Source organism: Stenotrophomonas sp. ESTM1D_MKCIP4_1 (genome assembly GCF_003086895.1).
In the GTDB taxonomy this organism is placed as follows: domain Bacteria; phylum Pseudomonadota; class Gammaproteobacteria; order Xanthomonadales; family Xanthomonadaceae; genus Stenotrophomonas.
The window spans coordinates 4,246,714-4,359,904 of the sequence record NZ_CP026004.1 but is presented as its reverse complement, the minus strand read 5'-3'; the positions used below and the strand labels follow the sequence as shown (position 1 = coordinate 4,359,904).

Genomic DNA, 113,191 nt, shown 5'->3' with positions numbered 1-113,191 from the left:
GAACGTGCAGCCAGCGGCTGCCAGCACGGCATTGAGATTGTCGAAAGCGCGGCGGACCTGCATTTCAAAGTGCGGCTCGGGTGAGCCGTCCTCGCGGCTGCCGACCTGGCCGGAGACGAACAGGAAGCCATTGGAACGGATGGCCGGCGAGTAGCGGTTGCGCTCGTAAATCGCCTGGCGGCCAGCGGGAAAGACCACGTCGCGGTGAGTCATGGGCAGGCTCCATTGGGAAGGTCTCCATGGTGCGCGCCGGGTCTGTCTGGATAAACGGCGATTATCGGCCTAGATTGATTGTTGATTCCAAACAATCACGGCCTGGTCATGGACCGTTTCGAGGCGATGCGGGCTTTTGCCCGCGTAGTGGAAACCGGCAGCTTCACCCGCGCCGCGCACACCCTGCAGGTCAGCCGCACCACGGTCACCCAGCTGGTGCAGCAGCTGGAGGCGCACCTGCGGCTGCGGTTGCTCAACCGCACCACGCGGCGGGTCAGCGTCACCGCCGATGGCGCCGCCTACTACCCGCGCATCGCTCGCCTGCTGGCCGAACTGGAAGAGGTGGAAGGCGGTCTGGGCGATGCGGCCAGGCAGCCACGCGGGCGCCTGCGCATCGACGTGCCGGGGCCATATGCGCGGCTGCGGCTGGTGCCCGCACTGCCGGACTTTCACGCGTGCTATCCGGACATCCAGCTGGACATCGGCGTCAGCGACCGCGAGATCGACGTCATCGCCGACAACGTGGACTGCGTGATCCGTGGCGGAACACCGGTGGATCCGGCACTGGTGGCGCGGCCGCTGGCCAGCCTGTCGATCGGCTTCCACGCCAGCCCCGCTTACCTGCAGCGCTTCGGTGCGCCGGACCACCCGCGCGCGCTGGAAGGGCCTGACCACCACATGGTCGGCTTCCTCAGCCCGCGCACGGGGCGCGCACGTGTGTTCACGGCCCAGCGTGGGCAGGAGCGCATCGAAGTGCAGGGCCGCCACGCCGTGGGCTTCGATGATGGCAATGCCTACCTGGCCGCCGGCGTGGCAGGGCTGGGCGTGGTCGCGCTGCCCAGCTACATGGCGCAGCCGCACGTGGCCCGCGGCGAACTGCAGCCGGTGCTGCAGGACTGGCAACTGCCACCGATGCCGATGCACGTGATGTTTCCGCCGAACCGGCACATGAGCCAGCGGCTGCGGGTGTTCATCGACTGGGTGGTGGAGGTGTTGGGGTAACGCCCTTGTAGAGTCGAGCGGCGCTCGACTGCCTCTGCGGCAAGCATGCGAAAATCACCACAGCACGCAACAGGACACATCCCCCCGCATGAGTCGCATCGTCGCACTGGATACCGAAACCACCGGCATTTCCCATCGCATGGGCCACCGGGTCATCGAAATCGGTGCGGTGGAACTGATCGATGGCCAGCTGACCGGCCGCCAGTTCCACACCTACCTGCAGCCGCAGCGCTCGGTGGACTGGGGCGCGCAGCGCGTGCATGGCATCAGTGATGCAATGCTGGTGGGCAAGCCGCTGTTCTCCAGCAAGGCCGCCGAGCTGCTGGAATTCCTGCGTGGCAGCGAGATGGTCGCGCACAACGCCACCTTCGATGTGGGCTTCCTCGACAACGAGCTGCGCCTGGCCGGCATGCCCGGCACCCTGGCGCAGTACTGCCGCATCACCTGCAGCCTGAAGCTGGCGCGTAGGCGCTGGCCTGGGCAGGGCAACAAACTGGACGATGTGCTGCAGCGCCTGCGCATTCACGGCACGCGAGGCCTGCACGGCGCGCTGAAGGATGCGCATCTGCTGGCCCAGGTGATTCCGCACCTGCGTTGATTGCGGCTGATGGCCGGATCTATGCCTGCCCAGCGATGAGCGATGCCCAGCGCGGGCTCTTGAACATGGTTTGATTTCCCCCTGGCATCCTCGACGCATACCCCGGTCAACTCCTCTCCTCACATGCTTCTCGTGAGTGATGGGTCCGGGGTTTTTTTGTTGCCGGCCAAAGGCCCCTTGGCTCTGTTCACCCGAGGGCTTCATGGGCTGCACATCTCCTTTGGTAGAGCCAGCTCAAGGTTCTACAGCAACGTCTGTTTGGCCGTAAGGTCGAGTTGCGTCAATCGCGGCGATCGCAGTGGCCACTCCATCTTCTGTGGCCATTGCCACGCCCAGTGCCGCGGCGCGTGCACGCGCAGTGCTGTCCTCGGCGAACGCAATTGCCGCCGCCAGCGTGGCCGCGTGCAACCGCTTGGCTGACAACGGTGCAGGTGCCACGCCCAGCGCCTGAAGGCGCCGTGCCCAGAAGAACTGATCGGCGGCAAAGGGCATCACCAGCGAAGGAATGCCGGCGCGGCAGGCCGAGTGCGTCGTGCCGCTGCCGCCATGGTGGATGGCCATCGCGCAGCGCGGGAACAAGGCTTCGTGCGGTGTCGGGCCGAGCACGAACACGTTCGCGGGCAATGCACCCGAGGGCAATCCGGCCCAGCCCGGAAACAGCAGCACGCGGCGCGGCGCCAGTGCCTGCAGCAAGGCGGGCAGCACATGCTCGCGGTCGAAGCCGGTCATGCTACCGAAGCCGAGATAGACCGGCGCAGGACCGGCGTCGAGGAAGGCCTGCAGGTCGGCGGGCGGCGACCACGGTTGTTCGGGCATCCGCCACTGCCCGCAGACCACGTGGTCGGCCGGCCAGTCCGCAGGGGGTGGCAGCAGCTGCGGCGAAATGCCGTACAGCATGGGCAGACCGGTCCACAGCGTGCGACGCGGCGCTTGCCCCAGCGTGGCGCGCGCCGCGTTGATCGGCTTACGGAAGGTGCGCCAGACCGTCTGGTTGACCAGCCCGTAGCTGGCCCGGCGCAGGGCGCCCGGCAGCGGCAGGGGTGGCAGGAAGGGCGACGCGAACGCGCGCGTCGGGGTCAGCGGAATCATGCCGGTACCGATGGCCGGCAGGCCGCGCCGTTCGGCCACGCTCAGGCCCACCAGGGCCGCCAAGCCGCCCGTCAACACCGCATCGCAGCCGGCCGCGGCCGCATCGGCCTGCGCCATCCACGCCGGCACGTGGCGGCCGGCCATCCGCGCCAGCCCGCGCGAAGCGGCAGCCAGGTTGTTGCCGCGCGCCACCAGCGCCACCACTTCGTCGTGGATGTCGCCTTCCAGCGCCGCATGCGGCACGTCCAGCTCCCGCGCGCTTCCCAGCGTGCCCTGCTCGGCCAGCAGCATCACCTCGTGGCCCGCCTGGCGCAGCCCATGGCACAGCATCACCAGCGGCCGGGTGTCGCCTTCGGTTCCATAGGTCAGGGCCAGCAGTCGCATCGGGGGCTTTGTGGGTGGGGGGCGCCAGTATTGCCGCAGGTCGCAGAAGGCCGTGCGAACGATCTCTCGTGTTGCTATTGGTGGCATTGCACGGGGCCGCCCAGTACGCTTCCTGCATGCGAACCAAGCCCAATGCCCAGCCCAACCAGAGCCTGATTGATGGCATCGCCACTCTGCAGGCGCTGGCGTCGTCGCCCGAACCGGTCGGTTGCCGTGAACTGGCCCGCCAGCTCGACGCCAACCCGACGCGGGTCAACCGCCTGCTCAAGACCCTGGCTTATCTGGGCATCGCGCGGCAGACCGCCGACCGCAAATACACCGCCGGCCCTGGCATGCACGTGCTGGCCGCGCAGAGCCTGTTCGCCTCCGGGCTGATCCGCCGCGCCCTGCCGGTGCTGGAAAGCCTGCGCCGCTTCGGCCACACCGTGGCGCTGGGCGTGCTGTGGAACGACAGCGTCAGCTACCTGTTCCATGCACCGCCGGGCATCGAGGCGGCTCGCGGCCTGGGCCGTATCGGCCTGTTGCCGGCCACCACCAGCGGCATCGGCATCGTGCTGCTGGCCCAGCTGAGCGATGACGACGTGCGCGAGATCTATCAGGACAAGCCGATTCCGATGTTCCCCGAGGGCATCGAGCAGTTGCTGGCAACCCTGGCGGTGACCCGCGCTCAGGGCCACGCCCGGGTGCACGTGGCCGACGAACGCGACCACCATATCGTGGCCATCGCCATGGGGGATCCGGTGCACGCCGGCATCGCCATGTCCGGCTGGATTCCCGAATCGGCCACCGGTGAACTGGTGGCAGCCCTGCGTACGGCGGCGGCCGAGATCGGCTGAGGCATACCGGCCAGGCCTGCCGCAGTGCGACTTGACCTGTTGCTACAATAGCAATACGTTGCAGCCTTCCGATAGGGAGGCGTCGTCGATGGCCAAGCGGTGGCAGGCATGAGCGGGTCGGGCAAGACCAAGTGGGTCCTGCTGGGGCTGCTGTTCTTTTCCACCGTCATCAACTATCTCGACCGGCAGGCGCTGTCGATCCTGGCCACCACCATCCAGGCCGACCTGGACATGTCCGACATCGAGTACGCACGGGTGGTGCAGGTCTTCCTGTTTGCCTACGCCGCCGCCTATGTCATGGCCGGACGCGTTACCGACTGGCTGGGAGCACGCGTGGCGCTGCTGCTCTTTGTCGGCTGGTGGTCGTTGGCCAACATCGCCACCGGCTTTGTACGCAGTGCCGTCGAGCTGGGTGCGGCGCGCTTCGCGCTGGGGCTGGGTGAACCGGGCAACTACACGGTGGGCACCAAAGTGGTGTCCGAACAGTTTCCACCCCGGCAGCGGGGCCTTGCGCTGGGCCTGTACACCGCTGGGGCGATGATCGGCGCCACGCTGGCCCCGCCGCTGATCGGCGGCATCGCCATCGCCTACGGCTGGCGTGCGGCGTTCTGGATCACCGGCCTGGCGGGCCTGGTGTGGATGATCGGCTGGTGGTGGGCCTATCCACGCGGCGCCGGCAAGCAGGCCACTGCCGTGGCCGCCAGCGCCGACGATGTGCCTGCGACCAGCGAGACCGTGCCCGCGCCGACGCCGCCGAGCATGAAAGGTGTCTGGGGCCGGCTGGCGCGCGACCGCACGGTGTGGGCGCTGGTCGCCTCGCGCGCAGTGGCTGACCCGGTCTGGTATTTCTACCTGTTCTGGTTCCCCAAGTACCTGGGGGATGCACGCGGCATGAGCCTGATGGCGGTCGCGTCGCTGGCCTGGATCGTCTACGTGGCCGCCGACATCGGCAGCGTTGGCGGTGGCCTGATTTCCGGTGGCCTGGTAAAGCGCGGCATGGATCCGGTGCAGGCCCGCCTGCGCACAATGATCGGCGCGGCATGCCTGGCGCCGGTGGGCATATTCGTCGCCCTGCATCCACCGATTCCGGTGCTGCTCGGCCTGGCTTGCCTGGTCACGTTCGCCCACCTCACCTACCAGATCAATCTGACCACGATGACGGTGGATCTTTTCCCCTCGCGCTACATCGCGTCAGTGGCGGGGCTGGTGGGTTGCGGCAGTGCGCTGGGCGGCATGGTGTCGGCGCAGGTGGTCGGGCAGTTGGTGGCCGGTGGCAACTTCGACCGCGCCTTTGTGTTGATGGCAGTGCTGCATCCGACCGCAGTGGTGCTGGCATGGATCGCACTGCGCCAGGCGCGGCGTTCGCCGATGACCCTGGTGGGGCAACAGTCGGCGTAGCTCGCTCTGTGCAGCGTCGAGCCATGCTCGACCGCCTGTTCCTCGGTCGAGCAAGCTCGACTCTACGAAGCAGGAGCAGTCGAGCAAGCTCGACGCTACAAAAGCGAAGGCAGGTCAGGTCACGGCTTCGGCGTGTTGCCAGAACGCCGCGTTGGGCACGGCACCCAGGCCGGCGCCGCTGGGCAGGCGGTAGCCATCCTGCGCATAGGCCATGTCGGTATCCAGCATCTGCACCGAGCGCGAGAAGATCGAGTGCTGCCACTCGTGCCGCCACAGGCCTTCGACAACAGCCGATGCGTGCAGGCTGGCGGCCATGAAGATGCCGCCGCCGATGGTGGCGTGCGGTGCCACCTGCACCCCATGGGCAGCTGCCAGGCGCGCGATGCGCAGGAACTGGGTGATGCCGGTGTGGCCCATCTCCGGTTGCACATAGGCCAGGCTGCCACCTTCCACGCGCGGCCTGGCCACATGGTCCGTCGGCCATTCTTCGCCGGCGGCCACCGGTATCGGACTCCGTTGACCCAGTGTGACCAGCCCCGGCGCGTCTTCCGGCTTCAGCGGTGCCTCGATGAAGGTCAGATTCACCGGTTGCAGCTGGTGGGCCAGCTGAAGCGCGCCTTGCAGGTCGAACTTCCAGTGCAGGTCCACCATCAGCTCGGCGTCCGCGCCCAGTGCCTGGCGCAGGGCGGCCAGCTCTTCGGCAATCCCCTCATGGCTGACCACCGCATGCACCTTGAAGGCGGTATGGCCCTGCTGCTGGAACGTGCGCGCCATCGCCACCTTCTCGTCCAGCGTGGCCGCAGGCAGGCCGGACACGTAGCCGGCGATGCGCTCATGGCGCCGCTCGCCGAGCAGCGACCACAGTGGCCGGTCGGCGGCACGCGCGCGCAGGTCCCACAGCGCGATGTCCAGTGCGGCGATGGCATCGGTGTGGAAGCCGCTGCTGCAACCGCGCACACGCATCAGACCGTAGAGATCATCCCAGATCGTCTCGACGTCTGCCGGCTCGCGACCCAGCAGTTCCGGTGCCAGCAGGTCATTGATGATTTCGCATGTGGCGCGCGGTGCGCAGATGCCATACGTCTCACCCCAGCCGACACCGCCGTCGGCGGTGGTGACCCGCACCAGCACCGAGCGGTCCACGGTGGGGTACAACGTGCCGTTGCCCCGGCGTACCAGATAGCCACGTGCGTTCACCCGCTCACCTTCGCCCAGCGGCCCCAGATAGGGGGTGCTGCGCGGCACGGTGAGGATGAAGGTCTCGACGCGGGTGACGGCGCTCATGCAGGGTTCCGTTGTGGGCGGCCGGGCACGATGTCCAACGGCAGCAGGTCGGCGATGCGTGCCAACAGGGTATCCAGTTCGCGGCGGTCCCAGGCATCCAGGGCCGGCCCGGGTGCGCGGACATGTTCGCAATCAATGATGCCCCGGCGCAGCAGCACGGCCTTGGTCAGCCGCCAGCGGAACACCGCCTGCATGCTCAGCAGCGGCAGCGTGCGCTCGAACAGGACCCGTGCGCGTTCGTGATCGCCGGCGGCATGCGCGGCCAGCATGGCCACATGGACTTCGGTGATCTCGCAGGCCGGCATGGTGCCTACCGCGCCGCGTGCCAGTTCATCCAGCACATATCGCGCGCCGGCACCGCCGAACACCGCCTGCACGGCATCGCCGGCACGTTCGGACAATGCGGTGATGCGATGCCCCGACGGCATCGTTTCTTCCTTGACGTAGGCGATGGCCGGCACCTGCGTGGCCAGCGCCAGCAGCGCATCCACGCCCAGGCCGACCCCCATCGGTGGCGGTGCGTTCTGCAGCATGATGGGCAGGCCCGACTCCTCGCCCAGGCGGGTGAAGAACGCGGCCATGCCTTCGCTGTCGCCGGCCAGCGTGTGCGGGGTCAGTACCATGGCCGCCGCCGCGCCAGCATCGCCACCGGCACGGGTCAGGCGCACGGCATCGTCCAGCGTCTTCGCACTGCCGCCCACGATGAACGGCACGCGACCGTTGTTCCAGCGGCCGATGCAGGCGGTCAGGTGCAGTCGCTCCTCCACGTCCAGCATGTCGTATTCGCTGGCCAGGCCGGGGAAGACCACCCCCGCAGCACCGGCGGCCAGCAGGTACTCGAACACCCCCTGGGTACCGGCTTCGTCCACCGCGCCCCGCGCGTCGAAGATCGTAGGAAGAATCGGGAAGACACCTTGAAGAGCGGCCATTGCGCCGGATCCTTGTTGGAAAGGGTGTGCCGTATGTAGCAACACCATGGGGGGGAGGTTCCAGCTTTTGCCGCAAAGGAACCGTCATTCTTCGCTGCGGTGCAGCGTGCGCGGCAAAATCATATTGCTATATTAGCTACACCACTGCCAAGTCGCAGTGCAGCAGCAACGACCGGAAAAGCGCTGGATCCAGGTGGCAGTTCGGCAAGCGGGGTGGGGCGGGGCAGCGGACGGAGGGTCCGCGCCGGTCCCGGTCGGTGCCGCCTGGATCCCAACCTTGGGAGAGGGCCCGATCCATGCATCGTTTTCCACGTTCGACCTTGTTCACCGCTCTGGGGACCTGCCTGCTGATGCCCGTGCTGGCATCGGCGCAGGACACGGCCCCGGCCACCACCACCGGCGAGGGCCAGCAGCAGGCGCAGACCCTCGACGCCGTCAGCGTCGTCGGCATCCGCGGCAGCCTGGAAGCCTCGCGTGATCTGAAACGCGACTCGGCTCAGATTGTCGATGCGATCGTCGCTGACGACATCGGCAAGCTGCCGGACACCAATGTGGCCGAATCGCTCGGCCGCGTGGCCGGTGTGCAGCTGGAACGCGGCATGGGCGAGGGCAGCGACATCCTGGTGCGCGGCCTGAAGGAAAACGTGCTGCTCTACAACGGGCGGCAGATCGTCGATGCCACCGGCCGCGGCGGCAACGGCCTGGACCAGCTGGCCACGTCGACCTACGGCCTGCTCTCGCTGGTGCCGTCAGAACTGATCTCACGGCTGGAAGTGACCAAGCTGGCCGGTGCCGACCAGCTCAGCGGTGGCCTCGGCGGGATTGTCGACATCCACACCCGCCAGCCACTGTCCGGCGATGCCGAGCAGAACGTGGTGAGCGTGGCTGGCACCTACGACGAAATGGCCGATGCCTGGGGTCACAATGCCTTTGGCCTGGTATCGCGGCGCAGCGAGGACCGGCGTTTCGGCGCGCTGGTCTCGGCCACCTACGGTCGCCGCAACGTCGTGCAGCAGGGCCTGGACACCTTCTCCGGCTACGCCCGCTACACCGACCCCGCCAGCCCGGGCACCACACGTTTCGGCAGCACCGACATGCGCGCGCAGAACATTGACGACGACCGCACCAAGGTCGGGGTCAGCACCGTGCTGCAGTGGCGCCCCAGCGATGGCGTCGAGCTGACATGGGATACCTTCTACTCACGGCAGAAGGCCGAGCGCGACCGCTACTGGATCGCCTTCAATCCATCGGCCGGCCTGACCAACGCGGTTTATTCCGAACACGACATCCTGCTGGCTGGCCGTTCCACCGGCACCGTTCTGCTCAACTCCGAAGCGGCGGATATCGACTCGGACACGATCTCCAGTGCGCTGCGCGCCAGCTTCCGCGTAGGCGAGCGGCTGGACGGTTCGGTGGAACTGGACTGGGGCCGATCCACCGCCAAGTACGACCAGCGCTACATGCGCCTGGCGCCGATGGCCGGGCTGACCTCGGTGACCGACTTCGACCTGCGCAGTGGCAACTTCGGCAGCTTCAACGTCAGCGGCGTGGATGTGACAGATCCGGCGCAGTGGCGCATGACCATCATGTTCGACAACTACTGGCGGGCCAGGACCGATTCGCGCGCGCTGCGCAGCGATTGGAGTCTGGCGTTCGATGATGGTCCGCTGCGCTCGCTGGATTTCGGCGCCCGCTTCAGCCGGCTGGAGAGTCTGCAGGATCCGCTACGTGCGGATATCCGTCCGGCCGGTGGCATCCCGGTCACGCAGATGGCGCCGTACATCCGCGTCTACAGCAACAATGATTTCCTGCCCGGCGAATTCAGCGGCCTGCCGCGCGACTACCTTGGCGCTTTCCGCAGTACCTTCGGTGGCTGCGAGAGCTTCACCACGGTGCCGCAGATCTCGCAGAACCCGCAGTGCCTGGACCCGCGCAACAACGCGCTGGCCTACGCCGCCACGTTCCGTGTGGACGAGGACTTCCTGGAGGCTTATGCCAAGCTCAACTGGGATACCGAAGTGAGCGGCATGGCACTGGGCGGCAACGTCGGCGTGCGCTTCGTCGGCCGCGACCTGAGCTCGCGTGGCAACCTGATCAGTGGCAACGGCACGCTTACCCCGTCCACCTTCGACCGCGACGACCGTGAAGTCCTGCCCTCGGCCGTGGCCAAGCTGCAGATCACCGACAGCCTGGTGCTGCGCGGTGGTGCGGCCAAGGTGGTGGCCTTCCCCAACACCGAAGACCTCAACAATGGCGTGACCCTCAACAACAATGCGGTGTTCGATGGCAACGGCGTGCAGACCTCGCCGGGCACCGGCAGCGGCGGCGCACCCGACCTGGATCCGTTCAAGGCCACCCAGTACGACCTGTCGCTGGAGTGGTACTACGGTGGCCAGGGCCTGCTTTCGGCCGGCCTGTTCTACAAGGACGTGTCGACGTTCATCGTGCAGCGGCAGAGCGCGGAAACCTACAACAACATCAACTACCTGGTGCTGCGCAAGATCAACGGCGACAAGGCCAAGGTGAAGGGCGTGGAGCTGCTGGCCCAGGTGCCGTTCAGCGGCATGCTCGATGGCTTCGGCGTGGTCGCCACCTATACGTGGATCGACTCGGAAACGCCGATCACCGACATCAACGGCAACGCCATGACCTTCCCCGGGCTGTCGAAGAACAACGCCAACCTGATCGGCTACTACGAGAACGGCCCGTTCGGCATCCGCGTGGCCTACAACTGGCGCGATGAGTATCTGGTTGGCCTGTCCAGCGCCGCCACCGGCATCTTCAACGACACCTACAAGGATCTGTCGGCGTCGATGAGCTACGATTTCAGCGACCGCCTGTCGTTGAAGGTGGAAGCCAACAACCTGCTGGACAGCGAGCAGCGCACCTTCGACGGCTACGACGAGGGCCTGCGTACCAACGTGGTGTTCGGCCGCTCGTACAAGGCCAGCCTTACCTACCGGTTCTGAGCATGGGCAACGACGCAATGCAGGGTGAGTGGCAAGGCCGGCATGTCTGGGTGAGCGGGGCGGCCAGTGGCATCGGCGCGGCGGTGCTGGCGCAGCTGCAGGCACAGGGGGCGCAGGTGCTGGCACTGGATCGGGATCCGGTTCCAGCAGCGACCACGCAGGTACGGGCCGACCTGGCCGATGCCGGTGCGGTCGATGCCGCGCTGGCACCACACCTGGGCCAGCCGCTGGACGCGCTGATCCACTGCGCGGGCTGGTGCCCGCCGGCCGACACCTGGGCGGACGATGATGTGCTCTGGCAGCAGGTGCATGCGGTGAACGTGTTGGGTGCGCGCCGGCTGATGCGCCATGGGTTGGCTGGCCTGCGTGCGAATGGAGGCGGCAGCATCGTGCTGCTGTCTTCAATCAACGCCCGCTATGCCACGCCCGGGCTGGCGGCCTATGCAGCGTCCAAGGCCGCGCTGGAGTCGCTGGCGCGTACCGCTGCGCTGGAACTTGCAGATGAGCACATCCGGGTCAACGCGATCGCACCAGCATCGGTGGATACACCGATGCTGCAGGGGTCGTTCGCGCGCAGCAATGATCCGGCGGCGGCCCGCGCACGCAACGTGCAGCGGCACCCACTGCAGCGCCTGGGTACCGCCACCGATGCCGCAGAGCTTGCGCTGTTCCTGGCATCGCCGCGCAGCGGCTGGATCACGGGTGCGGTGGTACCGCTGGACGGTGGCGCCGGGGTGACGCGCCGATGAGCATGCACGACAACGACGCACCGATCATCGGCATCAACTGGGGCAGCAGCAACTTCCGCGCCTTCCTCATCGCCGCCGATGGGCGGCTGCTGGACAGCGTGGAGCAGCCCCGCAGCATCGCCGGGCTGGACCGCACGCAGATGCAGGCGCTGCTGGAACAGACCGCCGCCGCCTGGCCGGGCGCCGCGGCGGTGTACGCGTGTGGCATGGTCGGATCGAACATCGGCTGGAGCGATGCCGGCTACGCGGACTGCCCGGCCACGCCAGAGCGGCTGGCCGCCCAGCTGCATCACACCTGCATCGGCCAGATACCGGTGGCCATCGTGCCTGGACTGGCCTGCCGACGAACGCAGGACGACGCGCCGGACATCATGCGTGGTGAAGAAACCGAACTGCTGGGCCTGCTGGCCACTGGTGTGCTGCCACCGGATGGGCTGGTGGCGCTGCCCGGCACGCACAGCAAATGGGTGCAGCTGCAGGGTGGGGCCGTGGTGTCCTTCCTCACGGCAATGTCCGGCGAGATCTTCGACCGGCTCACCGCCGCCGGGCTGCTGGCGTCGGTGGTGGACGGCCCGGCGGCGGAGGGAGCGGCTTTCTTCGATGGCCTGCAGCACGGCCATGCCGGCGGGCTGGGGCTGGGCAGCCTGTTGTTCGGTGCGCGGGCGCGGGTGATCCGTGGCGAGTTGCCACGTGCAGACGGTGCCTCGTGGCTGCGCGGCGTACTGATCGGCGCCGAGCTGGCCGATGTACGGCGGCTGTGGCCTGCGGCGCTGCAGGCACCGCTGCCGATGGTCGGTGCCGCGCCAGTCTGCGCGCTTTACGCCGCTGCCGTGCATGCCCTCGGCGGCAGCGCACGCACCCTGCTGTCCCACGATGCCGTGACACGCGGCTTCCTTGCCCTGCACCGCGCCACACAGGCAATGCCATGAACACCGCACACGCCGCCGCCTTCGATGCGGCCATCGAACAGACACCGCTGGTGGCGATCCTGCGCGGGCTGACCGGCGCCGAGGCCCTGGCGGTCGGCCAGGCACTGGTGGATGCGGGCGTGCGCCTGGCTGAAGTCCCGCTCAATTCGCCGGATCCGCTGGCCACCATTGCACTGCTGGCCGGGCATTTCGGCGACCGCCTGTGGGTGGGCGCGGGCACCGTGCTGGAGGTTGCCCAGGTCGAGGCGCTGGCGGCCACCGGCTGCCGCTTCTGCGTATCTCCCAATACCAACCCGGACGTGATCGCCGCCGCACGCGCGCACGGCATGGAACCGATGCCCGGCTTCAGCACCGCCACCGAAGCGTTCGCCGCGCTGGCCGCAGGTGCGCGCTACCTGAAGGCCTTCCCGGCGCACGATGCCGCGCCGCGCTTGTCGGCACTGTCGGCCGTGCTGCCGGCCCAGGCGCGACTGGTGGCGGTGGGGGGCTTCACGACCGATGCGCTGCCTGCGCTGTGGCAGGCCGGCGTGCGCGCGGTGGGCATTGGTACCGATCTTTACCGCCCCGGTCGCGCCGCCGATGAGGTGGGCCGGCGCGCGCGGCACTGGTTGCAGGCGCTGCAGGCGGTACCGGCCAGTGGCGTACGCCTGGTGTGCGATGCAGGAACGCTGGTGGGGGAATCGCCGGTGGTGCTTGCCGATGGTCGCGTGGCCTGGGTGGAGCCAACCGCGCCGGCCCTGCTGCAGTGGGACGGCGAGGCCTGCACGCGCACGTCGCTGTCCGAGCCGGTCTGGTCGCTGGCGCTGGCGCCACAGGGTCTGGTCGGCAATGGCGAAACGCACTTCGTGCGGATTGCCGCTGACGGTGCGCTGCAGCCGGGGCCGGCAATCGATGTGGGCGCCGGTTGCCGCCTGAACGACATGACCGTGGATGCGCATGGCGGCCTGTGGGCGGGGTCGATGCACCGTGGCCTGCTGGGTGGACGCGGGGCGCTGTTCCACGCGGCATCGGTGGATGCGCCGGTGCGGCGGGTGGCCGAGGGCCTGGGCGTGGCCAACGGCATGGTGTTCAACCCGGCCGGCGACACCCTGTACGTGATTGATACCCTTGCGCGCACCCTGCTGGCTTACCCCGCCGATGTGGCGGCGGGCACGCTGGGCGAGCCGAAGGTGGTCACCGATTTCCTGGGTGAAGCGGGCAAACCTGATGGCCTGGCACTGTCGCCGCAGGGCACCCTGTGGGTGGCGATGTGGGGTGGGGCCTGTGTGCTGGAACTGGCGGCGAATGGCGCGGTGCAGCGGCGGCTGGCCGTACCGGCGCCGCACGTGGGCGCGCTGTGCTTCGCCCCGGATGGGCGGCTGTTCATCACCACGGCGCGGGCGCGGCTGAGTCCCGACGCGTTGCAGCGGGCGCCCGGTTCGGGCGGGTTGTTCATCGCCACGCCCTGACCCGCCCCTGTGGGTAACTTGCGCAAGTGCTTGAACCCGTGCATAATGCGCGGCTCGCTGTGTCCGGTTTCCGACCGGGCGGCACCCCCGGGAGCACGTCCCCGGCCGCCCAACGCCAGCGTAACCCTTTGATTCTCTTGACGTGTGGTGGGCAACCACCGAGGCCGCCGTCTCCCGGGCTACGGGCTGACACAACTTACTATCGAGGTGCGCAATGTCCCGCGTATGCCAGGTTTCCGGCAAGCGAGTGCAGACGGGTAACAACGTCTCGCACGCCAACAACAAGACCCGTCGTCGTTTCCTGCCCAACCTGCACGAGCGCCGCTTCTGGGTTGCCAGCGAGAACCGCTGGGTGAAGCTTCGTGTTTCCGCGCATGCACTGCGCACCATCGACAAGAACGGCATCGATTCCGTTCTGGCTGAGCTGCGTGCGCGCGGCGAAAAGGTCTGAGGAGTAGACGATCATGGCAGGCAAGCGCGATAAGGTCCGTATGATTTCGACCGCCGGTACCGGTCACTTCTACACGACCGACAAGAACAAGAAGAACACCCCGGGGAAGATGGAATTCTCCAAGTACGATCCGGTCGTGCGCAAGCACGTCCCGTACAAGGAAGGCAAGATCAAGTAATCCGCGAGGATTGCTGGTCGCTTCCGAAAAAACCCGCCCGCGTGGCGGGTTTTTTTGTGCCCGGTGTTCCTGCGGTGGGTGCCGGTGGGTGCCGACCATCCCAACCCGGTGGGTGCCGACCGTTGGTCGGCACGCTTTCGGTTGGCACACCAGATGAAGGCTGGGCAGAATGGCCGCTCACCTCCCGACGGGCGACGCGATGCTGTTCGAGTGGCTGCTGGGTTCGTACCTGCTGTTGATCGACTGGCTCATCCGGCTGGTCGCGCTGTGCTGGATCCCCGCGCGCACCACGCCAGGCGCGGCGCGCAGCTGGCTGCTGCTGGTCGGCTTCGTGCCACTGCTGGGCCTGCCGCTGTACCTGCTGTTCGGCCACCCGTGGCTGTCGCGCGAACGCATCCGGCGCCAGGCCGAGGCGTCGCAGGTCATCCGCGAGGAACAGGCGCTGCAGCGTCGCCTGCGTTGGGCCCCACAGCCGGATACCGCCAGCGCCGAAATCGTGCCGCTGGTGCAGCGCCAGGGCGATTTCATGCCGGTGCACGGCAACGCGGTCGATCTGTTGACCGACTATGACGAATCGCTGCACACCCTCATTGCCGACATCGACCAGGCTGAGGATCGCGTCCACCTGCTGTACTACCTCATGTTCGACGACGCGGTGGGCGAGGCCATCGTCGAAGCGCTGCAGCGAGCCGCCGCCCGTGGCGTGCAGTGCCGCGTGCTGCTGGATGCGGTGGGTGCCAAGCGTGGGCTGCGTGCCTACCGCAAGCGCCTGCAGGCACGCGACATCGAAGTACGCGCGATGCTGCCGGGTGGCCTGCGCTGGCGCCGCAGCGGGCGCATGGACCTGCGCAACCATCGCAAGATCGCCGTGATCGACAACGAAGTGGCGTACGTCGGTTCGCAGAATCTGGCCGGCCCACGGTTCGTGCCCGGCCACCCCAACCGGGAACTGGTCGCGCGCGTGCGCGGCCCGGCGGTGGCCCATCTGGAGGCGGTGTTCGCCAGCGACTGGTACATCGAAACCGGGCAGCGCCTGGACGTGATTGCGGATGTCGCGGTGTGCGCCGATGACATCGCCACCCAGCTGCTGCCCAGTGGCCCGGCCTATCCGTTCAGCAATGCACGCGATGCCGTGGCCGCGCTGATCCACCTGGCGCGGCGCAGGCTGGTGATGGTCACCCCGTACTTCGTGCCCGACGAAGCGACGCTGAGCGCCTTGCGCATCGCCGCGCTGTCCGGCGTACAGGTGCAGCTGATCCTGTCAGCCAGCAACAACCAGCGGCTGACCTCGTGGGCGCAGGAGGCGTACTACGACGAGCTGCTGCGCTGTGGCGTGCAGATTGCCCTGTACGAACCCCAGTTCCTGCATGCCAAGCACATGAGCGTGGACGATGACATCGCCGTGCTCGGCTCGATCAACATGGACATCCGTTCCTTTGCGTTGAATGCCGAGATTGGCCTGATCTGCTACGACCGGGCGCTGGTGCAGCAGCTGTGCGCCATCGAGGATGACTACCTGCGCCAGTCGCGCCTGCTGGACCTGGAGCAGTGGCGCAGACGCGCGGCCTGGCGGCGCAGCCGGGAAGGCATCGCGCGGTTGGCCGATGCGTTGATGTGAATGCAGGGGCCGCCGGTGCGTCACGCCGGTCCGTCGCCCCGCATGGCCTACAATCGGCGCATGACTGATTCACCGCGTAATGGCGAACTGGACTTGGCGATCATCGGTGGTGGTGCGGCCGGCGTGCTGGTGGCGATCCAGGTGCTGCGCCAGGCCCGGGCGCCGTTGGCGTTGGCCATCATCGAACCCGCTTCACACGTGGCCCAGGGCATCGCCTACGCAACGCCGTGGCCGGAGCATCTGCTGAACGTGCCGGCGGCGAAGATGAGCGCGTTTCCCGACCAGCCCGGTGATTTCCTCGATTACCTGCAGGCCACCCACGCCTATCCGGGCGAGGCACGCGAGGTTCTGGGCGAGCGCTATGTGAGCCGCCACCATTTCGCCGCGTACCTGCAGCAGCGCCTGCAGGACGCGACGGCGGCCAGTCCGGCACAGCTGCAGGTGATCATGCAGCCGGTGTCCGCGCTGCAGCCGGACAGCCAAGGCTATCGGCTTTCGCTGGGGGAGGGCGGCACGGTGCATGCGGCGCAGGTGGTCATCGCCACCGGCAACAGCATGCGTCCGCTGCCGGTCGATGGTGCCGATGCGCTGGCCGCCGAGGATGTGGTCGAGGCCTGGGATTACGACGGCGTGCGCACGCTGGCGGGCACCCACGCACTGGCCATCGTCGGTTCCGGGCTGAGCATGGCCGATACCGTGCTGGCGCTGATTGCCGCGGGCCATTCGGGGCCGCTGCATGTCATCTCGCGCCATGGCCTGCTGCCGTTGCCGCATGCGCACGGCGTACTGCCGGATTTCGATCCCGTCGCGCTGATGTCGATGACTCTGCGCCAGCGTGTACGCGCACTGCGCGGTTACGCCCGCCAGGCGCACGCCGATGGCCAGCCCTGGCAGGGCGTGATGGATCGCATCCGCCCGCATGGCCAGGCGCTGTGGTGCAGCCTGGACGAAACCGACCAGCGCCGCTTCCTGCGCCATGTGGTGCGCTACTGGGATGTGCACCGCCACCGCATTGCCGAAGCGGTCGATGCGCAGCTGCAGTCACTGCGGGCCAGCGGCCAGCTGCACCTGCACCGTTCCCGCCTGCAGCGGGTCTGGCGCGAAGGCGCGTCGCTGCACCTGTCCGGCCGCGATGCTGCGGGCGGCGCGCAGCAGTGGACGGTGGCCGCCGTGGTCAACGCCACCGGTGTGGAAACCCGTGCCCGCGCGCTGCGCAACCCGCTGCTGCAGCAGTTGCTGGCCGATGGCGTGGCCCGCCCCGGGCCGCATGGGCTCGGCCTGGACAGCAGCGTGCCGGGCGACCGCCTGAGCAGCGCCAGCGGCGCGGCGCAGGCCCGGCTGGGCGTACTCGGCAGTCTGCGCATCGGCAGCCTGTGGGAAAGCCTGGCGGTGCCTGAACTGCGTCAGCAGGCGCAGGCGCTGGCCACGCAGGTGGTCGCATTAGCCGCGACGGCGATGCCGTAAAATGCGGGAATGGATGTCTCCCACCTGCTCGATGGCCTGAACCCGGCCCAGCGCGAAGCCGTCTCCGCTCCCCCCGGCCACCATCTGGTGCTGGCCGGTGCCGGTTCCGGCAAGACCCGCGTACTCACCCACCGTATTGCCTGGCTGCACGAAGTCGAAGGCGTGCCGACCCATGGCATTTTCGCGGTGACCTTCACCAACAAGGCTGCCGGCGAGATGCGCCACCGCATCGACGCGCAGCTGCCCCACGGCAGCCGTGGCATGTGGATCGGTACCTTCCACGGCCTGGCCAACCGCCTGCTGCGCCTGCACTGGAAGGATGCCAAGCTGCCCGAAAGCTTCCAGGTGATGGATTCGGATGACCAGCTGCGGCTGGTCAAGCGCGTGGTGCAGGCGTTGGAAATCGACGACAGCAAGTACCCGCCCAAGCAGATCGCGTGGTGGATCAACGAACAGAAGGATGAGGGCCGCCGCCCGCAGCACATCCAGCCCGAGCCGCATGATGCGTGGCTGGAAACCATGCGCCAGGCCTACATCGAGTACCAGGCGCGCTGCGATCGCGCCGGCCTGGTCGATTTCGCCGAGCTGCTGCTGCGCGCGCACGAACTGCTGCGCGACAACCCGGCGCTGCTGGCCCATTACCGCGCCCGCTTCCGCGAAATCCTGGTGGACGAATTCCAGGATACCAACGCCATCCAATACGCCTTCGTGCGCGTGCTGGCCGGTCACGAAGGCCATGTATTCGTGGTCGGCGACGACGACCAGGCCATCTACGGCTGGCGCGGTGCCAAGGTCGAGAACGTGCAGGGCTTCCTGCGCGATTTCCCGGGCGCGCAGACCATCCGCCTGGAACAGAACTACCGTTCCACCGCCAACATCCTTGGCGCGGCCAACGCAGTCATCGCGCACAACCCGGACCGCATCGGCAAGGAACTGTGGACCGACAGCGGCGACGGCGAGCCGATCGACCTGTATGCGGCCTACAACGAGATGGACGAGGCCCGCTACATCGTCGAGCGTGCGCGCCAGTGGGTGCGCGATGGCGGCAGCTACACCGAAGTGGCCGTGCTCTACCGCAGCAACGCGCAGTCGCGCGCGCTGGAAGAAGCGCTGCTGAGCGAGCAGGTGCCGTACCGCGTGTATGGCGGCATGCGCTTCTTCGAGCGAGCGGAAATCAAGGATGCGCTGGCCTACCTGCGCCTGCTGTCCAACCGCAACGATGATGCCGCCTTCGAGCGCGCGGTGAACACGCCGACCCGTGGCATCGGCGAGCGCACCCTGGACGAAGTGCGCCGCGAGGCACGTGCGCAGGGCATCTCGCTGTGGGAGGCCACCATGCTGGTCACCCAGGGCACCGCACTGGCCGCGCGTGCACGCAATGCGCTGGCGGGCTTCCTGGTGCTGGTGAACGAGCTGCAGGCGCAGACCCAGCACATGACCCTGGCCGAGCGCGTGGACCATGTGCTGTCGCGCTCGCAGCTGCGCGAGCACTGGAGCAAGGAAAGCCGCAATTCACTGGATTCGGAATCGCGTACCGACAACCTCGACGAACTGGTTTCGGTGGCCTCGCGCTTCCTGCGCCGCGCCGACGATATCGAGGAAGTGGGCGAGGACATGGACGAGCTGGTGGCGTTCCTCGCCTATGCCGCGCTGGAAGCCGGTGAAGGGCAGGCGCAGGCGGGCGAGGAAGGCGTGCAGCTGATGACCCTGCACTCGGCCAAGGGCCTGGAATTCCCGCTGGTGTTCCTGGCCGGCATGGAAGACGGCCTGTTCCCGAGCGCGCGTTCGCTGGAAGAAAGCGGACGGCTGGAAGAAGAGCGCCGGCTGGCCTACGTGGGCATTACCCGCGCGCGGCAGAAACTGGTGCTCTGCTACGCCGAATCGCGTCGCATCCATGGCCAGGACAACTACAGCCTGCCGTCGCGCTTCCTGCGCGAGATCCCACGCGAGCTGCTGCACGAAGTTCGCCCGAAGGTTCAGGTTTCGCGGCCGGCCTCGCTGGGCAGCAGCCGGGTGATGGGCCACGCCTCCATCGAGGCGCCGCCGCTGAAGCTGGGCGCGCTGGTCACCCATCCCAAGTTCGGCGAAGGCATGGTGACCGACTACGAAGGCAGCGGTGCCCACGCCCGCGTGCAGGTCGAGTTCGCCGATGCCGGCAGCAAGTGGCTGGTGATGGCCTACGCCAACCTGACGGTGATCTGATCACCGTCGAGGGGTCAGAACCCTTTTCCGATGGAAAAGGGATCCGACCCCGATTAGGCTGCGGGCATGACCCGCAACGTGCTCTTCCTCTGCAGCCAGAACCGCCTGCGTAGCCCGACCGCCGAGCAGGTGTTCGCCGATTGGCCAGGTATCGAAACGGCCTCGGCCGGATTGCTGGCCGACGCCGATGAAGTGCTCAGCCCCGAGCTGCTGCAGTGGGCCGACCTGGTGTTCGTGATGGAAAAGGCGCATCGCAACCGCCTGTCCAGCCGTTACAAGGCGTGGCTGAACGGCAAGCGGGTGATCTGCCTGGATATTCCTGATGACTACGAGTACATGGACCCGGTGCTGGTGGAGCTGCTGAAGCGCAAGGTGTCGCCGTTCCTGCGCTGATGGCCCGTAGAGTCGAGCTTGCTCGACTGAACGCGCAAAGCAGTCGAGCAGAGCAGTCGAGCAAGCTCGACTCTACAATGGCGGGCACATCTTCCAGGAACGCCCCCATGACCGAACCCACCTTGCACGTCACCGTGAAGTTGAATGCGAAGCTGCAGCCCGAGCATCGCCACGAGCTGTTCGAGGATCCGCTCGATGCGCTGCTGCAGGCGGCGAAGGTGGGTGAATTGACCGGTGGTGGCACCGCGATCTCCGACCTGGGCGAAGTCGAGTACGGCGATATCGAAGTGGCGCTGGTCGATGCGGATGGCGTGCCGAAACTGATCGACCTGCTGGAACAGCTGGGTGCGCCCAAGGGTTCGCAGCTGCAGGGTGCGGGCGAGGCCGACCGTGCCTTTGGTGTCACCGAGGGGCTGGGCATCTATCTGGATGGTCTGAACCTGCCGGACGAAGTGTACGAACAGTGTGATTCCAACCACGTGTTCGAGCAGCTGTCCGAGAAAATCGATGGCCTGGGTGAGATCTGCAGCTGGTGGCAGGGCCCGACCGAGACCTCGCTGTACATGTATGGCGAGTCGTTCGAGAAGATGCGTGATGCGATCGCAGAGTTCGTGGCCAGCTACCCGCTGTGCCAGAACGCGCGCATCGTGCAGATCGCCTGAGCGAAGGCCTGCATGACCACGGACGGTGCGGAGCCGGGGCGCGATGGCCTACCTGCCATTGTGACCCTTTTTCAGGAAACGTTGACGGCCCTGCTGCCGGTGGTACCGGCCGAACTGATCGAGGAAGCGCCTGATCTGGCCGATCTCTTCGTGTTCCAGCGTCATCCGCTGGCAACGTTGCCGGCATGGCTGCACCCGCACGCGCGGCAGCTGCTGAACGAACAGGGGCTGCCACGCGAAGCGGCACCGTATCTGTCGTTCTTCGACGCCGAGCGTGCGGCCGAAGTCTCCGCCGCGCTGCCGGCACCCGGCTGGGCGATCGGCCATGATGGCGGCGGCAATGTGCTGGCCATCGACGCGGCCAGTGGCGAAGTGGTGATGTGGGACCACGACAACGGCGACGCGCGGGTGTTCGCCAACCGGGATCTGCTGTGCTTCGCCGAATGCCTGTGCGGGTATTACCGCTGCATGGAAACCAGACAGGCCTTCCCGCAGGTGGTGGCGAAAATAGACCCGCGCGCCATGGCGGAGGGCGGTTTCTGGCTTTCCCGATACTGAGCCGGTAACGCGGGACGGGACGCTGCAGGAGCGCGTCAGCGAATGGCAGCCTGCGCTGCGTTCTCGCGCAGGGCCAGGTGCTTGCCCAGCTGGTAGCCGCCGTAGAACAGCACGAACGCGGCGACCAGGGCCAGCAGAATGGTCCGTGGGGTGATCAATAGGGCCTGCTTGCGGTCTTTCATGTCGGTCATCCGGGTGGCAGCAAGTGGCTGCGGCGCCAGCATGCTTGCTGGCAGAACCTCGATCAAGCTCGACGCTGCCGTTACGCCGGGCGGCGCCTGCGCATGGCGAAGAGGCTGGCCAACCTGCAGGGCATCGGATTGATCCTGCTCAAGGCACGGCGTGCACATCCGGTGTGCAATGGTGGCGTTCCCAACTGGCACCCCGCCAAGGAGGCTCACCATGTACACCCGCATCCTGATCGCCACCGATGGTTCCGAACTGTCCGACAAGGGCCTGGCCAAGGGCCTGGAGCTGGCGAAGGATCTCAATGCCGAGGTCGACATCGTGACGGTCTCCGAGCCGTGGGCAGTGGGCATGTACGACGCCATGGGCTGGAGCGTGGGCTACATGAACAGCCCGGAGTACAAGGCCGACCGCGATGAGGGCGCACAGAAGGTGCTGCAGCCGGCGCTGGCCAAGGCCGCCGAGCAGGGCATCCGCGCCAACCCGGTCCACGTGCTGGACCGCTACGCCGCCGATGGCATCATCGAGACCGCTGCCGAGCGCAACAGCGACCTGATCGTGATGACCTCGCATGGCCGCCGCGGCGTGACCCGTGTGCTGCTGGGCAGCCAGACGGCCGAGGTGCTGGCGCGCAGCACCCTGCCGGTCCTGGTCATCCGCTGACCCACATCCTCTTTCACGTGTTCCCGGGGAGGGGACATGGCGCCGGTACGCAGGAGGCGTGCCGGCGCCAACCTCATTCGACAGCCGCAACCTGCCTGTTCAGGACAGCAGCGTTGCCCGTGCGCGCTGCCTGCAATGCTGCCGCCAGTCGGCCGGCGACATGCCGAACTGCGCCAGGAAGGCGCGCTGGAACTGGCGTTCGGATGCGAAGCCGACTTCATAGAGCAGCCAGGTGAGGCGGCAGCCCGGGTCCCGGGCCAGGTGGCGGTGGGCCAGCCAGGCCCTGCACTCACGGATGTAGCGCGCGACCCCGCCGTGGGCCTGGAACAGCCGGTAGACCGTGGAGCGGGACATCCCGAAGGCCTCGCAGATCATCTGCTCGCCCAGTTCGCACTCGCCCAGGTGCGCATCGATGTAATCGACGATCTGCAGCAGGCGCGGGTCGGCCGTGCCGTCGCGGGTCACCCGCTGGCGCGCGCTGCTGCGGCGCAGGTCGGCGGCAAGGGATGCAACCAGCGATGGGGTTGCCGGTTCGAGGTTCATGGCAGCGCGATCCCGGCCCACCTTCGGGGCCTGTCATGGGATCAACCGGAAGATGCGGCGCGAACCTATCACGCGCCGGCCCCGGGGTCGGATCCCTTTCCGCAGGAAAAGGCTCTGACCTCATGCCCATCACCAGCTGTACAGCTTCCAGTAGACCGGCGAGACGCCGTCCTTGTCGCTGTCCATCCGCCCATCGCCGTTGCGGTCGTACATGTAGAACGGTGCGCCGCGCGATGGGGTCACCTTGACCATCCGCAGCTGCCCGGACACGCGGTATTCCTCGATGACATCGCCGTTGCCCATGGTCCGGCTGGACACTTCGGCACCCTTCACATCCACCGGGGGAGCGCCTGCACCACCCATGCTGGCGCAGCCAGCAAGCAGCAGCAGGGAAGCCAGCATCAGGGTCTTCATCGGCAGGGCCTTTGCATCGATCGGGGTTTGATTATGCCCCAAGGATGCGTCGCCGCCGTGTCGCCGCGGTGCAGGCAGGGGCGCGTAGAATCGTCGCATGAGCAGATTAGTCCTGATCGACGGGTCCAGTTACCTGTACCGCGCGTTCCACGCGCTGCCGCCCCTGTCCAATGCACAGGGCGAACCTACCGGCGCGCTGTTCGGCGTGGTCAACATGCTGCGCTCGACGCTGAAGGAGCGCCCGGCCTACGTTGCCTTCGTGGTGGATGCCCCGGGCAAGACCTTCCGCGACGACCTGTACGACCAGTACAAGGCCAACCGCCCGCCGATGCCCGATGAACTGCGCAGCCAGGTCGAGCCGATGTGCCGCATCGTCGAAGCGCTGGGCATCAGCATCCTGCGCATTCCCGGCGTGGAGGCCGATGATGTGATCGGCACGCTGGCCCTGCAGGGTGTGGCGCAGGACCTGAAGGTGACCATTTCCACCGGCGACAAGGACTTTGCCCAGCTGGTCCGCCCCGGCATCGAGCTGGTCAACACCATGACCGGCAGCCGCATGGATTCGGACGCGGCGGTGATGGACAAGTTCGGCGTGCGCGCCGACCAGATCATCGACCTGCTGGCGCTGATGGGCGACACCGTGGACAACGTGCCCGGCGTGGAGAAGTGCGGGCCGAAGACCGCCGCCAAGTGGCTGGCCGAGTACCAGCACCTGGACGGCGTCATCGCCGCTGCGCCGACCATGAAGGGCAAGATCGGCGAGAACCTGCGCGCGGCGCTGGAACGCCTGCCGCTGAACCGCGAACTGGTGACCATCCGCACCGACGTCGAGCTCGACGCATCGCCGGCCACCCTGGCCCTGCGCGAGCAGGACGTGCCGGTGCTGAGCGAGCTGTACGCCCGCTACGGTTTCACCCAGGCGCTGAAGGAGCTGGGCGGCCCGCTGCCGGCACCGGCGGCTGCCAGCGAAGCTACGCCGAGCCTGCGCGGCACCGCCGCCGGTTTCGCCCGTGGCAGCGCCGACGCACCGGCGGCCGCTGAACTGGACCCGGCGCTGTCCGCACCGGGCGACTACGAAACCGTGCTGACCGCTGAGCAGCTGCAGGCCTGGGTCGAGCGTGTGCAGCAGGCCGATCTGATCAGCTTCGATACCGAAACCGATGCGCTGGATGCCATGCGTGCGCGCCTGGTCGGCATCAGCCTGGCCGTGGAGCCGGGCAGGGCTGCCTATATTCCGGTCGGCCACGACTATCCCGGTGCACCGGCACAGCTGCCGATGCAGCAGGTGCTCGACGCGCTGCGCCCGGTGCTGCAGGACCCGGCAAAGAAGAAGCTGGGCCAGCATGGCAAGTACGATCTGCATGTGCTGCGCCGCCACGGCGTCGACGTGCAGGGCTACCACGACGACACCATGCTTGAGAGCTTCGTGCTCAATTCCACCGCCACCCGCCACGACATGGATTCGCTGGCCCTGCGCTACCTGGGCTACACCACCATCAAGTTCGAGGACGTGGCCGGCAAGGGCGCCAAGCAGATCCCGTTCTCGCAGGTGGGCATCGACGAAGCCAGCCGCTATGCGGCCGAGGACGCCGACATCACCCTGCGCCTGCACCACGCGCTGCAGCCGCAGCTGCTGGCCGAGCCGACGCTGGACGGGGTGTACCGGGACATCGAAATGCCGCTGGTGCCGGTGCTGGCCAGCATCGAAGCCAACGGCGTGCGCATTGATACCGATGAGCTGCGCCGGCAGAGCCACGACCTGTCCTCGCGCATGCTGGCCGCGCAGCAGAAGGCCACCGAACTGGCCGGGCGCAGCTTCAATCTGGATTCGCCCAAGCAGCTGCAGGCGGTGCTGTTTGACGAACTGAAGCTGCCAGCGGTGGTGAAGACGCCCAAGGGCCAGCCCAGCACGAATGAAGAGGCGCTGGAGGCGATTGCCGACCAGCACGAGCTGCCGCGGGTGATCCTCGAATACCGCGGCCTGGCCAAGCTGCGCAGCACCTACACCGACAAGCTGCCGGAGATGGTCAACCCGGACACCGGTCGCGTGCACACCAGCTACCACCAGTCCGGTGCTGCCACCGGCCGCCTGTCCTCGTCCGACCCGAACCTGCAGAACATCCCGATCCGCACCGAGGACGGCCGCCGCATCCGCCGTGCCTTCGTGGCACCGGAGGGCTTCCAGCTGCTGGCCGCTGACTATTCGCAGATCGAACTGCGGATCATGGCCCACCTGTCCGAGGATCCGGGCCTGGTGCGTGCCTTCGAGCAGGGGGTCGACGTCCACCGCGCCACCGCCGCCGAGGTGTTCGGGCGCACGCTGGAAGAGGTGACGCCCAACGAGCGCCGGGCGGCCAAGGCCATCAACTTCGGCCTGATGTACGGCATGAGCGCCTTCGGCCTGGCCCGCAATCTGGGCATCGACCGTGGCCAGGCGCAGGACTATGTCGCGCTGTACTTCAGCCGCTACCCGGGCGTGCGCGACTTCATGGAACGGATGCGGCAGCAGGCCCGCGACCAGGGCTATGTAGAAACGTTGTTCGGCCGCCGCCTGTACCTGAACGACATTCATGCGCGTAACCAGGGCCTGCGCGCCGGCGCTGAGCGGGCCGCGATCAACGCGCCCATGCAGGGCACCGCCGCGGACATCATCAAGCGGGCGATGGTATCGGTCGATCAGTGGCTGCGCGACAGCGGCGCCCCGGCGCGGATGATCCTGCAGGTACACGATGAACTGGTGTTCGAGAGCGAGGCCGCTTTCACCGAGGAACTACGTAGCAACGTGATCGAGCGCATGTCGCAAGCGGCACAGTTGCGGGTGCCGCTGGTCGTCGATACGGGTGTTGGCGTGAACTGGGACGAGGCGCACTGATTCGCATTTACGCTAAAAGCGGCATGAATTGTTCATTTATGCGGTTTTTCTGACTCGAAGATGAATGTTTCCGGCAGGGGCCCACAATAAATTGGGCCCCTTCACGAACCGTTAGTGTTCGGGGTGTTTCTATAACTCTCGACAGGCGCAACGCCTGTTGTGGATCTCTCCCATCCCCTGGAGCAGATCTCGGAACGGGGGCTCCTCCCCAAGCGCCCGTTCCCCGGCCCCGTTGACCTCCCCCTGGTCAGCGGGGCTTTTTATTTGTGCCGCCCGAATTCCGGATGGGGTCAGATCCCTTTGCCCGAAGGGCAAAGGGATCTGACCCCGGATGCTAGGCTGTGACACCGCTCCGCAGGGGAAGCCGCAATGCCCGATCTGTTCGCCCTGGCGATGCCCTGGTGGGAATTCATCCTGCGCGCGGTTGTGGTCTACGTCGTTGTGCTGGGCATGGTCCGGCTCGGTGGCAAGCGCGCGCTGGGGCAGATCACCCCGTTCGATGTGCTGTTGATCGTACTGCTGGGCAATGCGGTGCAGAACGCGCTGCTGGGCACGGACACGTCGCTGGGCGGCGGCCTGCTGCTGGCCGCCACGTTGATCCTGCTGAACTACGGCGTGGGCTGGCTGACCACGCGCAGCCGGCGCATGGAACGGTTGATCGAGGGCGAGCCGGTGGTGATCGCCCGCGACGGGCGCCTGCTGGATGCCGTTCTGCGGCGGGAGCAGGTCACCCGCGCCGACTTCGATGCCGCGCTGCGCCAGCAGGACTGCCTGGGCGTGGAGGATGTGAAACTGGCGCTGCTGGAAACCAATGGCCACATCACCATCATTCCGCGGCAGAAGGACGCCGCAGGCCCCAGGTAGTCGACTGCTGTTGGCGCTATGCGAAAGACAGTCGAGCAAGCTCGACTCTACGGAGAGTCTTCAGTCGAGCAAGCTCGACGCTACGCGCGCATGGGCTTACAGCCAGTCGCGTGGCACCAGGTAATCGGCGAGGCGAGCTTCGGCGCTGCCGGCTTCCGGGCTGAAGCCATATTCCCAGCGCACGCGCGGCGGCAGGCTCATCAGGATGCTCTCGCTGCGGCCGCCACTCTGCAGGCCGAACAGCGTGCCACGGTCGTAGACCAGGTTGAATTCCACATAGCGGCCACGACGGTACAGCTGGAACTCACGCTCGCGCTCGCCATGGGCCATGTCCTTGCGCTGCTGCACGATGGGCAGGTAGGCATCAAGGAAGCCATCGCCGACCGCGCGCAGATAGTCGAAATCGCGCTCGAAATCGCCGTGCAGATCGTCGAAGAACAGCCCGCCCACGCCACGCGTTTCATTGCGATGGCGCAGGAAGAAATACGTGTCGCACCAGCGCTTGTGCGCCGGGTAGCGCTCCTCGCCGAACGGCGCGCACAGGTCGTGTGCCACCTGGTGCCAGTGCTTCACGTCTTCGTCGAAGGGATAGAACGGCGTCAGGTCGAAGCCGCCGCCGAACCAGCTGGCCACTACTTCGCCATCGCGCTGGGCCTGGAAGAAGCGCACGTTGGCGTGGGTGGTGGGCACGTAGGGGTTGAGCGGGTGGAACACCAGCGATACGCCGGTGGCGCGCCAGGACGCGCCGGCCAGCTCCGGCCGGTTGGCCGAGGCCGACGGCGGCAGGCGGCTGCCGGAGACATCGGAAAAGCCGATGCCGGCCTGCTCGAACACGGCGCCATCGCGCAGCACGCGGGTGCGGCCGCCGCCGCCCTCGGCCCGCTGCCACAGGTCTTCCTGGAAGCGCGCCCGGCCGTCGACGGCCTCGATGGCCGCACAGATGCGATCCTGCAGATCGGTGAGGTAGGCGCGCACGCGCTCGAATTCGTTCATGCCGCGTACTTTACCGCAGCCCTCCGGTTGTTCCGCAGCACAGCGGCTGCCGACGCAGGGCTCAGCGGAAGCGTGCCCGGATGTCCGGCTGCAGCAGGCGCCAGGCCAGCCAGCCCTGCAGGCCGGCAAACAGGACCGAGGTTCCCAGCAGGGTGAGGGTGAACAACAGCCGCTGCACGTTCAGTTCGTGGGCCGTCGCCGGGTCATCGGCGAGCAGCACCACGATCTGCTTCAGCACGCGGTCGAACCACCAGGTGATCGCGAAGTTGGCCAATGCGCTCCACAGCAGCGCCCAGATGAAGGCCCAGAGACCCCAACGCCGCTCCTTCCACAGCCCCCAGCTGGCCACCGTGGAGGTCAGGCACAGCAGGGCGGCCAGCAGCGATGTGGCGACCGGATGCGCGAGCATCCAGTGCAGGCTGCGATCAAACTGGTGTTCCCACGCCAGGATGACCAGGTGCTTCCAGAGCCCGGACAAGGCCAATGGCCACGCAACCAGCGCCTGCAGCAGGAAGTACACGGTCAGCAGCAGGCACACCCAGAACGATCCCTGCGCCAACGGCGAGATCCAGCGGTGGGTCGATGGCAACGGGGCAGTGGGAATGCGGGGGATGGGCGATGACATCCGGTGTCCTTGCAGGCGATGCCCGCGTGCTCAGCGGGACGTCGCCAGGGCGGCGACCGCCGGCAGGATATGGTGTTCGCTCAAGGGTGCCAAGCGCAGGCCGTGTGGGGGCTGCAGCGGCACCCAGGCCAGCGCGGCGATCTCCGCGCGTGCGGTGGGCGTGCCCGTCACCTGCACCCACCAGGCCTGTGCCTGCACGCGGTGACCAGGTTCGTTCACCGCCCAGTCCTCGAACCGCCCCAGCGCAATCGCGCTGGCGGCGTCGAGCTGCACGCCCAGTTCTTCGTCCAGCTCACGCGCCAGCGCCTGTAGCGGCGTTTCACCCGCCTCGGGCTTGCCGCCGGGCTGGATGTAGCGGTCGGCACCGTGCTTGCGCACCACCAGCGCCCGGCCGCGGTCATCCAGGATGACCGCGGCCACGATCTGGATCGTGGCCGCGGCGTTGCTCACTTCAGGTTCTGCTCGAACAGCTTGAGGATGCGCTTGTACTGGTCCAGCCAGGAGTCGGCACGCACGTAGCCGTGGCGCTCCAGCGGGTACGGGGCGATCGACCAGTTGTCCTTGTGCAGTTCGATCAGGCGCTGGGTCAGGTGCACCGAGTCCTGGAAGAACACGTTGTCATCCATCATGCCGTGGGCGATCAGCAGGTTGTCCTGCAGGTTCTGCGCGTACTCGATGGGCGAGGACGTGCGGTACGCCTCCGGGTCGATGTCCGGGGTGTTGAGGATGTTGCTGGTGTAGGCATGGTTGTAGTTCTGCCAGTCCAGCACCGGGCGCAGTGCGGCGCCGGCCTTGAACGTGCCCGGCGAACGGAACAGCGCCATGAAGGTCATGAAGCCGCCGTAGGAACCGCCGTAGATGCCGGCGTGGTCGCGGTCACCCTGCTGGGTGTCGACCAGCCAGTCCAGGCCGTCCTTGTAGTCTTCCAGTTCCGGGTGGCCCATGTTGCGGTAGATCGCCGTACGCCAGTCGCGGCCGTAGCCCTCGCTGCCGCGGTAATCCATGTCCAGCACGATGTAGCCCTTCTCCACCAGCAGGTTGTGGAACATCTGCTCGCGGAAGTAGGCCGGGTAACGCTGGTGCACGTTCTGCAGGTAGCCGGCACCGTGCACGAACATCACGATCGGGTACTTTTTGCCCGGTTCCTTGTGCTCGGGCTCGTAGTACTTGGCCCAGACCACGCCGGCACCGTGCTTGGACGGTACCGCCACCAGCTTCGGCTGGATCCACTCGCGCGCCTTGTACTCGGCGGTGCGGGTGTCGGTCAGCACGCGTGCCTGGCCACCGGCGCTCGGCACCACGGCCAGCTGGGTCGGCAGGTAAGCGGCCGAGTAGCGCACCAGCAGCTGCTGGCCATCGGGCGACAGCGAGAAGTCTTCCACGCCGTTCAGGCTGGTCAGTTCGCGCACCTGGCGGCTGCCGGTGTCGACCGCGCAGATTTCATAGTCGTGCGGGGCCTGCTGGTTGCACAGGAAGTAGAAGCCCTTGCCGTCGGCCGACAGCACCGGCGCGGAGGTCTCCCACTTGCCGCTGGTCAGGGCCTGCGGCTTGGCCGAACCGGCCTGGGTGTACAGGTGCGAATAGCCCGATTCCTCGGACAGCAGCCACAGCGTGCGGCCGTCGGCCATCCAGCCGAAATCGTTGAAGCCCCAGTTGATCCAGGCGCTGTCGGTCAGGCGGTGGCGGTTCTGCACGCGGCCGTCGTTGCCGATGCTGACGATCCAGCGGTCCTTGTTGTCATTGGCGCGCAGCATCACCGCGGCCTGCTGGCCATCGGCGCTCCAGCGCATGCCGCCGCCCATGAAGTCGCTCATCACCTGCACGCTGCGGTCGCCCTTCAGCGGCTCCTTGCCGGCCTTGCGGCGCAGCTCGGCCAGCGGGTCGGTGCCGATCCCCGGCAGGCCCGACAGCGACAGCTTCTCGGCCTTGCCGGTGCGCGCGTCCACGTACCACAGGGTGTGCGGCTCGAAGCCGTTGCGGCCCACGCGGGTGCGGGTGTCCTCGGTTTCCTCGTAACCGGATTCGGTCACATACAGCGGCATCTTGCTGGTGCGGCCGTCGTCGAAGTCCTTCGGCTTGGTCACCACGATGAGGTGGCCCAGGTCCGGCGACAGCAGGCTGTCGGCAATCTCCACGTCGGCGCCCAGGTAGATCGGGGCCGCCGCGCGGGTCGGGTCGGCCTGGCGCCAGCGCTGGTCCTGGTCCTTCAGCGCTTCACGCTGGTCGCGGTCGCGGCGCAGGGTTTCGAGGGTGCGCAGCTGCTGGTCGCGCAGCAGGTCATCCTTGGGCTTGCTGGCCGGGTCCTTCTCAGCCTTCAGGCTGGCCACCTGCTGCACGCCGCTGGCGGCGGTCCAGTGGAACCAGTTCTGCCCCACGCGCCAGATCACGCCGTTGTCGGCGGCAAAGTTCACCCCGGCCGCGCGCTCGTTGCTGCGGGTCAGCTGGGTCAGTGCGCCGCTGCGCAGGTCGCGCACGAACACATCGCCGTTGCGGACAAAGGCGCTGCGGCTGCGGCTGCGGTCGTAGACCGGGTCGGCCACGTCCAGGCTGCCGCGCTGGTCATCGGCCACCTGCGCGGCCGCGCTGCCGGCCAGCGGCTGGCGGAAGGTGTCGCGCACCGGGCTGCCATTGCGCTTGAGCTGGTATTCCACCTGCTGGCTGTTCCAGGACCACCAGGCCTTTTCGACCGGCGGACCGATCCAGTCCGGGTCGGCCATGGCCTGTTCGATGGTGATCGGCGTGGGCGCGGCATGCGCGGCCGGTGCGGCCAGAATGGCCGACAGCAGGAGGGACAGGGGCAGCACTCGGGACATGGGCGGACGGCACCAGATGAGGAAACCGGGCAAGGGTAGCAGCCACCCGGGCCGGGGGAGGGGGCCACAGGTCATGGCAGCGGGATTGGCAAAGTGGTGCAACCGCTCGCCGGGCCTGCGCATCCAATCTCCTGAACCCGCATCATTCACCGGACAGGAGCACGACCATGCAGGAACTCATCCCGATCACCCTTTTCATCTGCCTCGCCTATGCGATCCATGCCATCGCCGATGCACGCGCGCGCAGCAAGCTGGTCGCCCCGCACGTGCCGGAGGAGGTGATCCGTTCGCTGGCTGTGCTGGAAGAGGAGCGCCGCCGCCAGGGCGCGCTGCGCTGGGGCATCAGCCTGGTCAGCCTGGCCGTGGCGTTGGGCCTGCTGGAGGCGATGGGCGCACGCGATCTGACCTTCGGTGCCGCCGCCGCGATGGCTGGCAGTGCCGGTCTGGGCCAGCTGCTGGCGTGGTTCCTCACCCGCCCCGCCGTGCGCATGGGCTGAGCGGCGGCATGCCTGCGGCACAGGGAGCGCGCCACGCATGAGCCTGCTGGGGGGAGCGCTGGCCGCACTGCGGGGACGTCCACGCGACGTTCCCGCCGAACCCGTGGTGGATGACGATCGTGCATTGGTCCTGGCCATCATCGACGGTTCGCAACCGGCCTTCGCCCAGCTGGTGCAGGCCCATCAACGCACCTGTGCGCACGTGATCGGGCGCATGGTCGGCGACCGCGACCAGGTGGCCGATCTGCTGCAGGAAACCTTTCTGGCGGTGTTCCGCCAGTTGCACCGGTTCCGCTTCGAGTCGTCGCTGCGCACCTGGGTCTCGCGGGTGGCCTACACGACGGCGCTGCAGCACCTGCGCCGCCGCCGGCTGGAAATGCAGTGGATGGTGGCGGTGGAGGTGCCTGAGGAACTGGGCATCGGCGACGAAGGCCCCGGCCCGGTCGAACTGAGCGAGGCGCTGCAGGCCGGCCGCGAGTTGAACGCGGCGCTGGAGCGGCTGACCCCGCCGCAACGGCTGATCGTGGGCCTGCATTACCTGGAGGATTTCGATCTGGCCGAGATTGAACAGGTGACCGGGCTGGCGCGCGGTACCATCAAGAGCCACCTGTACCGCGCACGGCAGGTCCTGAAGCAGGAACTGACGCGCCGCGCCGCCGCCGGAGAGCTGTTGTGAACCACGCCAACGACCCCCGCGATGCCGACGCGCGCGCGCTGTCGCAGGCCCTGCGCGAGCAGGAGGACGCCGTGCCTGATGTGAGTGAGGCGCTGCAGCAGCGGCTGCAGGCGGAGACCCGCGACAGCGGCGTGCTGTACGTGGTGGTGCAGGTGCTGCTGGTGTGCGCCTTGTTGGCCGCCGGCGCCTGGTATTTCTGGCAGTAAAGCCCCCGCCGGGCATGGCCCGGCGCTACCCGCACTGGTAGCGGCCGACCTTGGTCGGCGATTTGCGATGTGCCAACCAAGGTTGGCACCTACCAGAGCGGGTCGGTTGGCACCTACCAAAGCAGGGCGCCGGCGATGTCTGCCCCCTGCGACAGAGTGAAGCAGCGCGACACCACGTCGCATCCCGGTGCGCTCATATCCTCCTAAAGTGGTCCGGTATCCCACCCGTACCCGGCAGGAGGCGTCCCTTGGACGCGTTGTTGTTGTCGCGGATCCAGTTCGGATTCGTCATCAGTTTCCACGTGCTGTTCCCCGCCTTCACCATCGGCACGGCCAGCTGGCTGGCCTTCATCGAATGGCGCTGGCTGCGCACGAAGGTGCCCATCTGGCGCGACCTGTATTTCTTCTGGCAGAAGATCTTCGCCGTGTCATTCGGCATGGGCGTGGTCAGCGGCATCGTCATGGCCTTCCAGTTCGGTACCAACTGGCCGCGGCTGAGCGAGGTGGCCGGCACGGTCATCGGCCCGCTGCTGACCTATGAAGTGCTGACCGCGTTCTTCCTGGAAGCCAGCTTCCTCGGCGTGATGATGTTTGGCTGGGGCCGGGTGTCGCCGCGCCTGCATTTCCTGTCCACCTGCATGGTGGCGCTGGGCACGCTGTTTTCCACGTTCTGGATCCTGTCGTCCAACAGCTGGCTGCATACGCCGGCCGGCTACGAAATCATCAACGGCATCGTGCACCCGGTGGACTGGTGGCAGGTGGTGTTCAACCCGTCCTTCCCGTACCGCCTGGCGCACATGGCGCTGGGTTCGTTCATCACCACCTGTTTCGTGATCGGTGGCGTGGGCGCGTGGTACCTGCGCAAGGGCACGCACGTCGACGCGGGCCGGCGCATGCTGATCGCGGCGGTGGCGTTTGCCGCGCTGACCGTGCCGGTGCAGATCTTCGTCGGCGACATGCATGGCCTGAACACGCTCAAGCACCAGCCGATGAAGATCGCGGCGGTGGAAGCGCACTGGCATGAGAGCAAGGCCGGCGAGGGCGTACCGCTGGTGGTGTTCGCGCTGCCCAACGAGAAAGAGCAGCGCAACGATTTCGAGGTGGCCATCCCAAAGCTGGGCAGCGTGATCCTGACCCACTCGCTGGACGGCACGTTCGATCCACTCACGTCGGTGCCGGCCAGCGAGCGGCCGCCGGTGACGCCGGTATTCTTCGCGTTCCGCATCATGGTCGGGCTGGGCACGCTGATGCTGCTGCTGGCCTGGGTCTCGGCGTTCCAGCTGTGGCGGAAGAAGCTGCTCGATTCGCCGTGGCTGCTGCGTGGCTGGAACTGGATGCTGCCCAGCGGCTTCATCGCACTGGTCTCCGGTTGGTTTGTCACCGAGATGGGGCGCCAGCCGTGGGTGGTGTATGGCGTGCTGCGCACCGCCGATGCAGTGGGGCCGCAGAGCGCGTGGATGACCGCGCTGTCGCTGGCGGTGTACGTGGTCGGCTATGCCTTCGTGTTCGGCTGGGGCATCTGGTACCTGGTGAAGATCCTGCGCCATGGCCCGCAGCCCTACGTGGAAGGGCCGTCGCTGGAGCATGGCAGCCACACCCCGGCGCGGCCGCTGTCGGCCGCCGATGAACCGCTGGAGGAGCGCTGAGATGGACCTGATGACCTGGCTGCCGGTGGCGTGGTTCGCGGTGATCGGCTTCGGCGTGCTGATGTACGTGGTGCTGGACGGCTTCGTGCTCGGCATCGGCATCCTCGCCCCGTTCGCCGAAGACGAGGAACAGCTGGACCTGATGATGAACACCGCCGCGCCCATCTGGGATGGCAACGAGACCTGGCTGGTGCTGGGCGGGGCCGGCCTGCTGGCGGCGTTCCCCAAAGCGTATGCCGTGCTGCTGTCGGCGCTGTACCTGCCGGTGCTGCTGCTGGTGGTGGCGCTGGTGTTCCGGGGCGTGGCTTTTGAATTCCGCTTCAAGGCCCACCGCTCACGGCGGCTGTGGAGCGTGGCCTTCGGCCTGGGTTCGCTGCTGGCCACGTTCGCCCAGGGCGTGATTCTGGGCACCCTGGTGCAGGGCATTCCGCTGGTCCATGGGCGCTTCAGCGGCGGCGCGTTCAGCTGGTTCAGTCCGTTCGCGATGCTGACCGGCGCCGCGCTGGTGGCCGGCTATGCGTTGTTGGGCAGCACCTGGCTGATCCTGAAGACCGAGGGCCGCGTGCAGGCGCTGGCGCGGCAGATGACCCGGCCGCTGGTGGCGGCCGTGATCGCGGCGATGGGCCTGGTCAGCAGCTGGCTGCCGTTCCTGGATTCGCGGTTGATGGATCGCTGGTTCAGCGACGGCAACTTCTGGTGGCTGTCGCCGGTGCCGCTTCTGACCCTGGCGGTCGCCGCCGCCCTGTGGCGCAGCGCGACCCACCCGCGCCGCGACCTGCCGCCGTTCCTGCTCAGCCTGGCGCTGTTCGTGCTCGGCTTCGCCGGCCTGGTGCTGGGCATGTGGCCCTATCTGCTGCCTCCGTCGATGACGCTGTGGCAGGCGGCCGCCCCGGCGTCATCGCTGGGCTTCACCCTGGTCGGGCTGGTGCTGCTGCTGCCGGTCATCCTGGGCTACACCGCCTGGTCCTACCGGGTGTTCCGCGGCAAGGTGCGCGCCGACGCCGGCTACCACTGAAGCGGGTGAACGGGGAGCGGCCGGTGACCGCTCCCCGTTTCGGTTTGTGAAACATGTATTCCCTGCGCGGGACGTGCTAGCGTTCGCACCTTTCCGGCCGCCAGGGGGGCTGCCGGCGACGTCCTGGACGGACGCACGGCTGCAGGAATGGGGGGCCGCCGCGCGTCGCCATACCGATGGCTCGTGCCTGTGTTCCGCCCATCCACACATCACCGTTCATGATCGAATTTTCCGTTGTCGACTGGGCCGCCTGGGCGCCTGGACTGACAGAACGCAGCCAATGGATGGGCTGGGCCGACGCGCCGTTCCTGCCGCAGGGCGAGGGCACGCCGTCGCTGGCGGAAGTGCCGGCGATGCAGCGCCGTCGTATCGAGCGTCTGGGGCGGATGGCCATCCAGGCCGCATGCTGGTGTGAAGACGCGCAGGGCGCCGACAGCGGGGTGCCGCTGGTGTTTGCCAGCCGCCATGGTGATGTGGCCCGTTCGATGGACCTGCTGGGCTCGCTGGCCGCGTCCGAGCCGCTGTCGCCCACCGGCTTCGGCCTGTCGGTGCACAACGCCATCGCCGCCCTGTATTCCATCGCCCGCGGCCACCGCGGCAACTACCTGGCGCTGGCCGCTGGCCAGTCCACCGTGGAAACTGCCTGCCTGGAAGCCGCTGGCCTGCTGGCCGATGGCGCGCGCGAAGTGCGCGTGGTGGTCTACGAATCGCCGTTGCCCGACGTTTACGCCGAGTTCGCCGACGAACCCGACCCGTTCTTCGCCTGGTGCTGGCGCCTGGCGCCGCCTGGCACGGCCGGCACCGGCCTGCGCCTGGCATGGGAACCGGCCGCCGATGCGGGCAACACCGCACCGGGCCTGCTGCCGCACGCACTGGACCTGCATCGCTTCCTGCTGTCGGCGGCGCCTGCGCTGGAGCACGTGACCCAAGGCCAGCGCTGGCGCTGGAGCCGCCATGGCTGACGCCCTGCGCCGTCTCGACCATGCCTGGCGGGTGTTCGGCACCGGCCTGAGCTTCGCCGCGTTCGGCGTGGGCGGGCTGCTGCTGGGCGTGTTCGTGATGCCGGTGCTGCTGCTGATGCGCGACCCGGTTGCGCGCCAGCGTCGGGCCCGGCGGCTGGTGCAGCGGGCGTTCGCCAGCCACGTCTGGCTGATGTGCCGGCTGCGGCTGATGACGCTGCAGGTGGAAGGCCGCGAGCGGCTGCAACGCGATGGCCTGCTGGTGCTGGCCAACCACCCGACCCTGATCGACGTGGTCTGCCTGATCGCCCTGCTGCCCAACGCGGACTGCGTGGTCAAGCGTGCGGTGGCCTGCAACCCGTTCATGCGCGGCCCGGTGCGCGCGGCCGGCTACATCGCCAATGACGATGGCGCCGGCCTGGTGGATGACTGCGTAGCGGCCGTGCATGCTGGCGGCACCCTGGTCATCTTTCCGGAAGGAACGCGCACTGTGCCGGGGCAGCCGCCACGCCTGCAGCGCGGTGCTGCCAACATCGCCGTGCGCGGGCGCCTGGACATCACGCCGGTACGCATCACCTGTACGCCCGCCACGCTGACCAAGGGCCAGAAGTGGTATCGTGTGCCCTCACGTCGTTTTCACGTTCAGCTGCAGATCGGCGAAGATATCGCCATCGCGCCCTTCCTGGACGAAGATGACGCGTCAAGGGGGGATGCCTTGGCGGCCCGTCGCGTCACCGACCACCTCACTCGTTATTTCGACCTGTCTGGAGATCCGACCCGTGCAAGCACTTGAGCACGAGATCAAGGAATTGATCATTTCCTCGCTTTCGCTGGAGGACATCACGCCGGAGGACATCGATCCGACCGCGCCGCTGTTCGTGGAGGGCCTCGGCCTGGATTCGATCGACGCGCTGGAACTGGGCCTGGCGCTGCAGAAGAAGTACGGTGTCAGCCTCTCGGCTGACTCGGAAGAAACCCGTCGCCATTTTTCCAGCGTGCGCGCGCTCGGCGAGTTCGTCGCCGCCCGCCAGTCGTAAGGCGCCAGGAACTGCCATGACCAAGAATGAACTGTTCGAGCGCATCGTCCGCATCCTGACCGACAGCTTCGAGATCGAACCTGCCCGGATCAGCCCGGAATCGCGCCTGTATGACGATCTGGACATCGACAGCATCGATGCCGTCGACCTGATCGTGCAGCTCAAGCCGCTGCTCGGCCGCAACCTGCAGCCGGAAGCCTTCAAGGCCGTGCGCACCGTGCAGGACATCGTGGATGTCGTGCATGGCCTGCTGCCGGGCCAGGCTGCCGCCTGACCGCAGGCAGGGCATCGCGACCATGGCACGGGCACGCATGGTCGTGGTGGCAGCGCTTTCGCTCGCCTATCCGGTGCTGGTCTACGTGGCCATGGGCCGCTTCGAGCCGCGCTGGTTGTCGCTGCTGCTGTTCGGCCTGGCCCTGCTGCGCGCGCTGAGCACCCGGCAACCGCTGTGGTGGGCGGCCGCCGCAGGCGCTGGCCTGCTGGCCGGGCTGGCGACCGTGCTCAACCAGGCGCTGCCGCTCAAGCTGTACCCCGCGCTGGTGAACGTGGTGATGCTGGCGGTGTTCGCCACCAGCCTGCGTTTCGGCCCACCGCTGGTGGAACGCCTGGCGCGCCTGCAGGAGCCGGACCTGCCTGACTTCGCGGTCGTCTATACCCGTCGCGTCACCCAGGTGTGGTGCGGCTTTTTTGTTATCAACGGTGGCCTGGCCCTGTTCACCGCGCTCCATGCGTCGGACCGGGTCTGGATGCTCTACAACGGATTGTTGGCGTACGTGATGATGGGAGTGTTGTTCGCAGGCGAGTGGCTGGTGCGGCGTCGGGTGAAGGCGGCCCATGCCCATGGCTGACTGGATCGCCCTGGACCGGCTGATGGTTGATGCGCAGCCGGGCCGTGACATCGGCCTCTGCGAAGGCGTGTCCCTGGACCACCCTGCTTTCCGCCTGCGCGTGCTGGGCTGGCGCGATGCGTTCGCCGCTGCCGAAGGCCGCGACTGGGCGCTGTACTTCGATGATGCCATCGCCTTCGCCGCGGCCCTGTTCGGTGCCTGGCATGCCGGCAAGCGCGTGTTCCTCGCGGCCGACAACCTGCCGGCCACGCTGCAGGCGCTGCAGCCGCAGGTCAGTGGTTTCGCTGGCGATGTGCCGGCCGACTACCGCCCGCTGACGCCCGTCGCGGCGGCCGACGGCGTGCTGCAGGTGCTGGATGAGCGCGCCTGCGAACTGTGCGTGTTCACCTCCGGCAGCACCGGCCAGCCCAGTGCGATCAGCAAGCGCATGGACCAGCTGGCGCGCGAAGTGGAGGCGCTGCAGGCGGCGTTCGGCGCCCAGCTCGATGGCGTGCAGGTGCACGGCACGGTGTCCCACCAGCACATCTATGGCCTGCTGTTCCGGGTGCTGTGGCCGCTGGCCGCCGGTCGCCAGATCCAGCCACGGCGCTTCTTCCATGAAGATCTGGTCGGCACCCTGGCCGGCGCCGACAGTGTGCTGGTGGCCACCCCGGCCCACCTCAAGCGGCTGCCCGAGCAGTTGGACTGGGCGAGCCTGCACGGGCGCCTGCGCGCCGTGTTTTCCTCCGGCGGCCCGCTGCCGGAAGAGGCCGCGCGGCAGGTGCGGCAGTGGTTGGGCGTGGCCCCGACCGAGGTGTACGGCAGCAGTGAGACCGGCGGCATCGCCTGGCGCCGCTGGGATACGGACATGCCGCCGTGGCAGCCGTTGCCCGGCGTGGAGTGGCGCATCGAGGAGGGCTGCCTGGCCGTGGCCTCGGCGCACCTGGACAGCGCCGATTGGTGGCGCACCCAGGACCGCGTGGAAGCCTTGGCCGATGGTCGCTTCCGCCTGCTCGGGCGTGCCGACCGCATCGTCAAGATCGAAGAGCGCCGGGTCTCGCTGGACGCGCTGGAACGCGCGCTGCGCGAAGACCCGGAAGTAGAAGACGTGCGCGTGCTGGTGCTGTCCGGCCAGCGCGAGCAGCTGGCGGCGGTGGTGGTACCGGCCGATCCGGCGCAGGTGGTGGCCGGTGATGCCGCGCGCCGCGCCTTCGGCCTGCGCCTGGGCGCGCGCCTGGCGCAGGGCCACGATGCGGTTACCCGCCCGCGCCGCTGGCGGCTGGTCGATGCGCTGCCGATCAATGCGCAGGGCAAGGTCACCCAGGCCGCGCTGGCTGCGCTGTTCCAGCCGCTGCTGCCGGTACCCGCATGGGACCACCGCGCGGCGGCGACGGCGACCCTGCGCATCACCCTGGACGCATCGCTGCGCGCGTTCCAGGGCCATTTCCCGCAGGCCGCCATCCTGCCTGGCGTGGCCCAGCTGGACTGGGCGGTGCGCTTCGCCCGCCAGGCCTTCGCGCTGCCGCGCGGTTTCGTGCGGATGGACGCGGTGAAGTTCCAGCATGTGGCCCGTCCCGGCGACGAACTGACCCTGCAGCTGGACTGGGACGCCGCGCGCGGCGTGCTGGCGTTCCGCTACACCTCCCTGCATGGCACGCACGCCAGCGGCAAGGTGGTCCTCACCGATGCGCATTGAACCGGCCGCCGCTGGTGGCGCCTTCGCGCCGCTGGTGGTCATCCCCGTGTACGACCACGAACATGCCATTGCGGCCGTGGTTGACGGCGTGCAGGCCGCCGGCCTGCCGTGCCTGCTGGTCGACGATGGGTCGCGCGCGTCCTGTGCGGCGGTGCTGCAGGCCCTGGCACACCGCGATGGGGTGGACCTGCTGCGGCTGGACCAGAACCAGGGCAAGGGCGGCGCGATGCTGGCGGGGTTCACCGAGGCCGCGCGCCGTGGCCACAGCCACGTGCTGCAGATCGATGCCGACGGCCAGCACGACACCACCGACCTGCCGCGCTTCATCGACGCTGCACGCACGCGGCCGGACGCAGTGATCTGCGGCATTCCCGCCTACGATGCCAGCGTGCCCAAGGCCCGTCTGTACGGCCGCTATGCCACCCACGTCTGGGTCTGGATCAACACGTTGTCGCTGCACCTGCGTGACACCATGTGCGGCTTCCGCGTGTATCCGCTGCCGCCGGTGCTGCGCCTGATGGGCGAGGAGACGATCGGCCGGCGCATGGATTTCGATACCGAAATCATGGTCCGCCTGTACTGGCGGCAGGTGCCGGTGGACCATCTGGCCACCCGCGTGACCTATCCGTCCGATGGCGTGTCCCACTTCGATGTGTGGCGCGACAACGTGCGCATCAGCCGCATGCACACCCGCCTGTTCTTCGGCATGCTGCCGCGCGCACCGCGCCTGCTGTGGCGGCGCCTGCAGGGGCAGGGCTGAGATGGGCCGCGCGCACGACGCACCGCACTGGGCCGACATCGGCGAATCCACATCGGTGGCCGGTGTGCTGTTCCTGTGCTGGGTGCACCGCTGGTTCGGGCGCTGGCCGTTCCGCCTGTGCGTGTGGCCGGTGGTGATGTGCCACTGGCTGGGCAACCGGGTCGGCCGCCAGGCGTCGCTGCAGTACCTGCAGCGGCTGCAGGCCCACAGCGGCGCGCTGGGCCATGCGCCGGGCCGGCGTGACAGCCTGCGCCATTTCTTCAGCTTCGCCGACACGATGCTGGACAAGATCCTCGGCCTCGGCGGCCGCTACCCGCCCGAGCGCATCCACCTGCAGCGCGATCTGGTGCTGGGAAAAATCGCGCGCCGCGAAGGCGGCCTGATCCTGACCGCACACATCGGCTGCCTGGAACTGTGCCAGGTGCTGGCCGAGCAGGTGCCCGGCTTCCGCATCACCGTGCTGGTGCATACCGCGCACGCGCAGCGCTTCAACCGGCTGCTGCAGCGGCTGGACCCGCTGGCGGCGGTGGAACTGGTGCAGGTGACCGCCATGGGCCCGGCCACGGCGGTGATGCTGGCCGAGAAAGTCGCCTCCGGCGGTTTCGTGGCCATCGTCGGCGACCGCGTGCCGGTGCAGGGCGGGCGCAGCGTGATGGCCGATTTCCTCGGCCACCGTGCGCCGTTCCCGATCGGTGCCTATGTGCTGGCCTCCGCGCTGGCGTGCCCGGTCTACACCATGTCCTGCCTGCACGATGGCGATGGCTATCGCGTGGCGTTTGAACAGTTTGCCGAACGCGTGGTGCTGCCGCGTGGTTCGCGTGATGCCGCACTGGCCGAACAGGCGCAGCGCTTCGCGCACTGGCTGGAACTCCAGGTCATCCAGTCCCCGCTGGACTGGTTCAATTTCTTCCCCTTCTGGGATCAGGCCCCCCATGACGACTGACGCCGTACCCGTGTGCCGTTTCGGCGATGCACCGTTGACCATCGAAGACGTGGTTGCCCTGGCCCAGCGCCAGTGTGATGCCGCGCTGAGCGAAGCGCCCGCCTTCCGCGCGCATATCCAGCGCGGTGCCGATTTCCTCGACCGCCTGCTGCGCGAGGACGGGGTGATCTATGGCGTGACCACCGGCTACGGCGATTCGTGCACGGTGAACATCCCGCCGGCACTGGTGGCCGAACTGCCGCATCACCTGTACACCTACCATGGCTGCGGCCTGGGCCGGTACCTGGACCCGGCCGAGACCCGCGCCGTGCTGGCCGCGCGCCTGGCCTCGCTGGTGCGTGGCATGTCCGGTGTCAGCGTGCAGTTGCTGGAAGGCCTGGCCACCCTGCTGCGGCATGATGTGCTGCCGCTGATTCCGGCCGAAGGCTCGGTTGGCGCCAGTGGTGACCTGACCCCGCTGTCCTATGTCGCGGCCGTGCTGTGTGGCGAGCGTGAGGTGCTGTTCCAGGGCCAGGTGCAGCCGGCCGGCCCGGTGCTGGCGACGATCGGCATGACCCCGCTGAAGCTGCGGCCGAAGGAAGGCCTGGCCATCATGAACGGTACTGCGGTGATGACCGGCCTGGCCTGCCTGGCCTGGCAGCGCGCCGACTACCTGGCGCGCATGGCCACCCGCCTGACCGCGTTCAACGTGCTGTCCAGCGACGGCAATGCGCACCACTTCGACGAAACCCTGTTCGCCGCCAAGCCGCACCCGGGCCAAGGCCGCATCGCTGCGCGCCTGCGTAGCGACCTGCACAGCGAGCGCCCGCCGCGCAACGAACAGCGCCTGCAGGACCGCTATTCGCTGCGCTGCGCACCGCATGTGATCGGCGTGCTGGAAGACAGCCTGCCGTTCCTGCGCCAGCTGATCGAAACCGAACTGAACAGCGCCAACGACAATCCGCTGATCGACGCCGACGGCGAACGCATCCTGCACGGTGGCCACTTCTACGGCGGCCACATCGCGCTGGCGATGGACACCCTGAAGAACACCGTGGCCAACGTTGCCGACCTGCTCGACCGGCAGCTGGCGCTGGTGGTCGATGCCCGCTACAACCACGGCCTGCCGGCCAACCTGTCGGCGGCCACCGGCCCGCGCGCGGCCATCAACCATGGCCTGAAGGCGCTGCAGATCAGCGTGTCCGCATGGACCGCCGAGGCGCTGAAGCAGACCATGCCGGCCAGCGTGTTCTCGCGCTCGACCGAATGCCACAACCAGGACAAGGTCAGCATGGGCACCATCGCCGCGCGCGACTGCCTGCGCGTGATCGAACTGACCGAACAGGTGGTGGCCGCGATGCTGATCGCCGCACGCCAGGGCCTGGCCCTGCGTGAACGGGTTGGCCTGAACGCGCAGCTGCATGGCAGTCTGGCCGACATGTACGCCGACCTGGGGCAGCGCATCGCCCTGGTCGAAGAAGACCGCGCGCTGGATCGCGAACTGCGGGAACTGCTGGTGGAGATCCGCGCGCAACGCTGGGAGCTGTATGTCGGTGAATGAGGCAATCGAACTGGTCGGCGAGATCTCGCTGTCCCCGGCCTTCCATGACTGCGACCCGATGAACGTGGTCTGGCATGGCAATTACTTCAAGTACTTCGAGATCGCACGCTGCGCGCTGCTGGGCCGCTACGACTACGACTACCCGCAGATGCTCGAATCGGGCTACCTGTGGCCGGTGGTCGATGCGCGGGTGAAGTACGTGCGCCCGCTGCTGTTCAACCAGGCGCTGCGCGTGGTGTCGCGCATCGTCGAATGGGAGAACCGGCTGAAGATCGAGTACGAGATCCTCGATGCGCAGAGCGGCCAGGTGCTGACCCGCGCGATGACCATCCAGGTCGCGGTGGACGCGACCAGCAAGGAAATGCTGTACCAGTGCCCGCCGGTGCTGTGGCAGCGTCTGGGAGTGCCCGCACCGTGAATCCTTTCCGCCGTCTTCCGCGCGTGCTGCTGTGCGCGTTGCTGCTCGCCGCTGCGCCGCTGGTGCACGCTGCTGATGCCCCCGTCGATGCGATCACCCAGGCGGTGGCGCGGCCGGACGTGCTGCGCGGCCAGTTCACCCAGGAAAAGCAGGTCAGTGGTTTCAGGAACCCGCTGCGCTCGCAGGGCCAGTTCGTGGTCGCGCGCCAGCACGGCGTCATCTGGACCACGCTCAAGCCGTTCCCGTCCGAAGTCGTGGTGACCGCCGACCGCATCCTCAGCCGCCAGCGCGATGGCAGTACCCGCGTCGAACTGGATGCGCGCCAGCAGCCGGCGATGCGCTCGGTCAACGCGATCATGTTCGCGCTGATGAGCGGCGATGTGCAGGCGCTGTCCAGCCAGTTCAACGTGCAGGCCAGCCGCGAAGGGCAGGGCTGGCGGCTGCAGCTGACCCCGAAGTCGGCGATGCTGGCCAAGGCGTTCCAATCGCTGACGCTGCAGGGTGATCGCTACGTGCGCCAGGTGGAGATCGTGGAGGCCAACAAGGACCGCACGCAGATCCAGTTCAGCGCATTGAGCGAAGCACCGGCCAACCTGTCCGCCGACGAGGCGCGCCGCTTTGACTGATCCGGGAATGGCGAAGGGACCGGAGCGCCTGCGCCGCTGGTGGCACTGGCTGGGCATCGCCTGGCTGCTGGTGCTGCTGGTGCTGGGCGTGCAGCAATGGCGCCTGTGGAGCCAGGAATCGCGGATCGATACCGACATCCTCGCGCTGCTGCCGCAGGATGCGCACGACCGCCTGTTGAGTGATGTCACCCGTCGCATTGCCGATGGCAGCTCGCGCCAGGTGGTGGTACTGCTGGGCAGTGCCGACGGCGCCGCCGCCAAGCGCGCGCAGGCGGCCTTCGCCAAGACGATGGCCAGCGATGCCGACAGCGGATTGCTGGTGCCCAGTGGTTCCATCGAAGGCTGGTTCGATGAAGCACGCGCGTTTTACGCGCCGTACCGCGACCGCCTGCTGACCCCGGCCCAGCGCGAACAGCTGCAGCAGGCCGAGCCGGGCGCACTGGCCGAACAGGCATTGGCCGCGTTGTACGGCCCGATGGGCGCGCCGCGGCTGACCGATTGGCGGCAGGACCCGCTGTCGCTGTGGCCGCAGTGGTGGCAGCAGCAGGCCCAGGGATCCGGCCTGCGCCTGGGAGATGACGGCCTGCTCGACGCCGAGGGCAAGCACTGGGCGGTGCTGCAGTTCGATACGCCGGGTTCGGCGTTCCAGCTGGATGGCGAGCGCCACATCGATGGCCTGCTTGAACGCGCTGGCGAAGCTGCCAAGGCCGCCGCGCCCGGGCTGGAAATCCTGCATGCCGGTGTGCCGCTGCATGCCGAAGCGGCGGCCGTGCAGGCCAACCGGGAAATCAACACCATCGGCTGGGGCTCGCTGGCGGCGGTGCTGCTGCTGGTGTGGCTGGCATTCCGTTCGCTGCGGCCGATCCTGCTGGTGGCCGCCTCGCTGCTGATCGGCTGCGGCGTGGCGCTGGCAGTGACCGTGCTGGTGTTCGGCAAGGTGCACGTGCTGACCCTGGTGTTCGGCGCATCGCTGGTAGGCGTGGCCGAGGATTACGGCATCCACTGGTTCGCTTCGCGCCAGGCCGAACCGGCCGACCGCCGCTGGAAGCTGCTGCGCCACCTGCTGCCGGGCCTGTGGCTGGCGCTGGTGACCAGTGCGCTGGCCTACCTGGCGCTGGGCCTGGCCCCGTTCCCCGGCCTGCGGCAGATGGCCCTGTTCTCGGTGGTCGGCCTGGCCGCCGCGTTCCTCACGGTCATCTTCTGGTTCCCGTGGCTGGACGGTGGCGAGATCCGCCAGACCCGTTTCTCGCAGTGGCTGGGCAATACCCTGGATCGCTTCCCGCGCCTGCACGGCACGCGCGCGGTCACCGTGTTCATCGTCGCCGCCCTGGCCCTGTCGGCCATCGGCATCGCGCGCCTGCAGAGCAACGATGACCTGCGCAGCCTGCAGTCGTCGCCGCCGGCGCTGATGGCCGAACAGATCCGCCTGAGCCAGCTGCTGGGCATGCCCAGCCCGGCGCAGTTCTACCTGGTGCAGGGCGCCGATTCGGACCAGCTGCTGGAACGCGAAGAAGCGCTGACCCAACGCCTGCGCGCGCTGGCCAACGACAAGCGCATTGGCGGCTACCGCGCGATCAGCGACTGGCTGCCGTCCCCGGCGCGCCAGCAGGCCGATGCCGCATTGACCGCCAAGGTCGAGCCGGGCGTGTTGTCGGCGGTCTCCGAGGCGGTGGGCGAGCCGTTGCTACGGCCGGCATTCGCGGCGGCGCCGTTGACCGCCGAGGCCTTCCTTGCCTCGCCGGCCTCGCAGCCGTTCCGCCACCTTTGGGTGGGCACGGTGGGCGGGCAGAAGGTCAGCGTGGTGATGGTCGATGACCTGTCGCGGGCCGATGCACTGGCGACCCTGCAGGGTGCGGCCGAAGGCCTGCCCGGCGTGCGCTGGGTCGACCGCACGGCCGACTTCTCCACGCTGCTGGGCCACTACCGCAAGCTGATGGGCGGGCTGCTGCTGGTCGGCATCGCGCTGGTGTTCGGCGCGCTGTGGCTGCGCTACCGCCGCCAGGCCTGGCGTGTGTTCGCCCCGACCCTCATTGCCGGCGCGTTGACCCTGGGCCTGCTCGGCCTGTTCGGCCAGCCGCTGCAGCTGTTCAACGTACTGGCGCTGATGCTGCTGCTGGGCATGGGCATCGACTACGGCATCTTCCTGATCGAGCACCGCGGTGATGCCAGCGCATGGCTGGCCGTCTGCGTGGGCGCGGCCAGCACATGGTTGTCGTTCGGCCTGCTGGGTCTGTCGCAGACACCGGCGCTGCGCGCGTTCGGCCTCACCCTGCTGTTCGGCATCGGCCTGGTCTGGCTGATCTCGCCGCTGTTCCGGCCACCCCCGCACGACCTGCCGCCGGCCTGACCGCGCGCGGCGCCACACCCTTCCTTTCCACCTGATCGAGCAACAAGGACGCACCGATGAACCCTGCCGTGGATGCACCTGCCCCATCGACCGAGGTCGAACGTACTGAGATCCTGATCATCGGCGCGGGTCCCGCCGGATCGGTGGCTGCGGCCATGCTGCGCCAGCAGGGCCGCCAGGTGCTGATGCTGGAGCGCCAGCAGTTCCCGCGCTTCTCGATCGGCGAAAGCCTGCTGCCGCAGAGCATGGAATACATCGAGGCAGCCGGCCTGCTGCAGGACGTGGTGGAAGCGGGCTTCCAGTACAAGAACGGCGCGGCCTTCGTGCACGGTGAAGCGCGCACGGCTTTCGATTTCCGCAGGAAATTCTCGCCGGGCTGGGGTACCACCTACCAGGTGCAGCGCGCCGACTTCGACAATGTGCTGGCGCGTGGTGCCGAGCGCATGGGCACCACCCTGCGCTTTGGCGATGAAGTGCTGGCCGTGGAAGCAGGCGAGCACCCGGCGGTGAACGTGCGCCGCCCCGATGGCAGCGAGTACCGCATCGAAGCGGACTTCATCCTTGATGCTTCCGGGTTCGCCCGCCTGCTGCCGCGCCTGCTGGACCTGGAATCGCCGTCCAACTTCCCGGTGCGCGGCGCGATCTTCTGCCACGTGCGCGACAACATCCCGGCCGAAGCGGATTTCGACCGCAACAAGATCCTCATCACCACCCACCCCGAGCACATCGACGTCTGGTACTGGACCATCCCGTTCTCCAACGGCTGCTGTTCGCTGGGCGTGGTGGCCGAACCTTCGTTCTTCGAGCGTTACGAGGGCGACGACCTGCAGAAGCTGCAGGCCATCGTCGGCGAGGACCCGAACCTGACCGGCCTGCTGGCCAATGCCGAATGGGCTGTGCTGCCGGTGCGCCGCATCACCGGTTACTCGGCCAACGTCAGTTCGCTGTGGGGCCCGGGCTATGCGCTGCTGGGCAACGCCGGTGAATTCCTCGACCCGGTGTTCTCCTCCGGCGTGACCATCGCCTTCAAGTCGGCGCAGCTGGCCAGCGAATGCCTGAAGCGTCGCTACGCCGGTGCGACCGTCGACTGGGAAGCCGAATTCTCCCTTCCGTTGCGCGCAGGCGTGAAGACCTTCCGCCGCTTCGTGGAAAGCTGGTACCAGGGCGGCTTCCAGAAGATCATCTACCACCCTGACCAACAGCCGCAGGTGCGCGACATGATCTGCTCCATCCTGGCCGGTTACGCCTGGGATACAGACAACCCCTACGTGGCCGACCCCAGCGGCCGCCGCATGCGCGTGCTGGAGGAACTGTGCAGCGCCTGATCGTCCGCTTCAGTGCGGTGCTGCTGTGCCTGCTGCTGGCCGCCTGTGCCAGCCGCATGCCGCGCCCGCTGGTCGAACTGCCGCCGCTGCGCCTGTCGCCGGCCAGCCTGCCGGCGCCGCTGGCGCTGCAGCAGCAGCTGCATTTCCGTTTCGGCAGCCACGAGCGGGATCTGGACGCGCTGCTGGAAGCCGATGCGCAGCAGGTGCAGCTGGCCGTGCAGGCGATGGGCCAGACCGGCGTGCGCCTGCAGTGGGACGGCCGGACGCTGACCCAGCAGCGTGCGCCGTGGCTGCCGCCTCAGGTGCGCGCCGAGCGCGTGCTGGACGACCTGCAGTTCGCGCTGTGGCCCACCGCGGCCATTGCCGCCGCGCTGCCGGCCGGCTGGCAGGTGGCCGACGATGGCCAGCGCCGCAGCCTCTCGCGCGATGGCCAGGTGTGGCTGCAGCTGCAGCGCCTGGACGATGGCAGCGTGCAGCTGGACAACCGCGCCGAGGGCTATGCCCTGCGCATCGAATCGATCGACATGGCCGGGCAGGATTGATGACCGCAGCGATTTACCTGAACGACCTCGGCATCGTCTGCGCGCTGGGCGAAGGCCGCGCGGAGGTCGCTGCGGCACTGTTTGCCGATGCACCCGGCGGGCTCAGCGACAACGACACCGTGCTGCCGGGCCAGACCCTGGCGCTGGGTGAAGTGCGCACGCCGCTGCCGGCGCTGGATGACGTGCCGGTGGCCCTGCGTGGCCGCAACAACGCGCTGCTGGATGCCGCCCTGGCGCAGATCGCGCCGTCGGTGCAGGCCACCATCGCCCGCTACGGCGCGTCGCGCGTGGCGGTGGTGCTGGGCACCAGCACCTCGGGCATCGGTGAATCCGAACAGGCGCTGCGTACGCGCGCCGAAACGGACCAGTGGCCGCCGGGGTTCGATTACGCGCAGCAGGAGATGGGCACCGCGGCGCAGTTCGTGCGCCAGCGCAGCGGTGCGCAGGGCCCGGCCTGGACCTTGTCCACCGCCTGTTCCTCCAGCGCCAAGGCGCTGATGTCGGCCGCGCGCCTGCTGCGCGCCGGCATCGCCGATGCGGTCATCGCCGGCGGCGCCGATTCGCTGTGCCGCTTCACCGTGGCTGGCTTCAGCGCGCTGGAATCGGTGTCGGCGGCGCGCTGCAATCCGTTCTCGAAGCACCGCTGCGGCATCAACATCGGTGAAGGCGCGGCGCTGTTCCTGCTGACCCGTGACGCCGGTCCGGTGCAGCTGGCCGGTTGGGGCGAATCGGCCGATGCGCACCACATGTCCGCACCGGATCCGAAAGGCCTGGGCGCGATCGACGCCCTGCAACAGGCGCTGCAGCGGGCCGGGTGGAACGCGCAGGACGTGGATTACGTGAATCTGCACGGCACCGCCACCGGCCACAACGATGCGATGGAAAGCGTGGCCGTGGCCGAGGTGCTGGGCACCGCCGTGCCGGCCAGTTCGACCAAACCACTGACCGGCCACACCCTGGGCGCATCCGGTGCCATCGAGGCGGCCGTGTGCTGGATCCTGCTGGCTGAAAATCCGGACAACCGGCTGCCGCCGCACTGGTGGGATGGCAGCGCGGACCCGGCCCTGCCGGCCCTGCCGCTGGTCGCGGCCGGCACGCGCCTGGCGCACGCGCCGCAACGGGTGCTGAGCAACTCCTTCGCCTTCGGTGGCAGCAACGCCGTGCTGGCACTGCAGGGGCGGCAGCCATGAGCGGGCCCCTGTTCGCCATCGAAGACGTGGTGCCGCACCGGCAGGACATGTGCCTGCTGGAGCGCATCGTGCGCTGGGACGAAGACAGCATCGAGGCCGAGCTGGTGGTGCCTGCCTCGGGCCTGTTCATCGAAGACGGTGGCGTGCCGGCCTGGGTCGGCATCGAGTACATGGCGCAGGCCATCGCGGCCTGGGCCGGCTGTCGCGCCCGCGTGGCCGGCAACCCGCCGCAGCTGGGTTTCCTGCTTGGCAGCCGGCGCTACGCCAGCACGCACGGCAGCTTCCCCAGCGGCAGCCGGCTGCGCGTACACGCGCGCTGCGAGCTGTTGGGCGACAATGGGCTAGGGATGTTCGCCTGCCGGATCCTGGCGGGTGATGAGGAATGGGCGGTTGCCAACGTGTCGGTGTTTGAACCGGCCGACGCGATGGCTTATCTGGAGAGTGGAGAGGCATGACAGGGAATCGAAGCGTGCTGGTGACCGGCGCCAGCCGGGGCATCGGCCGGGCCATCGCGCTGCGCATCGCGCGCGATGGCTTCGACGTGGTGGTGCATTGCCGCAGCCGCGTGGACGAAGCGCAGGCCGTGGCGGCCGAGATCCAGGCGCTGGGCCCGCAGGCCCGCGTGCTGGCGTTCGACGTGGCCGACCGCGCTGCCGCACGTGCGGCGCTGGAAGCGGACGTGGAAGCACATGGCGCCTACTACGGTGTGGTCTGCAACGCCGGCATCGCCCGCGATGGCGCTTTCCCGGCGTTGTCCGAGGACGACTGGGACCAGGTCATCCACACCAACCTGGATGGCTTCTACAACGTGCTGCACCCGCTCATCATGCCGATGGTGCGGCGTCGGAAACCGGGCCGCATCGTCACCCTGTCCTCGGTATCCGGCGTCGCCGGCAACCGCGGCCAGGTCAATTACAGTGCGGCCAAAGCCGGCATCATCGGTGCCACCAAGGCACTGGCGCTGGAACTGGCCAGCCGCCAGATCACCGTCAACTGCGTGGCCCCCGGCCTGATCGAGACCGATATGCTCAACGAAGAAGTGGTCGACCATGCGCTGAAGCTGATCCCCGCCGGCCGCGTCGGCCGTCCGGAAGAAGTGGCCGCCACCGTCGCGTTCCTGCTGTCCGAACCGGCCGGCTACATCACCCGCCAGGTGATCTCGGTGAACGGAGGCATGATCTGATGGCCGCCGATCGTCGCGTGGTGGTGACCGGTGCCGCCGCCATCAGCCCGCTCGGCCACGACTGGCCGACCATCGAGGCGCACCTGCGCAGCTGCCGCAATGCGGTGCGCACGATGCCCGAATGGGATGTCTACGCCGGCCTGAACACCAAGCTGGCCGCACCCGCGCAGGATTACGACCTGCCGCCGAACTACAACCGCAAGACCACCCGCTCGATGGGCAAGGTGGCCATCATGTCCGTGCGCGCCACCGAAGTGGCGCTGCGCGAAGCCGGCCTGTTCGAGCACCCGGTGCTGCGCAGCGGTCGCGCCGGCGTGGCCTACGGCTCGTCCTCGGGCAGCCACGAAGCCACCGGCGAATTCGGCCGCATGCTGCATGAATTCACCACCGACGGCATCAGCGCCACCACCTACCTGAAGATGATGAGCCACACCGCGCCGGTCAACATCGGCGTGTTCTTCGGCCTGTCCGGTCGGGTCTACACCACCTCCAGCGCCTGCACCTCGGGCAGCCAGGGCGTGGGCGCGGGCTATGAGGCCATCCGCAGCGGCAAGCAGACGGTGATGGTGGCCGGCGGTGCCGAACAGCTCGATGCCACCGCCGCTGCCGTGTTCGACACCCTGTTTGCCACCAGCACGCGCAACGATGCGCCGCAGACCACGCCGCGCCCGTTCGATGCCGGCCGCGATGGCCTGGTGCTGGGCGAAGGCGCCTGCACGCTGATCCTGGAAGACCTGGAACACGCACAGGCGCGCGGCGCGACCATCCTCGCCGAGATCGTCGGCTACGGCACCAACAGCGACGGCCAGCACGTCACCCAGCCCAGTGCGGACACCATGGCCCAGGCCATGCGCCTGGCCCTGGAGGATGCCGGCCTGGAGCCGTCGCAGATCGACTACGTCAACGCGCACGGCACCGCCACCGACCACGGTGACATCGCCGAGACCCAGGCCACCGCGCAGGTGTTCGGCAGCGGCATGCCGATCAGCTCGCTGAAGAGCTATGTCGGCCACATGCTCGGCGCCTGCGGTGCGTTCGAGGCCTGGATGAGCATCGAAATGATGCGCGCCGGCTGGTTTGCCCCGACCCTGAACCTGGGCGAGGTCGACCCGCGCTGCGGCCAGCTGGATTTCATCACCGGACAGGGCCGTGAACTGCAGGCCGAGTACGTGATGAGCAACAACTTCGCCTTCGGTGGCATCAACACCTCACTGGTGTTCCGCCGCTGGAGCGAATGACCGACCACCCCACACCCCGCACCCCGGACAAGGAGAAGTTTCGATGCGTCGTACCCTGATGATCGCCACCGCCACTGCGCTGCTGGCCCTGACCTCCACCGCCTCGGCCCGCGATACGCGCGTCGAGCAGTCCCTGCAGGAGCTGGTCAGCTCGCAGGCCGCCAAGGATGCCGGCATCGACGGCAGCGTGCGCTTCTACCTGGCCGGCCAGCCGGTCAGCGTGCAGCAGCGCCTGGGCGAGGATGTGACCAACAAGAAGACCAACGCCGCCAACAAGAGCGATGCGGAAGCCTGCCGCTGGGTGGCCCTGTCGGCGCTGCGCGCGCTGCAGGACGGCGCCAAGTCGCGCGGCGCCAATGCCGTGGTCGACATCGTCAGCTATTACAAGAAGAACGAGTTCAAGAGCGCGACCAACTACGAATGCTACGCCGGTGCCATCCTGGCAGGCGTTGCGCTCAAGGGCACCTACGCCAAGGTAAAGTAAGCGCCAACCGTAGTCCCCGACGCCTTGCCGGGGACGCGGTCCACAGGGGGAACACCATGAAGTCGATCCACGCCGCTGCCCTTGCAGCGGTTTTTTTGTGCGTGCCTGCGCTGCATGCGCAGGCCGCCGGCGCACCCATCCACATCACCGCCGACGTGCCGTACCGTGAGGGCGTGGGCGGCGAACTGATCCGTGAGGAGTGCCGGTTCGGCCAGTACCTGAGCCAGAGCATCGTGCGCCATGCCGACGGTGCGGTGGTCGTGGGCGATGGCGGGGACGCCGCCGGCCGCGAACTGTACCTGGTGGTGACCAAGGCACATGCCGCTGGTGGTGGCGCCATTTCCGGGCCCAAGTGGGGCCGCATCTACGGCGAGCTGAAGGAAGACGGGAAGGTGGTCGGCAACTTCACCCTGAAGCGCTCCACCAACCGGCCGTTCACCTTCCGCGCCTGCACCACGCTGGAGCAGATTGCCGATGCGCTGGGGGGCGATGTGGTGCGCTGGCTGCAGGGACCCACCTTCGATCCGCAGCTGACTGAAGAGGTCGCGGCCAACTGAGGCCGGTGGCGGTTGCCTGAACGCCACCGCCACATTGCTGAATCCCATTCGGGGAAACGCCGTCGATCGCGCCGCCATCGTCGCGCGACGGCTTTCCCCGGTGTCGGCTTTCCGACACAATCATAGCTCTTCCCGGGTTATCGTCCCGCGGACATGCACGCCTACGTCTATAAAAGCCAACTCAAGCCGGACACCTACGTCTACCTCGCCCGTCGCGATGATTTCAGTGCGCTGCCTGCGCCGCTGGTCACCTCGCTGGGTGCGCTTTCATTCGTCCTTGAAGTGACCCTGGATGCGCAGCGTCGCCTGGCCCAGGCCGACCCGGACAAGGTCCGCAGCGAGCTGGCCGAACGCGGCTTCTACCTGCAGGTGCCGCCGTCGGTGACCAGCATGATGCGGCGGCACTATGACTGAGCTGTCGCGCCCACGCGCCCTGTCGATCGCCTTCGTCCTCGGCGCCGTGCTGGCGCTGGGTTCGATCGTCGGCGGCCTGCCGGGTGCCGTGCTCGCCGCTCTGGCGCAGCCGGCGTTTGCGCTGGGCGTGTCGTGGTGGCGGCGCAGCCGCGCGCTGCAGCCGCTGAAACAGATCGCCCGCCAGGATCTTCCGGCGCTGGCCGTGCTGTGGGCCACGGCCCCGGCGGGGTTGGCGCTGCTGTTGGCGTGGCCGCTGGCCGCACTGCGCGACAGCGGCAGCCTGGCCGCGGTGCTGGGCCTGAGCGTGCTGGTCAGCGCCGGCCTGCTGGCTGCCTGGCGCACCTGGCCATTGTGGAACGATGTCGAACGCCTTGATGGCAGCCTGGCCCAGCATTGGCAGGCCTTGGCCGGCCGTGACCTGACCGCCTGGCGTGGCCTGCTGGTGGCGGTGACGGTGGTTGCCCTGGCCGCGCTGGTGGTACTCCCGGCCTGGCCGGGCCTGCTGCCGGAAGGCGCAGGCTGGCCCGCCGCGCTGGCCGTGCTGCTGCTCTCGCCGGTACTGCACCTGCTGCTGCAGCGGGTGGCACCGGCGCCCCTGGTCAGCCTGCGCAGCACGCCCCAGGAGTTTCCGGCCGGCGACGCCGAAGCGCTGTTCAATGCCGCCGCCGAAAGCACGCCGCTGGAAGCGATGGCGCCGCAGGAACTGACCCCGGCGTTGTATGAAGCCGCACGCCACGGCCGCATCGACCGCGCGCTGCAGCTGCTGCACGCCGGCGCCGATCCCCACGCGCTGCCGGACCCGAACTGGCGTGACCAGCGCAGCCTGGCCGTGCTGGCCGCCGTGCTGCCCGACCTGCGCCTGCTGCGCGAACTGATCGGGCGCGGCGTCGATGTGAATGCCCCGCACCGTGGCATGACCCCGCTGCTGGCCGCGACCCGCGACAGCTGGCATGGGCGCCCCGAAGCGGTGATGACCCTGCTGGCCAATGGCGCCGATTCGCGCGCGGTGGACAGCGATGGCAACACCCCGCTGCACCACGCCGCGCGCAGTTCCGACCCCGGTGTGGCCGCACTGCTGCGCGATGCCGCCGCCGAAGTGGATGCACTCAACAGCGAGGGCTGGTCGCCGCTGGCAGTGGCCTGCCAGGTCGGCAACTGGCGCCTGGCCCGTTTCCTGCTCGAACGCGGTGCCCGCAGCGAACCCAGCGACGGCACCCCCGTGCTGCTGGCCGCCGCCGCCACCGAAGACGACGATCCTGCCGGCGTGCAGTTGCTGCTCAAGCACAAGGCCCGCGCCGATGCGCGTGACCGCCAGCGCCGCAGTGCGCTGCACGAAGCCGCGCTGGCCGGCCACGTCGACATCATCGGCGTGCTGCTCGGTGCCGGGGCCAACCTGGAAGCGCGCGATGCGCTGGGCCGCACGCCGTGGCTGGAAGCCGCGCGCGCCGGCCGTGCGGCGGTCATCGAACACCTGCTGCCGCACAAGCCCGACCTGGTGGCCGTCGATGGTGAAGGCCGCAACGCCGTGCTGCTGGCCGCCATGGCCGAGGATGTATCGCCGCTGCTGGTCAAGCGCCTGGTGGAGCTGGGCATCGCGGCCGATGCCAGCGATCCGCTTGGCCGCCGTGCGGTGGATTACGCCGCCGAAGCTGGCCGCTGGGCGATCGTGGCCCTGCTCGACCCGTCCTATCCGCTGCCGGCTGCGGTCAGCGATGGTCTGGCCGAACGCGGCGAAGCTGCCAGTGCCATCGGCCTGCTGCCTGACCGCCCGCCGTTGACCCTGCTGCGCGAAGCATTGGGGTTCGGCAATACCGATGGCATGGCGGCGCTGGCCAGGCTGTGCCAGCCCGAAGAGCTGGGCAGCCTGCTGCTCGACCCGGAACTGGCGCTGGAACCGCGTGCGGTCGACTGGCTGCTGGGCCATGGCGCCGACCCGTACGTGCGCGATGCCTGCGCCGATACCCCCATGTTCGCCCTGCTGTCGCGCGGCATCGACGCGGTGCCGGCCCTGCAGGTGATGCTGCAGCGTGGCCTGTCGCCGGCCGGCCGCGGTGGCCTGGCCCGCTTCCTCGCCGCCTGCGCGCAGCACGACCAGGCCGCACGCGGCCTGGAACAGCTCGCCTTGGAACTGCTCGAACGTGGTGCCGATCCGTTTGCGGCCTCGCCGGCCGGTGATCCGCCGTTGTCGCTGGCGGTGCGCCTGGGCTGGCTGCGCCTGCAGCAGGCCCTGCTCAATGCCGGTGTTGATCGCGAAGCGCGCGACAGCCATGGCATGACGGCCCTGCATCTGGCCACCGCGCTGGCCCGCGAAGGGGCACTGAAGCTGCTGGTGCAGCACGGCGCTTCGCCGGAAGCACGCGCTGCCGATGGGCAGACGCCGCTGGGCGTGGCGCTGTCGATCGGCCGCCGCGATCTGGCCGACTGGCTGGATTGGCGCGTGTGGCCGCTGCCCCGCCGCACCCTGCGCGAAAGCGACCTGCCGGCCGCCGCCATGGCCGGCGATGTCGATGCCGTGCGCCGCTTGAACGATCTGGGCTTTGCCATCGACGCCGTCGACGCGCAGGGCTGCACCGCATTGCTGCGTGCGGCCGGCGGTGGTCACCTGGCCGTGGTCGACCTGCTGCTGGCGCGCGGCGCCGATCCGCAGCACGGCGCGGCCAGTGGCGCGACCCCGCTGTCGGCCGCGGTCAGCATGCGCCAGGTGGATATCGTCTCGGCCCTGCTCGATGCCGGTGCGCAGCTGGAACACCGCCTGCCGGGCGGGGTGACCGTGCTGATGCTGGCGTCCGCGCTGGGCCTGCCCGACATCGTTGCGCGGCTGCTCACCGCCGGTGCCGACGTGCATGCCGGCGATGCCCAGCAGCTGGGTCCGCTGCACTGCGCGGCGCTGTATGGCTTCAGCGCCCGCGACCGTTCGCGCCTGCTGGCGTTGCTGGATACGCTGCTGCTGGCCGGCGCCGAGCCGGATCTCGCTGCGGCCGGTTCGGTCACGCCGCTGCTGCTGCTGCTGGGCGCACGCGCCGAGCCCGGCACCGCCTGCGACGAACAGGTGGTGATGGCCGCTGTGGAGCGCCTGCTGGATGAAGACGTAAGCCTGGACGTGCGTGACCCGCGCGGCTTCGGCCCGCTGCACCTGGCTGCCTTGCACGGGCTGCCGCTGCTGGTGCAGCGCCTGCTGCGCGCGGGTGCGGATCCGGAAGCACGCGACAGCCTCAACCGCAGCCCGCGCGAGATCGCCGTCATGCGCGGCTTCATCGACGTGGCCGGCGAGTTCGAGCCGCGCGTCCCGGGCGTATCCTCGATGGCCCGGTTCCTGCGCGACAACGGCTGAGGCCGGGGTCGGATCCCTTTCCAACGGAAAGGGCTCTGACCCCTGCATGGCGGCACCCACCATCATCCACGCATGGCGTGGATCTACTTCTCGTCGCTGTCCGCGTCGGCCTCGAACAGATGCATCAGGTCGTTGCGCGCATCACGCGAGGTCTGGATCACCGCCGCTTCATCGTCGTACACCAGGTACTGGTCACGCAGCAGCTGTTCGTCATGCTCGCGGAAGCGCTGCACATGGCGCTGCGCCACGTCCGATGCCACGCCCAGCGACGTGAGCACGCGCCCGCCCATTTCCAGGCTGGTGCCGAACACCTCGCGGAAGGGTTCGGCCGACATGTCCATCAAGCGCCACGCATGCTGGCGGTTGCGCGCACGCGCCAGCACCTTCGCATCCGGGTAGAGGCGGCGCACCATGCGCACCGCGCGCAGGTTGGTCTCCGGGTCGTCCACGGTGATCACGAACACATCGATGTGCTCGCCGCCTGCGGCACGCAGCATTTCCGGCCGGGTTGGATCACCGTAGTACAGCTGGTTGCCGAAGCGCCGAAGGTCGGCCACGGTGTCCGGATTCGCCTCCAATGCCACGAACGGGACCTTCTGCGCGGTCAGCAGGCGCGCGATCACCTGGCCGAAGCGGCCCATCCCGGCGATCAGGACCTTGGGCTGGTTGTCCGGCGCCACCTTGTCAGCCGCAGCGGCATCGCGCGGTGCCGGTTGTTCCCGGCCCAGCAGCTTCAGCAGGGCGATCATCAGCAGCGGGGTGATCGCCATCGACAGGCCGACGATGGCCACCAGCCGGTCATGGTTGGCATCACCCAGCAGGTGTGCGCGCTGGGCCTCATTGAACACCACGAAGGCGAACTCACCGCCCAGCCAGAGCACACTGCCCAGCAGCAGTGACTGCCGCGGACTGAGCCGGGCCACGCGGCCGATGGCATACAGCACGCTGAACTTCACAAGCAGCAGGATCGCCACGCCGGCGGCGATCAGCCACGGCTCGGCCGCGATGCGGTCCAGGTCGATGCCCATGCCCACGGCGATGAAGAACAGGCCGAGCAGCAGGCCCTTGAACGGCTCGATCTGCGCTTCCAGCTCATGGCGGAATTCGGAATCGGACAACAGGACACCGGCCAGGAACGCGCCCAGGCTGGGGCTCAGGCCGGCTTCCTGCATGAACCACGCCGTGCCCAGCACCACCAGCAACGCGGTTGCAGTGAACACTTCGGGGCTGCGGGTGCGCGCGATGACACCGAACACCCGCCGCAGCACCGGGCGCCCGCACAGGATCACCACGGCCAGCGCACCCAGCGCCACGGCGGCATCTTCCCAGCGCAGCGTCTGGTTGCGCGCACCGCCCAGCAGCGGAATGGCGGCCAGCAGCGGGATCGCGATCAGATCCTGGAACAGCAGGATGGCAAAGCCCAGCCGCCCGTGGTCGCTGTTCAGCGCCTTGTGTTCGGACAACAACTGCAGCCCCACCGCCGTCGACGACAGGGCCAGCGCGATGCCCACCACCAGCGCGCTCTTCCACTGGAAATGGTCGAACAGCAACAGGCCACCCAGCACCAGGCCGGACAGCGCCACCTGCGCCGCGCCGGCACCGAACACCGAGCGTCGCATCACCTTCAGTCGCGAGGGCGACAGCTCCAGCCCGATCACGAACAGCAGCATCACCACGCCGATCTCGGCTGCGCCGAGGATGCGGTCGGCATCCTGCACGAAGCCCAGCCCGTCCGGGCCCAGCACCACGCCGGCTGCGAGGTAACCGAGGACCGCGCCGAAGCCGAACTTCTTGAACACCGGCACCGCAATGACGGCAGCCAGCAGCAGCACCAGCGCAAGTTCCAGACCACCGCTATGCATGGGAATACCTGGTCATCACGGAGCCCGGGGTGCGTTCATCGCCCACAGTATGCGCCCACACGGGGTCAGATCCCTTTGCGGAACAAGCGATGATGCGGGGTCGGATCCCCATTGCGGAGCAAGGGGCTCCGACCCCAACGGAAGCCTGACTGCTCGACCCGGCCAGGGTTGACCGGGCGTGCCGGCAGGTCCAGACTTCCCGCCGCTGCCAGCCGCCGCTTATGGGCGTGTCCGCCAGTACAACCATCCGGAGTCCCCAACCCATGTCCAGCGACAGTAGAAGTCGACCTCGTTCGACGCCAGCGATGGCCACCGCCTGACATCGGGACGGTCTGTCTGCGTTGGCGTTGCGCGAGGTCGCACCCGACAAGGCAGATCCATGAACCAGAAGCAATTGTTGCGCCCAGTGGCGGATGCCGCTGCACTGGCCGCGCCCCTGGCCAACTACAACACCGCCGATGCGGTGGAGTTCCTCAATACCCTCGACCTGCAGCGCGCCGCCGAGACACTGGCCGCGCTTTCGCTGCCGCGCGCAGTGAAGATGCTCGAAGCACCGGAACTGCACCGCAGCGGCGAGCTGGTGGCCGCCCTGCCGCCGGCCCGTGCTGCCGCACTGCTGGGGCTGATGGCCGACGACCGCGCCACCGACATCGTCCACGAGCTGGACGAAGAGGAGCGCGCCCGGCTGATCCCGCTGCTGGGCAGCGATGCCCGTCGGGCGATCCAGACCCTGCTGAGCTACCCGCCCAACACCGCCGGCGCGCTGATGACCACCGAGTTCGTCGCCGTACCCGCGACCTGGACAGTGGCCCAGACCCTGCAGCACATCCGCCAGGTCGAGCGCACCCGCGAAACCGTGTACGCCATCTACGTGCTTGACCCGGCCAGCCAGCAGCTGCAGCAGGTGGTGACCATGCGCCGCCTGATCACCGGCCTGCCGGAGGAGTCGATCCTCGACGTGGCCCAGGTCAATCCGCCGGTGACGGTCGATGCCCTGCTGGACCAGGAAGAGGTGGCACGGCTGATCCGCCGCCACGACCTGCTGGCCATTCCCGTGGTGGATGCGCAGCAGCACCTGCTGGGCATCGTCACCGTCGATGACGTGCTCGATGCCCTCATCGAGGAATCGACCGAAGACGCGCACAAGTTCGGCGGCATGGAAGCGCTGGACAAGCCGTACATGCAGATCGGCTTCTTCGAGATGCTGCGCAAGCGTGCCGGCTGGCTGAGCGTGCTGTTCCTGGGCGAGATGCTCACCGCCAGCGCAATGCAGCACTACGAGGATGAGCTGGCGCGCGCGGTGGTGCTGACGCTGTTCATCCCGCTCATCATGAGCTCGGGCGGTAACTCCGGTTCTCAGGCGACGTCGCTGCTGATCCGCAGCCTGGCGCTGCGCGAACTGCGCTTGAGCGACTGGTGGCGCGTGGCCCTGCGCGAAGTCCCCACCGGCATGGTGCTGGGTGCCATCCTCGGCTGCCTGGCCATCGTGCGCATCGTCATCTGGCAGCTGGGCGGCCTGCATGACTACGGCGAGCACTGGATCCTGCTGGCCATCACCATCGGCGCGGCGCTGGTGGGCATCGTCACCTTCGGCTCGCTGTCCGGTTCGATGCTGCCCTTCATCCTCAAGCGCCTGGGCTTCGACCCGGCCAGCGCCTCGGCACCGTTCGTCGCCACCCTGGTGGACGTGACCGGGCTGGTGATCTACTTCAGCATCGCCGCGCTCATCCTGCACGGCACGTTGTTGTAGCCGGGTGTACCCGTAATACGGGGTCGGATCCCATCGCGCAGCGACGGGCTCCGACCCCATATGCCCGCGCCCGCAGCGGGGTCAGAGCCCTTTCCTGCGGAAAGGGATCCGACCCCTTCATCCCCTTTTTGGGTACCGTAGGCGCATGAGTACCTACCACCTGCAGTCCGTGTTCCGCCCGCAGTCGGTCGCCGTGATCGGCGGCAGCCCCCGCGAACGCTCGGCCGGCCGCGCGGTGATGCGCAACCTGCGCGGTACCGGGTTCCCCGGCAAGGTGGCGTGGATCAATCCGCGGCATGCCGAGATCGATGGCATCCGCACCGTGAAGCGGCTGAAGGACCTGGACTGGGTGCCCGACCTGGTGGTCATCACCGCACCGGCAGCGATCGTGCCGCAGGTGGTGCGCACCGCCGCCGAGCGTGGCGTGCAGGCCGCCATCATCCTCACCGCGCACCTCGGCGAAGGCCCGGGCTCGCTGTCCGAACAGGTGGAACACGTGGCACGCAGGCACGGCCTGCGCATCCTTGGCCCCCACTGCCTGGGCGTGATCGCGCCGCATGCGCGGCTCAATGCCAGCATCGCCGCGCACTTTCCGCAGGCCGGTGACCTCGCCCTGATCTCCGAATCTTCGGCCATCGCCGCCGCACTGGTGGAATGGGGCGTGGCGCGTTCGGTCGGGTTCTCCGCCGTGGTGTCGCTGGGCGACACGATGGATGTCGACTTCGGCGATCTGCTCGATTACTTCGCCACCGATTACCGCACCCGCGCCATCCTGCTCTACGTCGAACACATCAAGGACGCGCGCAAGTTCATGTCGGCCGCCCGCGCCGCCGCCCGCGCAAAGCCCGTGGTGGTGGTGAAATCCGGTCGTGCCGAACGTGTGCAGCCGGGCAGCGCCGATACCCACGTGCAGGCGCTGGCGCGCGCCGACGATGTCTATGGTGCCGCCTTCAACCGCGCCGGGCTGCTGCGCGTGAGTGCCTTGGACGAACTGTTCACCGCCGCCGAAACGCTTGGCCGCCTCGGCTCGTTCCCGGGCCGCCGCCTGGCCGTGCTCAGCAACGGTGGTGGCGTCGGCCGCCTGGCGGTGGATCAGCTGGTGGCACTGCGCGGCACCCTGGCGCAGCTGTCCGAGAGCACGGTGGAAACGCTGGACAAGGTGTTGCCGCAGGGCTGGTCGCGCAGCAATCCGGTCGACATCGTGGTCGACGCCGATGGCGACCGCTACGCCGCCGCCATCGAAGCGCTGCTGGCCGACAACGAGAACGATGCGGTGATGGTGGTCAACGTGCCCACCGCGTTTACCTCATCGGCCGATGCCGCGCAGGCCCTGACCCGCACGCTCGGGCTGCGTCCGCGCCACCAGCGCGACAAGCCGGTGTTCGCCGTGTGGCTGGGCAACGATGACCAGGCCACTGCCACGCTCAACGCCGCGCGCGTGCCGACCTATCCGACCGAAGCCGAGGCCGTGCGCGGCTTCCAGCATCTGGTGCGCTACCGTGACGCGCAGAACGCGCTGATGGAAACGCCGCCCAGCCTGCCGCAGGATTTCAGCGTGGACACCGCGCGTGCGCGTGCGCTGGTCGATGCCGCACTGGCCAACGGCCAGCAGTGGCTGGATCCGCTGGCCACCCACGATCTGCTCAAGGCCTACGGCATTCCGTCGGCGCCGGTCATGCATGCGCGTGATGCGCACGAAGCGATGGACCTGGCGCAGCCACTGCTGGAGCGCGGCGCAACCGTGGCGCTGAAGATCCTCTCGCCGGATATCCCGCACAAATCCGCCGTGGATGGCGTGCGTCTGAACCTGGCGACATTGCCGGCGGTGCAGAGCGCAGCCAACGGGATCCTCGAGCGCGCGCGCCAGCTGCGCCCGCAGGCACGCATTGACGGCCTGCTGGTGCAGCCGACCATCGTCCGCCCGAAAGCGCGCGAGATCATCGTCGGCATCGCCGATGACGCGACGTTCGGCCCGGTCATCGTGGTCGGGCGCGGCGGTACTGCCGTGGAAGTGATCAATGACAAGGCGCTGGCGCTGCCGCCGCTGGACCTGCGCCTGGCCCATGAACTGATCGGCCAGACCCGCGCGTCGCGCATCCTCAAGGCCTATGGTGATGTGCCGGCCGCCGACGAGCGCGCGCTGGCCCTGGCCCTGGTGAAGCTGGCGCAGCTGGCGGCCGACATTCCCGAAGTGCGCACGCTGGACATCAATCCGCTGCTGGTGGACAGCAAGGGCATCCTCGCGCTCGACGCACGCATCGCCATCGCGCCCTCGCGCATCCTGCACAAGGGCCGTGGCCACCCGCGCTTTTCGGTCTTCCCCTATCCCAAGGAGTGGGAACGCACCATCGATCTGTCCGACGGTGGCCGCGCCTTCGTGCGCCCGGTACGGCCGGAAGACGATGCGCTGTTCCGCGCGTTCTTCGCCCGTGTCAGCGATGAAGACCTGCGCCTGCGCTTCTTCCAGTCGGTGAAGCATTTCAGCCATGAATTCATCGCCCGCCTCACCCAGCTCGACTACGCGCGTTCGATCGCGCTGGTGGCCATCGATCCGCGCAGCGGTGACATGCTCGGCGCGGTTCGGCTGCATGCCGACGCCGATTACCACCGTGGCGAGTACGGCATCCTGATCCGCTCGGACCTGAAGGGCCATGGCATCGGCTGGCGCCTGATGGCGATCATGATCGAGTACGCCAAATGGCTGGGGCTGGATGTGGTGGAAGGCCAGGTGCTGCGCGAGAACAGCACCATGCTGGCGATGTGCCAGAGCCTGGGCTTCAAGACCCGGCTCGACCCGGACGACCCGACGGTGATGATGGTGACACTGCCGGTGCAGCAGGTCGACGTGCCTGCTCCCGCTGTGTAGAGCCGAGCCCGCGCTCGGCTGCTTTGGATGCCATACCTGGCGCCAGGATCACCGCAACGGTTCCACCACCACCGCAGTGCCATAGCACAGCACCTCGGTCAGTCCGGTCATCACATCGGTGGCGTCGTAACGCATGCCGATGATGGCATTCGCCCCCAGCTGCCGCGCATGCTTGACCATGTCGCGGTAGGTTTCCTCACGGGCCTGCTCGCACAGTTCGGTATAGATGGTGATGTTGCCGCCGAAGATGGTCTGGATGCCGCCGAGGAAGTTGCCGACGATCGAGCGCGAGCGCACGGTGATGCCACGCACGACGCCCAGGTTGCGCGCCACCCGGTAGCCGGGCAGCTCGAAGGCGGTGGTGACCAGGGAATCCTCGAAGCGCAGGGCCGGAGGGGAGGGGATGCCGCTGTTGTAGGGGTCTGCCATGGTCGCGTCCGTGTCCTGGGATTGAGCGCGCTTGAACGCGCCGGGATCTCGTAGAGTCGAGCGTGCTCGACTGCCTCGAGCTTTCGTAGAGTCGAGCTTGCTCGACTGCTCTGAGCACAGCAGTCGAGCAGGCTCGACGCTACGGGGAAGGGCGGTCGAGCATGGCTCGACTGTACAGCCCAACGGCCCGTTGCGGCATGGCCGCAGCGCTTCCGCCGCGCGACAATACGCCCATGACCGAACGCATCCCCCTGCTGCTGCTCCCCGGCCTGCTCAACGATGCCGAACTGTGGCGCGCGCAGCTGGCCGACCTGGCCGATATTGCCGACTGCACCGTGGGCGACCAGACCCGGGGCGAAACCCTGCAGGCGGTGGCCGACGACGTGCTGTCGCAGGCGCCCGAGCGCTTCGCCCTGGCCGGTTTCTCACTGGGTGGTTTTGTTGCCCAGCAGATCCTGCGCAGCGCGCCCGAACGCGTGCTGCAGCTGGCGCTGATTGATACCTCGATCCATGCCGATTCGCCCGAGCGTGCCGAGCAGCGCCGCAGCCAGCGGGCCAGTGTGCGCCTGCCGGGCAGGTTCCATGGGTTTGGCGATGCGCTGATGCGCAGCTACATCGATGCGTCGCGGCTGGACGACTACGTGCTGGTGCAGCGCGTGCGCGACATGACCGCACGCCTGGGCGCCGAGGTATTCCTGCGCCAGAGTGGGCTGGAACGCTGCGATGGCCATGACGTGCTGGCCGCCTACCGCGATCCGCTGCTGATCGTGTGCGGCGCCAACGATCGCATCACGCCGCTGGCGGTGAGCGAGGAAATGCACGCGCTGGTGCCGCATTCGCAGCTGGTGGTGGTGCCCGACTGCGGGCACCTGGCACCGATGGAAAAGCCGGACGAGGTGAGTGCGGCGATGCGCGGCTGGTTGCTGCAGAGCGGGGGATGACCCCCGCTTCTGGCAGGTGCCGACCAAGGTCGGCGCCTGCCGATTCCGGTCCCTGACCGCAGTCGGGATCAATCCCAGGCCGGGGCGATGCCTTCCGGATTGGCCAGGCGATGGCCGCGGTCCAGCTTGGCGATCTGTGCCATGTCATCGTCGGTCAGGCGGATGGCCGCAGCTTCCAGGTTGCCGGCCAGGTTCTCGCGCTTGGTGGACGAGGGAATGACCGCAAAGCCCTGCTGCAGTGCCCAGGCCAGCGCCACCTGCGCCGGGGTGGCCTGGTGGCGGCCGGCAATGGCCTGGATCACCGGGTCCTTCAGCACTTCACCATAGGCCAGGCTCATGTACGCCGTGATGCGGATGCCGTTGTCCTGCAGGAACTTCACCAGCAGGCGGTTCTGCAGGTACGGGTGGATCTCGATCTGGTTGGTGGCGATGGCATCGGCCCCCAGGATCTCGATCGCCTTGCGGGTCTGGGCGATGGTGAAGTTGGAAATGCCGATCTCGCGGGTCAGGCCCTGCGCCTTGGCTTCGGCCAACGCCGGCAGGTACTCCTCCATCGGCACGTCCACCTTGTCGTTGGGCGAAGGCCAGTGGATCAGCGCCAGGTCCACATGGTCGGTGCGCAGCTTTTCCAGGCTGGTACGCAGGCTGGCCAGCAGCGCATCGCGCTTGAACTCGGTGATCCACACTTTGGTGGTCAGGTAGATATCGTCGCGCGGCACGCCGGATTCGGCGATGGCCTGGCCGACCTCGGCTTCATTGCCGTAGATCTGCGCGGTGTCGATGGCGCGGTAGCCGACGTCCAGCGCGTTGCGCACGGAATCGATCACGGTCTGGTCCTTCAGGCGGAAGGTGCCGAGACCAAAGGTGGGGACAGTCATGGGAAGCTCCAACGGGGGGAAAGGAGTGAACAGGAAGGGTAGGTCAGGGAGCGTCTGCATGCCGGCAACGGTGCATTGCACGGCCGGTCAATGTGCAGCCGCGGTGATGCCTTCGGCACGGTGGTCGACACCATCGCGGCGGTCCAGGCGGCCGCTCAGCACGGTGAGTGCGTACGCCACCACCACCACCAGCGCGCCCAGCCACGGGGTGTGCATCAGGCCGATGTGCTCCACCACCAGGCCACCCAGCGAGGCACCCAGGGCGATGCCGATGTTGAACGCGGCGATGTTCAGGCCCGAGGCCACATCGGTCGCCTGCGGTGCGTAGCGCTGGGCCTGCTTGACCACGTAGACCTGCAGGCCGGGCACATTGCCGAACGCCACGGCGCCCAGCGCCAGCACGGTCAGCAGCATCAGCCAGGTGTTGTAGGCGGTGAACGTAAGCACGAACAGGACCAGGGCCAGCAGCGCGAAGATCCGCTTCAGTGCCGGCACCGGGCCCAGGCGGTCGGCCAGGCGGCCACCCCACAGGTTGCCGATGGCCACCGACACGCCGTACACCAGCAGCACCAGGCTGACTGCGTTTGCCGAGAAGCCGGTGACATCCTGCAGGATCGGCGCCAGGTAGGTGAAGGCCAGGAACGTACCGCCATAGCCCAGCGCGGTCATTGCATAGACCAGCAGCAGGCGCGGCTGGGCCAGTACGCCCAGTTGCTGGCGGACACTGGCCGCCGCGCTCTGCGGCAGGTTGCGCGGCACGAACAGCAGCGCGCCCAGCAGGGCGACCACGCCCAGGCCTGCCACGGCCAGGAAGGTTGCGCGCCAGCCCAGGTGCTGGCCGATGAAGGTGCCCAGCGGCACGCCGGTCACCAGGGCGACGGTCAGGCCGGTGAACATGATGGCGATCGCGCTGGCGGCCTTTTCCTTCGGTACCACGGCCGTTGCGATGATCGAACCGATGGAGAAGAACACGCCGTGGGCGAGCCCGGTAAGGATGCGGGCGACGATGAGGGAGGTGTAGCCCGGCGCCATCCAGGCGATGACGTTGCCCAGGGTGAACAGCAGCATCAGCGCGACCAGCAGCTGCTTGCGCGGCACGCGGCCGGTCAGCGCCGTCAGCACCGGCGCGCCGATGGCCACGCCCAGTGCATACAGCGAGACCAGCAGGCCGGCCGAGGGCAGGCTGACGTGCAGGTCGGCGGCGATGGTCGGAATGAGGCCGACGATGACGAACTCAGTGGTGCCGATGGCGAAGGCGCCTACGGTGAGCGCCAGCAGAGCGAGGGGAATGCCACGGGTCATGGCAGGCTCCAGAGGGAAGGAAGGCGCGCAGTGTGCGCGGCGCACCTTTGCCGAAAAACCAGTCTTCACGCCAATCACTCTTGCCTGATGGTCAATAATGGCGCCATGAAGACCACCCTCGACGAAATGCAGGCGTTCCTGGCGGTGATCGACAGTGGCTCGATCAGCGCCGCCGCCGAGCAGCTGGGCCAGACCCCCTCCGGCGTGAGCCGGGCGTTGGGGCGGCTGGAAGAGAAGCTCGGCACCACCCTGCTGACCCGCACCACGCGGCGCCTGCACCTGACCGCCGAGGGCGAGGCCTACCTGCGCCACGCGCGGGCGATCATCGATGCCGTGGAATCGGCCGAAGAACAGATGGCCGCCCGCCGTGAGCGCCCGGCCGGGCGGCTGCGGGTGGATGCGGCCATGCCGTTCGTGCTGCACGTGATCGCGCCACTGGTGGCCAGCTATCGCGCCCGCTACCCCGATGTGCAGCTGGAACTGAACAGTTCCGAGCGCTACATCGATCTGCTGGAGCGGCGCACCGATCTGGCCATCCGCATCGGCCCGCTGGCCGACTCAACCCTGCACGCGCGCTCGCTGGGACGCTGCCGCCTGCAGCTGGTGGCCAGCCCGGCCTATCTGGCCGCACACGGCGAACCGGCGAGCGTGGCCGCACTGGGGCAGCACACGCTGTTGGGTTTCAATGAGCCGGAATCCTTGAACCGCTGGCCGCTGCCGGGCGACGCCGAGGGCCAGTTGCTGGTACGTCCGGATATCGCCGTGTCCAGCGGTGAAACGCTGCGCCGGCTGGCGGTGGAAGGCGTGGGCATCACCTGCCTGTCCGACTTCGTCACCGACCGTGACCGCGCTGCCGGCACGCTGGTGCCGGTGCTGGCAGGGCAGACACTGGATGTCTACCAGCCGATCCACGCGGTGTACTACCGCAACACCGCGGTGTCGGCGCGCATCAGCTCGTTCCTGGATCACCTGGGCGAGGGGATGACGCAGGGTGATTACCTGCGCTGAGATGTAGGTTGGGTTGCCGGCCAGCGGCCGGCACTACCTGTGCAGGGAACGGTAGTGCCGGCCGCTGGCCGGCATTCGTCATCGGTGGGCGCGGACCCTCACGCCGCGCGTGCGAAGCCATCCTGCGTCGTTGCCGTGGTCGACAGATCAAACACATCCACCGCTTCGATCAAGCGGTCCGCCTGCTGTTCCAGGCTGCGCGCGGCCGCGCTGGCTTCCTCCACCAGCGCAGCGTTCTGCTGGGTGGTGCCGTCCATCTGCAGGATGGTCTGGCTGACCTGTTCGATGCCCGTGCTCTGTTCCTGCGAGGCGGCGGAAATCTCGGCCATGATGTCGGTGACCCGCTGCACCGCGGCAACAATCTCCGCCATGGTGTCACCGGCCTGGCGCACGCGCTGCGCACCGTGGCCCACCTGTTCCACCGAGGCTTCGATCAGCGTCTTGATCTCCTTGGCTGCCGCCGCCGAGCGCTGCGCCAGCGTGCGTACTTCACTGGCCACCACCGCAAACCCGCGGCCCTGCTCACCGGCACGCGCCGCTTCCACCGCCGCGTTCAGCGCGAGGATGTTGGTCTGGAACGCGATGCCGTCGATGACACTGATGATCGCGGCGATCTGCCGCGAGGACGTCTCGATCGCGCCCATGGTCGCCACCACCTGGCCGACCACCTCGCCACCCTGCGAGGCTACGCGGTGGGCACCGATCGCCAGCTGATTGGCCTGCCGCGCATGCTCCGCGTTCTGGCGCACGGTGGAGGTCAGTTCCTCCATCGATGCAGCGGTCTCTTCCAGGTGCGCGGCCTGCTGTTCGGTGCGGCGCGACAGGTCGCTGTTGCCCGCGGCGATCTCGGCAGCGGCCGAATGGATGCTGCCCGAGGTGTGTTTGATGTCGGTGACAATCGTCGCCAGCTGCGCGGCGGTGGTGTTGGCATCGCGGGCGATGCGCGCGAACACGCCGTGGAAATCGCCGTGCATGCGCGCACCCAGGCGACCATCGGCGATCGCCCGCAGCATGCCGGAGACCTCACCCAGGTTCTGTTCGGTGGCCTGCATCAGCTGGTTCAGCCCTTCGACCATCGCGCGGAAGTCATGCGTGAAGCGTGTGCTGTCACCACGCTGGCTGAAATCACCGGCGGCGGCAGCGCCGGCCAGGCGGCGGATCTCGCCGTTGATCGCAGCCAGGTTGTGCTTCACCGCATCCAGCGCCTCGGTGATCACCGCCTTCTCGCCCGGCAGGCGCTCCATGTCCTGGCTGAGGTCGCCCACCGCATAGCGGCCCATGATCGCAATCGCGCGCATCTTCACCTGGATGTGCGCATCAACCAGCGCGTTGGTGTCGGCCACCATGCGGCCGTAGGCGCCGGGGAAGGCGCTGTCGTCCATGCGGTGACTGATCGCCCCGGCCTCGTGCGCACGCGCCATCGTGGTCTGTGCCGCCAGCACGCCACGCAGCGTGCCCTGTACGGCCAGCATGGCCTGGGCCAGGCGGCCGATCTCATCGCGGCTGCGCACCTGCACCACATGCTCCAGATCGCCGGCCGCCACCGCACGCGCGGCAGCTTCCACCGCCAGCACCGGCTGCACCACGGCGCGCCGCAGCCACACACCCAGGCCGGCCAGCAGCAGCACCGCCGCCGCGATGGTCAGCGCCGCGCACACCACCAGGGTGCGCCGCGCCTGCTGCGAACGTGCGCTCACCGCGGTCTCGGCCACCTGTGCGGCGTGCGCGCCCAGTGCATCCAGCGCTGCGGCCACGGGCCGGTCCTTGCCGCGCACCAGGTTGTCGCCGGCAGCCGGGTCGTAGCCTGCCTCGGCGAACGCCTGCAGTGCCGCGTGGTAGTCCTTCTGCAACTGCGCGTGCAGGTCAGCGAACGCCTGTGCCATGTCGCGGGTGCGCGCATCGGGGCTGGTGGCCAGATCGCGGGCCAGGGTCTCCACCCGCTTCCCCTCGTCATCGAAGGCCTGCAGGTGGCGCTCGCGCAGCGCCTCGTCGTGGCCGCGCAGCAGCACGTTCTTCCACTCCTGTACCTGGCCGCGGAACTCGCGCTGCAGGTGCTCGGCATTGCGGCTGTGGGCGACTTCCGCCGGTACGTCGGCGGACAGCTTCAGCCATGCCGATGCCAGGCCGGCCAATGCACACAGCAGGACGATGGCCAGGCCAGCGGATACGGCACCGAGCAGCTTCGACTGCAGCCGCGGCGCACGGGAGGAGGCGTTCATGGGGCGGACTCTCGGAAAGGGGGCGATGCGGTATCGACCGTGCTTAAGTCCGCTGAAGTGAGAATCGGATCACATTGCAGGTGGGTTTAGCGAGGTGAAGAAGCCGTTTCATAGGACGAGTGTGTCCAGAAATGGGCGGGACGGGGTCTCGACAGCGGGTCTAAATGTAACTATCGTAGTTACATGAAATCCGCGAATCCGCTCTCCGACGCCCTGCACGTGATGGCCCATCTGGTGGGCCAGGAGGGGCCGCGCACGTCCGAGCAACTGGCCGCCTGCCTGCCCACCCATCCGGTGGTGATCCGTCGCCTGCTGGCGCAGATGCACAAGGCCGGCCTGGTGCGCAGCACGCGCGGCCATGGCGGTGGCAGCCAACTGGCACGCGAGGCCGCGCAGATCAGCCTGCATGACATCTACCTGGCGGTCGGCGCGCCGCCGCTGGTGCAGGTCGGCAACCGCGACAACGGCGGTGGCTGCCCCATCCAGCAGCTGGTCAACCAGGCCCTGCAGGACGGCGCGCGCGAGGCACAACGCCTGCTCGAAGCGCGCCTGCAGGCCAGCACGCTGGACCAGCTGGGCGCCGACTTCGCCCGCCATCTTGCCCATCACCGTTCCCTGGAAGGCCACCATGAATCCTGATGTCCTCATCGTCGGCGGCAGTTACGCCGGCATCGCCGCCGGCCTGATCCTGGCCCGTGCCCGCCGCCCGGTCACCGTCATCGACAGCGGCCTGCCGCGCAATCGCGCCGCCAGCCACTCGCACGGGGTGCTTGGCCAGGACGGCATCAGCGGCGCCGAGCTGCTGAAGACCGCGCGCCAGCAACTGCTGGATTACCCCACGGTGCGCTGGCTGCAGGGCGAGGTGGTGCAGGCGCAGGCCCGCGCCGATGGCGTGGAGGTGCGTACCGCCGATGGCCAGGTGCTGGCCGCGCGCAAGCTGCTGCTGGCCACCGGCATCACCGACCAGCTTCCCGCACTGCCGGGGCTGGCCGAGCGCTGGGGCAGCACCGTGCTGCACTGCCCGTACTGCCACGGCTATGAAGTCGGCGGTGGTGCCATCGGCCTGCTCGGCGGCCACCCCATGTCGGCGGCCAAGGCGCCGCTGTTCGCCGACTGGGGCAATGTCACCTTCTTCAGCCAGGGCCTGGCGATCAGCGAAGACGAGCGGGCCGCCATGCAGCAGCGCGGCGTGCAGATCGAAACCACCCCGGTGGTGGGCGTGCAGGGTGAACAGCCGACCTGGCTGGAAGTGGAACTGGCCGATGGCCGCCGCATCGCCCAGCGTGCGCTGTTCGTACCTGCCCTGCAGCAGATGGCCACGCGGTTGGTGCAGCAGCTGGGCTGCGCGCTGGTGGAAAGCCCGTTGGGCGTCCTGGTGGAGGTCGACATGATGAAGCAGACCTCGGTGCCGAACGTGCATGCCGCCGGCGACGCGACCACGGTCGGCAACATCACCCTGGCCATGGCCGAAGGCGTACGCGCGGGGATCGGCGTGCACCACGCCCTGGTGAGCGAGGACAGCGTGCCGCGTTGAAGACTGCGGGGTCAGATCGCTTTCGCAGAAAGGGCTCTGACCCCAAGTGCCATCCACGCGTGGCGTGGATCTACTGCCGTAGTAGATCCACGCCATGCGTGGATGCGGCAATCAACCCTCGACGCTGGCCGCATCCAGTTGTGCGATGTCCTGCACGCTCAGCCCGACGTTGGCTGCTGCCAGCAGGTCATGCAGCTGTTCGACACTGGTCGCGCTGACAATCGGCGCGGTGATCGACGGCCGCGCGATCTGCCAGGCCAGTGCAATCTGTGCAGCGCTGGCGTTGTGCTTGCTGGCCACATCATCCAGCGCCTGCAGGATGCGCAGGCCACGCGGATTCAGATAGCGCTTGACCACCATCTCGCCGCGCGCCGGGCTTTTGCCTGCGTCGGCCGGCGTGCGGTACTTGCCGCTGAGGAAGCCACTGGCCAGCGCGTAGTAGCCGATCACGCCGATCTGTTCGCGCTGCACCAGCGGTTCCAGTTCGGTTTCATAGCCCGCGCGGTCGTACAGGTTGTATTCCGGCTGCAGCGTTTCATAGCGCGGCAGCTTGTAATCGGTGGACACCTTCAGCGCATCGGCCAGGCGCGTGGCGCTGTAGTTGGATGCACCGATGGCCCGCACCTTGCCCGCCTCGATCAGACGGCCGAACGCAGCCAGCGTGGCTTCCAGCGGCGTGGATTCATCGTCCTCGTGGGCCTGGTACAGATCAATGACGTCGGTCTGCAGGCGGCGCAGCGAATCTTCCACGGCGGCATTGATGTTGTCCGGGGTCAGGCCGGGGCGTTCGGCCCACTTGGCTACCTTGGTCGCCAGCACCACCTTGTCGCGCTTTCCGCTGCGTGCGAACCACTTGCCGATCAGCGTTTCCGATTCGCCGCCTTCGTTGCCGGGCACCCAGGCCGAATACACGTCGGCGGTGTCCACCAGATTGAAGCCGGCATCGACGAAGGCATCGAGCAGGGCGAAGCTGGCCTTTTCATCGGCGCTCCAGCCAAACACATTGCCGCCGAAGGCGAGCGGACGTACATGCAGGCCGGAACGGCCCAGTTCGCGGGTTGCCGTCATGGGCACGGACTCCTTGGGGGTAGTTCTGCAGCATAGAGCGCGATGTGTGACCGTGCTGCGGCGCTGACCACAAAACAGTGTTCCGTCGCGGGGGCGTGGCTAACGTTTTGTGAACACCTTGCCCGCGCCGGCTGCTAGTCTCGCCGCATCTTCCGCTGGAATCGCCCCGATGATCGCTGTCTCGTCCCTGCGTGGTTGCCGCCTGCTGCTTGCATCGGCCCTGCTTGTTGCTGTTCCCGCATTCGCCGCACCGGCCACGGTGGCACCGGCGAAGATCCAGGTGCTGCCGGCCATCGATGCAGCGGTGAAGGCGCCGACGCGTGATCCGGCCAACGCCAAACGCGACAACTACCGCCATCCCGCGCAGACGCTGTCCTTCTTCAAGGTCACCCCGGAAAAGACGGTCATCGAAATCACGCCCGGCAACGGCTGGTACTCGGAAATCCTGGCACCGCTGCTGCGTGACAAGGGGCATTACATCGCGGCAGTCGTCGATCCCTCGGCCGTACCCGAAGGCCGTGGCCGCGATTACCAGCAGCGCAGCCGCAACAGTCTGGAAAAGAAGTTCGCGGGTACACCGGCCCAGTTCAACAAGAGCGCCGTGGTGGCCTACGACCCCGCAAAGCCAGTGTTCGGGCCGGCCAATTCTGCCGATGTGGTGCTGACCTTCCGCAACGTGCACAACTGGCGCAAGGCCGGCCAGGCGCAGGGCATGTTCCAGGGCTTCTTCAACGTGCTCAAGCCGGGCGGCGTGCTGGGCGTGGTCGAACACCGCGCCAAGGCCGACGTGGCGGACGATGATGACACCGGCTATGTCGGCCAGCAGCAGGTGATCGCCATGGCCGAAGCGGCAGGTTTCACGCTGGACGCGCGTACTGAAGTGAACGCGAATCCGCGCGACACCAAGGACCACCCCAACGGCGTGTGGACCCTGCCGCCGACCGACCAGCATGACAAAGCCGACGCCGCGAAGTACCAGGCCATCGGTGAGAGCGATCGCATGACGCTGCGCTTCGTGAAGCCGTAAATCCGTGGCGCCTGCCATCCCTGCGATGTTGACCGCCCTGTTGTAGAGCCGAGCCCATGCTCGGCTGTGCGGTCGCAGCGAAACGCAGCCGAGCGTGGGCGCGGCTCTACAGGGCCGTGTCGCCGCGCGGCGTGTGACAATGCTTCACCCGCTGCCCGCCGTCTCTGCAATGCTCATCGCGTTCAACAAGCCCTTCAACGTGCTCTGCCAGTTCACCGACCGCAGCGTGCCGCCGCGGCCGACCCTGGCCGGCTTCGGCCTGCCTCCGCGCGTGTACGCTGCGGGCCGGCTCGACCATGACAGCGAGGGCCTGCTGCTGCTGACCGACAACGGCACGCTGGCGCACAAACTGACCGACCCGCGGCACAAGGCCGACAAGACCTACTGGGTGCAGGTGGAAGGCAGCCCCAGCGATGAACAGCTGCAGCGACTGCGCGATGGGGTGGTATTGAACGATGGGCCGACGCTGCCGGCGAAGATCGAGCGTCTCGAACCGGCGCCGGCTCTGTGGCCGCGTGATCCCCCGGTGCGTTTCCGCAAAACGGTGCCCGACAGCTGGCTTGCGATCACCATCCGCGAAGGCCGCAACCGCCAGGTGCGGCGCATGACCGCTGCCGTGAATCTGCCCACGCTGCGCTTGGTGCGCGTGTCGATGGGCCCGTACCGCCTGGATGACCTGCAGCCGGGGCAGTGGCGGCAGATCGGCTGAAACAGAAAGGGCCGGAGGCCTTGCGGCGTCCGGCCCTGCGGGTTGCGGGGTCAGAGCCCTTCCTGCGGAAGGGATCCGACCCCAGCGCCATCACGCATCGCTGCCGATGTCGCTGTGCTCGTCCACCACGGTGTCGTTGCGGCGGTCACGCGCATTGATGCGCTGCGCCTGGCCATTCACGACGTGGCCGTTGCCGGCCTTCTTCTTCTGTTGCTTGCGGTACAGCGCGTAGCCCAGCAGGCCCACGCCCACGGCAGCAGCGGCTACGGCCACGGCGGGGTTGCGGCGCACGAACTTGGTGGCCACCTTGCCGCCGGTTTTCACCGCACCCACGGCGGCGCCGGTCTTGATCCAGTCACTGGCCTGCGGGCCAAGGTGGCGCAGGCTGCCACCGGCACTCTTCAGGCCATCGCCGGCGGTGTGCGCCAGTTCCAGGGCGCGCTCCAGGGCGCGGTCGGTGATTACGGTCAGCTTGCTCATGCGTGGGGTCCTTTGCCTCGGGTCGAAGTCCAGTGTGTCGTGCGGCCTGTAAACGGTATGTCAGTCGGGGCCGACGATAAGGTGACTCTACCCCAGCCATTCAGGATCAGGCAGGGCGGGGGTCGGATCCCTTTCCCTCGGGAAAGGGCTCTGACCCCGCATTTCAGGTGCCGCGCGGTTTGGCCCGATGCGTGGCCGTGGCCGTCCACGGATCATCCGGCCAGGGATGCCGCGGGTAACGGCCTTTCATTTCCTTCTTCACCTCGGCATAGGTGTTTTCCCAGAAATTGCGCAGGTCCTGGGTGACCTGCAGCGGGCGCCCACCCGGCGAAAGCAGGTGCAGGGTCAGCGCCACCCGGCCATCGGCGATGCGCGGGGTGTCGGCCAGGCCGAACAGCTCCTGCAGCTTCACGGCCAGGACCGGTGGCTGGGGTTCACCGGTTTCGCTGTCCAGGCCGTAGGTGATCGCCCTCTCCAACCCCGACGGCACGCTGATCCGGGTCGGCGCGTGGCGTTCCACCAGCTGCCGTTGCGCCCATTCCAGCGGCGATTTCAGCGCTTCGCCGAAACTGCTTTCGTCCAATGCATCCAGCCGGGTCTTGCCGGCAAACGCCGGTTGCAGCCAGTGCGCGCGGTTGGCCAGCAGGGCCGCATCGCTGCAGTCGGGCAGGCCAAGCTCGGGCATCCAGCGGCGCAGCGATTCCACCCGCGCCTGCCATTGGCGCAGACCTTCGGTCCACGGCAGCGAAGCCAGGCCGAGTTCGGCCACCGCTTCGGTCAAGGCCTGCGCGGCATGCTGTGGATCGACGCGCCCTGCCGAACGGCTGTCCAGCACGATGCGGTCGAAACGCGTTTCGCGCAGCGCGACCAGGGCGCGCCGCTCGCCATCCCAGCGCACGGTGTCTTCCGTGACGAAGCGCTGCGGCCACGTCCTGCGCAGCGCGCTTTCATCGACCGGCGCGGCGCGCAGCAGCAGCGCATCGCGCGCCTCGAAGCGCAGTTCACTGGCCACCAGCCAGGGCTCGCCGCGCAGATCGCTCAGTTCGTGCAGGCGGGCGCTGCGGCCGTTGGCCAGCAGGTAGCGCAGCGGGTCGCTGGGATGCTGGAAACCAATGCGATCGGGGAAGGTATGGGCCAACAGGTCGCCCAGTTCATGCGCTTCGATGCTGGTCGGTGGCGCAGCGTCGCAGCGCAGGCGCCTGCGCCACTGCTTGGCGGCGGCATCGATTGCGGCCAGACCGCTGCGGTTGGCATCGGCGGGTGCGCGACCCGTACGGAACGCGGCCAGCGCCCGCCACCGCGCGGCCAGCGCATCACCGCCCTGGCGCAGCGGATCGCGCGCGTCCAGCAGTGCGGCCAGATCGGCCGCCAGTGCCTGCGACCGTGCATCCGGCGCGGCCAGCAGCATTGCCGCCATGCGCGGGTGCGTGCCCAGGGCCAGTACGCGGCGGCCGAGCGCCGTGATGGCGCCCGAGTCCGAGAGCGCGCCCAAGCGCTGCAGCAGTTCGCGAGCCGCTGCCATCGGGCCGGACGGCGGCGGATCGAGAAAGCGCAGGTCGCTGCTGCCCCACGCGGCGAGCTCCAGCGCCAGCCCGGCCAGTTCCACCTGGTCGATTTCGGCGCGGCGCTGCGGCTCCAGCCGCTGCGACTGCGGCCACAGCCGCCAGGCCACGCCCTCGGCCACGCGCCCGGCACGGCCGGCACGCTGGTCGGCCGATGCCTGGGCGATGGCCACCACGTCCAGCCGGGTGAAGCCGCTGTTGGGGTCGTAGCGCGGCTCGCGCGCCTGGCCGCTGTCGATCACCACGCGCACGCCGGGCAGGGTCACCGACGATTCGGCCACGTTGGTGGCCAGCACCACGCGGCGACGGCCATCGCTGACCACCTGCAGCACGCGCGCCTGCTGTTCCACCGGCAGTTCGCCGTGCAGGGCCAGCACCTCGACGTCGCCGTGCAGCGATTCCTGCAGGCCCGCCTGCACGCGTGCGATCTCGCGCTGGCCGGGCAGGAACACCAGGACGTCACCGGGATGTTCGGCCAGTGCCTGCTGTACCGCGCGGCGCACCTGCAGTTCCAGCGCCTCATCGCGGCGTGCCGGGAAGTGGCTGATCGCCACCGGATGGCTGCGGCCCTCGCTGCTCAGGCGTGGCGCATCGAGGAACCGCGCCAGGCGCTCGCCGTCCAGCGTGGCCGACATCACTACCAGGCGCAGGTCGTCGCGCAGCTGCGCCTGTACGTCCAGCGCCAGGGCCAGGCCGAGATCGCCGCTGAGATGGCGTTCGTGGAATTCATCGAACAGGATCGCGCCGACCGTTTCCAGCATCGGGTCGTCCTGCAGCATGCGGGTCAGGATGCCCTCGGTGACCACTTCAATGCGGGTACGCGCCGAGACCTTGTTCTCGAAGCGGATGCGGTAGCCCACGGTGCCACCCACCTCTTCGCCCAGCTGCCGTGCCATGAACAGCGCTGCGCTGCGCGCGGCCACCCGGCGCGGTTCCAGCAGAATGATCCTGCGGCCCTGCAGCCAGGGCGCATCGAGCAGGGCCAGCGGCACCTGGGTGGTCTTGCCGGCACCCGGCGGTGCTTCCAGCACCAGGCGCGACTGCGCGGCCAGGTGCTGCTGGATCTGCGGCAGCAGCGGGGAAATCGGGAAGAGCGGGGTGTTCATGCGCAAAGGATAAAGGGGCCGTGGCCGGCGCGGGTACAATGCGCGGGCACTTTTCCCCCGCGATGACCATGCACCTGATCGATATCGGCGCCAACCTGACCCACGACTCCTTCGACCGCGACCGCGATGCCGTTCTGGACCGCGCACGGCAGGCCGGGGTGGTGCAGATGGTCATCACCGGTGCCAGCCGCGAGCACTCGCCACTGGCCCTGCAGCTGGCCCAGCAGTATCCCGGCTTCCTGTACGCCACTGCCGGCGTGCACCCGCACCATGCGGTGGAGTACACCGACGAATGCGATGCCGAAATGCGAGCGCTGCATGCGCACCCGGAAGTGGTGGCGGTGGGCGAGTGCGGGCTGGATTACTTCCGCGATTTTTCGCCGCGCCCGGCCCAGCACCGCGCCTTCGAGCGGCAGCTGCAGCTGGCCGCGGACAATGGCAAGCCGCTGTTCCTGCACCAGCGCGATGCGCACGCCGATTTCATGGCACAGATGAAGAACTTCGAGGGCCGCCTCGGCCCGGCGGTGGTGCATTGCTTCACTGGTGAGCGTGACGAGTTGTTCGATTACCTGGACCAGGACTGGTACATCGGCATTACCGGTTGGCTGTGCGACGAGCGTCGTGGCGCGCACCTGCGTGAGCTGGTGAAGAACATCCCGGCCAACCGCCTGATGATCGAGACCGATGCACCGTACCTGCTGCCGCGCACGCTGAAGCCGATGCCGAAGGATCGTCGCAACGAGCCGATGTTTCTCTCGCACATCGTTGAAGAACTGGCCCGCGATCGTGGCGAAGACGTGTCAGTAACCGCTGCCAACGCCACCGCTGCAACGCGCACGTTCTTCCGTCTGCCCGACGCAGGTTGATCCTGTTGTTTACATCCGTCGCGCTGCGCGCAGGGTGGTAGTGCCGGCCGCTGGCCGGCAGCACGGTTGATTGCCGGCCAGCGGCCGGCTTTACCGAATCAGACGTCGTGCGGTAGCGCCGGGCCATGCCCGGCGAGCGCAGCGGCCAGCGCCTGCAGCCCCTCCCGGTACGTCGCAAACTTCGGCACCCACCCCAACGCCTCGCGCGTGCGGCGGCTGTCGATGCGCTTGTTGCTGGCGTAGAAGCGTCGCAGCGTCGGGCTTACTGCCGGGTCATCCCAGGCCACTGCCGGCGGCAGTGTGAAACCGCCCAGCCGCGCGCCATAGGCCAGTACTTCCTGCGGGGGCGCGGGTTCGTCATCGGCGGGCAGATAGAGTCCATCCCGCGTGGGCCGTTGCATCGCCGCGATGATCACCGACGCCAGATCCTCCACGTGCAGCCGGTTGAACACCAGCCCGGGCCGCACCACATGGCGGGCGCGGCCCTCGGCCAGCTGCAGCAGCGCATTGCGGCCAGGACCATACAGTGCCGGCAGCCGGAATACCGCCGAGGCGATGCCACGCGCGTCGGCCAGCCCACGCCATTGCGCTTCTGCCAGGCGCCGCTGCACACCCGCCGCTTCGCTGGCATCGGCCACGCTGTCCTCGTCGATCCAGCCACCGCCGCGGTCACCGTACACCGAGGTCGAGGACAGATAGCCTACCCAGCGCAGGGCCGGGCTGGCCTGCAGGGCGGGAAGCAGCACGCGCAGGGCGGGGTCACCCTGCGCATCGGGCGGCACGCTGCAGAGTACGGCCGGCGCCTGTGCGATGGCCGCCAGTACTGCAGGCGAAGGCGTGGCATCTGCATGCAGGCGGAGCCGCCGCAGTCCATCGTCGGGCAGGCCCGCAGGATCGCGTACCGTGCCAACCACCTGCACCCCACAGCCCTGCAACCGGGACGCAAGCACGCGCCCGCTCCAGCCCATGCCGAGGATCAGCAGCGGCGACGGCAGCGGCGCAGGCAGCATCACGCGCTGCGTAGTGCCTGGTAGGCCTGCAGGCTGCTGTAGGCCACCTGCAGCAGCAGGCCTTCCTGGTCAGCCGCGCGTGCGCGCGCCAGCATGTCGCCGACGATGTGCGCGGCTTCCACCTGCTGGCCGGCTTCCAGATCACGCAGCATCGACGCCTTCAGTGCAGATCCGGCCTGGGTGAGGGTGCCGCGCGCGGTGTCCTGCGCGGCCTGCGGCACGGGTTCGCCAGCCGCCTCGGCCACGGCCAGGCATTCGTCGTACAGGCCGCGCACGATGGCCTCGCCGTCGTCGGTGGCAACGATGGTGCCGATGTCCGCGCGCAGCAGGCAGGTGGCGGCCGCCAGCGCGGTCAGGAAGGTGTACTTGATCCATTGCTCCTGGCCGATGTGCTCGCTGGCCAGGTGGTCGAGGTTGGCCTGTGCGCAGGCGGCAGCGAAGGCGCGCACGCGTTCGGAGATCGCACCGCCGTCGCGCTCGCCGAAGGTGAGCTTGGCCGGCTTGCCCAGGTGCAGCACGGCGCCATCGGCGGCCTTGGTGGCGCTGATGAAGCACAGGCCGCCAAGAACGGCCTCGCGGCCGAAGCGCGCATCCAGTGCGCCGTAATGGTGCAGGCCGTTGAGGATGGGCAGCACGCTGGTGTGGGCACTGACGGCGGGCGCAATGGCATCGATCGAGCTGTCGAGGTCGTAGGCCTTGCAGCTGAGGATGACCAGGTCGAACGGCTTCCGGGCGGCAAGCGCGGGCAGCGCATCGGCGGTGACGTGCTGCACCGGGAAGCTGGCATCGCCCACTGGGCTGCGGATGACCAGACCATCGCGGTCGAGCTGGCTGGCGCGGGTGGGACGGACCAGGAACGTCACGTCCACGCCGGCCTGGGCGAGGCGGCCGCCGAAGTATCCGCCAGTACCACCGGCGCCGAGAATCAGGATGCGCATTGCACGTTCACCATTTTCCGGGGGAATGTCTTCCGGCGATTGTGCCGGAGATTGCAGGCAAAAAAAGAGCCGAGCATTAGCCCGGCTCTACGGTTACGCCATCCACGCATGGCGTGGATCTACCGGCCACCGGCCAACTGTCGAAGGCGGGGTGGTGTGGATTTGCAGGACCGCAGGCGCCATGGATGGCGCCTGCGAGCCCCCATGGACGGGTTCACGGCGTGTCCTGCAATCCACACCGCCCCGCCATCCCACGGAATGCCAGCGTTTGACGTTGACGTTGACGTTGCAGCGGGTGCAGGGCCGCAGGCCCTGCAGGCAACCCTCAGCTGCGCATGCCCACGCCCCGTCGCAGCAGCCACAGCGCCAGTGCTGTCAGCACCACCACGAAGCCGATCATCAGCGCGTAGGCCACCCACACCGGCACGTCGCTGCTGCCCAGCAGGCCGTAGCGGAACGCGTTGACCATGTAGAAGATCGGGTTGGCATGGGTCGCCGCTTCGGCCCAGGTCGGCAGCAGCTTCACCGAATAGAACACGCCACCCAGGTAGGTCAGCGGGGTCAGGATGAAGGTCGGCACGATCGCCACGTCGTCGAACTTCTTCGCGTATACCGCATTGATGAAGCCGGCCAGCGAGAAGATCGTCGCACCCAGGATGACCGTGGTCAGCGTCACCAGCGGATGCGGGATGCGCACCGGGGTGAAGAACATGGCGATGATCAGCACGATCACGCCGACCATCAGGCCGCGCAGCACCGCACCGGCCACGTAGCCCCACAGGATCACCCAGTTCGGCATCGGGCTGACCAGCAGCTCCTCCACGTGGCGGCCGAACTTGGCGCCGAAGAAGGACGAACTGATGTTGCCGTAGCTGTTCTGGATCACGCTCATCATCACCAGGCCCGGCACGATGAACTGCATGTAGCTGTAGCCGCCCATGTCACCCACGCGCGAGCCGATCAGGCCGCCGAAGATGAGGAAGTACAGGGTCATGGTGATTGCCGGCGGCACCAGGGTCTGGCCCCAGATGCGCAGGATGCGCGCCACTTCGCGGCGCACGATGGTCATCAGGGCGATGCGGTTGCGCTGGCCGTCGGTGATCGATGGCACGGGGGTGTTGGGGGTAGCGCTCATGCGGATTTCTCCTGGTTGCCGGTGAGGCGCACGAACAGTTCCTCCAGGCGGTTGCTCTTGGTACGCATCGAACGCACGCGGATGCCGGCCTCGTTCAGCGTGGCGAACACGCGGTTGAGGTCCATGGCGCGCGGCATGTCGATGTCCAGCGTATGCGCGTCCGGCGCGGTGAGGGTGGCGCCCTCGATCACCGGCAGCTGCGCGGGCAGTTCACCGTCGATGTCCAGCAGGAAGCCTTCGACGTCCAGCTTGGCCAGCAGGGTGCGCATCGGCCCCTGCTCGACGATCTGGCCATGGTTGATGATGGCCAGGTGCCGGCACAGGTACTCGGCTTCTTCCAGGTAGTGGGTGGTGAGAATGATCGTGGTACCGGCGGCATTGATCTCCTTCAGCACCCGCCACATGTCGCGGCGGATCTCGATGTCCACGCCAGCGGTCGGCTCGTCCAGGATCAGCAGGCGCGGCCGGGTCATCATCGCGCGGGCGATCATCAGGCGGCGCTTCATGCCACCGGACAGGGTGCGGCTCATCACCTGCGCCTTTTCCCACAGGTGCGCACGCTTCAGCTCCTCTTCGGCGCGCTTCTCCGCTTCCTCGCGGGCCACGCCATAGAAGCCGGCGTAGTTGACCAGGATGTCGAACGGCTTCTCGAACAGGTTGAAGTTGATTTCCTGCGGCACCAGGCCGATCAGGCGCATGGTGGCGCTGCGGCTGCGCACCAGGTCGCTGCCGAACACTTCGACCTGGCCTTCACTGAGGTTGACCAGGGAGCTGATGATGCCGATGAGGGTGGACTTGCCGGCGCCGTTGGGGCCGAGCAGGGCGAAGAAATCGCCTGGGGCAACTTCCAGGGAAACCCCTTTCAGGGCCTGGGTGCCGTTGTCGTAGGTCTTGCGCAGGTCGCGCACGCGCAGGGCGGGCGCCGTATCGTTCAGGGAAGCCAAGCTCGAAGCCTTCGCGCCCATGGGCTGGCGCTGGAGAGGGGCGGGGAGGGGCTATTATAGAAGACCCCGAGGGCTTGCCCCGGCTACACACTGTCCCGAAAAGTCGTGCCTGTCCAATTCCCCATCAAGCTGGTCGGCCGCCGCATGCTGGCACCCACCGTCAACCACTACCAGTTCGTGCGTGATGACGGCCAGCCGCTGGATTTCCAGCCCGGCCAGTTCATCCAGGTCCATTTCAGCTACGCCGATGGCACCGAAACCAAGCGCAGCTACTCGCTGGCGACCATTCACGACCACGCCATCGGCCCCGGTGAAGCGGTGGATATCGCGGTCAGTTTCGTGCCCGGTGGCGCCGCCACGGCCCTGTTCGAGGCCCTGGACCTCGGCGGCCAGCTCAGCGCGTCCGGCCCGTACGGCCGTTTCTGCCTGAACCCCGGCGACCACAATGCCCGCTACCTGCTGATTGCCACCGGCACCGGCGTCACCCCGTACCGGTCGATGCTGCCGCTGCTGGAAACGGCCATGGCCGAGCGCGGTGTGCAGGTGGTTCTGCTGCAGGGCGCGCGCAGCCCGGGCGAGCTGCTGTACAGCGAAGATTTCTACAGCTTCGCCGAAAAACACCCCAACTTCCGTTATGTGCCGTGCCTGTCGCGCGAACTGCCGGCCGAACCGCACCCGGACGTGCACCACGGTTACGTCCAGCAGGCGCTGGCCGGCTTCAACCCCGACCCGGCCACCGACATCGCATACCTGTGCGGCAACCCGGACATGGTCGATGCCTGCGCCGAGGCGCTGAAGGAAGCAGGGCTGGGCAATCCGCAGATCCGCCGCGAAAAGTACGTCAGCAGCAAATAGGGCCCGCCACGGGCGCGGGAGTTGCCGGCCGCTGGCCGGCAACTCCCGCAACAGCATGCCGACCGGCCCCGGGCTAGACTGCTGATATCTGCCAGGAGTCCGCCATGAGTCCTCCCGTCACCGCCAAGCAGGAAGTCGCCCAGCTGCTGACCCAGCTGCCGGACGACGCAACGCTGGAAGACATCCAGTACCACGTCTATGTGCTCGAGAAGATCCAGCGTGGGCGCGCGGATATTGATGCCGGTCGCTCCTTCACCACCGAGCAGGCGCGTGAGAGGCTGGGCAAATGGCTGGACCGCTGATCTGGTCCAGCGAATCGCTTGAAGACATCGATGCGATTGCGCAATTCATTGCGCGCGATTCGCGGCATCACGCGCAGCGGGTCGTCGAGGCCCTGCTTGCGCTGGGGGACGCCATCGAAGCGCAGCCGCTGGCGGGAAGGGCGGTCCCTGAACTGGGACAGTCAGCCGTGCGTGAGGGTTTCCTGTACAGCTACAGGGTCATCTACGAGGTTTCATCGGCACGGGTCACTGTACTCGCGGTGCTGCACGGCCGGCGCCTGCTTGACTCGGTGGAAGATCGCCTGACGTAGGCAACCAACCGAAGGCGGCATCACGCCGCCCCCGGTGCCTTCTCTCAATACGAAATCCAGGCGTCCCGCCAGTCCGAACCCACGCCCGGGTTGTACGCCGCAGCCTTGATGTTGCACCACGCGCCATTCGGGAACGGCAGGCAGGCATACAGCTTGCCGTCGTTGCCCTTCACCACGGTCTGTCCCGGCACATAGCTGCCGATGCCGTCCGGGTACACGTGGTCATAGTCGCCACCGGGCGGGTCCACCGGATCCACCGGACCGGGCACCTTGGTATCCAGCTGGAAGCGGTGCCCCGGACGCAGGTACACGCGGTTCTCGGTGGCCGAGGCCACGGGCGTGATCACGCCATCGCGCAGGATGCCGACACGCGCCTGCGCAGCGCTGGCATTGACCTTGCGGGCAAGCACCAGCGGCCACTGCGTCGGCGCGGTCTGGCCGCTGGCCAGCACCACATCCACCCGCTCCACATCATTGCCTGCCACGTTGAACACCCGCAGCGACACCGTGGTGCCCACCTCCAGCGCGCTGCGGGCGGTCAGCGCACCGGCATCCTGCCACGGCGGCGGCGGGGTCACGTCACCCCCTTCAAAACGGACGCCGGCGCAGGTGTAGAACGCTTCCTGCGAGTCCGATCGTTGCCAGGTGTTGTAGATCACGTGCTGGCCGGTGCGCCTGGGCAGCGGGCAGTCCAGCTTGTACACGCCGCCCTCGGACAGCGGTACGTCGCCCAGGGTGCAGAAGGCCTCCAGGTCCGACCAGCGCAGGCCGTCGCTGGCCTTCCAGCCCTCGCGGGTGACGTAGAACGTCCATTCGCGGGTGGCATGCGGGGCCGAGCCCAGGAACTCGAAGGTGTAGCGGCCGTTGGCATCGGCGCGGATCGGTGTGGTCGACCAGTCGCTGCGGTCCAGGTCCAGGCCGCGGTACTTGCGGTTGCCGCCGCTGCACAGCTGGCCGTCGGGCACCACGGCCCGGTGGTTGCCGTTGGCATTGGCCTGGTTGATGGCGGCCCAGTCGTAGAAGGGCTGCGCACCGCCGATCACCCTGGCAGCCGCGCAGGCCGGGTTGGCTGGGTTCTCGGGATTGTCCTGCCGGCACGCACAGATGCGGCTCATCGGTTTTGACAGCGTACCGTGCGCCTGTGCGTGGCCGGGCAGGAAACTGCCTGCGGACAGCAGTGCGGCGGCGGCGAGGAAAAGGCGTGGTTGCATGGGGATCACCTTGACGTGTGGAAGAGCGGGAAAGTCTCCACACCGGTTGCTGCGGCCGCCAAGCAACCGGTTCTAAAAAACCGGAACTGGGAACGCGTTGGCAAATGATGTAACGCTGACGCGCATGTCGCTTTCGGCCTTTCACGCCGTTGTGTGCGGACGCCGCGCGGTGCGCGATCCGGCTTCCGCCTCCAGCCCCGTACGCGAAATGGTGTTCTGCACGCGCCCAACAGCCGGCGCTGCTGCACGGTGCGCCACTTTGCTTCTGCACGAACGCTGCAGATTACGAATCGTGGAATAGCGCAGAAGGCCGGTGCGCGCTCAAGGTGTGTGCCATCCCTCACCACGGTCCGCATGGACGACGCCATGCCCTTCAATACACTGCGCACCGCCACTGCGGCGGGCTTCACCCTGCTGGAACTGCTGGTAACGCTCGTCGTGCTGGCCATCCTGGTCGCGGTCGCGCTGCCTGCACAGTCCCGCGTGGTGGCCCGCACGCAGGTCACCACCGCAGCGAACGATCTGTTTGTCGGCCTGCAGTACGCACGGCAGGAATCGGTGCGCCGCAATGGTCCCATCCAGGTGTGCGGTTCGGTCGGCGGGCGGGACTGCGATGGCGGCCACTGGCAGCAGTGGATTGTCCGCAGTGCGTCCGGTCAGATCCTGCGCACGGGCCAGATCCCGCCGTCGGTGTCCGTGCAGACGGTGGGACTGTTTGCCGCCGGCATCCAGTTCGGGGCCGATGGCAGGTTTCATCAGACGGGCAGCCGGTTGCAGGACGGCACCCTGACGATGTGCAGCGAGCGGGCGCACCGCACCCGGGTCCTGGAAGCGCTGGGTGGGGTCCAGCTGCGCCTGCCGCCGGGCACCGTGGGGGAATGCCGATGATGGGCGGATACGCGCGCGCCTGCCAGCGGAGACGCACCCAGGCAGGGTCCAGCCTGATCGAAGTGATGGTGGCAGTCCTGCTGCTGGCCGTGGGCGGGTTGGCGGCGGCCATGGCACACGCCAGCACGATGCGGCGGACGCAGGGCTCGCTGCAGAGCACGATTGCCGTGCACGCAAGCGCCAGCCTGGCCGATGCGATGCGCGCCAACCGGGTGGCGATGATGGAAGGCAAGTACACGACGAAACAGGATCTGTGCGCTGATCGCGCGCCGCCAACGGGGGATCTCGCCAAGCGCGATCTGGCCCGCTGGATCGGGGCGCTGTCGGCCGGCATGGGGCCGCAGTCGGCCGTCTGTGGCAGCGTGGCCTGCACAAAAGGCAGCTGCCAGATCGTCGTGCACTGGGACGACAGCCGCGCGGCCGGTGGCGAAGGATCAGCCCGTTCGCGGCTGGTGCTGGGGGCCGCGCCATGAGGATCCATCACGTGCGCGGCCTGACCCTGGTCGAGCTGCTGGTGGCCATGATCCTGGGCCTGCTGGTGCTGGGTGCGTGCCTGCACTTCTACCTGGCCTCGCTGCGCGGCACGCAGGACACGCTGGGCGTAGCGCGTGTGCAGGAATCCGGGCGGTTGGCCATGGAACTGATCGGTAATGACATCCGTGGTGCCGGTGACCGGCTGTGCGACCAGCGCCATGCGGTGGCCAATCTGCTTGCCGAACGCCAGCGTGCCTTCTGGAAGAGTCTTGATGAGCCACTCATGGGCCTGGCCGCCGCCGCAGGTCCCGGGTTCGCAGATCCGGTGCTCGAGCCGGGCACGGCCGAAGGGCAACGATTGCCCGGGATGCCGGCATTGCAGGTGTGGACGACGACGCCCCTGGCGCTGGGAACGCCGGGGCAGTCCGCGTCTGAAGCACCGCTGCCCGCCACCGGAAAAGACCTGCCGGACGTCGGCGCGCCCTTGCTGATATGCGACTTCAGCCGCGCCGTTCTGGTCCGCGTAACCACCACGGGTGCGGCCGTCGGGCACGATGCCCCCGCCAACTGCGTCGGCTACTTCGCCACGGGCGAACCCTGTCCGGCACAGACGCCACCGCGCGCCGCGCTGCATCGGTTCGGCGCGGACACGGCGTTCGGCCTGCCGCAGCAGGTGCGCTGGCACGTGGGCAATGATGACCACGGCGTGGCGTCGCTGTACCGCCAGGAACTGCTGGATGGCGCGGTGGTCGGCGGTGGCGTTGTTGCCAGCGGAGTGACTCACTTTTCCCTGCACTACCTGCTCGCCGGAAACGCCGACTACCTGCCCGCCACGGAGATAAGCGGCGCGCAGTGGAACCAGGTTCTTGCCGTGGATGTGCAGCTGCAGCTGGAAACCTCCACCGGTCCGGCGACGGAAGCACGCATCGTGCGCAGCTTCCAGCAGACCCTCACCCTGCGGAACCGTTTGCCATGAATCTTCCGTCATCCATGCGGCAACGTGGTGTTGCCCTCTTCGCCGTGCTCATCATCCTGCTGCTCGTGTCACTGCTGGTGGCGGTCAGCCTGCGCACCAGCGCGCTGCAGGAACGCATGACGTCGGGCATCCGGGACCGGGCGATGGCCGTGCAGAACGCCGAGTCCGCGCTGAAGGAAGCCGAGAGCGCCCTGGTGTCCGCCCGCGGGGGAGGCGAACCGTCATGGCAGGACTGCTCGCCGTCGTCTGCGGCTGCCGATCCGCTGTGCCTGCCCCACCCGGTAGTGGGTGGCGTGGCGGCGCCTGCGCGGGGCTGGACTGCTGCGGTCGACCAGCAGCCTGATGGGCTGGGCGCAGGACAACCGTCGTTCGCCATCCAGTACCTGGGCCGGCGCGAAACGCAGAGCGAACTGGGGCAGTACGACGAACCCAACTACGGCGAAGGCAGCGGCCGTGTCGAGGCGGAGTTCTACCGCGTCCTGGCACGCGGTTCCGATCCGCAGGCAACGCCCGACCGTACCCAGGTCCTGCTGCAGGCCACCGTCATTCGTGAGTGAGGTTCCACAGATGCATGCATCGCCGTTCTCTTCCCCCCGTACGTGGTCGTTGGGGCTGTGCGTGGGCATCGTCGGCGCGCTCGGTGCGCCGCCCGCCCGTGCACAGATCGCGCAGGCGCCGCTGTCATCGCAGATCAAGGTTCCGGGAAACCTGGTGCTGGTGCCCTCGGTAGAGTTTCCGACGCTCATCAGTGCCGCGAACATTGAAGCCTACCGACGCACGGCGTCCTACGATGGGTACTTCGACTCGAGCAAGTGCTACCGCTACGTGTACGCAGCCAAGGAAGCCGACCGGCACTTCGCGCCGGCCTCGTTGCGTCAGGGGGGCGTATGCGCGGGGCAGCTCTGGGATGGCCACTATCTGAACTGGGCGACCACCCAGACCATCGACCCCTTCCGCAAGGCGCTGACAGGGGGATACCGCGTGCGCGACCTGCCCGACGAAACCTGGCTGGAAAAGGCTGATTTCAGCATGAACGGGTCGCACACCTTCTTCCCGACAACGCGCATCCCCGCAGGATCGGCTGACGACGCTGCGCTGGTCCACGGGGCCACACCGGCGCGCTGGCCCAGCTTCCGTACGCGCGTCGATGGCCTGGGTGCGCGCCTCTACTTCACCTCGAGTGGCGACATCGAAGCGGCGACGTCGGCCATCGCGTACGACCCCGGCAACGCGGCCCATCGTCTCCAGCCCTCCAGCGGCGGCGTGCCGGGCGATGAAGCGGACATCTACGAGCTCAGCGTGCGGGTCAAAGTCTGCGTTGCCGACGTGGGCCTGGAAGACAACTGCGTGGCCTATGCACGCGGCGCCAAGCCGGAAGGCCTGCTGCAGCGCTACAGCGGTGAGCTCCGCTACTCGGTGGTGAGCTACATCAACAACGGTGGTTCCAACCCGTATGGTGGGAGTGAACCTGCTCCCGACGGTGGTGTACTGCGTGCCCGCCAGAAGTTCGTGGGGCCGATCAAGCCTGATCCCGTCAGGCCTCCGGTGGCCAATCCCAACGCCGAATGGGACAGCAGAACCGGCGTGCTGCGCCGCAATCCAGACCCGAGCGATGCATCGGCGACGGGGGGAGGGGTCGCCGACAGTGGCATCATCAACTACATCAACAAGTTCGGCCAGATGAAGACGGGCCGCCCGCCCAAGCTGTATGACAACGTGAGTGAGCTGTACTACGCAGCGACGCGCTACGTCCGCGGGCTCGGCAACGTACCCGCGTTCAGTGCGCTGTCCAGCGATCCGCAGACCCGCTATCGCCAGGCGGATGGCTTCCCCGTGATCGCCAAGTGGGACGATCCCATGCTCTATGCCTGCCAGAACACCACGCTGCTGGGCATTGGTGACACCAACACGTGGTTCGACAAGAACCTGCCGGGGCCGACGCGAAGCGATGGCGAAGGCTGGGCCAAGCCGGCTGCGGTGGCGGCTGACGTCGACTACGACGTGGTCAAGGCGATGGCGCAGATCTGGCGGATGGAAGGGCATTCCCCGAGCGAGGCGCAGGCGCTTGCGACCGCATCCCAGTACAACGGCCAGCCCGGCTCTTTCAACTCGGCCTACATCGCGGCGCTGGCGTACCTGGCCAACACCACCGATCTGCGTCCCGATGCAGCGCCCAATGGGCGTCCGGGCAGGCAGACCATGCGCACCTACTGGGTGGATGTGCTGGATCAACGGGATTACAAGATCAACCGCAACCAGTACGTGCTTGCCACCAAGTACGGCGGCTTCCACGTGCCTGAAGGCTTCGATCCCTTCAATCCGGCCGCGACACCGCTTGCCGATACGTGGTGGTGGAACGGCAGCGATCTGGTCAATGGCGATGCGCGCGAGAAGCGCCCGCGCACGTTCTTTGCCGCTGCCGATGCCTCGCAGATGGTGTCCAGCCTGATGGACGCTTTCAAGATGATCATCCAGCCCAAGCATGGCTCAGGCGCGGCCCTGGCCAGCAACGGCGGCGCACTTGATGCGGACGGCCGCGTGTTCTCCGCGTCCTACCGCACAGGTACCTGGAGCGGCGATGTGGTCGCCCATGGCATCGACCCGGCCACGGGTGTCCCGACCGCCTCGGCCGCCCTGTGGAGCGCGGCCGCACGACTGGACAGCCGCGACTGGCGATCGCGGGCGCTCTACACCAGCCGCAGTGGCCGGATGGTGCCGCTGGCATGGTCCACGCTGGAGCAGGGTGCGAAGAACGCGCTGGGCAGCCAGGAGGTGCTCGACTACCTTGCCGGTGACAGGCGCAATGAAGGCGTGCAGGGCCTGCGGCTGCGCACCAGCGCGCTGGGCGACATCGTCAATGCCTCACCGGTCTACGCCGGCGCCCCCAACCCGCGGCTGTACGCGCAGCGACGCTTCCAGGGGGCCGACCGTTACAGCGCGTTCGCCGCCGCGCAGGCCGCTCGCCCGGCCATGGTCTACGTGGGCGCCAATGACGGCCTGCTGCACGGGTTCGATGCCGCCAGCGGGACCGAACGCTTTGCCTTCATGCCTGCTGCGGCCATCAACACGCACCTGCGTGACTACACGCAGGAAGGCTACGAGCACCACTACAACGTGGATGGGGAGCTCACCGTGGCCGATGCCTACGTGCGCGGCGCCTGGAGGACCGTCCTGGTGGGCACGCTGGGGCGCGGCGGCGCGGGTGTGTTCGCGCTGGATGTGACCGACCCGGATCGCCCCGACCTGCTCTGGGAGCTGGATGCCCGCACGGTTCCGGGCCTGGGCCGGGTGCTGGGCAAGCCCCTGGTGGCCCAGGTGGCCGATGGCGATTGGCGCGTGCTGCTGGGCAATGGCGTGGAGTCAGCCGACGGCAGTTCGCGCCTGATCAGCATCCGCCTGGACGGCGGCCAGGCGCACAGCGTGCTGCTGGATGCCCGCGGCAAGGGCGCAGCTGGCGCACGCCCCTGGGATGCAGACCGCGATGGTTTCGCTGAAACCGCCTACCTCGGTGACCTCCAGGGCGGCCTCTACCGGGTGGATGTGGTGGCCGGGCAAAGCATGCGGCTGTACAACACCGTAATCGGCGGGGTGATACAGCCGATCACCAGCGCACCGCTGGTGGCGCGCAATCCCGACACCGCCGAGACCTGGGTCTATGTCGGTACCGGTGCCCTGCTGGAAGTGTCCGATCTGGGCAACCAGAATATCCAGACGTTGTACGGCCTGCGCGATCACGGCCAGCCGCTGGGCGGCCGCGGCTGGCTGGCACCCGTCCGGATCCAGGACGAGAGCGGCAATGGGCGCGTGATAAGCAAGATTGACGCGCCCGGCAGGGACGGCTGGATGATCGACCTGGTCGCGATGAACAATGGCGCGCGCGGGGAACGCATGCTGGTGCCGCCCCAGCTGCGTGGCCGCGTGCTGCTGGGCACCACCCGCATTCCCAATGCGAAGGATCCGTGCAACCCCACCGGCTCGGGCTACTACCTGGCGGTGGATCCGTTCACCGGTGGCCGGCTGGAGAACAGCTTCTTCGACATGGATGGCGACGGCACGGTCGGCAACCCTGGCGATCTGGTGAATCACAATGGGCGGTCCGTCCCGTCTTCCGGTTTCCTGGTGGAGCAGGGATCCAATGCCCCTGGTTTCCTGGGCGACTGGCTGGGCGGCATCGGCGAGGATGGCAGCATGCGCGGGGTCATCACCCACCCGATCGGCAATCGTGTCCGCCGGGTGAGCTGGCGTGAGCTGCGGTTGCTCGACGGCGGGAGCCCGTGAACATGGCCAGGCCATCAATGAAGGGATTCACCCTCATGGAGGTGATCGTTGCCTGCGCGATCATCGCCATCCTCGGCGCCATCGCCCTGCCGTCCTATCACCATCATCTGGCCCGGACCCACCGCGTGCAGGCCCAGACCTGCCTGGCCAGCCAGGCCAGCGTGCTGGAACGGCATTACACGCGGGTGCTGGCGTACCAGGGGGCACCGCAGGCGCAGTGCGCGGGCGAGCTCAAGGCCTATCGCCTGCGGGTGGACGTAACCACCACGGGGTACACCGTGGTGGCCGAACCGGTGGGCGAGCGGGCCGACTACGCCTGTGGCGTGCTGAGCATGGACCACGCCGGCCGGCGGATGCCGGTGGACCGCGCCTGCTGGTGATCGACGGCGGCCATGGCAGGTGGGCCGGAACCGGCTAGGATGCGGCCATCACCTGGTACGCACGAGCCGCATGTCGCTGGATCTTCCCACCCTTGGTGTCCTTGGCCTGCTGCTGTGCATCGGCATCGCAACGGGATTTTCGCTGCTGCTGGTTGTCCTGCGTGGGCAACCGGTGCTGCGCCTGTGGACGGCCAGTCTGTGGCTGCTGACGCTGGGCGTGATCCTGATGGGGCTGCGGCCATGGCTGCCACAGGTGCCGGCCATCCTCGCCGGCAATGCAGCCATGGCCGGCTCCAGCGTGCTGATGCTGCTGGGCATGGCCCTGCACCTGGGCCAGCCATTGCCGGTGGGGCGTGCCCTGGGCCTGGCGGCCGCGTTCATGGCCGGCATCGTCCTGTTCCTGGTGCCGTGGCCCAGCCTGCAGATCCGCCTGCACGTGTTCAGCGTCTTCGCGATCCTCATCAATGGCTGGATCGCCACCCTCCTGCTGCTGCACGCGCCGGCGGCACAGCGCCTCAGTTGCCGCCTGGCGGCAGCGGTGTTCCTCACCGAGGCGCTGGTGTACGTCGTGCGCCTGTTCCTGCCGGCCGATGCCGGCGCGGGCGGGGATATCCTGCGTGCCGGTGCGCCGATGTTCCTGACCTATCTGGCCGGGGTGATGCTGGAACTGGCGCGCTGCTTCGCGCTGGTCCTGCTGCTGCTCCAGCGCCTGCTGGTGGACCTGCGCCGCGCCGCCCGCACCGACGGGCTGACCGGCCTGCTCAACCGCAGCGCCGTGCTGGCCGACGGCGATGACCAGCTGCAGCAGATGCGTCGCCAGCAGCGCCCGCTGGCGGTGCTGCTGCTGGACGTGGACCATTTCAAAGCCATCAATGACCGCTGGGGGCATCTGGCCGGCGACCAGGTGCTGCAGCATTTCAGCAGCGTGCTGGCGCATGCCGTGCGCAGCCGCGCGCATCTGCTCAGCCGCTACGGTGGTGAGGAGTTCCTGTTGCTGCTGCCCGCCAGCGCCGGCGAGGCGGCGCGCGTGGCCATCTCCATCCGCCATGCGCTGCAGCAACGCCCCGCCCCGCTGGCGACCGGGCCGGTGGCAGTCACCGCCAGCATCGGCCTGGCCATGGATGACGGCCATACCGATCTGGCAGGGCTGATCGCCTGCGCCGATAGTGCGCTTTACCGGGCCAAGGCCGAAGGCCGTGACCGCCTGGTATCCACCGCCGCAATGGCCTAGCGTGATTGCCCATCGCCCCCCGCGCCGGGGCCGTGTAAGTTTGTACGACGAATTGGTCACATCTGCCGCGGCGCCGCGTCGTGGTCGACAGGAACGTCCTCCAGGGGAATCAAGCACGATGCAAAGACACCATTCCGGACTGGCCAGCCTATCGGCCAGCATGTTGTTGGCCACTGTGATGCTTGCCGGGTGCAGTGCGCCGGCACCCGATGCCGCCGACGGCGGCGATACTCCCAGCCAGCGCTACGGCTCGATCGCATTCCGCCCGTGCACACTGACCACCGTCGGTGCCAGCGCGAACGTCGAGGCACAGTGCGGCACCCTGCAGGTGCCTGAGGACCGTGCCCACCCCGAGGGCCGCAGGATCGACCTGCGCATCGCCTGGCTGGAATCGGAGGACAGCGGCAACGGCCAGCCCGATCCCGTGTTCTTCCTTGCCGGCGGCCCCGGCCAGGCGGCCAGTGAAGTGGCGGTCGTCGTTGATGCCGCGCTGCGCCAGGTGCGCAAGCAGCGCGACGTGTTCCTGATCGACCAGCGTGGCACCGGCGGCTCCAATCCGCTCAGCTGCCTCGCTGCCGACGGCACGCCGCTGAAGATGGACGAGGATGCGGCGCCGAGCGAAGCGCTGATGCGTGACTACGCGCAGCAGTGTGCGGCGTCGCTGCAGGGCCGTGCCGACGCGCGCTTCTACACCACTGCCGAGGCCATCGCCGATCTGGATGCGGTGCGCCAGGCGCTGGGCGCGGACACCGTGAACCTGGTCGGCGGCTCCTACGGTACCCGGGTCGCCCAGCGTTACGCGATCGCCTATCCGCAGCACACCCGCAGCCTCGTCATCGACGGCGTGGTGCCCAATGATCTGGTGGTCGGCGGTGAGTTCGCCAACACCTTCGACAATGCCATCACCCTGCAGTCAGCGCAGTGCCGCAAGGAAGCTGCCTGCAGCAAGCGCTTCCCGGTCGACACCCGCGAGCAGCTGCGCGCCGTAGCGGCCACCCTGCGCCGGGCACCGGTCACCGTGGAGTATCGCGACCCGGGCACCAACGCGCCGCGCCAGGACGTGCTGAGCCCGGACAGCGTGGTCGGCCTGGCCTTCGCGTTCTCCTACGTGCCCCAGTATTCCGCGCTGCTGCCGCTGGTGCTCGATGAGGCGGCGCAGGGCCGCTACGCACCGCTGGCCTCGCTGGCCCGCGGCGCCAACCGCAGCATGGATTTCCAGATCAACCGTGGCATGCAGTGGTCGGTCATCTGCAGCGAAGACGCACCGCGCTACCAGGCCCCACCGGAGAGCGACGACGCACTGTTCGGACCGGAGGTGGCGCGCGCGTTCTTCGCTGCCTGCCCGGTGTGGCCGCATCAGCCGGCTGCCGCCACCCTCACCGCGCCGCTGAAGAGCGATCTGCCGGTTCTGCTGCTGTCCGGCGAACTGGATCCGGTCACCCCGCCGCGCTATGCCGAACAGGTGCTCAAGGGCCTGCCCAACGGCCGCGCACTGGTCGCCCATGGCCAGGGCCACGGCACCCTCACTGCCGGCTGCATGCCGCGCCTGCTGGGCCAGTTCATCGACACCGGCGATGCCAAGGCGCTGGACACCCGCTGCCTGGACACGCTGACCCATGTGCCGGCATTCACCTCGTTCAACGGATGGACCCCATGATCGTCGCCGACAATCTGCACAAGGCCTTCGACACCCGCACGGGTCGCGTCCAGGCGGTCGCCAACGTTGGCTTCCGTGCCGCCGATGGCCAGATCACCGGACTGCTCGGCCCCAATGGTGCCGGCAAGACCACCACCATGCGCATGCTGTACACACTGATGACGCCCGACCAGGGCAGCATCACCGTCGATGGCATCGATGCCGCGCGCGATCCGATCGAGGTGCGCCGCCACCTCGGTGTGCTGCCCGATGCGCGTGGCGTGTACAAGCGCCTGACCGCACGCGAGAACATCACCTATTTCGGCGAACTGCACGGCCTGTCGGCGCAGCGGATCCGCGAACGCATCGAGGTGCTGTCGCATGCGCTGGACATGGCCGACATCCTTGACCGCCAGACCGATGGCTTCTCGCAGGGCCAGCGTACCAAGACCGCCATCGCCCGCGCGCTGGTGCACGACCCGCGCAATGTCATCCTCGATGAACCCACCAACGGCCTGGACGTGATGACCACCCGCGCGCTGCGCCGGTTCCTGCTGGGCCTGCGCGAGGAAGGGCGCTGCGTGATCCTGTCCAGCCACATCATGCAGGAGGTTGGCGCGCTGTGTGACCACATCGTCATCATTGCCAAGGGCACCGTGATGGCGGCAGGCAGCGCCGATGAACTGCGTGCGCAGGCCGGCGAAACCAATCTGGAAGATGCGTTCGTGAAACTGATCGGCAGTGAAGAGGGCCTGCACGCATGAGCATGATGTCGACCCTGATGACCGTGATGCGCAAGGAACTGCGCGACCTCTCCCGCGACCGTCGTACGCTGGCGCTGACCCTGCTGTTCGGTCCGCTGCTGTATCCGCTGCTGATCCTGGGCATGGGCAAGCTGTCCGAAAGCCGCTTCCGTACGCAGATCGAACAGCCGCTGGACATCCCCACCATCGGCGCCGAGAACGCACCGAACCTGGTCCGCTTCCTCGCCGCGCAGGGGCTCAACGCCACCGCGGCACCGAAGGACCTGGCTGAGGCGATCCGCGCGCAGGACATCGACGTAGCGCTGCGCATCAGTCCGGAGTTCGGCAAGGACTGGGCCGATGGCAAGCCGGCGCTGGTCGAGGTGATCCGTGACAGCACGCGGCGCGCCGCCGAGGTACCCAGTGCGCGCCTGCAGTCGGCACTGTCCACCTACAACGGGCAGGTGGGGGCCTTGCGCCTGATGGCCCGTGGTGTGGACGCGCAGGTTGCACGACCGCTGGACGTGGCCACCCAGGACATGGCCAGCACCGAAGCCAAGCGCGGCATGATGCTGTCGATGCTGCTGCCGGTGCTGTTGACGCTGACCTCGTTCATCGGCGGCGCCTATCTGGTGATGGACACCACCGCCGGCGAGCGCGAGCGGCAGTCGCTGGAGCCCCTGCTCGCTACGCCCGGTTCGCGCAGCGCGATCGTCAGCGGCAAGATCGGTGCCGCCTGCGTGGTCGGCTTCGTGTCGCTGCTGCTGACCCTGGTCGCGTTCAAGGTCAGCGCACAGTTCGCCTCGGGCAACGTCAGCCGCCAGCTCAACATGAACATCCTCTCGATGGTGCAGATGCTGCTGGTGATGTTGCCGATGCTGCTGATCGGCACCTCGCTGCTGACCTACCTGTCGGCGGCGGCCAAGAGCATGAAGGAAGCGCAGAGCCACATGACCTGGCTGGTGCTGATGCCGATGCTGCCGGGCTACGCGCTGATGGCGTACCCGGTGAAGAGCCAGCTGTGGCAGTACGCGGTGCCGTTCCTGTCGCAGAACCAGATGCTGCTGAAGGTGATCCGCCACGAAGTGATCACCCCGACCATCTGGGCGATCTACCTGGGCGCCAGCCTCGGCCTCGCCGCGATCCTGTGGTTCGCCGCCGTGCGTCGTTACCACCAGGAACGCCTGGCAATCTCCGGCTGATTCCAGCCGGTGGCGCCGGGCCATGCCCGGCGGGTGTGCAGCGAGGCCCGGTCATGCCAGGCCTTGTTGTTTTCAGGCCTGTGTCGTTTGCCAGGCGGCGAAGCGCTGGGCGATCACGGGTGCCAGTCGGTCAAAGTTCTCCCAGGTATCGGCGACGTGATAAAGATCCGGGACGTGTTCACCCAGCAGATCTTCATAGTCATCGAGATACTGACCGTTCTCCATGTCGTAGTACTCGGCGGTGAATGCGTTGGCCTCATCGCTGATCATGTCGTCCACCAGCTTTCCATCGCAGACCAACAGGAACTGGCCCGGGGTCATCGTGCGCTCGGTCAACGCCTCCAGCTCATCCTGCATGTCATCCAGCAGCTCCTCGCTCGCCATGCCGCGTAGCAGCAACCACGCCAGATACATGCCGATGTGGGTAGCGCCTGCCTCGGGCGGAAGATCGGCAGGGAAGTCACCGTCAGAGTGCCAGCTGGCGTCGTCGTATTTCATGGAGGTGCCTCTGGAAGTCAGCAGGCAGCTTATTGCGCGGAGACATTCACCGGGAGTGCTGATCGCGTCAGATTGAGCCATGGCATGCTGCCTCTAACCCCCCCCTCGCCCCAAACAAACAAGGCCCGGATCGCTCCGGGCCTTTCCATGCCGCTTCGCCGGGCGTGGCCCGGCGCTGCCGTGGGTCGGGTCAACCGCCCGGGGCGAACACCAGGGTGCGGCGGGTGGTGACCGGGGCGCCCACCGGCTCGAAGCGCCAGCGCTTGACCGCATTGAGCGCTTCGCGGTCGAAGACGCGCGACGGTGTGGCGCGCAGCACGCGGGCGTTGGTCACCGAACCGTCGGTACCGACGGTGATTTCCATCAGCACTTCTCCCGAGGTGCCCGAGCGCAGGGCCTCGGCCGGGTAACGCGGCGCCGGGGTGCTGACCGGACGCAGGGTCGGGGCTGCCGTCGCGGCCGCGGCACGGGCCGCGCTGGCCTGCTGGGCGGCGGCCTGCTGCTGCTTCTGCTCGGCATCGCGGCGTGCGGCGGCCTGGCGTTCAGCCTCCTGGCGCTCGCTGTCGCGGCGGGCGGCATCCTGCTGGGCGGCGATCTGCTTGGCCGCGTCGGCTTCCTTGGCGCGCTGTTCGGCCAGGCGCTGCTGTTCAACCAGCTGCTTGGCGCGGTCCTCGGCATCCTTCTTGACCTTGGCGGTCTCGTCCTCGGTGCGCTTTGCCGCCACCTGCACGCCCTTGGTCAGGCCTTCCTTCAGGCGCGGCAGGGCCGGGGCGGACGGGTCCACCTTCTCGATCAGGGCGACCAGGCGCTGGGCTTCGGCGAAGTCTTCGCGGCCCAGGTGCTGCTCGGCGGCGATCAGGGTGTAGGGCAGCAGGTCGGTCAGCGCACTCTTCACCGAGGCGTCGTCCGGTGTCTTGTCGCGCAGCGCGAGGTAGTACTCGATGGCGTTGTCGCCGGCCGGTGCGTACATGCGGTTCTCGGCCAACGCGCGGCTGGCCGAATCGCGCAGCTGCTCGGTGCCCATCGACTGCACCTTGGCCGCCACGGCGGGTGCGGCGGGCGCTGCGGCGGGCGCGGCCGCGCCTTCGGCAGCCGGTGCAGGTGTTTCTTCCTTGCCCGAACAGGCGGCCAGGGCCAGTGCCAAGGCAACCGGCATCCACCGGCGCGCGGCAGCGTTCGTTGTGACGTGCGACATCCTGCTCCCCTTTAGAAGACGACGTTACGTAAGCCGTGGATCTGCATGGCCGGGACCGGGGTCCGGGCGTGGCGGCTGGCGTTTCCCGGCGCCGCCGCCGGCAACGGCGAGGGTGCAATCTAGCATCCCGCCCACCCTTGCGTACAAGGGTGTCGGATGTGGCGATGGCGACATTACGTGTCGCCATCGCCCTGTCAGGTCAATGCTCGGCGGGTTTGCCGTGGCTCTCGGCCTTGTCGTGGCCGCCGGACATCAGCTTGTCGGTCCAGGCGATGCCGATGGCCGACAGGATGAACACGCAGTGGATGATGGTCTGCCACAGCACACCGTCGGCGGTGAGGGTGGCGCAGGTCTGCTCGCCGATGTTGGCCGCAGCGGTGGCCATGCGCTCCGGCGGGCACAGCGGAATGCCGCCCAGGGCGCCGGTGCCGATGAACGTCTTCAGCAGATGGATGGAGGAGATGCCGATGATCGCCATCGCCAGCTTCACCTTCAGCACGCTGGCGTTGACGTGGCTCAGCCATTCCGGCTGGTCCGGATGGTTTTCCAGGCGCAGGCGCGACACGAAGGTCTCATAGCCGCCGACGATGACCATCACCAGCAGGTTGGAGATCATCACCACGTCGATCAGGCCCAGCACGATCAGCATGATCTGCTGCTCGCCCATCGAGACCGAATGTGAAATCAGGTGCCACAGTTCCTTGCCGAACAGGAACACATAGACGCACTGCGCCACGATCAGGCCCAGGTACAGCGGCAGCTGCAGCCAGCGCGAGGCAAAGATCAGGTTGGACAGGGGGGAGGGCGGCAGGCGGTTTGCACTCATGCGGGGGATGCTGCGTTTCGAGGGAGTGGCGAGGTTACCGGGCCACCATGACGGTGCCAAGCCAGCGCTCGCACTAGACTTCAGGTTCCTTCCGAACCCGAAGCCGCCGCCATGATCGACCTGTATTACTGGCCCACCCCCAACGGCCACAAAGTCACCCTGCTGCTGGAAGAAGCCGGCCTGGAGTACCGCATCCATCCGGTCAACATCGGCTCGGGTGACCAGTTCAAGCCGGAGTTCCTGGCCATTTCGCCCAACAACAAGATGCCGGCCATCGTCGACCATGCCCCGGCCGATGGTGGCGACCCGCAGAGCGTGTTCGAGTCCGGTGCCATCCTGCTCTACCTGGCCGAAAAGACCGGCCAGTTCCTGCCGAGCGATCCGCGCGGTCGTGTCACCACCCTGGAATGGCTGTTCTGGCAGATGGCCGGGCTGGGCCCGATGAGCGGCCAGATGGGCCATTTCAACGTCTACGCGCCGGAAAAGATCGTCTATGCCGTCGAGCGCTACGACAACGAGGTTCGCCGCCTGCACGGGGTAATGGACAAGCGGCTGGCCGATCACGCGTTCCTGGCCGGTGATGACTACACCATCGCCGATATGGCCAGCTACCCGTGGATTGGCGCCTACGACAAGCTGCCGGTCGACTTTGCCGCCTTCCCCCATCTCAAGCGCTGGCACGACGCCATCACCGCGCGCCCGGCCACCCAGCGTGCCTACGCCCTGCGCCAGCAGGTCAATCCCAATGCCGGCAAGCCGCTGAGCGAGGAAGAGCGCAAGCACCTGTTCGGCCAGCGTTGAGCCGCCACGGGGTCGGATCCCTTTGCGCCAGCAAAGGGCTCTGACCCCCTGCGCCTGGGCATGGGCAGAAGGTCATGCTGCCTTCGCCGGCGGCCTTGGTTAGGATGGGGGCATGACCGCTGCGCGCCTGGCGCGTGGCGGACCTGCCGTTTTGCCGGGATCTTCAATGCGCCATCTGTTCGCCTCGCTCGCCCTCATGCTCGCCACCAGCACTGCCGCCCACGCCGAAAAACTCACCCTGGAAGCCATCACCGGCCCGCTGCCGCTGTCCGGCCCCACGCTGATGAAGCCCAAGGTCGCCCCGGACGGCTCCCGCGTGACCTTCCTGCGCGGCAAGGACAGCGATCGCAATCAGCTGGATCTGTGGAGCTATGACATCGGCAGCGGCCAGACCCGCCTGCTGGTGGATTCCAAGGTGGTGCTGCCCGGCACCGAAACCCTCAGCGACGAGGAAAAGGCCCGCCGCGAGCGCCAGCGCATCGCGGCGATGACCGGCATCGTCGATTACCAGTGGTCGCCCGACGCGCAGCGCCTGCTGTTCCCGCTGGGCGGCGAACTGTACCTGTACGACCTGCAGCAGCAGGGCGCAGCGGCCGTGCGCCAGCTCACCCACGGCGAAGGCTTCGCGACCGACGCCAAGCTGTCGCCCAGGGGGGGCTTCGTCAGTTTCATCCGCGGGCGCAACCTGTGGGTGATCGATCTGGCCAGCGGCAAGCAGCTGCAGCTGACGGCCGACGGCAGCGCGACCATCGGCAACGGCGTGGCAGAGTTCGTCGCCGATGAGGAAATGGACCGCCACACCGGCTACTGGTGGGCGCCGGATGATTCGGCCATTGCCTTTGCCCGCATCGATGAAGCCCCGGTGCCGGTGCAGAAGCGCTATGAGGTCTATGCCGACCGCACCGACGTGGTGGAACAGCGCTACCCGGCCGCCGGCGACGCCAATGTGCGCGTGCAGCTGGGCGTGATCGCGCCGGCCGCCGCCGCCACGCCGCGCTGGATTGATCTGGGCAAGGAACAGGACATCTACCTGGCGCGCGTCGATTGGCGTGATGCGCAGCACCTGAGTTTCCAGCGCCAGTCGCGTGACCAGAAGCAGCTGGACCTGGTGGAAGTGGCCCTCGATGCGAACCGCCAGCGCGTGCTGGCCCACGAAACCAGCCCGACCTGGGTGCCGCTGCACAACAGCCTGCGCTTCCTGAAGGACGGCAGCGTGCTGTGGTCGTCCGAGCGCACCGGCTTCCAGCATCTGTACCGCATCGACAGCAAGGGAAAAACCACCGCGCTGACCCACGGTGAGTGGTCGGTGGATGAACTGCTGGCCGTCGATGAGCAGGCCGGCAAGGCGTACTTCCGCGCCGGCATCGATTCGGCACGCGAGAGCCAGATCTACGCCGTGTCGCTGCAGGGCGGCCAGCCGCAGCGCCTGTCCAAGGCGCCGGGCATGCACACCGCCAGCTTCGCGCACAATGCGAGCGTGTACGTGGACACCTGGTCCAACAGCACCACGCCGCCGCAGATCGAGCTGTTCCGTGCCAACGGCGAAAAGATCGCTACGCTGCTCGAGAACGACCTGGCCGACCCCAAGCATCCGTACGCGCGTTACCGCGATGCACAGCGGCCGATCGAGTTCGGCACGCTCACGGCGGCAGATGGGAAGACTCCGCTGAACTACAGCCTCATCACGCCGGCCGGTTTCGACCCGTCCAAGCGCTACCCGGTGGCGGTCTACGTGTATGGCGGCCCCGCCAGCCAGACCGTCACCGACAGCTGGCCCGGCCGTGGCGACCATCTGTTCAACCAGTACCTGGCGCAGCAGGGTTACGTGGTGTTCTCGCTGGACAACCGCGGCACCCCGCGTCGTGGCCGTGATTTCGGCGGCGCGCTGTACGGCAGGCAGGGCACGGTGGAAGTGGCCGACCAGCTGCGCGGCGTGGCCTGGCTGAAGCAGCAGCCGTGGGTGGACCCGGCGCGCATCGGCGTGCAGGGCTGGTCCAATGGCGGCTACATGACCCTGATGCTGCTGGCCAAGGCGTCGGACAGCTATGCCTGCGGCGTGGCCGGTGCGCCGGTCACCGACTGGGGCCTGTATGACAGCCACTACACCGAACGCTACATGGATCTGCCCAAGCGCAACGAGGCCGGTTATCGCGAAGCGCGCGTGCTGACCCACATCGAGGGCCTGCGTTCGCCGCTGCTGCTGATTCACGGCATGGCGGACGACAACGTGCTGTTCACCAATTCGACCAGCCTGATGAGTGCGCTGCAGAAGCGCGGCCAGCCGTTCGAGCTTATGACCTACCCGGGTGCCAAGCACGGCCTGTCCGGCGCCGATGCACTGCATCGCTACCGCGTTGCCGAGGCCTTCCTGGATCGTTGCCTCAAGCCCTGAGGGGTGACCGGGAAGGAGCCCGCCGATGAACCTGCCACCGCCGATTCCCCACCGCCACCCCGCCAGTAATGGCTGGTGGCGCCGCAACTGGCGCTGGGCGATGCCCCTGTCGGTCCTGCTGTTCCTCGGCGGGATGGGCGGCATGATCGCGTGGAGCGTGCTGCGCTGGAGCGAGGCCGCACACGAAAGCCCGCCGATGCGCGAAGCGATGCGCCGGGCCGGCTGCAGCATCGAACTGGTGCAGGTGCTGGGCGAGCCGCTGCGTTCGGCCGCGGTACCGCTGGGCAGCATGCAGACCGCGTTCGACGGCCAGCGGGATGTCGGCCTAACTGTGGCGCTGGAAGGGCCGCAGGGGCAGGGGCGGTTGTTCGTGCAGGGCATCCGCCGCAATGACGTGTGGGATTATCCGGTGATGTACGTGCTGGGCGAAGGCAAGCAGACCTACGACCTGACAGCGTTGGACGATGCCGAAGCCGCGGGCGAGTGCGCGCTGCAGGAGTGTCGCGAGCGCGGAGGGTGTCCTCCGGCGCTGGCGCTGTGACCCGCACCCAGCCCGGCCGGGTAGAGTCGACTGTCAGTCGACGGCTCTTCGCACGCCGCCAGAAAGCCCCGCGCTGCGCGCGATGGTCGACTGACAGTCGACTCTACCTGGGGCAGATTCCCTGCCGCTACGCGGCCATGACCTCCAGCCGGGCGCTGTGACCCGCGTCAGGCCTGGTGGGTAGAGTCGACTGTCAGTCGACGGCTCTTCGCACACCGCCAGAAAACCCCGCGCTGCGCGCGATGGTCGACTGACAGTCGACTCTACCTGGGGCAGATTCCCTGCCGCTACGCGGCCATGACCTCCAGCCGGGCGCTGTGACCCGCGTCAGGCCTGGTGGGTAGAGTCGACTGTCAGTCGACGGCTCTTCGCACACCGCCAGAAAACCCCGCGCTGCGCGCGATGGTCGACTGACAGTCGACTCTACCTGGGGCAGATTCCCTGCCGCTACGCGGCCATGACCTCCAGCCGGGCGCTGTGACCCGCGTCAGGCCTGGTGGGTAGAGTCGACTGTCAGTCGACGGCTCTTCGCACGCCGCCAGAAAACCCCGCGCTGCGCGCGATGGTCGACTGACAGTCGACTCTACCTGGGGCAGGCTCCCTGCCGCCATGCGGCCATGACCTCCAGCCGATTGTCGCCATCGCCCTGAGCGCGTAAGTTGCGGACACCCCTTTGCTGGAGTGTCCCATGAAGCCGATCGCGCTGGCCGTTGCCCTGGCCCTGACCGCCCCCCCGTTGCTGTCGGCACCGCCGGCCCTGGCCGCACCGGCCGCCAAGGCCGCTACGCCGGCCAGCCCGGCCTGGGTCGCCCGCAGCAATGCGCTGGCGCAGATCCTGCTCGATGCGCAGGGGCCGTTCCAGCCCGAACAGACCGGCTTCTTCGGTGTGCCCGGCTACGACGACAAGGTGGCCGACCTCGGCCCGGACAACGGCAAGCGCTTCCGCGCCGCGACGGCCAAGGCCCGCGATGCGTTGAAGGCGAAGCTGGCTACCGAGAAGGATCCCAACGTCCGCCAGGACCTGGCCATCATGATCCACGCCGCTGACCAGAGCATTGAAGGCAGCGAGCTCAACGACAGGTACCTGCTCCCGTGGAGCGACGCACCGCAGACGGTCTTCAGCGGCCTCAATCTGCTGCTGTCCGACCAGGTGCCGGCCGAGCGGCGTGCCAAGGCGCTGGATCGCCTCAAGGCCTACGCGGGCCTGCAACCCGGTGGCACCGCCTTCACCACACTGGCCCGCCAGCGGTATGAGGAGCGCCTGAAAGACAGCGCCCTGCTGCAGCCGACGCAGATTGAAGTGCAGCAGTCGCTGGACAACGTCGAAACCTACATCACCGGAATCGAGTCGCTGCTGAAGAAGTACCAGATTGCCGGCGCCGATGAGGCGATGACGGCCCTGGCCGGGCAGATGAAGGACTACGCCGCGTGGACCCGCAGGGAGGTGCTGCCGAAGGCGCGCACCGATGCACGGCTGCCGGCGCCGCTGTATGCCTACCAGCTCAAGCAGGTCGGCATCGACATCGATCCGAAGCTGCTGATGCAGCGCGCCCAGCTGGAGTTCATGGAAACCCGCTCGGCCATGCAGCAGCTGGCGCCGCTGGTGGCGAAGGAGAAGGGTCTGAAGGTGGCCGACCCGAGCGACCCGGTGGCGGTGATCCGCGCGCTGAAGGCCGACAAGATCGCCGACGATCAGCTTGAAGGCCACTACCGCAAGGTGATCGACGCGATTGATCCGTTGATCCGCGAACACGGCATCGTCGATGTGCCCAAGCGTCCCATGCAGATGCGCCTGGGGTCAGCGGCCGAAAGCGCAGCCAGCCCGGCTCCGCATTTCCTGCCGGCACCGCTGGTCAACAACACCGGGCAGCAGGGCACTTTCGTGCTGCCGCTGGGCAATCCGGCCGCCGGCCCGGGTGCGCAGTACGACGATTTCAATTTCGGTTCGGCGGCGTGGACGCTGAGCGCGCACGAAGGGCGCCCCGGTCACGAACTGCAGTTCACTGCCATGGTCGAGCGTGGTGTGTCACTGGCACGCACGATGTTCGCGTTCAATTCGGTGAACGTGGAAGGCTGGGCGCTGTACGCCGAGGCGGAAATGGTGCCGTACGAGCCGCTGGACGGGCAGCTGATCGCCCTGCAGTTCCGCCTGCTGCGCGCGGCGCGCGCCATGCTCGACCCGATGCTCAACCTCGGCCTGACCGACCGAGCCAACGGTGAGCGGGTGCTGATCGAGCAGGTCGGCCTGTCCAAGGCGATGGCCACGCAGGAACTGGACCGCTACACGGTGCGCATGCCGGGCCAGGCAGGCAGCTACTTCTATGGCTACACCCGCATCCTGGAACTGCGGATGCAGACCGAACTGGCGCTGGGCGCGAAGTTTGACCGCCTGGCGTTCAACAACTTCCTGCTCGACCAGGGCCTGCTGCCGCCGGACCAGCTGGCCGAAGCGGTGCAGCAGCAGTTCGTGCCGAAGTACCGGAAGAAGTAAGCGGTAGTGCCGGCCGCTGGCCGGCATTGCCTTTGCCCGGTGGGTTGCCGGCCAGCGGCCGGCACTACCAGCGGCCGGCGTTACCGCAGATCAACGTTGCGGGGTGGGGGTGATCGTCTGTGTCGGCAACCGTGCCGGCGCTTCCGGGTTCGGCACCCAGATCGCAACACCGGCCGCGCGCTTCTGCGTGGTCGGAATGCCGATGCCCAGGCCGCCGCCCACGTGCGAGCCGTAGCTGCCGGCACCCACCGACATGCCGACCGGCGAGCCGCTGCTGCCCACGCCCATCAGGATCACGCCATTGGCGCCCAGTGCGGCGGCTTCGCGCTTGAGCCGCGCCACGGCAGCATCGGTCTGGCCCTGCGTGCCGAAGCCCACCGCCGAGGACGATTCCAGCTGGGCGATTTCCAGCGAACCGGCCGGCGGGGTCGAATAGATCTGTACCAGCGCCGGGTCGATCGGCGCACGGGCGCGGCCCAGCATGACCTTGGAGGTACTGGCGCAACCCGCGGCGGCCAGCAGCATGGCGGTCAAGGCGACCCAACGGATGTTCATGGCGTATACCCCTGTAGGACAGTTCGGATCATCGGCCGGGGACTCTGAATCGGCGCCAACACGGGCACCCGAGCCGTGCCGGCATGCTGCCATGGCGCAGGTGAGCATGTCGCCAATGGCGGTAGGCGGCAGCGGCAGGAAGGGCTAATGTGGCGGCAGAAACCAACCACAGGGGAACGCGGCATGGGTGTGATCAGTCTGTTGTGGGGCATCGTGGCGTTGCTGTGGATGATCCTGGCCCTGATCCCGCTGCTGGGCTGGGGCAACTGGTTCCTCATTCCGTTCGCGGCGGTGGGTGCGGTCATCGCCGCGCTGGGCATCCTCTTCACCCACCCCAGCAAGCGCGGCCGTGCCAAGACCGGTCTGGTCCTGAACGGTATCGTGGTGGTCGTCGGCATCATCCGCCTGAGCCTGGGCGGTGGGCTGCTCTGAGCGGCATGCTCTGAACAAGCTGCTCCGAGTCGCGCCCATGGGTGCGACCGGGCGTCGCAGCCCCACGGCCCGGGGCCGGGCAGGGGAGTACAATGCGGCGCTGCGCGAGCCCCCCGCGTGCCTGTGAAACCGCGCCCGGCGCGGCTGCCCCCATGATCATTCGTCCCCGCCCCCGCGGCTGTCAACTGCTGTACATCCTGCGTGGCTCCATCGTGCCGGCCATCGCGCCGAAGGTGCTGGCCATCCTGGTGCTGTCCATCGCGGTGGCTGCGGTGGTGGAGCTGGCCCCGCCGATCGGCATCGAGCGGGTATCGGCTACCCCGTTCACCCTGCTCGGCCTGGTCCTGTCCATCTTCCTCAGCTTCCGCAACAGCGCCTGCTACGACCGCTGGTGGGAAGGCCGCAAGCTGTGGGGCCAGCTGATCTACGAATCGCGCTCGCTGGCGCGCCAGGTGAACCTTCTGCTGGGCGACAGCGAGGCCCGCCGCCGCATTGCCTACCTCACCACGGCATTCGCCCACGCCCTGGCCGCACGCCTGCGCGGGCGCGTGGTGGCCCTGGTGGCGCTGCCATGGCTGGACGACCCGCAGCGCGAACAACTGGCCAAGCGCGAAAACGTACCCGACGCACTGCTGTCGATGATTGCCGCCGAGCTGGCCCAGGCGCTGCGCAGCGGCGATCTGGAGCCGATCCTGTACACCCAGCTGGAAGACCGCCTGCACGCGATGTCCTCCATCCAGGCCGGCTGCGAGCGCATCCTCAGCACGCCGCTGCCGTTCGCCTACACCCTGCTGCTGCACCGCTGCGCGTGGATGTTCTGCGTGCTGCTGCCGTTCGGCCTGGCCAGTTCGCTGGGCTGGGGCACGCCGGTACTGTCGGCGGTGCTGGCCTATGCCTTCTTCGGTCTGGATCAGCTGGGTGAAGAAATGGAAGAGCCCTTCGGCTTGGAGCCGAACGACCTGCCGCTGGACGCCATGGTGCGCACGATCGAAATCGACCAGCTCGACGCGCTCGGCGAACGCCCCCTGCCCGAACCCCTGCTGCCGCAGGGCTACCTGTTGCAATAGCCACTCCTCGGAGCCTGCCATGCCTCACCCCCATTACCGCCCGCGGCGCATGCGCCATGACGAATTCTCGCGCCGCCTGATGCGCGAGAACACGCTGACCACCGACGACCTGATCTACCCGGTGTTCGTGCACGAGCTGGCCGGCCGCACCGCCGTGCCGTCCATGCCCGGCGTGGAGCGGCTGTCGATCGAGGAACTGCTGAAAGTGGCCGAAGAGGCGCTGGAACTGGGCATCCCGGTGATCGACCTGTTCCCGGTGATCGACAGTTCGCAGAAGTCGCTGGATGCGGCCGCCGCCTGGGCCGAAGACGGCCTGGCGCAGCGTGCGATCCGCGCGCTGAAGACGCGCTTCCCGGAACTGGGCGTGATGACCGACGTGGCGCTGGACCCGTACACCACGCACGGCCAGGACGGCATCATCGATGACAAGGGCTACGTGCTCAACGACATCACCGTCGAGGCGCTGGTGAAGCAGTCGCTGTCGCATGCCGAAGCCGGCGCGGACATCATCTCGCCCTCGGACATGATGGACGGCCGCATCGGCGCCATCCGCCGTGCGCTGGATGCCGACCACCACCTCAACGTGCGCATCATGGCCTACTCGGCCAAGTACGCCTCGGCGTTCTACGGCCCGTTCCGTGATGCGGTGGGCAGCGCCGGCAGCCTTGGCAAGGCCGACAAGAAGACTTACCAGATGGACCCGGCCAACGGCGACGAGGCCCTGCGCGAGATCGCGCTGGACCTGGAAGAAGGCGCGGACATGGTGATGGTCAAGCCGGGCATGCCCTACCTGGACCTGGTGCGCCGGGTGAAAGAAAAGTTCGGCGTGCCGACCTTCGCTTACCAGGTCAGTGGCGAGTACGCGATGATGAAGGCCGCCTTCGCCAACGGCTGGCTGGACGAACGCGCCTGCGTGATGGAGTCGCTGCTGGGCTTCAAGCGGGCCGGCGCCGATGGCGTGCTGACCTATTTCGCGCCGCAGGTGGCGCGTTGGCTGCGCGAGCGCTGACAATAGCGCTCACGACGGACGGAGGAACACGCGATGGGACCGGAAATGGGATGGATGCAATGGCTGATCTGGGGCACCGGCACACTGGTGTTCGGCGCCATCATCGTCGGCGTGTTCGTGGCTGCGTGGCGGGCCAGCCGGCGCCCGCCGGAGCAGCTCTCCGCCGCCGCCCGCGTGGCCCGTGAGCAGGCCCTGCCGGAAAGCGTGCAGGCCGAACTGGCCGCGCTGAACCGCCGCAAGGACAACGGCCAGCTGAGCGAGATCGATTACGAGAAGCAGCGCGCCCAGGTGTTGGCGCGCTGAGAGGCGTGGTCCGGGGTTGGATCCCCGGTAGTCGCCAACCTTGGTTGGCGCTCCAAGGCATGCCAACCAAGGTTGGCATCTACCAGACGGCCATCCACGCATGGCGTAGATCTACGGCATGCACCCGGCCACGGTCGCCACCTTCGGCACCGCCAACCGGTACACGTCTACGCCCCCGGCGCGCGGCGCCTTCGCGGCACTGCTGGACACCAGCATCTCGCCGGGCTTGGCGTTGTCCACCACCGGCGTGCCGGTCCAGCCCCCGGTCTGGTTGAACGACAGCCCCAGTGGCTGCAGCGCCGCGCCGGTCCAGGCACACGCGCTGGTCATCACCTGCGCGGCTTCGCCGTTGCCGCGGCTGAACACCACTGCGCCAGCATCGCCCAGCCAGTCGCCGTCGGTTTCATCGGCGGCCGTGTTGAGGCCATCCAGTGCCACCGCCACGCCACGCACACCCTGCGCATCCAACGGCGCCACGAACAGATCCCAGCCGGCACCACGCCCCTGGTTGCGGGCGAACAGCAGGCGGCGGCCGTCAGCGCTCAGCGCGGCGCCACGCTCCGCACGCGTGCCCCCCTTCCCGGCCAGCGCCTGCGCGTGGCCCACGCTGCCATCGGCGGCGACCGGCGCGCGGTACAGCGCCCATCTGCCCTCACGGCCAGCGGCGAACAGCAGCCAGCGGCCATCGCGGCTGAGCCAGGGATCCAGCGCCTCGCCGGCCACGTCCACCGGCAGGGCCTGCGCCTGCTGCCAGCGGCCGTCCACCACCCGTGCCTGCCACAACCCCCAGCCGGCCTCGCCACGGCGGGCGAAGACGATGCGCTGGCCGTCGGCACTGATCGTCGCCCGGCCTTCGTCGGCGCGGGTGGAGACCACGCCCATGCCCTCGATGCCGTACTCGTTCAACGCCATCGCCACGGGGGCAGAGAGTAGACTGGCGGCCAGCACCAGCAGGGTCGGGGTGATGCGCATCATCCGGGTCCTTGCACGAAAGTGCACCAGTCTAGCCAGCTTGAGGATTCCATGACCGATCGTTACGCCGTCTTCGGACACCCCGTTGCCCACTCGAAGTCGCCGCTGATCCACGCGACGTTCGGTCGCCAGGAAGGCATCAGCATCGACTACCGTGCGATCGACCTGGCCCCGGACGCGTTCCTCGCCGGGCTGGAAGCCTTCGCCGCCGAAGGCGGTGTCGGTGCCAACGTCACCTCGCCGCACAAGGAGGCCGCGTTCTCGGTGTGCACCACGCTGACCGCTCGCGCGCGCCGCGCCGGTTCGGTGAATACGCTGCTGCGCAAGGGTGACCGCTGGCACGGCGACACCACCGATGGCATCGGCCTGGTGCGTGACCTCACCGACCGTCACGGCCTGGACCTGCGTGGCCGCCGCGTGCTGCTGATCGGCGCCGGGGGTTCGGCACGCAGCGTCGCGCCGGCGCTGCTGGATGCCGGCATCACCGAACTGGTGGTGGTGAACCGCACGCCGGAACGTGCCGACGAACTGATCGACGCCATGGGAGAACCGGGCCGCGCCATCAGCCGTTACTGGGAAGACCTGCGCGAGCTGGGCGATTTCGAGCTGATCCTCAACGCCACCTCGGCCGGCCGCGACCGCGATGTGGAGTTCAAGCTGCCGCTGTCGCTGGTCAATTCGATGACCACCGCCGTGGACCTGAACTACGGTGAGGCCGCCATCGCGTTCCTGGCGTGGGCGCGCGCGGCGAACTGCCGCAACTCCGTCGATGGCCTGGGCATGCTGGTCGAGCAGGCCGCCGAGAGCTTCCTGCAGTGGCATGGCGTGCGCCCGCAGACCGATGAGATCTACCAGCAGCTGCGGGCCGGTGCCGGCGTCCTTGCCGGCGAGGACTGATCGATGGACAGTTCCTCGCTGCTGCTGAGCGTGCTGAGCATGATCGGCGTGCGCCTGCCGGTGCTGATCGCCCTGTGCGTCGGCCTGGTCTGGGTGGTGGGCGCGCCGCGTGACGCCGCCCGCAGCGGTGCGCTGGCGGGGCTGGTGCTGCTGCTGGTGGCCAACCTGGGGGGCGTGCTGGCCAACGTGGTGCCGCTGTGGCTGGTCAGCAGCGGTGATTTCAGCGCCATTTCGGCCATGAGCGCGGTGCTCGGCGGCGTGCAGTTCGTGCTGTCCCTGCTGACCGCCTTCGGTATCGTGCTGATGGTCTGGGCACTGGTGCGCGTGCTGCGCAGCCGTTCGGTTCCGCCGCCGCCACCGTCGCGGTAACGCCGGGCTGCGGCTGCTTCTGGTAGAGGCCGACCTGGGTCGGCGCTGTGGCAGGTGTGCCAACCAAGGTTGGCACCTACCAGGGCGGTGCGCTGGCAACGCCGCATCTGGCCCGGCCCGGTACAGCCATCCGGCCCATGAAAGCCACGCCCCGACGCCGCTGACCCTGTTCAGCGCCCGCGCCTCGGTCCGGGTGGCCGGCCATGCGACAATGGCCGGCCTGATACAGCCACGGTACTTCCCGGCGTGACCGAAACCGTCGCCGCCCCGCGCAAGCTCGATGACGCCTTGAAGGATGCGATCCGCAAGGCGTACACGACCCTGCAGGCCAACACCCCCGGCTTCTCCACCCGCCGCTCGCAGAGCCAGATGATCGGCGTGGTGTCGCGTGCGCTGTCCACCAGTGGCGGCGTGGGCGTGGTCGAGGCGCCGACCGGCGTCGGCAAGAGCCTGGGTTACCTCACCGCAGGCGTGCCCATCGCGCTGGCCAGCAAGAAGAAGCTGGTCATCAGCACCGGTACCGTGGCCCTGCAGTCGCAGCTGGTCGAGCGCGACATTCCCAATTTCCTCAAGGCCACCGGCCTGGACGCGACCGTGGCGCTGGCCAAAGGCCGTACCCGCTACCTGTGCACGCGCAACGCCGCCGAAGCGCAGGGCGAGGGCGCGCAGGGCGGCATGTTCGAGGACGAAGCGCCGCTGTACGACCGGCCGCTGGCGCCCATCGAAATGGATATCGCCAAGCGCCTGTCCGATGCGTTCACCAGTGGTACGTGGGATGGCGACATCGACAACGCGCCGGAGACCATCAGCCCCGGCCTGCGCAGCCGCATCACCACCCCGGCGTCGGCCTGTGCCGGGCGCCGCTGCGCGTATTCGGCGCAGTGCGCGGTACTGCGCTCACGCAATACCGTGCGTGATGCGCAGATCGTGGTGACCAACCACGCGCTGCTGCTGTCGGCGCTGTCCATTGGTGACAGCGACAACGGCCAGCCGATGATCGCTGCACCGTCGGATATGCTGCTGGTGCTGGACGAAGGCCACCACATCGGCAACGTGGCCATCGACCAGGGCGCGGCCAGCCTGGCCCTGGATGACATGGCCAAGCGCACCGGCCGCCTGCAGATCCTGATTGCCGGTGCCTACCGCGCGGTCGACAAGGACCGCCTGGGCAACCTGCTGCCGAACGAGGCCATCGACGTGGCCAGCAACGTGGCCAAGCAGCTGCGTGCCTTCCGCGACCACATCGAAGCGGTGTGGATGCCGGCACCGGCCGACGAAGATCCGATGTGGCGTGCCGCCAACGGGCGCCTGCCCGAGGCCTGGCGCGAGCCGATCGAAGCGCTGGCCGATGACACCCGCAGCCTCTACAACTGGGCCCATGCCGCCAACGCACAGGTGGCCAAGGGCAAGCCGGACGACGCGGCGCGCGAGCGCCTGCAGCGCAACCTCGGCATGGCGCTGGAAATGATCGAGCAGCAGTACAACCTGTGGCAGGCCTGGCGCCGCGAGGACAAGGACGGTGCGCCGCCCACCGCGCGCTGGGTGACCGCCACCCGCGAGGGCGACCTGGTGCTGCACGGCTCACCGGTCTCGGCCGCGCATGTGCTGCGCAAGCTGCTGTGGGATGAAGTGGATTCGGTGGTGATGACCTCGGCCACGCTGACCGGCGGTGGCGACTTCCAGTCGCTGGCCATCGACAACGGCATTCCGCCGGACGCGGAGATGGTCTCGCTCGCGTCTCCCTTCGACCTGCCCAACCAGGCCGAGCTGATCGTGCCGAAGTTTCCGGTCACGCCTGATGACCGCGAAGGCCATCCCCGCGAAGTGGCGCGCTACCTCGACCAGGAACTGGACTGGGGCAAGGGCTCGATGGTGCTGTTCACTTCGCGCTGGAAGATGGAAAAGGTGGCCGGCCTGATGTCCACCGCGCGCCGCAAGCAGGTGCTGGTGCAGGGCGAC

The 113,191-nt window shown here is 68.1% G+C and carries 108 protein-coding genes (2 of these 108 running past the window's edge); 79 read left to right on the top strand and 29 right to left on the bottom strand.

What is annotated here, in order from left to right:
• Positions 1-213: the 5' portion of a RidA family protein gene (locus C1924_RS19755; protein ID WP_108766838.1), read on the bottom strand. It extends 177 nt beyond the left edge of the window; the window shows 213 of its 390 coding nt (coding positions 1-213); the start codon lies at positions 211-213; its stop codon lies off the left edge, out of view.
• 108 nt (positions 214-321) lie between these two features.
• On the opposite strand from C1924_RS19755, the gene C1924_RS19750 reads away from it, so the two are divergent.
• Together C1924_RS19750 and dnaQ are read left to right on the top strand one after the other, a co-directional pair.
• Complete coding sequence (locus C1924_RS19750) at positions 322-1,215, top strand: LysR family transcriptional regulator (protein ID WP_108766837.1); 894 nt, start codon at positions 322-324, stop codon at positions 1,213-1,215.
• 88 nt (positions 1,216-1,303) lie between these two features.
• The gene (gene dnaQ / locus C1924_RS19745; protein WP_108766836.1) at positions 1,304-1,813 is read left to right on the top strand and encodes a DNA polymerase III subunit epsilon; all 510 of its coding nucleotides are present in this window, start codon (positions 1,304-1,306) and stop codon (positions 1,811-1,813) included.
• 234 nt (positions 1,814-2,047) lie between these two features.
• Here dnaQ and C1924_RS19740 read toward each other — a convergent pair whose 3' ends face one another.
• Positions 2,048-3,286 carry a glycosyltransferase gene (locus tag C1924_RS19740; RefSeq protein WP_108766835.1) on the bottom strand — a complete coding sequence of 413 codons (1,239 nt, stop codon included), beginning with the start codon at positions 3,284-3,286 and terminating at the stop codon, positions 2,048-2,050.
• 116 nt (positions 3,287-3,402) lie between these two features.
• On the opposite strand from C1924_RS19740, the gene C1924_RS19735 reads away from it, so the two are divergent.
• Positions 3,403-4,122: a helix-turn-helix domain-containing protein gene (locus C1924_RS19735; protein ID WP_108766834.1), complete on the top strand. Its 720-nt coding sequence runs from the start codon at positions 3,403-3,405 to the stop codon at positions 4,120-4,122.
• Between the two features lie 108 nt (positions 4,123-4,230).
• Complete coding sequence (locus C1924_RS19730) at positions 4,231-5,520, top strand: MFS transporter (RefSeq protein WP_108766833.1); 1,290 nt, start codon at positions 4,231-4,233, stop codon at positions 5,518-5,520.
• 114 nt (positions 5,521-5,634) lie between these two features.
• On the opposite strand, the gene C1924_RS19725 is transcribed toward C1924_RS19730, so the two are convergent.
• Both C1924_RS19725 and C1924_RS19720 read right to left on the bottom strand, forming a co-directional pair.
• Complete coding sequence (locus tag C1924_RS19725) at positions 5,635-6,804, bottom strand: mandelate racemase/muconate lactonizing enzyme family protein (RefSeq protein ID WP_108766832.1); 1,170 nt, start codon at positions 6,802-6,804, stop codon at positions 5,635-5,637.
• Positions 6,801-7,733: a dihydrodipicolinate synthase family protein gene (locus tag C1924_RS19720; protein WP_108766831.1), complete on the bottom strand. Its 933-nt coding sequence runs from the start codon at positions 7,731-7,733 to the stop codon at positions 6,801-6,803. The genes C1924_RS19725 and C1924_RS19720 overlap by 4 nt, the downstream gene beginning before the upstream one ends.
• Before the next feature lie 296 nt (positions 7,734-8,029).
• Here C1924_RS19720 and C1924_RS19715 point away from each other — a divergent pair, with 296 nt between their 5' ends.
• From C1924_RS19715 to C1924_RS19660, 12 genes are all read left to right on the top strand, one after another.
• Positions 8,030-10,702, top strand: coding sequence for a TonB-dependent receptor (locus C1924_RS19715; RefSeq protein ID WP_108766830.1), 2,673 nt, complete (start codon positions 8,030-8,032; stop codon positions 10,700-10,702).
• Between the two features lie 2 nt (positions 10,703-10,704).
• Entirely contained in the window at positions 10,705-11,451 is a 747-nt protein-coding gene (locus C1924_RS19710) for an SDR family oxidoreductase (RefSeq protein WP_108766829.1), read from the top strand.
• Entirely contained in the window at positions 11,448-12,380 is a 933-nt protein-coding gene (locus C1924_RS19705; RefSeq protein ID WP_108766828.1) for a 2-dehydro-3-deoxygalactonokinase, read from the top strand. Before C1924_RS19710 ends, C1924_RS19705 begins: the two co-directional genes overlap by 4 nt.
• A complete protein-coding gene (locus C1924_RS19700; RefSeq protein ID WP_108766827.1) occupies positions 12,377-13,828 on the top strand; it encodes a 2-dehydro-3-deoxy-6-phosphogalactonate aldolase in 1,452 nt (483 codons plus the stop codon). Before C1924_RS19705 ends, C1924_RS19700 begins: the two co-directional genes overlap by 4 nt.
• Before the next feature lie 214 nt (positions 13,829-14,042).
• Entirely contained in the window at positions 14,043-14,279 is a 237-nt protein-coding gene (rpmB, locus tag C1924_RS19695) for a 50S ribosomal protein L28 (RefSeq protein ID WP_005411638.1), read from the top strand.
• A gap of 10 nt (positions 14,280-14,289) precedes the next feature.
• Positions 14,290-14,457 carry a 50S ribosomal protein L33 gene (gene rpmG / locus C1924_RS19690; protein ID WP_170272460.1) on the top strand — a complete coding sequence of 56 codons (168 nt, stop codon included), beginning with the start codon at positions 14,290-14,292 and terminating at the stop codon, positions 14,455-14,457.
• Positions 14,458-14,656: 199 nt separating this feature from the next.
• Positions 14,657-16,075, top strand: coding sequence for a cardiolipin synthase (gene cls / locus C1924_RS19685; protein ID WP_108766826.1), 1,419 nt, complete (start codon positions 14,657-14,659; stop codon positions 16,073-16,075).
• Between the two features lie 42 nt (positions 16,076-16,117).
• Positions 16,118-17,539: an FAD/NAD(P)-binding protein gene (locus tag C1924_RS19680; RefSeq protein WP_108767132.1), complete on the top strand. Its 1,422-nt coding sequence runs from the start codon at positions 16,118-16,120 to the stop codon at positions 17,537-17,539.
• A gap of 9 nt (positions 17,540-17,548) precedes the next feature.
• Positions 17,549-19,741, top strand: coding sequence for a DNA helicase II (gene uvrD, locus C1924_RS19675; protein WP_108766825.1), 2,193 nt, complete (start codon positions 17,549-17,551; stop codon positions 19,739-19,741).
• Positions 19,742-19,807: 66 nt separating this feature from the next.
• Entirely contained in the window at positions 19,808-20,134 is a 327-nt protein-coding gene (locus C1924_RS19670; RefSeq protein ID WP_108766824.1) for a low molecular weight protein tyrosine phosphatase family protein, read from the top strand.
• 107 nt (positions 20,135-20,241) lie between these two features.
• Positions 20,242-20,796: a hypothetical protein gene (locus C1924_RS19665; protein WP_108766823.1), complete on the top strand. Its 555-nt coding sequence runs from the start codon at positions 20,242-20,244 to the stop codon at positions 20,794-20,796.
• Positions 20,797-20,877: 81 nt separating this feature from the next.
• A complete protein-coding gene (locus tag C1924_RS19660; RefSeq protein ID WP_159094853.1) occupies positions 20,878-21,354 on the top strand; it encodes an SUKH-4 family immunity protein in 477 nt (158 codons plus the stop codon).
• A gap of 35 nt (positions 21,355-21,389) precedes the next feature.
• Here C1924_RS19660 and C1924_RS20405 read toward each other — a convergent pair whose 3' ends face one another.
• Positions 21,390-21,758 (bottom strand): hypothetical protein, encoded by a 369-nt coding sequence (locus C1924_RS20405; RefSeq protein ID WP_159094852.1) that lies wholly within the window; start codon positions 21,756-21,758, stop codon positions 21,390-21,392.
• Here C1924_RS20405 and C1924_RS19650 point away from each other — a divergent pair.
• Positions 21,757-22,203, top strand: a complete 447-nt coding sequence (locus C1924_RS19650; RefSeq protein ID WP_108766820.1) for a universal stress protein — start codon at positions 21,757-21,759, stop codon at positions 22,201-22,203. The two genes, C1924_RS20405 and C1924_RS19650, sit on opposite strands and share 2 nt — an antisense overlap.
• A gap of 99 nt (positions 22,204-22,302) precedes the next feature.
• On the opposite strand, the gene C1924_RS19645 is transcribed toward C1924_RS19650, so the two are convergent.
• On the bottom strand, positions 22,303-22,746 hold the full coding sequence (locus tag C1924_RS19645; RefSeq protein WP_108766819.1) for an AraC family transcriptional regulator: 444 nt from the start codon (positions 22,744-22,746) through the stop codon (positions 22,303-22,305).
• Between the two features lie 129 nt (positions 22,747-22,875).
• Positions 22,876-23,160 carry a DUF2782 domain-containing protein gene (locus tag C1924_RS19640; protein ID WP_108766818.1) on the bottom strand — a complete coding sequence of 95 codons (285 nt, stop codon included), beginning with the start codon at positions 23,158-23,160 and terminating at the stop codon, positions 22,876-22,878.
• A gap of 97 nt (positions 23,161-23,257) precedes the next feature.
• Between C1924_RS19640 and polA the strand changes: the two genes are divergently transcribed.
• On the top strand, positions 23,258-26,032 hold the full coding sequence (gene polA, locus C1924_RS19635; protein ID WP_108766817.1) for a DNA polymerase I: 2,775 nt from the start codon (positions 23,258-23,260) through the stop codon (positions 26,030-26,032).
• A 369-nt stretch (positions 26,033-26,401) separates the two neighbouring features.
• Entirely contained in the window at positions 26,402-26,896 is a 495-nt protein-coding gene (locus C1924_RS19630) for a YetF domain-containing protein (protein WP_108766816.1), read from the top strand.
• Between the two features lie 96 nt (positions 26,897-26,992).
• Here C1924_RS19630 and hemF read toward each other — a convergent pair whose 3' ends face one another.
• The 4 genes from hemF to C1924_RS19610 all read right to left on the bottom strand — a co-directional run bounded on the left by hemF (position 26,993) and on the right by C1924_RS19610 (position 31,327).
• Positions 26,993-27,889, bottom strand: coding sequence for an oxygen-dependent coproporphyrinogen oxidase (hemF, locus tag C1924_RS19625; protein ID WP_108766815.1), 897 nt, complete (start codon positions 27,887-27,889; stop codon positions 26,993-26,995).
• Between the two features lie 61 nt (positions 27,890-27,950).
• Positions 27,951-28,514 carry a hypothetical protein gene (locus C1924_RS19620; protein ID WP_108766814.1) on the bottom strand — a complete coding sequence of 188 codons (564 nt, stop codon included), beginning with the start codon at positions 28,512-28,514 and terminating at the stop codon, positions 27,951-27,953.
• Between the two features lie 30 nt (positions 28,515-28,544).
• The gene (locus tag C1924_RS19615) at positions 28,545-28,964 is read right to left on the bottom strand and encodes an NUDIX domain-containing protein (protein WP_108766813.1); all 420 of its coding nucleotides are present in this window, start codon (positions 28,962-28,964) and stop codon (positions 28,545-28,547) included.
• Entirely contained in the window at positions 28,961-31,327 is a 2,367-nt protein-coding gene (locus C1924_RS19610; protein ID WP_108766812.1) for a S9 family peptidase, read from the bottom strand. The genes C1924_RS19615 and C1924_RS19610 overlap by 4 nt, the downstream gene beginning before the upstream one ends.
• Before the next feature lie 167 nt (positions 31,328-31,494).
• On the opposite strand from C1924_RS19610, the gene C1924_RS19605 reads away from it, so the two are divergent.
• The 27 genes from C1924_RS19605 to C1924_RS19475 all read left to right on the top strand — a co-directional run bounded on the left by C1924_RS19605 (position 31,495) and on the right by C1924_RS19475 (position 56,784).
• Positions 31,495-31,824 (top strand): hypothetical protein, encoded by a 330-nt coding sequence (locus tag C1924_RS19605; protein ID WP_108766811.1) that lies wholly within the window; start codon positions 31,495-31,497, stop codon positions 31,822-31,824.
• Positions 31,825-31,861: 37 nt separating this feature from the next.
• Positions 31,862-32,500, top strand: a complete 639-nt coding sequence (locus C1924_RS19600) for a sigma-70 family RNA polymerase sigma factor (RefSeq protein ID WP_108766810.1) — start codon at positions 31,862-31,864, stop codon at positions 32,498-32,500.
• A complete protein-coding gene (locus C1924_RS19595) occupies positions 32,497-32,706 on the top strand; it encodes a hypothetical protein (protein ID WP_108766809.1) in 210 nt (69 codons plus the stop codon). Before C1924_RS19600 ends, C1924_RS19595 begins: the two co-directional genes overlap by 4 nt.
• A gap of 248 nt (positions 32,707-32,954) precedes the next feature.
• Positions 32,955-34,352 carry a cytochrome ubiquinol oxidase subunit I gene (locus tag C1924_RS19590; RefSeq protein ID WP_108766808.1) on the top strand — a complete coding sequence of 466 codons (1,398 nt, stop codon included), beginning with the start codon at positions 32,955-32,957 and terminating at the stop codon, positions 34,350-34,352.
• A gap of 1 nt (position 34,353) precedes the next feature.
• Positions 34,354-35,367 (top strand): cytochrome d ubiquinol oxidase subunit II, encoded by a 1,014-nt coding sequence (gene cydB / locus C1924_RS19585; protein WP_108766807.1) that lies wholly within the window; start codon positions 34,354-34,356, stop codon positions 35,365-35,367.
• A 218-nt stretch (positions 35,368-35,585) separates the two neighbouring features.
• Positions 35,586-36,329, top strand: coding sequence for a beta-ketoacyl synthase chain length factor (locus tag C1924_RS19580; protein ID WP_108766806.1), 744 nt, complete (start codon positions 35,586-35,588; stop codon positions 36,327-36,329).
• Positions 36,322-37,119, top strand: a complete 798-nt coding sequence (locus C1924_RS19575; RefSeq protein WP_108766805.1) for a lysophospholipid acyltransferase family protein — start codon at positions 36,322-36,324, stop codon at positions 37,117-37,119. Before C1924_RS19580 ends, C1924_RS19575 begins: the two co-directional genes overlap by 8 nt.
• Positions 37,106-37,363 (top strand): phosphopantetheine-binding protein, encoded by a 258-nt coding sequence (locus C1924_RS19570; RefSeq protein WP_005411610.1) that lies wholly within the window; start codon positions 37,106-37,108, stop codon positions 37,361-37,363. The genes C1924_RS19575 and C1924_RS19570 overlap by 14 nt, the downstream gene beginning before the upstream one ends.
• A 16-nt stretch (positions 37,364-37,379) precedes the next feature.
• Positions 37,380-37,637, top strand: a complete 258-nt coding sequence (locus tag C1924_RS19565) for an acyl carrier protein (RefSeq protein ID WP_025878014.1) — start codon at positions 37,380-37,382, stop codon at positions 37,635-37,637.
• Positions 37,638-37,659: 22 nt separating this feature from the next.
• Positions 37,660-38,211, top strand: a complete 552-nt coding sequence (locus C1924_RS19560) for a hypothetical protein (protein WP_108767131.1) — start codon at positions 37,660-37,662, stop codon at positions 38,209-38,211.
• Positions 38,204-39,886 (top strand): AMP-binding protein, encoded by a 1,683-nt coding sequence (locus C1924_RS19555; RefSeq protein WP_108766804.1) that lies wholly within the window; start codon positions 38,204-38,206, stop codon positions 39,884-39,886. Before C1924_RS19560 ends, C1924_RS19555 begins: the two co-directional genes overlap by 8 nt.
• Positions 39,876-40,646, top strand: a complete 771-nt coding sequence (locus tag C1924_RS19550; RefSeq protein WP_108766803.1) for a glycosyltransferase family 2 protein — start codon at positions 39,876-39,878, stop codon at positions 40,644-40,646. The genes C1924_RS19555 and C1924_RS19550 overlap by 11 nt, the downstream gene beginning before the upstream one ends.
• Position 40,647: 1 nt before the next feature.
• Complete coding sequence (locus C1924_RS19545; protein WP_108766802.1) at positions 40,648-41,589, top strand: acyltransferase; 942 nt, start codon at positions 40,648-40,650, stop codon at positions 41,587-41,589.
• Positions 41,579-43,129 (top strand): aromatic amino acid ammonia-lyase, encoded by a 1,551-nt coding sequence (locus C1924_RS19540; RefSeq protein ID WP_108766801.1) that lies wholly within the window; start codon positions 41,579-41,581, stop codon positions 43,127-43,129. The genes C1924_RS19545 and C1924_RS19540 overlap by 11 nt, the downstream gene beginning before the upstream one ends.
• Positions 43,116-43,547 (top strand): acyl-CoA thioesterase, encoded by a 432-nt coding sequence (locus tag C1924_RS19535; RefSeq protein WP_108766800.1) that lies wholly within the window; start codon positions 43,116-43,118, stop codon positions 43,545-43,547. The genes C1924_RS19540 and C1924_RS19535 overlap by 14 nt, the downstream gene beginning before the upstream one ends.
• Positions 43,544-44,173, top strand: coding sequence for an outer membrane lipoprotein carrier protein LolA (locus tag C1924_RS19530; RefSeq protein WP_108766799.1), 630 nt, complete (start codon positions 43,544-43,546; stop codon positions 44,171-44,173). The genes C1924_RS19535 and C1924_RS19530 overlap by 4 nt, the downstream gene beginning before the upstream one ends.
• Positions 44,174-44,180: 7 nt before the next feature.
• Entirely contained in the window at positions 44,181-46,520 is a 2,340-nt protein-coding gene (locus C1924_RS19525; RefSeq protein WP_108766798.1) for an MMPL family transporter, read from the top strand.
• A 56-nt stretch (positions 46,521-46,576) separates the two neighbouring features.
• Entirely contained in the window at positions 46,577-47,845 is a 1,269-nt protein-coding gene (locus C1924_RS19520; RefSeq protein ID WP_108766797.1) for an NAD(P)/FAD-dependent oxidoreductase, read from the top strand.
• Positions 47,833-48,387 (top strand): DUF3261 domain-containing protein, encoded by a 555-nt coding sequence (locus C1924_RS19515; RefSeq protein ID WP_108766796.1) that lies wholly within the window; start codon positions 47,833-47,835, stop codon positions 48,385-48,387. The genes C1924_RS19520 and C1924_RS19515 overlap by 13 nt, the downstream gene beginning before the upstream one ends.
• Positions 48,387-49,577 (top strand): beta-ketoacyl-[acyl-carrier-protein] synthase family protein, encoded by a 1,191-nt coding sequence (locus C1924_RS19510; protein WP_108766795.1) that lies wholly within the window; start codon positions 48,387-48,389, stop codon positions 49,575-49,577. The genes C1924_RS19515 and C1924_RS19510 overlap by 1 nt, the downstream gene beginning before the upstream one ends.
• Positions 49,574-50,032: a hotdog family protein gene (locus C1924_RS19505; protein ID WP_108766794.1), complete on the top strand. Its 459-nt coding sequence runs from the start codon at positions 49,574-49,576 to the stop codon at positions 50,030-50,032. The genes C1924_RS19510 and C1924_RS19505 overlap by 4 nt, the downstream gene beginning before the upstream one ends.
• On the top strand, positions 50,029-50,760 hold the full coding sequence (locus C1924_RS19500) for a 3-ketoacyl-ACP reductase FabG2 (RefSeq protein WP_108766793.1): 732 nt from the start codon (positions 50,029-50,031) through the stop codon (positions 50,758-50,760). Before C1924_RS19505 ends, C1924_RS19500 begins: the two co-directional genes overlap by 4 nt.
• Positions 50,760-51,998, top strand: coding sequence for a beta-ketoacyl-ACP synthase (locus C1924_RS19495; RefSeq protein WP_108766792.1), 1,239 nt, complete (start codon positions 50,760-50,762; stop codon positions 51,996-51,998). The genes C1924_RS19500 and C1924_RS19495 overlap by 1 nt, the downstream gene beginning before the upstream one ends.
• 43 nt (positions 51,999-52,041) lie before the next feature.
• Entirely contained in the window at positions 52,042-52,482 is a 441-nt protein-coding gene (locus C1924_RS19490; RefSeq protein ID WP_108766791.1) for an excinuclease ATPase subunit, read from the top strand.
• Between the two features lie 56 nt (positions 52,483-52,538).
• Positions 52,539-53,039, top strand: a complete 501-nt coding sequence (locus tag C1924_RS19485; RefSeq protein WP_159094851.1) for a hypothetical protein — start codon at positions 52,539-52,541, stop codon at positions 53,037-53,039.
• A 153-nt stretch (positions 53,040-53,192) separates the two neighbouring features.
• Entirely contained in the window at positions 53,193-53,453 is a 261-nt protein-coding gene (locus tag C1924_RS19480) for a YcgL domain-containing protein (RefSeq protein ID WP_108766789.1), read from the top strand.
• Positions 53,446-56,784, top strand: a complete 3,339-nt coding sequence (locus tag C1924_RS19475; protein WP_108766788.1) for an ankyrin repeat domain-containing protein — start codon at positions 53,446-53,448, stop codon at positions 56,782-56,784. Before C1924_RS19480 ends, C1924_RS19475 begins: the two co-directional genes overlap by 8 nt.
• Positions 56,785-56,867: 83 nt before the next feature.
• Here the strand turns inward: C1924_RS19475 and C1924_RS19470 are convergent, their stop codons facing one another.
• Complete coding sequence (locus C1924_RS19470) at positions 56,868-58,646, bottom strand: monovalent cation:proton antiporter-2 (CPA2) family protein (RefSeq protein WP_108766787.1); 1,779 nt, start codon at positions 58,644-58,646, stop codon at positions 56,868-56,870.
• A gap of 379 nt (positions 58,647-59,025) precedes the next feature.
• On the opposite strand from C1924_RS19470, the gene mgtE reads away from it, so the two are divergent.
• Together mgtE and C1924_RS19460 are read left to right on the top strand one after the other, a co-directional pair.
• On the top strand, positions 59,026-60,396 hold the full coding sequence (gene mgtE, locus C1924_RS19465) for a magnesium transporter (RefSeq protein ID WP_108766786.1): 1,371 nt from the start codon (positions 59,026-59,028) through the stop codon (positions 60,394-60,396).
• A gap of 145 nt (positions 60,397-60,541) precedes the next feature.
• Positions 60,542-63,262: a bifunctional acetate--CoA ligase family protein/GNAT family N-acetyltransferase gene (locus C1924_RS19460; RefSeq protein WP_108766785.1), complete on the top strand. Its 2,721-nt coding sequence runs from the start codon at positions 60,542-60,544 to the stop codon at positions 63,260-63,262.
• A gap of 48 nt (positions 63,263-63,310) precedes the next feature.
• Here C1924_RS19460 and C1924_RS19455 read toward each other — a convergent pair whose 3' ends face one another.
• Positions 63,311-63,691, bottom strand: coding sequence for a YbjQ family protein (locus tag C1924_RS19455; protein ID WP_108754558.1), 381 nt, complete (start codon positions 63,689-63,691; stop codon positions 63,311-63,313).
• A 233-nt stretch (positions 63,692-63,924) separates the two neighbouring features.
• Here C1924_RS19455 and C1924_RS19450 point away from each other — a divergent pair, with 233 nt between their 5' ends.
• Complete coding sequence (locus C1924_RS19450; RefSeq protein ID WP_108767130.1) at positions 63,925-64,632, top strand: alpha/beta hydrolase; 708 nt, start codon at positions 63,925-63,927, stop codon at positions 64,630-64,632.
• Positions 64,633-64,700: 68 nt separating this feature from the next.
• Here the strand turns inward: C1924_RS19450 and dkgB are convergent, their stop codons facing one another.
• The gene (gene dkgB, locus C1924_RS19445) at positions 64,701-65,510 is read right to left on the bottom strand and encodes a 2,5-didehydrogluconate reductase DkgB (protein WP_108766784.1); all 810 of its coding nucleotides are present in this window, start codon (positions 65,508-65,510) and stop codon (positions 64,701-64,703) included.
• An 87-nt stretch (positions 65,511-65,597) separates the two neighbouring features.
• Entirely contained in the window at positions 65,598-66,812 is a 1,215-nt protein-coding gene (locus tag C1924_RS19440; protein WP_108766783.1) for an MFS transporter, read from the bottom strand.
• Between the two features lie 105 nt (positions 66,813-66,917).
• Here C1924_RS19440 and C1924_RS19435 point away from each other — a divergent pair, with 105 nt between their 5' ends.
• Positions 66,918-67,820 carry a LysR family transcriptional regulator gene (locus C1924_RS19435; RefSeq protein ID WP_108766782.1) on the top strand — a complete coding sequence of 301 codons (903 nt, stop codon included), beginning with the start codon at positions 66,918-66,920 and terminating at the stop codon, positions 67,818-67,820.
• A gap of 98 nt (positions 67,821-67,918) precedes the next feature.
• Here C1924_RS19435 and C1924_RS19430 read toward each other — a convergent pair whose 3' ends face one another.
• Complete coding sequence (locus C1924_RS19430; protein ID WP_108766781.1) at positions 67,919-70,039, bottom strand: methyl-accepting chemotaxis protein; 2,121 nt, start codon at positions 70,037-70,039, stop codon at positions 67,919-67,921.
• 183 nt (positions 70,040-70,222) lie between these two features.
• Between C1924_RS19430 and C1924_RS19425 the strand changes: the two genes are divergently transcribed.
• Together C1924_RS19425 and C1924_RS19420 are read left to right on the top strand one after the other, a co-directional pair.
• Positions 70,223-70,678 carry an Rrf2 family transcriptional regulator gene (locus C1924_RS19425; RefSeq protein ID WP_079224195.1) on the top strand — a complete coding sequence of 152 codons (456 nt, stop codon included), beginning with the start codon at positions 70,223-70,225 and terminating at the stop codon, positions 70,676-70,678.
• On the top strand, positions 70,668-71,573 hold the full coding sequence (locus C1924_RS19420; protein ID WP_108766780.1) for an NAD(P)/FAD-dependent oxidoreductase: 906 nt from the start codon (positions 70,668-70,670) through the stop codon (positions 71,571-71,573). The genes C1924_RS19425 and C1924_RS19420 overlap by 11 nt, the downstream gene beginning before the upstream one ends.
• 111 nt (positions 71,574-71,684) lie before the next feature.
• Here the strand turns inward: C1924_RS19420 and C1924_RS19415 are convergent, their stop codons facing one another.
• Positions 71,685-72,641 (bottom strand): aldo/keto reductase, encoded by a 957-nt coding sequence (locus C1924_RS19415; RefSeq protein WP_108766779.1) that lies wholly within the window; start codon positions 72,639-72,641, stop codon positions 71,685-71,687.
• Positions 72,642-72,810: 169 nt separating this feature from the next.
• Between C1924_RS19415 and C1924_RS19410 the strand changes: the two genes are divergently transcribed.
• Complete coding sequence (locus tag C1924_RS19410) at positions 72,811-73,668, top strand: class I SAM-dependent methyltransferase (RefSeq protein ID WP_108766778.1); 858 nt, start codon at positions 72,811-72,813, stop codon at positions 73,666-73,668.
• A gap of 169 nt (positions 73,669-73,837) precedes the next feature.
• A complete protein-coding gene (locus tag C1924_RS19405; RefSeq protein ID WP_108766777.1) occupies positions 73,838-74,377 on the top strand; it encodes a pseudouridine synthase in 540 nt (179 codons plus the stop codon).
• Between the two features lie 90 nt (positions 74,378-74,467).
• Here C1924_RS19405 and C1924_RS19400 read toward each other — a convergent pair whose 3' ends face one another.
• Positions 74,468-74,857, bottom strand: coding sequence for a hypothetical protein (locus tag C1924_RS19400; protein ID WP_079224180.1), 390 nt, complete (start codon positions 74,855-74,857; stop codon positions 74,468-74,470).
• A 163-nt stretch (positions 74,858-75,020) separates the two neighbouring features.
• Positions 75,021-77,525 (bottom strand): ATP-dependent helicase HrpB, encoded by a 2,505-nt coding sequence (gene hrpB, locus C1924_RS19395; RefSeq protein WP_108766776.1) that lies wholly within the window; start codon positions 77,523-77,525, stop codon positions 75,021-75,023.
• Between the two features lie 68 nt (positions 77,526-77,593).
• On the opposite strand from hrpB, the gene C1924_RS19390 reads away from it, so the two are divergent.
• Entirely contained in the window at positions 77,594-78,391 is a 798-nt protein-coding gene (locus C1924_RS19390) for a TatD family hydrolase (protein ID WP_108767129.1), read from the top strand.
• A gap of 98 nt (positions 78,392-78,489) precedes the next feature.
• On the opposite strand, the gene C1924_RS19385 is transcribed toward C1924_RS19390, so the two are convergent.
• From C1924_RS19385 to C1924_RS19370, 4 genes are all read right to left on the bottom strand, one after another.
• On the bottom strand, positions 78,490-79,401 hold the full coding sequence (locus C1924_RS19385; protein ID WP_108766775.1) for an NAD-dependent epimerase/dehydratase family protein: 912 nt from the start codon (positions 79,399-79,401) through the stop codon (positions 78,490-78,492).
• Positions 79,401-80,339: a 2-dehydropantoate 2-reductase gene (gene panE / locus C1924_RS19380; protein ID WP_108766774.1), complete on the bottom strand. Its 939-nt coding sequence runs from the start codon at positions 80,337-80,339 to the stop codon at positions 79,401-79,403. Before panE ends, C1924_RS19385 begins: the two co-directional genes overlap by 1 nt.
• A gap of 325 nt (positions 80,340-80,664) precedes the next feature.
• The gene (locus C1924_RS19375) at positions 80,665-81,474 is read right to left on the bottom strand and encodes an ABC transporter permease (RefSeq protein ID WP_108766773.1); all 810 of its coding nucleotides are present in this window, start codon (positions 81,472-81,474) and stop codon (positions 80,665-80,667) included.
• On the bottom strand, positions 81,471-82,439 hold the full coding sequence (locus C1924_RS19370; RefSeq protein WP_174208975.1) for an ABC transporter ATP-binding protein: 969 nt from the start codon (positions 82,437-82,439) through the stop codon (positions 81,471-81,473). The genes C1924_RS19375 and C1924_RS19370 overlap by 4 nt, the downstream gene beginning before the upstream one ends.
• Before the next feature lie 84 nt (positions 82,440-82,523).
• Between C1924_RS19370 and C1924_RS19365 the strand changes: the two genes are divergently transcribed.
• From C1924_RS19365 to C1924_RS19355, 3 genes are all read left to right on the top strand, one after another.
• Positions 82,524-83,273 carry a ferredoxin--NADP reductase gene (locus tag C1924_RS19365; RefSeq protein ID WP_108766771.1) on the top strand — a complete coding sequence of 250 codons (750 nt, stop codon included), beginning with the start codon at positions 82,524-82,526 and terminating at the stop codon, positions 83,271-83,273.
• Between the two features lie 104 nt (positions 83,274-83,377).
• Positions 83,378-83,575 (top strand): hypothetical protein, encoded by a 198-nt coding sequence (locus tag C1924_RS19360; RefSeq protein ID WP_108766770.1) that lies wholly within the window; start codon positions 83,378-83,380, stop codon positions 83,573-83,575.
• Positions 83,560-83,865 (top strand): type II toxin-antitoxin system RelE/ParE family toxin, encoded by a 306-nt coding sequence (locus C1924_RS19355; RefSeq protein WP_108766769.1) that lies wholly within the window; start codon positions 83,560-83,562, stop codon positions 83,863-83,865. The genes C1924_RS19360 and C1924_RS19355 overlap by 16 nt, the downstream gene beginning before the upstream one ends.
• 44 nt (positions 83,866-83,909) lie before the next feature.
• On the opposite strand, the gene C1924_RS19350 is transcribed toward C1924_RS19355, so the two are convergent.
• Entirely contained in the window at positions 83,910-85,076 is a 1,167-nt protein-coding gene (locus tag C1924_RS19350) for a lytic polysaccharide monooxygenase (RefSeq protein WP_108766768.1), read from the bottom strand.
• Positions 85,077-85,442: 366 nt separating this feature from the next.
• On the opposite strand from C1924_RS19350, the gene C1924_RS19345 reads away from it, so the two are divergent.
• From C1924_RS19345 to C1924_RS19300, 10 genes are all read left to right on the top strand, one after another.
• Positions 85,443-85,964 carry a GspH/FimT family pseudopilin gene (locus C1924_RS19345; RefSeq protein WP_159094850.1) on the top strand — a complete coding sequence of 174 codons (522 nt, stop codon included), beginning with the start codon at positions 85,443-85,445 and terminating at the stop codon, positions 85,962-85,964.
• Entirely contained in the window at positions 85,964-86,437 is a 474-nt protein-coding gene (locus tag C1924_RS19340) for a prepilin-type N-terminal cleavage/methylation domain-containing protein (RefSeq protein WP_159094849.1), read from the top strand. Before C1924_RS19345 ends, C1924_RS19340 begins: the two co-directional genes overlap by 1 nt.
• Entirely contained in the window at positions 86,434-87,414 is a 981-nt protein-coding gene (locus C1924_RS19335) for a prepilin-type N-terminal cleavage/methylation domain-containing protein (protein ID WP_108766765.1), read from the top strand. The genes C1924_RS19340 and C1924_RS19335 overlap by 4 nt, the downstream gene beginning before the upstream one ends.
• Positions 87,411-87,971: a PilX N-terminal domain-containing pilus assembly protein gene (locus C1924_RS19330; protein WP_108766764.1), complete on the top strand. Its 561-nt coding sequence runs from the start codon at positions 87,411-87,413 to the stop codon at positions 87,969-87,971. The genes C1924_RS19335 and C1924_RS19330 overlap by 4 nt, the downstream gene beginning before the upstream one ends.
• 10 nt (positions 87,972-87,981) lie before the next feature.
• The gene (locus tag C1924_RS19325) at positions 87,982-91,692 is read left to right on the top strand and encodes a PilC/PilY family type IV pilus protein (protein ID WP_108766763.1); all 3,711 of its coding nucleotides are present in this window, start codon (positions 87,982-87,984) and stop codon (positions 91,690-91,692) included.
• Between the two features lie 35 nt (positions 91,693-91,727).
• Positions 91,728-92,072 (top strand): type IV pilin protein, encoded by a 345-nt coding sequence (locus C1924_RS19320; protein ID WP_159094848.1) that lies wholly within the window; start codon positions 91,728-91,730, stop codon positions 92,070-92,072.
• Positions 92,073-92,142: 70 nt separating this feature from the next.
• On the top strand, positions 92,143-93,303 hold the full coding sequence (locus C1924_RS19315; RefSeq protein ID WP_108766761.1) for a GGDEF domain-containing protein: 1,161 nt from the start codon (positions 92,143-92,145) through the stop codon (positions 93,301-93,303).
• A 118-nt stretch (positions 93,304-93,421) separates the two neighbouring features.
• Positions 93,422-94,960, top strand: a complete 1,539-nt coding sequence (locus C1924_RS19310; protein WP_108766760.1) for an alpha/beta hydrolase — start codon at positions 93,422-93,424, stop codon at positions 94,958-94,960.
• The gene (locus tag C1924_RS19305; RefSeq protein ID WP_108766759.1) at positions 94,957-95,703 is read left to right on the top strand and encodes an ATP-binding cassette domain-containing protein; all 747 of its coding nucleotides are present in this window, start codon (positions 94,957-94,959) and stop codon (positions 95,701-95,703) included. The genes C1924_RS19310 and C1924_RS19305 overlap by 4 nt, the downstream gene beginning before the upstream one ends.
• On the top strand, positions 95,700-96,884 hold the full coding sequence (locus C1924_RS19300; RefSeq protein ID WP_108766758.1) for an ABC transporter permease: 1,185 nt from the start codon (positions 95,700-95,702) through the stop codon (positions 96,882-96,884). The genes C1924_RS19305 and C1924_RS19300 overlap by 4 nt, the downstream gene beginning before the upstream one ends.
• Positions 96,885-96,956: 72 nt before the next feature.
• On the opposite strand, the gene C1924_RS19295 is transcribed toward C1924_RS19300, so the two are convergent.
• From C1924_RS19295 to C1924_RS19285, 3 genes are all read right to left on the bottom strand, one after another.
• Positions 96,957-97,382, bottom strand: coding sequence for a hypothetical protein (locus tag C1924_RS19295; RefSeq protein ID WP_108766757.1), 426 nt, complete (start codon positions 97,380-97,382; stop codon positions 96,957-96,959).
• A gap of 190 nt (positions 97,383-97,572) precedes the next feature.
• On the bottom strand, positions 97,573-98,577 hold the full coding sequence (locus C1924_RS19290) for an energy transducer TonB (RefSeq protein ID WP_108766756.1): 1,005 nt from the start codon (positions 98,575-98,577) through the stop codon (positions 97,573-97,575).
• Between the two features lie 199 nt (positions 98,578-98,776).
• Complete coding sequence (locus C1924_RS19285) at positions 98,777-99,403, bottom strand: TIGR00645 family protein (protein WP_108766755.1); 627 nt, start codon at positions 99,401-99,403, stop codon at positions 98,777-98,779.
• Between the two features lie 111 nt (positions 99,404-99,514).
• Here C1924_RS19285 and C1924_RS19280 point away from each other — a divergent pair, with 111 nt between their 5' ends.
• The 4 genes from C1924_RS19280 (at position 99,515) to C1924_RS19265 (ending at position 105,628) form a co-directional block, all read left to right on the top strand.
• Positions 99,515-100,204, top strand: coding sequence for a glutathione binding-like protein (locus C1924_RS19280; protein ID WP_108766754.1), 690 nt, complete (start codon positions 99,515-99,517; stop codon positions 100,202-100,204).
• A 166-nt stretch (positions 100,205-100,370) separates the two neighbouring features.
• Positions 100,371-102,596, top strand: a complete 2,226-nt coding sequence (locus C1924_RS19275) for a S9 family peptidase (protein ID WP_108766753.1) — start codon at positions 100,371-100,373, stop codon at positions 102,594-102,596.
• A gap of 25 nt (positions 102,597-102,621) precedes the next feature.
• Positions 102,622-103,137 (top strand): cytochrome c oxidase assembly factor Coa1 family protein, encoded by a 516-nt coding sequence (locus tag C1924_RS19270; protein WP_108766752.1) that lies wholly within the window; start codon positions 102,622-102,624, stop codon positions 103,135-103,137.
• 688 nt (positions 103,138-103,825) lie between these two features.
• Positions 103,826-105,628, top strand: coding sequence for a DUF885 domain-containing protein (locus tag C1924_RS19265; protein WP_108766751.1), 1,803 nt, complete (start codon positions 103,826-103,828; stop codon positions 105,626-105,628).
• A gap of 90 nt (positions 105,629-105,718) precedes the next feature.
• On the opposite strand, the gene C1924_RS19260 is transcribed toward C1924_RS19265, so the two are convergent.
• Positions 105,719-106,183 carry a hypothetical protein gene (locus C1924_RS19260; RefSeq protein ID WP_108766750.1) on the bottom strand — a complete coding sequence of 155 codons (465 nt, stop codon included), beginning with the start codon at positions 106,181-106,183 and terminating at the stop codon, positions 105,719-105,721.
• Between the two features lie 183 nt (positions 106,184-106,366).
• Between C1924_RS19260 and C1924_RS19255 the strand changes: the two genes are divergently transcribed.
• From C1924_RS19255 to C1924_RS19240, 4 genes are all read left to right on the top strand, one after another.
• Complete coding sequence (locus C1924_RS19255; protein WP_108767128.1) at positions 106,367-106,615, top strand: hypothetical protein; 249 nt, start codon at positions 106,367-106,369, stop codon at positions 106,613-106,615.
• A gap of 152 nt (positions 106,616-106,767) precedes the next feature.
• On the top strand, positions 106,768-107,682 hold the full coding sequence (locus tag C1924_RS19250; RefSeq protein ID WP_108766749.1) for a bestrophin family ion channel: 915 nt from the start codon (positions 106,768-106,770) through the stop codon (positions 107,680-107,682).
• Between the two features lie 19 nt (positions 107,683-107,701).
• On the top strand, positions 107,702-108,691 hold the full coding sequence (gene hemB / locus C1924_RS19245) for a porphobilinogen synthase (protein WP_108766748.1): 990 nt from the start codon (positions 107,702-107,704) through the stop codon (positions 108,689-108,691).
• A gap of 33 nt (positions 108,692-108,724) precedes the next feature.
• Positions 108,725-108,994: a hypothetical protein gene (locus C1924_RS19240; protein WP_108766747.1), complete on the top strand. Its 270-nt coding sequence runs from the start codon at positions 108,725-108,727 to the stop codon at positions 108,992-108,994.
• 111 nt (positions 108,995-109,105) lie between these two features.
• Here the strand turns inward: C1924_RS19240 and C1924_RS19235 are convergent, their stop codons facing one another.
• On the bottom strand, positions 109,106-109,969 hold the full coding sequence (locus tag C1924_RS19235) for a PD40 domain-containing protein (protein WP_108766746.1): 864 nt from the start codon (positions 109,967-109,969) through the stop codon (positions 109,106-109,108).
• A gap of 48 nt (positions 109,970-110,017) precedes the next feature.
• Here C1924_RS19235 and aroE point away from each other — a divergent pair, with 48 nt between their 5' ends.
• From aroE to dinG, 3 genes are all read left to right on the top strand, one after another.
• Positions 110,018-110,863: a shikimate dehydrogenase gene (aroE, locus tag C1924_RS19230; RefSeq protein WP_108766745.1), complete on the top strand. Its 846-nt coding sequence runs from the start codon at positions 110,018-110,020 to the stop codon at positions 110,861-110,863.
• Positions 110,864-110,866: 3 nt separating this feature from the next.
• Positions 110,867-111,232, top strand: coding sequence for a hypothetical protein (locus C1924_RS19225; protein WP_108766744.1), 366 nt, complete (start codon positions 110,867-110,869; stop codon positions 111,230-111,232).
• Between the two features lie 246 nt (positions 111,233-111,478).
• Positions 111,479-113,191, top strand: partial view of an ATP-dependent DNA helicase DinG gene (gene dinG, locus C1924_RS19220; protein ID WP_108766743.1) — the 5' portion only. It continues 390 nt past the right edge of the window; only the first 1,713 of its 2,103 coding nucleotides appear in the window; the start codon lies at positions 111,479-111,481; the stop codon falls past the right edge of the window.

Coding starts and splice junctions, on each gene's coding strand:
- C1924_RS19750 (WP_108766837.1), top strand. CDS start 322: ATGGACCGTTTCGAGGCGATGCGGGCTTTTGCCCGCGTAGTGGAAACC.
- dnaQ (WP_108766836.1), top strand. CDS start 1,304: ATGAGTCGCATCGTCGCACTGGATACCGAAACCACCGGCATTTCCCAT.
- C1924_RS19740 (WP_108766835.1), bottom strand. CDS start 3,286: ATGCGACTGCTGGCCCTGACCTATGGAACCGAAGGCGACACCCGGCCG.
- C1924_RS19735 (WP_108766834.1), top strand. CDS start 3,403: ATGCGAACCAAGCCCAATGCCCAGCCCAACCAGAGCCTGATTGATGGC.
- C1924_RS19730 (WP_108766833.1), top strand. CDS start 4,231: ATGAGCGGGTCGGGCAAGACCAAGTGGGTCCTGCTGGGGCTGCTGTTC.
- C1924_RS19725 (WP_108766832.1), bottom strand. CDS start 6,804: ATGAGCGCCGTCACCCGCGTCGAGACCTTCATCCTCACCGTGCCGCGC.
- C1924_RS19720 (WP_108766831.1), bottom strand. CDS start 7,733: ATGGCCGCTCTTCAAGGTGTCTTCCCGATTCTTCCTACGATCTTCGAC.
- C1924_RS19715 (WP_108766830.1), top strand. CDS start 8,030: ATGCATCGTTTTCCACGTTCGACCTTGTTCACCGCTCTGGGGACCTGC.
- C1924_RS19710 (WP_108766829.1), top strand. CDS start 10,705: ATGGGCAACGACGCAATGCAGGGTGAGTGGCAAGGCCGGCATGTCTGG.
- C1924_RS19705 (WP_108766828.1), top strand. CDS start 11,448: ATGAGCATGCACGACAACGACGCACCGATCATCGGCATCAACTGGGGC.
- C1924_RS19700 (WP_108766827.1), top strand. CDS start 12,377: ATGAACACCGCACACGCCGCCGCCTTCGATGCGGCCATCGAACAGACA.
- rpmB (WP_005411638.1), top strand. CDS start 14,043: ATGTCCCGCGTATGCCAGGTTTCCGGCAAGCGAGTGCAGACGGGTAAC.
- cls (WP_108766826.1), top strand. CDS start 14,657: ATGCTGTTCGAGTGGCTGCTGGGTTCGTACCTGCTGTTGATCGACTGG.
- C1924_RS19680 (WP_108767132.1), top strand. CDS start 16,118: ATGGCCTACAATCGGCGCATGACTGATTCACCGCGTAATGGCGAACTG.
- uvrD (WP_108766825.1), top strand. CDS start 17,549: ATGGATGTCTCCCACCTGCTCGATGGCCTGAACCCGGCCCAGCGCGAA.
- C1924_RS19670 (WP_108766824.1), top strand. CDS start 19,808: ATGACCCGCAACGTGCTCTTCCTCTGCAGCCAGAACCGCCTGCGTAGC.
- C1924_RS19665 (WP_108766823.1), top strand. CDS start 20,242: ATGACCGAACCCACCTTGCACGTCACCGTGAAGTTGAATGCGAAGCTG.
- C1924_RS19650 (WP_108766820.1), top strand. CDS start 21,757: ATGTACACCCGCATCCTGATCGCCACCGATGGTTCCGAACTGTCCGAC.
- C1924_RS20405 (WP_159094852.1), bottom strand. CDS start 21,758: ATGGTGAGCCTCCTTGGCGGGGTGCCAGTTGGGAACGCCACCATTGCA.
- C1924_RS19645 (WP_108766819.1), bottom strand. CDS start 22,746: ATGAACCTCGAACCGGCAACCCCATCGCTGGTTGCATCCCTTGCCGCC.
- C1924_RS19640 (WP_108766818.1), bottom strand. CDS start 23,160: ATGAAGACCCTGATGCTGGCTTCCCTGCTGCTGCTTGCTGGCTGCGCC.
- polA (WP_108766817.1), top strand. CDS start 23,258: ATGAGCAGATTAGTCCTGATCGACGGGTCCAGTTACCTGTACCGCGCG.
- C1924_RS19630 (WP_108766816.1), top strand. CDS start 26,402: ATGCCCGATCTGTTCGCCCTGGCGATGCCCTGGTGGGAATTCATCCTG.
- hemF (WP_108766815.1), bottom strand. CDS start 27,889: ATGAACGAATTCGAGCGCGTGCGCGCCTACCTCACCGATCTGCAGGAT.
- C1924_RS19620 (WP_108766814.1), bottom strand. CDS start 28,514: ATGTCATCGCCCATCCCCCGCATTCCCACTGCCCCGTTGCCATCGACC.
- C1924_RS19610 (WP_108766812.1), bottom strand. CDS start 31,327: ATGTCCCGAGTGCTGCCCCTGTCCCTCCTGCTGTCGGCCATTCTGGCC.
- C1924_RS19605 (WP_108766811.1), top strand. CDS start 31,495: ATGCAGGAACTCATCCCGATCACCCTTTTCATCTGCCTCGCCTATGCG.
- C1924_RS19600 (WP_108766810.1), top strand. CDS start 31,862: ATGAGCCTGCTGGGGGGAGCGCTGGCCGCACTGCGGGGACGTCCACGC.
- cydB (WP_108766807.1), top strand. CDS start 34,354: ATGGACCTGATGACCTGGCTGCCGGTGGCGTGGTTCGCGGTGATCGGC.
- C1924_RS19580 (WP_108766806.1), top strand. CDS start 35,586: ATGATCGAATTTTCCGTTGTCGACTGGGCCGCCTGGGCGCCTGGACTG.
- C1924_RS19575 (WP_108766805.1), top strand. CDS start 36,322: ATGGCTGACGCCCTGCGCCGTCTCGACCATGCCTGGCGGGTGTTCGGC.
- C1924_RS19565 (WP_025878014.1), top strand. CDS start 37,380: ATGACCAAGAATGAACTGTTCGAGCGCATCGTCCGCATCCTGACCGAC.
- C1924_RS19560 (WP_108767131.1), top strand. CDS start 37,660: ATGGCACGGGCACGCATGGTCGTGGTGGCAGCGCTTTCGCTCGCCTAT.
- C1924_RS19555 (WP_108766804.1), top strand. CDS start 38,204: ATGGCTGACTGGATCGCCCTGGACCGGCTGATGGTTGATGCGCAGCCG.
- C1924_RS19550 (WP_108766803.1), top strand. CDS start 39,876: ATGCGCATTGAACCGGCCGCCGCTGGTGGCGCCTTCGCGCCGCTGGTG.
- C1924_RS19545 (WP_108766802.1), top strand. CDS start 40,648: ATGGGCCGCGCGCACGACGCACCGCACTGGGCCGACATCGGCGAATCC.
- C1924_RS19540 (WP_108766801.1), top strand. CDS start 41,579: ATGACGACTGACGCCGTACCCGTGTGCCGTTTCGGCGATGCACCGTTG.
- C1924_RS19535 (WP_108766800.1), top strand. CDS start 43,116: ATGTCGGTGAATGAGGCAATCGAACTGGTCGGCGAGATCTCGCTGTCC.
- C1924_RS19525 (WP_108766798.1), top strand. CDS start 44,181: ATGGCGAAGGGACCGGAGCGCCTGCGCCGCTGGTGGCACTGGCTGGGC.
- C1924_RS19520 (WP_108766797.1), top strand. CDS start 46,577: ATGAACCCTGCCGTGGATGCACCTGCCCCATCGACCGAGGTCGAACGT.
- C1924_RS19510 (WP_108766795.1), top strand. CDS start 48,387: ATGACCGCAGCGATTTACCTGAACGACCTCGGCATCGTCTGCGCGCTG.
- C1924_RS19505 (WP_108766794.1), top strand. CDS start 49,574: ATGAGCGGGCCCCTGTTCGCCATCGAAGACGTGGTGCCGCACCGGCAG.
- C1924_RS19500 (WP_108766793.1), top strand. CDS start 50,029: ATGACAGGGAATCGAAGCGTGCTGGTGACCGGCGCCAGCCGGGGCATC.
- C1924_RS19495 (WP_108766792.1), top strand. CDS start 50,760: ATGGCCGCCGATCGTCGCGTGGTGGTGACCGGTGCCGCCGCCATCAGC.
- C1924_RS19490 (WP_108766791.1), top strand. CDS start 52,042: ATGCGTCGTACCCTGATGATCGCCACCGCCACTGCGCTGCTGGCCCTG.
- C1924_RS19485 (WP_159094851.1), top strand. CDS start 52,539: ATGAAGTCGATCCACGCCGCTGCCCTTGCAGCGGTTTTTTTGTGCGTG.
- C1924_RS19480 (WP_108766789.1), top strand. CDS start 53,193: ATGCACGCCTACGTCTATAAAAGCCAACTCAAGCCGGACACCTACGTC.
- C1924_RS19475 (WP_108766788.1), top strand. CDS start 53,446: ATGACTGAGCTGTCGCGCCCACGCGCCCTGTCGATCGCCTTCGTCCTC.
- C1924_RS19470 (WP_108766787.1), bottom strand. CDS start 58,646: ATGCATAGCGGTGGTCTGGAACTTGCGCTGGTGCTGCTGCTGGCTGCC.
- mgtE (WP_108766786.1), top strand. CDS start 59,026: ATGAACCAGAAGCAATTGTTGCGCCCAGTGGCGGATGCCGCTGCACTG.
- C1924_RS19460 (WP_108766785.1), top strand. CDS start 60,542: ATGAGTACCTACCACCTGCAGTCCGTGTTCCGCCCGCAGTCGGTCGCC.
- C1924_RS19455 (WP_108754558.1), bottom strand. CDS start 63,691: ATGGCAGACCCCTACAACAGCGGCATCCCCTCCCCTCCGGCCCTGCGC.
- C1924_RS19450 (WP_108767130.1), top strand. CDS start 63,925: ATGACCGAACGCATCCCCCTGCTGCTGCTCCCCGGCCTGCTCAACGAT.
- dkgB (WP_108766784.1), bottom strand. CDS start 65,510: ATGACTGTCCCCACCTTTGGTCTCGGCACCTTCCGCCTGAAGGACCAG.
- C1924_RS19440 (WP_108766783.1), bottom strand. CDS start 66,812: ATGACCCGTGGCATTCCCCTCGCTCTGCTGGCGCTCACCGTAGGCGCC.
- C1924_RS19435 (WP_108766782.1), top strand. CDS start 66,918: ATGAAGACCACCCTCGACGAAATGCAGGCGTTCCTGGCGGTGATCGAC.
- C1924_RS19430 (WP_108766781.1), bottom strand. CDS start 70,039: ATGAACGCCTCCTCCCGTGCGCCGCGGCTGCAGTCGAAGCTGCTCGGT.
- C1924_RS19425 (WP_079224195.1), top strand. CDS start 70,223: ATGAAATCCGCGAATCCGCTCTCCGACGCCCTGCACGTGATGGCCCAT.
- C1924_RS19420 (WP_108766780.1), top strand. CDS start 70,668: ATGAATCCTGATGTCCTCATCGTCGGCGGCAGTTACGCCGGCATCGCC.
- C1924_RS19415 (WP_108766779.1), bottom strand. CDS start 72,641: ATGACGGCAACCCGCGAACTGGGCCGTTCCGGCCTGCATGTACGTCCG.
- C1924_RS19410 (WP_108766778.1), top strand. CDS start 72,811: ATGATCGCTGTCTCGTCCCTGCGTGGTTGCCGCCTGCTGCTTGCATCG.
- C1924_RS19405 (WP_108766777.1), top strand. CDS start 73,838: ATGCTCATCGCGTTCAACAAGCCCTTCAACGTGCTCTGCCAGTTCACC.
- C1924_RS19400 (WP_079224180.1), bottom strand. CDS start 74,857: ATGAGCAAGCTGACCGTAATCACCGACCGCGCCCTGGAGCGCGCCCTG.
- hrpB (WP_108766776.1), bottom strand. CDS start 77,525: ATGAACACCCCGCTCTTCCCGATTTCCCCGCTGCTGCCGCAGATCCAG.
- C1924_RS19390 (WP_108767129.1), top strand. CDS start 77,594: ATGCACCTGATCGATATCGGCGCCAACCTGACCCACGACTCCTTCGAC.
- C1924_RS19385 (WP_108766775.1), bottom strand. CDS start 79,401: ATGCTGCCTGCGCCGCTGCCGTCGCCGCTGCTGATCCTCGGCATGGGC.
- panE (WP_108766774.1), bottom strand. CDS start 80,339: ATGCGCATCCTGATTCTCGGCGCCGGTGGTACTGGCGGATACTTCGGC.
- C1924_RS19375 (WP_108766773.1), bottom strand. CDS start 81,474: ATGAGCGCTACCCCCAACACCCCCGTGCCATCGATCACCGACGGCCAG.
- C1924_RS19370 (WP_174208975.1), bottom strand. CDS start 82,439: ATGGGCGCGAAGGCTTCGAGCTTGGCTTCCCTGAACGATACGGCGCCC.
- C1924_RS19360 (WP_108766770.1), top strand. CDS start 83,378: ATGAGTCCTCCCGTCACCGCCAAGCAGGAAGTCGCCCAGCTGCTGACC.
- C1924_RS19355 (WP_108766769.1), top strand. CDS start 83,560: ATGGCTGGACCGCTGATCTGGTCCAGCGAATCGCTTGAAGACATCGAT.
- C1924_RS19350 (WP_108766768.1), bottom strand. CDS start 85,076: ATGCAACCACGCCTTTTCCTCGCCGCCGCCGCACTGCTGTCCGCAGGC.
- C1924_RS19345 (WP_159094850.1), top strand. CDS start 85,443: ATGCCCTTCAATACACTGCGCACCGCCACTGCGGCGGGCTTCACCCTG.
- C1924_RS19340 (WP_159094849.1), top strand. CDS start 85,964: ATGGGCGGATACGCGCGCGCCTGCCAGCGGAGACGCACCCAGGCAGGG.
- C1924_RS19335 (WP_108766765.1), top strand. CDS start 86,434: ATGAGGATCCATCACGTGCGCGGCCTGACCCTGGTCGAGCTGCTGGTG.
- C1924_RS19330 (WP_108766764.1), top strand. CDS start 87,411: ATGAATCTTCCGTCATCCATGCGGCAACGTGGTGTTGCCCTCTTCGCC.
- C1924_RS19325 (WP_108766763.1), top strand. CDS start 87,982: ATGCATGCATCGCCGTTCTCTTCCCCCCGTACGTGGTCGTTGGGGCTG.
- C1924_RS19320 (WP_159094848.1), top strand. CDS start 91,728: ATGGAGGTGATCGTTGCCTGCGCGATCATCGCCATCCTCGGCGCCATC.
- C1924_RS19315 (WP_108766761.1), top strand. CDS start 92,143: ATGTCGCTGGATCTTCCCACCCTTGGTGTCCTTGGCCTGCTGCTGTGC.
- C1924_RS19310 (WP_108766760.1), top strand. CDS start 93,422: ATGCAAAGACACCATTCCGGACTGGCCAGCCTATCGGCCAGCATGTTG.
- C1924_RS19305 (WP_108766759.1), top strand. CDS start 94,957: ATGATCGTCGCCGACAATCTGCACAAGGCCTTCGACACCCGCACGGGT.
- C1924_RS19300 (WP_108766758.1), top strand. CDS start 95,700: ATGAGCATGATGTCGACCCTGATGACCGTGATGCGCAAGGAACTGCGC.
- C1924_RS19295 (WP_108766757.1), bottom strand. CDS start 97,382: ATGAAATACGACGACGCCAGCTGGCACTCTGACGGTGACTTCCCTGCC.
- C1924_RS19290 (WP_108766756.1), bottom strand. CDS start 98,577: ATGTCGCACGTCACAACGAACGCTGCCGCGCGCCGGTGGATGCCGGTT.
- C1924_RS19285 (WP_108766755.1), bottom strand. CDS start 99,403: ATGAGTGCAAACCGCCTGCCGCCCTCCCCCCTGTCCAACCTGATCTTT.
- C1924_RS19280 (WP_108766754.1), top strand. CDS start 99,515: ATGATCGACCTGTATTACTGGCCCACCCCCAACGGCCACAAAGTCACC.
- C1924_RS19275 (WP_108766753.1), top strand. CDS start 100,371: ATGCGCCATCTGTTCGCCTCGCTCGCCCTCATGCTCGCCACCAGCACT.
- C1924_RS19270 (WP_108766752.1), top strand. CDS start 102,622: ATGAACCTGCCACCGCCGATTCCCCACCGCCACCCCGCCAGTAATGGC.
- C1924_RS19265 (WP_108766751.1), top strand. CDS start 103,826: ATGAAGCCGATCGCGCTGGCCGTTGCCCTGGCCCTGACCGCCCCCCCG.
- C1924_RS19260 (WP_108766750.1), bottom strand. CDS start 106,183: ATGAACATCCGTTGGGTCGCCTTGACCGCCATGCTGCTGGCCGCCGCG.
- C1924_RS19255 (WP_108767128.1), top strand. CDS start 106,367: ATGGGTGTGATCAGTCTGTTGTGGGGCATCGTGGCGTTGCTGTGGATG.
- C1924_RS19250 (WP_108766749.1), top strand. CDS start 106,768: ATGATCATTCGTCCCCGCCCCCGCGGCTGTCAACTGCTGTACATCCTG.
- hemB (WP_108766748.1), top strand. CDS start 107,702: ATGCCTCACCCCCATTACCGCCCGCGGCGCATGCGCCATGACGAATTC.
- C1924_RS19240 (WP_108766747.1), top strand. CDS start 108,725: ATGGGACCGGAAATGGGATGGATGCAATGGCTGATCTGGGGCACCGGC.
- C1924_RS19235 (WP_108766746.1), bottom strand. CDS start 109,969: ATGATGCGCATCACCCCGACCCTGCTGGTGCTGGCCGCCAGTCTACTC.
- aroE (WP_108766745.1), top strand. CDS start 110,018: ATGACCGATCGTTACGCCGTCTTCGGACACCCCGTTGCCCACTCGAAG.
- C1924_RS19225 (WP_108766744.1), top strand. CDS start 110,867: ATGGACAGTTCCTCGCTGCTGCTGAGCGTGCTGAGCATGATCGGCGTG.